This window comes from Mesorhizobium sp. M0802, assembly GCF_040320115.1.
Taxonomy (GTDB): Bacteria; Pseudomonadota; Alphaproteobacteria; order Rhizobiales; family Rhizobiaceae; genus Mesorhizobium.
Genome location: NZ_JAMYOY010000001.1, coordinates 564,439 through 679,278 on the forward strand (window position 1 = coordinate 564,439; position 114,840 = coordinate 679,278).

General features: G+C 63.5%; 100 protein-coding genes and 1 pseudogene (1 of these 101 only partly in view). 57 read left to right on the plus strand and 44 right to left on the minus strand.

The window, feature by feature from the left end:
- The first annotated feature begins 49 nt into the window (after positions 1–49).
- From NKI10_RS02730 to NKI10_RS02755, 6 genes are all read left to right on the plus strand, one after another.
- Positions 50–1,036 (plus strand): ABC transporter permease, encoded by a 987-nt coding sequence (locus NKI10_RS02730; protein WP_023668176.1) that lies wholly within the window; start codon positions 50–52, stop codon positions 1,034–1,036.
- Between the two features lie 59 nt (positions 1,037–1,095).
- A complete protein-coding gene (locus tag NKI10_RS02735; RefSeq protein ID WP_023668177.1) occupies positions 1,096–2,121 on the plus strand; it encodes a sugar ABC transporter substrate-binding protein in 1,026 nt (341 codons plus the stop codon).
- A 79-nt stretch (positions 2,122–2,200) separates the two neighbouring features.
- Positions 2,201–4,324, plus strand: coding sequence for an ABC transporter permease (locus NKI10_RS02740; RefSeq protein WP_352858485.1), 2,124 nt, complete (start codon positions 2,201–2,203; stop codon positions 4,322–4,324).
- The gene (locus NKI10_RS02745) at positions 4,321–5,364 is read left to right on the plus strand and encodes a hypothetical protein (protein WP_352858488.1); all 1,044 of its coding nucleotides are present in this window, start codon (positions 4,321–4,323) and stop codon (positions 5,362–5,364) included. Before NKI10_RS02740 ends, NKI10_RS02745 begins: the two co-directional genes overlap by 4 nt.
- The gene (locus NKI10_RS02750) at positions 5,364–6,860 is read left to right on the plus strand and encodes a sugar ABC transporter ATP-binding protein (RefSeq protein ID WP_023736014.1); all 1,497 of its coding nucleotides are present in this window, start codon (positions 5,364–5,366) and stop codon (positions 6,858–6,860) included. The genes NKI10_RS02745 and NKI10_RS02750 overlap by 1 nt, the downstream gene beginning before the upstream one ends.
- Before the next feature lie 248 nt (positions 6,861–7,108).
- Entirely contained in the window at positions 7,109–7,516 is a 408-nt protein-coding gene (locus NKI10_RS02755; RefSeq protein ID WP_352497890.1) for a carboxymuconolactone decarboxylase family protein, read from the plus strand.
- Between the two features lie 52 nt (positions 7,517–7,568).
- Here the strand turns inward: NKI10_RS02755 and NKI10_RS02760 are convergent, their stop codons facing one another.
- The 12 genes from NKI10_RS02760 to NKI10_RS02815 all read right to left on the minus strand — a co-directional run bounded on the left by NKI10_RS02760 (position 7,569) and on the right by NKI10_RS02815 (position 18,547).
- Entirely contained in the window at positions 7,569–8,456 is an 888-nt protein-coding gene (locus tag NKI10_RS02760; protein ID WP_352858649.1) for an amidohydrolase family protein, read from the minus strand.
- Positions 8,456–9,592 (minus strand): vWA domain-containing protein, encoded by a 1,137-nt coding sequence (locus NKI10_RS02765; protein WP_352858492.1) that lies wholly within the window; start codon positions 9,590–9,592, stop codon positions 8,456–8,458. The genes NKI10_RS02760 and NKI10_RS02765 overlap by 1 nt, the downstream gene beginning before the upstream one ends.
- Before the next feature lie 202 nt (positions 9,593–9,794).
- Positions 9,795–10,676, minus strand: coding sequence for an AAA family ATPase (locus NKI10_RS02770; protein WP_352858495.1), 882 nt, complete (start codon positions 10,674–10,676; stop codon positions 9,795–9,797).
- Between the two features lie 7 nt (positions 10,677–10,683).
- A complete protein-coding gene (locus tag NKI10_RS02775; protein ID WP_352858496.1) occupies positions 10,684–11,688 on the minus strand; it encodes a xanthine dehydrogenase family protein molybdopterin-binding subunit in 1,005 nt (334 codons plus the stop codon).
- Between the two features lies 1 nt (position 11,689).
- Entirely contained in the window at positions 11,690–13,057 is a 1,368-nt protein-coding gene (locus NKI10_RS02780) for a xanthine dehydrogenase family protein molybdopterin-binding subunit (protein WP_352858498.1), read from the minus strand.
- An 11-nt stretch (positions 13,058–13,068) separates the two neighbouring features.
- Entirely contained in the window at positions 13,069–13,551 is a 483-nt protein-coding gene (locus tag NKI10_RS02785) for a (2Fe-2S)-binding protein (protein WP_352858501.1), read from the minus strand.
- A 60-nt stretch (positions 13,552–13,611) separates the two neighbouring features.
- Entirely contained in the window at positions 13,612–14,406 is a 795-nt protein-coding gene (locus NKI10_RS02790) for an FAD binding domain-containing protein (RefSeq protein ID WP_352858504.1), read from the minus strand.
- Between the two features lie 15 nt (positions 14,407–14,421).
- A complete protein-coding gene (locus NKI10_RS02795) occupies positions 14,422–14,865 on the minus strand; it encodes an SRPBCC family protein (RefSeq protein ID WP_023682239.1) in 444 nt (147 codons plus the stop codon).
- 113 nt (positions 14,866–14,978) lie between these two features.
- Positions 14,979–15,806 (minus strand): AraC family transcriptional regulator, encoded by an 828-nt coding sequence (locus NKI10_RS02800; protein ID WP_023733130.1) that lies wholly within the window; start codon positions 15,804–15,806, stop codon positions 14,979–14,981.
- A 150-nt stretch (positions 15,807–15,956) separates the two neighbouring features.
- Positions 15,957–16,727 carry an SDR family oxidoreductase gene (locus NKI10_RS02805; RefSeq protein WP_352858508.1) on the minus strand — a complete coding sequence of 257 codons (771 nt, stop codon included), beginning with the start codon at positions 16,725–16,727 and terminating at the stop codon, positions 15,957–15,959.
- 39 nt (positions 16,728–16,766) lie between these two features.
- The gene (locus tag NKI10_RS02810; protein WP_023673048.1) at positions 16,767–17,765 is read right to left on the minus strand and encodes an ABC transporter permease; all 999 of its coding nucleotides are present in this window, start codon (positions 17,763–17,765) and stop codon (positions 16,767–16,769) included.
- A 41-nt stretch (positions 17,766–17,806) separates the two neighbouring features.
- Positions 17,807–18,547: an ATP-binding cassette domain-containing protein gene (locus NKI10_RS02815; RefSeq protein ID WP_023696206.1), complete on the minus strand. Its 741-nt coding sequence runs from the start codon at positions 18,545–18,547 to the stop codon at positions 17,807–17,809.
- A gap of 466 nt (positions 18,548–19,013) precedes the next feature.
- Here NKI10_RS02815 and NKI10_RS02820 point away from each other — a divergent pair, with 466 nt between their 5' ends.
- Both NKI10_RS02820 and NKI10_RS02825 read left to right on the plus strand, forming a co-directional pair.
- Entirely contained in the window at positions 19,014–20,003 is a 990-nt protein-coding gene (locus NKI10_RS02820; RefSeq protein WP_023673050.1) for a sugar-binding protein, read from the plus strand.
- 179 nt (positions 20,004–20,182) lie between these two features.
- Entirely contained in the window at positions 20,183–20,965 is a 783-nt protein-coding gene (locus tag NKI10_RS02825) for a FadR/GntR family transcriptional regulator (protein WP_352764676.1), read from the plus strand.
- A 19-nt stretch (positions 20,966–20,984) separates the two neighbouring features.
- On the opposite strand, the gene NKI10_RS02830 is transcribed toward NKI10_RS02825, so the two are convergent.
- The gene (locus tag NKI10_RS02830; protein ID WP_023687954.1) at positions 20,985–21,923 is read right to left on the minus strand and encodes an NAD(P)-dependent oxidoreductase; all 939 of its coding nucleotides are present in this window, start codon (positions 21,921–21,923) and stop codon (positions 20,985–20,987) included.
- A gap of 117 nt (positions 21,924–22,040) precedes the next feature.
- On the opposite strand from NKI10_RS02830, the gene NKI10_RS02835 reads away from it, so the two are divergent.
- Both NKI10_RS02835 and NKI10_RS02840 read left to right on the plus strand, forming a co-directional pair.
- Entirely contained in the window at positions 22,041–22,931 is an 891-nt protein-coding gene (locus NKI10_RS02835) for an NAD-dependent epimerase/dehydratase family protein (RefSeq protein ID WP_352858512.1), read from the plus strand.
- Between the two features lie 118 nt (positions 22,932–23,049).
- Positions 23,050–23,826 (plus strand): FadR/GntR family transcriptional regulator, encoded by a 777-nt coding sequence (locus NKI10_RS02840; RefSeq protein ID WP_352858515.1) that lies wholly within the window; start codon positions 23,050–23,052, stop codon positions 23,824–23,826.
- Positions 23,827–23,974: 148 nt separating this feature from the next.
- Here the strand turns inward: NKI10_RS02840 and NKI10_RS02845 are convergent, their stop codons facing one another.
- The 5 genes from NKI10_RS02845 to NKI10_RS02865 form a co-directional block, all read right to left on the minus strand.
- On the minus strand, positions 23,975–25,081 hold the full coding sequence (locus NKI10_RS02845; protein WP_352858518.1) for a Gfo/Idh/MocA family protein: 1,107 nt from the start codon (positions 25,079–25,081) through the stop codon (positions 23,975–23,977).
- 32 nt (positions 25,082–25,113) lie between these two features.
- A complete protein-coding gene (locus NKI10_RS02850; RefSeq protein ID WP_352858523.1) occupies positions 25,114–25,950 on the minus strand; it encodes an ATP-binding cassette domain-containing protein in 837 nt (278 codons plus the stop codon).
- Complete coding sequence (locus NKI10_RS02855) at positions 25,947–27,062, minus strand: ABC transporter permease (RefSeq protein ID WP_352858652.1); 1,116 nt, start codon at positions 27,060–27,062, stop codon at positions 25,947–25,949. The genes NKI10_RS02850 and NKI10_RS02855 overlap by 4 nt, the downstream gene beginning before the upstream one ends.
- Before the next feature lie 157 nt (positions 27,063–27,219).
- Positions 27,220–28,188 carry a rhizopine catabolism ABC transporter substrate-binding protein gene (locus NKI10_RS02860; protein WP_023687959.1) on the minus strand — a complete coding sequence of 323 codons (969 nt, stop codon included), beginning with the start codon at positions 28,186–28,188 and terminating at the stop codon, positions 27,220–27,222.
- 63 nt (positions 28,189–28,251) lie between these two features.
- Positions 28,252–29,163 carry a polysaccharide deacetylase family protein gene (locus NKI10_RS02865; RefSeq protein WP_352858527.1) on the minus strand — a complete coding sequence of 304 codons (912 nt, stop codon included), beginning with the start codon at positions 29,161–29,163 and terminating at the stop codon, positions 28,252–28,254.
- Positions 29,164–29,523: 360 nt separating this feature from the next.
- Here NKI10_RS02865 and NKI10_RS02870 point away from each other — a divergent pair, with 360 nt between their 5' ends.
- Entirely contained in the window at positions 29,524–30,768 is a 1,245-nt protein-coding gene (locus tag NKI10_RS02870; RefSeq protein WP_352858531.1) for a DegT/DnrJ/EryC1/StrS family aminotransferase, read from the plus strand.
- Between the two features lie 21 nt (positions 30,769–30,789).
- Here NKI10_RS02870 and mocR read toward each other — a convergent pair whose 3' ends face one another.
- From mocR to NKI10_RS02890, 4 genes and pseudogenes are all read right to left on the minus strand, one after another.
- Positions 30,790–32,256: a rhizopine catabolism transcriptional regulator MocR gene (mocR, locus tag NKI10_RS02875; RefSeq protein ID WP_023829210.1), complete on the minus strand. Its 1,467-nt coding sequence runs from the start codon at positions 32,254–32,256 to the stop codon at positions 30,790–30,792.
- Between the two features lies 1 nt (position 32,257).
- The gene (locus NKI10_RS02880; protein WP_023705614.1) at positions 32,258–32,464 is read right to left on the minus strand and encodes a LacI family DNA-binding transcriptional regulator; all 207 of its coding nucleotides are present in this window, start codon (positions 32,462–32,464) and stop codon (positions 32,258–32,260) included.
- A gap of 214 nt (positions 32,465–32,678) precedes the next feature.
- Positions 32,679–33,590 carry a myo-inosose-2 dehydratase gene (gene iolE / locus NKI10_RS02885; RefSeq protein ID WP_352858534.1) on the minus strand — a complete coding sequence of 304 codons (912 nt, stop codon included), beginning with the start codon at positions 33,588–33,590 and terminating at the stop codon, positions 32,679–32,681.
- Positions 33,591–33,803: 213 nt separating this feature from the next.
- Positions 33,804–34,089, minus strand: a pseudogene (locus NKI10_RS02890) (DUF3175 domain-containing protein).
- 231 nt (positions 34,090–34,320) lie between these two features.
- Between NKI10_RS02890 and NKI10_RS02895 the strand changes: the two are divergent.
- The 7 genes from NKI10_RS02895 (at position 34,321) to NKI10_RS02925 (ending at position 42,305) form a co-directional block, all read left to right on the plus strand.
- A complete protein-coding gene (locus NKI10_RS02895; RefSeq protein ID WP_050588883.1) occupies positions 34,321–35,493 on the plus strand; it encodes an MFS transporter in 1,173 nt (390 codons plus the stop codon).
- 159 nt (positions 35,494–35,652) lie between these two features.
- Positions 35,653–36,681, plus strand: a complete 1,029-nt coding sequence (gene gntR / locus NKI10_RS02900) for an HTH-type transcriptional regulator GntR (RefSeq protein ID WP_023746968.1) — start codon at positions 35,653–35,655, stop codon at positions 36,679–36,681.
- A 325-nt stretch (positions 36,682–37,006) separates the two neighbouring features.
- Complete coding sequence (locus NKI10_RS02905; RefSeq protein WP_023682221.1) at positions 37,007–38,131, plus strand: sugar ABC transporter substrate-binding protein; 1,125 nt, start codon at positions 37,007–37,009, stop codon at positions 38,129–38,131.
- Positions 38,132–38,225: 94 nt separating this feature from the next.
- Positions 38,226–39,788 carry a sugar ABC transporter ATP-binding protein gene (locus NKI10_RS02910; RefSeq protein ID WP_023749923.1) on the plus strand — a complete coding sequence of 521 codons (1,563 nt, stop codon included), beginning with the start codon at positions 38,226–38,228 and terminating at the stop codon, positions 39,786–39,788.
- Positions 39,785–40,765, plus strand: coding sequence for an ABC transporter permease (locus tag NKI10_RS02915; protein WP_023733121.1), 981 nt, complete (start codon positions 39,785–39,787; stop codon positions 40,763–40,765). Before NKI10_RS02910 ends, NKI10_RS02915 begins: the two co-directional genes overlap by 4 nt.
- The gene (locus tag NKI10_RS02920) at positions 40,762–41,748 is read left to right on the plus strand and encodes an ABC transporter permease (protein WP_023673071.1); all 987 of its coding nucleotides are present in this window, start codon (positions 40,762–40,764) and stop codon (positions 41,746–41,748) included. The genes NKI10_RS02915 and NKI10_RS02920 overlap by 4 nt, the downstream gene beginning before the upstream one ends.
- A gap of 2 nt (positions 41,749–41,750) precedes the next feature.
- Positions 41,751–42,305: a gluconokinase gene (locus NKI10_RS02925; protein WP_023673072.1), complete on the plus strand. Its 555-nt coding sequence runs from the start codon at positions 41,751–41,753 to the stop codon at positions 42,303–42,305.
- Here NKI10_RS02925 and NKI10_RS02930 read toward each other — a convergent pair.
- Positions 42,300–43,448 (minus strand): hypothetical protein, encoded by a 1,149-nt coding sequence (locus NKI10_RS02930; RefSeq protein ID WP_352858540.1) that lies wholly within the window; start codon positions 43,446–43,448, stop codon positions 42,300–42,302. The genes NKI10_RS02925 and NKI10_RS02930 overlap by 6 nt on opposite strands.
- A 113-nt stretch (positions 43,449–43,561) precedes the next feature.
- On the opposite strand from NKI10_RS02930, the gene NKI10_RS02935 reads away from it, so the two are divergent.
- On the plus strand, positions 43,562–45,103 hold the full coding sequence (locus NKI10_RS02935; protein ID WP_502897526.1) for an acyl--CoA ligase: 1,542 nt from the start codon (positions 43,562–43,564) through the stop codon (positions 45,101–45,103).
- Between the two features lie 63 nt (positions 45,104–45,166).
- Here NKI10_RS02935 and NKI10_RS02940 read toward each other — a convergent pair whose 3' ends face one another.
- A complete protein-coding gene (locus NKI10_RS02940; RefSeq protein ID WP_023673075.1) occupies positions 45,167–45,616 on the minus strand; it encodes an RrF2 family transcriptional regulator in 450 nt (149 codons plus the stop codon).
- A gap of 259 nt (positions 45,617–45,875) precedes the next feature.
- On the minus strand, positions 45,876–46,859 hold the full coding sequence (locus NKI10_RS02945; protein ID WP_352858543.1) for a sulfate ABC transporter substrate-binding protein: 984 nt from the start codon (positions 46,857–46,859) through the stop codon (positions 45,876–45,878).
- Positions 46,860–47,098: 239 nt separating this feature from the next.
- On the opposite strand from NKI10_RS02945, the gene NKI10_RS02950 reads away from it, so the two are divergent.
- Complete coding sequence (locus tag NKI10_RS02950) at positions 47,099–47,371, plus strand: antitoxin (RefSeq protein WP_352538903.1); 273 nt, start codon at positions 47,099–47,101, stop codon at positions 47,369–47,371.
- Positions 47,371–47,769, plus strand: coding sequence for a type II toxin-antitoxin system VapC family toxin (locus NKI10_RS02955; protein WP_352653012.1), 399 nt, complete (start codon positions 47,371–47,373; stop codon positions 47,767–47,769). The genes NKI10_RS02950 and NKI10_RS02955 overlap by 1 nt, the downstream gene beginning before the upstream one ends.
- Before the next feature lie 14 nt (positions 47,770–47,783).
- Here the strand turns inward: NKI10_RS02955 and NKI10_RS02960 are convergent, their stop codons facing one another.
- The 7 genes from NKI10_RS02960 to NKI10_RS02990 all read right to left on the minus strand — a co-directional run bounded on the left by NKI10_RS02960 (position 47,784) and on the right by NKI10_RS02990 (position 60,516).
- The gene (locus NKI10_RS02960) at positions 47,784–48,824 is read right to left on the minus strand and encodes a sulfate/molybdate ABC transporter ATP-binding protein (protein WP_352653011.1); all 1,041 of its coding nucleotides are present in this window, start codon (positions 48,822–48,824) and stop codon (positions 47,784–47,786) included.
- A 73-nt stretch (positions 48,825–48,897) separates the two neighbouring features.
- On the minus strand, positions 48,898–49,782 hold the full coding sequence (cysW, locus tag NKI10_RS02965; protein ID WP_023682211.1) for a sulfate ABC transporter permease subunit CysW: 885 nt from the start codon (positions 49,780–49,782) through the stop codon (positions 48,898–48,900).
- Positions 49,775–50,626, minus strand: coding sequence for a sulfate ABC transporter permease subunit CysT (cysT, locus tag NKI10_RS02970; RefSeq protein ID WP_023687973.1), 852 nt, complete (start codon positions 50,624–50,626; stop codon positions 49,775–49,777). The genes cysW and cysT overlap by 8 nt, the downstream gene beginning before the upstream one ends.
- 18 nt (positions 50,627–50,644) lie before the next feature.
- Positions 50,645–51,673, minus strand: a complete 1,029-nt coding sequence (locus tag NKI10_RS02975; RefSeq protein ID WP_023673082.1) for a sulfate ABC transporter substrate-binding protein — start codon at positions 51,671–51,673, stop codon at positions 50,645–50,647.
- Positions 51,674–51,903: 230 nt separating this feature from the next.
- Positions 51,904–52,587, minus strand: coding sequence for a M15 family metallopeptidase (locus NKI10_RS02980; RefSeq protein ID WP_352858548.1), 684 nt, complete (start codon positions 52,585–52,587; stop codon positions 51,904–51,906).
- A gap of 253 nt (positions 52,588–52,840) precedes the next feature.
- A complete protein-coding gene (gene pbpC, locus NKI10_RS02985) occupies positions 52,841–54,946 on the minus strand; it encodes a penicillin-binding protein 1C (protein ID WP_352858551.1) in 2,106 nt (701 codons plus the stop codon).
- 83 nt (positions 54,947–55,029) lie between these two features.
- Positions 55,030–60,516, minus strand: a complete 5,487-nt coding sequence (locus NKI10_RS02990) for an alpha-2-macroglobulin family protein (RefSeq protein ID WP_352858554.1) — start codon at positions 60,514–60,516, stop codon at positions 55,030–55,032.
- A gap of 277 nt (positions 60,517–60,793) precedes the next feature.
- On the opposite strand from NKI10_RS02990, the gene NKI10_RS02995 reads away from it, so the two are divergent.
- From NKI10_RS02995 to NKI10_RS03030, 8 genes are all read left to right on the plus strand, one after another.
- Entirely contained in the window at positions 60,794–62,722 is a 1,929-nt protein-coding gene (locus NKI10_RS02995; protein ID WP_352858557.1) for an autotransporter assembly complex protein TamA, read from the plus strand.
- A 2-nt stretch (positions 62,723–62,724) separates the two neighbouring features.
- A complete protein-coding gene (locus NKI10_RS03000; RefSeq protein WP_352858560.1) occupies positions 62,725–68,772 on the plus strand; it encodes a translocation/assembly module TamB domain-containing protein in 6,048 nt (2,015 codons plus the stop codon).
- A 252-nt stretch (positions 68,773–69,024) separates the two neighbouring features.
- Positions 69,025–70,677 carry an ABC transporter substrate-binding protein gene (locus tag NKI10_RS03005; protein WP_352858563.1) on the plus strand — a complete coding sequence of 551 codons (1,653 nt, stop codon included), beginning with the start codon at positions 69,025–69,027 and terminating at the stop codon, positions 70,675–70,677.
- A gap of 223 nt (positions 70,678–70,900) precedes the next feature.
- A complete protein-coding gene (locus NKI10_RS03010) occupies positions 70,901–71,935 on the plus strand; it encodes an ABC transporter permease (protein WP_023668188.1) in 1,035 nt (344 codons plus the stop codon).
- Positions 71,936–71,948: 13 nt separating this feature from the next.
- Complete coding sequence (locus tag NKI10_RS03015; protein ID WP_352858566.1) at positions 71,949–73,106, plus strand: ABC transporter permease; 1,158 nt, start codon at positions 71,949–71,951, stop codon at positions 73,104–73,106.
- Between the two features lie 47 nt (positions 73,107–73,153).
- Positions 73,154–75,358, plus strand: coding sequence for a dipeptide ABC transporter ATP-binding protein (locus NKI10_RS03020; RefSeq protein ID WP_352858569.1), 2,205 nt, complete (start codon positions 73,154–73,156; stop codon positions 75,356–75,358).
- Between the two features lie 143 nt (positions 75,359–75,501).
- Positions 75,502–75,729 (plus strand): hypothetical protein, encoded by a 228-nt coding sequence (locus NKI10_RS03025; RefSeq protein ID WP_023741733.1) that lies wholly within the window; start codon positions 75,502–75,504, stop codon positions 75,727–75,729.
- Complete coding sequence (locus NKI10_RS03030) at positions 75,726–76,163, plus strand: TA system VapC family ribonuclease toxin (RefSeq protein ID WP_352858574.1); 438 nt, start codon at positions 75,726–75,728, stop codon at positions 76,161–76,163. Before NKI10_RS03025 ends, NKI10_RS03030 begins: the two co-directional genes overlap by 4 nt.
- Positions 76,164–76,219: 56 nt before the next feature.
- Here NKI10_RS03030 and NKI10_RS03035 read toward each other — a convergent pair whose 3' ends face one another.
- Positions 76,220–76,810, minus strand: coding sequence for a transglycosylase SLT domain-containing protein (locus NKI10_RS03035; RefSeq protein WP_352446054.1), 591 nt, complete (start codon positions 76,808–76,810; stop codon positions 76,220–76,222).
- A 217-nt stretch (positions 76,811–77,027) separates the two neighbouring features.
- Between NKI10_RS03035 and NKI10_RS03040 the strand changes: the two genes are divergently transcribed.
- On the plus strand, positions 77,028–78,566 hold the full coding sequence (locus NKI10_RS03040; protein WP_352858577.1) for a trimethylamine methyltransferase family protein: 1,539 nt from the start codon (positions 77,028–77,030) through the stop codon (positions 78,564–78,566).
- A gap of 78 nt (positions 78,567–78,644) precedes the next feature.
- The gene (locus NKI10_RS03045) at positions 78,645–81,071 is read left to right on the plus strand and encodes a GcvT family protein (protein WP_352858580.1); all 2,427 of its coding nucleotides are present in this window, start codon (positions 78,645–78,647) and stop codon (positions 81,069–81,071) included.
- Between the two features lie 103 nt (positions 81,072–81,174).
- Here the strand turns inward: NKI10_RS03045 and NKI10_RS03050 are convergent, their stop codons facing one another.
- On the minus strand, positions 81,175–81,576 hold the full coding sequence (locus tag NKI10_RS03050; protein ID WP_352858583.1) for a DoxX family protein: 402 nt from the start codon (positions 81,574–81,576) through the stop codon (positions 81,175–81,177).
- A gap of 208 nt (positions 81,577–81,784) precedes the next feature.
- On the opposite strand from NKI10_RS03050, the gene NKI10_RS03055 reads away from it, so the two are divergent.
- Complete coding sequence (locus NKI10_RS03055) at positions 81,785–82,273, plus strand: hypothetical protein (RefSeq protein WP_352858585.1); 489 nt, start codon at positions 81,785–81,787, stop codon at positions 82,271–82,273.
- Positions 82,274–82,348: 75 nt separating this feature from the next.
- Here NKI10_RS03055 and NKI10_RS03060 read toward each other — a convergent pair whose 3' ends face one another.
- Positions 82,349–83,125, minus strand: coding sequence for a VOC family protein (locus NKI10_RS03060; protein ID WP_352858587.1), 777 nt, complete (start codon positions 83,123–83,125; stop codon positions 82,349–82,351).
- Between the two features lie 194 nt (positions 83,126–83,319).
- Here NKI10_RS03060 and NKI10_RS03065 point away from each other — a divergent pair, with 194 nt between their 5' ends.
- From NKI10_RS03065 to NKI10_RS03095, 7 genes are all read left to right on the plus strand, one after another.
- Entirely contained in the window at positions 83,320–84,036 is a 717-nt protein-coding gene (locus tag NKI10_RS03065) for a gamma-glutamylcyclotransferase (RefSeq protein WP_352858589.1), read from the plus strand.
- A 128-nt stretch (positions 84,037–84,164) separates the two neighbouring features.
- Positions 84,165–85,520 carry an NAD(P)-dependent oxidoreductase gene (locus tag NKI10_RS03070; RefSeq protein ID WP_352460211.1) on the plus strand — a complete coding sequence of 452 codons (1,356 nt, stop codon included), beginning with the start codon at positions 84,165–84,167 and terminating at the stop codon, positions 85,518–85,520.
- 5 nt (positions 85,521–85,525) lie between these two features.
- On the plus strand, positions 85,526–86,368 hold the full coding sequence (locus NKI10_RS03075; RefSeq protein ID WP_352858591.1) for a class I SAM-dependent methyltransferase: 843 nt from the start codon (positions 85,526–85,528) through the stop codon (positions 86,366–86,368).
- Positions 86,369–86,380: 12 nt separating this feature from the next.
- Positions 86,381–87,694: an NAD-dependent dihydropyrimidine dehydrogenase subunit PreA gene (preA, locus tag NKI10_RS03080; protein WP_023746950.1), complete on the plus strand. Its 1,314-nt coding sequence runs from the start codon at positions 86,381–86,383 to the stop codon at positions 87,692–87,694.
- Positions 87,695–87,803: 109 nt separating this feature from the next.
- Positions 87,804–88,322 carry an RrF2 family transcriptional regulator gene (locus tag NKI10_RS03085; RefSeq protein ID WP_023697058.1) on the plus strand — a complete coding sequence of 173 codons (519 nt, stop codon included), beginning with the start codon at positions 87,804–87,806 and terminating at the stop codon, positions 88,320–88,322.
- A 32-nt stretch (positions 88,323–88,354) separates the two neighbouring features.
- The gene (locus NKI10_RS03090; RefSeq protein WP_023690827.1) at positions 88,355–88,813 is read left to right on the plus strand and encodes a carboxymuconolactone decarboxylase family protein; all 459 of its coding nucleotides are present in this window, start codon (positions 88,355–88,357) and stop codon (positions 88,811–88,813) included.
- 76 nt (positions 88,814–88,889) lie between these two features.
- Entirely contained in the window at positions 88,890–89,267 is a 378-nt protein-coding gene (locus NKI10_RS03095; protein WP_352858594.1) for a DoxX family protein, read from the plus strand.
- A gap of 2 nt (positions 89,268–89,269) precedes the next feature.
- Here NKI10_RS03095 and NKI10_RS03100 read toward each other — a convergent pair whose 3' ends face one another.
- Both NKI10_RS03100 and NKI10_RS03105 read right to left on the minus strand, forming a co-directional pair.
- Entirely contained in the window at positions 89,270–89,992 is a 723-nt protein-coding gene (locus NKI10_RS03100) for an SDR family oxidoreductase (protein WP_023804950.1), read from the minus strand.
- A complete protein-coding gene (locus NKI10_RS03105; RefSeq protein WP_352858597.1) occupies positions 89,989–90,828 on the minus strand; it encodes an SDR family oxidoreductase in 840 nt (279 codons plus the stop codon). The genes NKI10_RS03100 and NKI10_RS03105 overlap by 4 nt, the downstream gene beginning before the upstream one ends.
- A 99-nt stretch (positions 90,829–90,927) precedes the next feature.
- On the opposite strand from NKI10_RS03105, the gene NKI10_RS03110 reads away from it, so the two are divergent.
- A complete protein-coding gene (locus NKI10_RS03110; RefSeq protein ID WP_023729382.1) occupies positions 90,928–91,800 on the plus strand; it encodes a helix-turn-helix transcriptional regulator in 873 nt (290 codons plus the stop codon).
- A gap of 9 nt (positions 91,801–91,809) precedes the next feature.
- On the opposite strand, the gene NKI10_RS03115 is transcribed toward NKI10_RS03110, so the two are convergent.
- Complete coding sequence (locus NKI10_RS03115) at positions 91,810–92,439, minus strand: TetR family transcriptional regulator C-terminal domain-containing protein (protein WP_023705585.1); 630 nt, start codon at positions 92,437–92,439, stop codon at positions 91,810–91,812.
- Positions 92,440–92,694: 255 nt separating this feature from the next.
- On the opposite strand from NKI10_RS03115, the gene aptA reads away from it, so the two are divergent.
- The 6 genes from aptA (at position 92,695) to NKI10_RS03145 (ending at position 98,124) form a co-directional block, all read left to right on the plus strand.
- Positions 92,695–94,023, plus strand: coding sequence for an omega-aminotransferase AptA (gene aptA / locus NKI10_RS03120; RefSeq protein ID WP_023705584.1), 1,329 nt, complete (start codon positions 92,695–92,697; stop codon positions 94,021–94,023).
- Positions 94,024–94,162: 139 nt separating this feature from the next.
- Complete coding sequence (locus NKI10_RS03125; protein WP_245261377.1) at positions 94,163–94,582, plus strand: endonuclease domain-containing protein; 420 nt, start codon at positions 94,163–94,165, stop codon at positions 94,580–94,582.
- Positions 94,583–94,585: 3 nt separating this feature from the next.
- Positions 94,586–95,836: a Zn-dependent hydrolase gene (locus NKI10_RS03130; RefSeq protein ID WP_023744579.1), complete on the plus strand. Its 1,251-nt coding sequence runs from the start codon at positions 94,586–94,588 to the stop codon at positions 95,834–95,836.
- Positions 95,837–95,898: 62 nt separating this feature from the next.
- On the plus strand, positions 95,899–97,350 hold the full coding sequence (gene hydA / locus NKI10_RS03135; RefSeq protein ID WP_023699634.1) for a dihydropyrimidinase: 1,452 nt from the start codon (positions 95,899–95,901) through the stop codon (positions 97,348–97,350).
- A gap of 80 nt (positions 97,351–97,430) precedes the next feature.
- Positions 97,431–97,724, plus strand: coding sequence for a hypothetical protein (locus NKI10_RS03140; protein ID WP_245260000.1), 294 nt, complete (start codon positions 97,431–97,433; stop codon positions 97,722–97,724).
- A gap of 16 nt (positions 97,725–97,740) precedes the next feature.
- Positions 97,741–98,124 carry a hypothetical protein gene (locus NKI10_RS03145; protein WP_031197044.1) on the plus strand — a complete coding sequence of 128 codons (384 nt, stop codon included), beginning with the start codon at positions 97,741–97,743 and terminating at the stop codon, positions 98,122–98,124.
- Between the two features lie 17 nt (positions 98,125–98,141).
- On the opposite strand, the gene NKI10_RS03150 is transcribed toward NKI10_RS03145, so the two are convergent.
- Positions 98,142–98,546, minus strand: a complete 405-nt coding sequence (locus tag NKI10_RS03150) for a cupin domain-containing protein (protein WP_031196380.1) — start codon at positions 98,544–98,546, stop codon at positions 98,142–98,144.
- Positions 98,547–98,656: 110 nt separating this feature from the next.
- Between NKI10_RS03150 and NKI10_RS03155 the strand changes: the two genes are divergently transcribed.
- Genes NKI10_RS03155 through NKI10_RS03175 form a run of 5 tightly spaced genes read left to right on the plus strand, consistent with a single transcriptional unit; the run spans position 98,657 to position 103,014 of the window.
- Positions 98,657–99,448 carry an ABC transporter ATP-binding protein gene (locus tag NKI10_RS03155; protein ID WP_352858599.1) on the plus strand — a complete coding sequence of 264 codons (792 nt, stop codon included), beginning with the start codon at positions 98,657–98,659 and terminating at the stop codon, positions 99,446–99,448.
- Positions 99,438–99,974: an endonuclease domain-containing protein gene (locus tag NKI10_RS03160; RefSeq protein WP_023705579.1), complete on the plus strand. Its 537-nt coding sequence runs from the start codon at positions 99,438–99,440 to the stop codon at positions 99,972–99,974. The genes NKI10_RS03155 and NKI10_RS03160 overlap by 11 nt, the downstream gene beginning before the upstream one ends.
- Positions 99,975–100,853 carry an ABC transporter permease gene (locus NKI10_RS03165; RefSeq protein ID WP_352858601.1) on the plus strand — a complete coding sequence of 293 codons (879 nt, stop codon included), beginning with the start codon at positions 99,975–99,977 and terminating at the stop codon, positions 100,851–100,853. It begins immediately after the preceding gene.
- Positions 100,850–102,004 carry an ABC transporter permease gene (locus tag NKI10_RS03170; RefSeq protein ID WP_352858603.1) on the plus strand — a complete coding sequence of 385 codons (1,155 nt, stop codon included), beginning with the start codon at positions 100,850–100,852 and terminating at the stop codon, positions 102,002–102,004. Before NKI10_RS03165 ends, NKI10_RS03170 begins: the two co-directional genes overlap by 4 nt.
- 38 nt (positions 102,005–102,042) lie before the next feature.
- Complete coding sequence (locus tag NKI10_RS03175) at positions 102,043–103,014, plus strand: ABC transporter substrate-binding protein (RefSeq protein WP_023682178.1); 972 nt, start codon at positions 102,043–102,045, stop codon at positions 103,012–103,014.
- A gap of 48 nt (positions 103,015–103,062) precedes the next feature.
- On the opposite strand, the gene NKI10_RS03180 is transcribed toward NKI10_RS03175, so the two are convergent.
- Positions 103,063–103,521 (minus strand): Lrp/AsnC family transcriptional regulator, encoded by a 459-nt coding sequence (locus tag NKI10_RS03180; protein WP_023690839.1) that lies wholly within the window; start codon positions 103,519–103,521, stop codon positions 103,063–103,065.
- Between the two features lie 123 nt (positions 103,522–103,644).
- On the opposite strand from NKI10_RS03180, the gene NKI10_RS03185 reads away from it, so the two are divergent.
- Positions 103,645–104,928: a cystathionine gamma-synthase family protein gene (locus NKI10_RS03185; protein WP_023688001.1), complete on the plus strand. Its 1,284-nt coding sequence runs from the start codon at positions 103,645–103,647 to the stop codon at positions 104,926–104,928.
- Positions 104,929–105,174: 246 nt separating this feature from the next.
- On the opposite strand, the gene NKI10_RS03190 is transcribed toward NKI10_RS03185, so the two are convergent.
- The 3 genes from NKI10_RS03190 to NKI10_RS03200 form a co-directional block, all read right to left on the minus strand.
- A complete protein-coding gene (locus tag NKI10_RS03190; protein WP_352858605.1) occupies positions 105,175–106,824 on the minus strand; it encodes a thiamine pyrophosphate-binding protein in 1,650 nt (549 codons plus the stop codon).
- The gene (locus NKI10_RS03195; RefSeq protein WP_023668227.1) at positions 106,821–107,996 is read right to left on the minus strand and encodes a CaiB/BaiF CoA transferase family protein; all 1,176 of its coding nucleotides are present in this window, start codon (positions 107,994–107,996) and stop codon (positions 106,821–106,823) included. The genes NKI10_RS03190 and NKI10_RS03195 overlap by 4 nt, the downstream gene beginning before the upstream one ends.
- A gap of 82 nt (positions 107,997–108,078) precedes the next feature.
- Positions 108,079–109,011 carry an alpha/beta fold hydrolase gene (locus tag NKI10_RS03200; protein ID WP_023729372.1) on the minus strand — a complete coding sequence of 311 codons (933 nt, stop codon included), beginning with the start codon at positions 109,009–109,011 and terminating at the stop codon, positions 108,079–108,081.
- A 120-nt stretch (positions 109,012–109,131) separates the two neighbouring features.
- Here NKI10_RS03200 and NKI10_RS03205 point away from each other — a divergent pair, with 120 nt between their 5' ends.
- The 4 genes from NKI10_RS03205 to NKI10_RS03220 all read left to right on the plus strand — a co-directional run bounded on the left by NKI10_RS03205 (position 109,132) and on the right by NKI10_RS03220 (position 112,259).
- Positions 109,132–110,022: an alpha/beta fold hydrolase gene (locus NKI10_RS03205; protein WP_352761932.1), complete on the plus strand. Its 891-nt coding sequence runs from the start codon at positions 109,132–109,134 to the stop codon at positions 110,020–110,022.
- Between the two features lie 23 nt (positions 110,023–110,045).
- Positions 110,046–110,468, plus strand: a complete 423-nt coding sequence (locus tag NKI10_RS03210; RefSeq protein WP_352761931.1) for a MarR family winged helix-turn-helix transcriptional regulator — start codon at positions 110,046–110,048, stop codon at positions 110,466–110,468.
- Positions 110,469–110,566: 98 nt separating this feature from the next.
- Complete coding sequence (locus NKI10_RS03215) at positions 110,567–111,574, plus strand: ribonuclease T2 family protein (protein ID WP_352858608.1); 1,008 nt, start codon at positions 110,567–110,569, stop codon at positions 111,572–111,574.
- Between the two features lie 70 nt (positions 111,575–111,644).
- Entirely contained in the window at positions 111,645–112,259 is a 615-nt protein-coding gene (locus NKI10_RS03220; protein ID WP_352858609.1) for a hypothetical protein, read from the plus strand.
- A gap of 5 nt (positions 112,260–112,264) precedes the next feature.
- On the opposite strand, the gene NKI10_RS03225 is transcribed toward NKI10_RS03220, so the two are convergent.
- Positions 112,265–113,551, minus strand: a complete 1,287-nt coding sequence (locus NKI10_RS03225; protein WP_352749065.1) for a GGDEF domain-containing protein — start codon at positions 113,549–113,551, stop codon at positions 112,265–112,267.
- 235 nt (positions 113,552–113,786) lie between these two features.
- Between NKI10_RS03225 and ettA the strand changes: the two genes are divergently transcribed.
- Positions 113,787–114,840 carry the 5' portion of an energy-dependent translational throttle protein EttA gene (gene ettA, locus NKI10_RS03230; RefSeq protein ID WP_023668235.1) on the plus strand. The gene runs 596 nt beyond the window's last position, so only the first 1,054 of its 1,650 coding nucleotides appear in the window; the start codon lies at positions 113,787–113,789; the stop codon falls past the right edge of the window.

The following is a 114,840-nucleotide window of genomic DNA, read 5'->3' on the forward strand; positions in this document are numbered from 1 at the left end:
AGCTTTCTTCGGAAGGGGTGGCAGAGCTGCCATCGGGGCGAATGCAGACATGAACACGATTGGCTGGCCAAATGTCAGGAGCCTGAATCAGGAAGGCATTGTCTTTGCCATCGCCGTGGTGCTGTTCGTCGCCGCTGCCATTGGGCTGCCTGGTTTCATCGCTGCCAACAATCTCGTTGCCATCGTCCGCTCGGTGTCGGTGCTGGGCATTTTGGCGCTCGGCATGGCGGTCGTCATAATCGGCAGGGGCATCGACCTGTCGGCGGTGGCGATCATGGCGATGTCGGTCGCCTGGTATCTGCAATTGCTCAACGCCGGAACGCCTGATGGGCTCGCCTTCGCCTATGTGCTGGCAGGCGTGCTCGCCATCGGCCTGCTCAACGGTTTTCTCGTCGCTTATGCCGACGTGCCGGCGATCTTCGTGACGCTGGCGACCGGCTCCTTCGTCTTCGGCTATGTCCGCTCGCAACTGATCACACAGGATGCGGTGCCGGTGCCTCAGGGCCATTGGGTGGAGTTGCTCGGCGGCCTGCGTTTCCTCGACATTCCGATCGAAGTGTTCGTCTTCGCCGGGCTCGCCTTCCTGTTCTTCCTGTTCCTGCGCTACACCAAATGGGGCCGCTACATCTATTTCGCCGGCGACAATCCGGTCGCCGCGCGCAACATCGGCATTCCGGTGCGGCCAATGCTGGTGCTGCGTTATGTGGTTTCGGCCTTCGTCGCGCTGATCGCCGGCCTGCTGACGGCGTCGAGCCTGCACTCGATCAACACCCGCGTCGTCAACTCGACGCTGCTCTATGACATCGTGCTGGTGGCGGTGATCGGCGGCATCGGCCTGTCCGGCGGGCGGGGCGGAGTGCGCAATGTGCTGGTGGGCGCTGCACTTATCGGCATCCTGTCGAACGCGATGACCATCATCGACATTCCGCTGCTCTATCAAAACCTGATCAAGGCGGCGATCCTGCTCGGAGCCATCATCGTCGACGGCATCATCAATCCGCGCGACGAACAGACCGCGCAGCAGGGCGACATCTAAGGGGTACCCGACGGGTCATGCGGACCGGCCGGCAATAAGTGAAAAACAGAGGATGTGACATGAAACTGATCAGAACACTGATGGCGGCCGCCACGGCGCTGGCCGCTACCGCCTTCGTCGCGCCGACCTTCGCCGCCGACGATCCGGGCCCGGCCGCATACGCGCAGGCGCTCAAGGGCAAGCGCGTCATGCTGGTGCCGCTGGCGATGGGCTTCGACCTTGCGCAGGGCTGGTCGCACTATCTGAAGACGGAAGTCGAGGCCTGGGGCGGCACCTTCGAAACACGCGATCCGAACTGGGTCGTCGATGCCGGCGCACAGGCGATCACCGACGCGATCTCGTCCGACACAAGGCCGGACGTGCTGATCATCCATGCGCCGGATCTCAACTCCTATTCCAAGCTGATGAAGAAGGCGCAGGCTGCCGGAACCTACGTCATACTGGTCGACAATCCCGCCAACTTCCCGGCCGACGCCTTTGTCGGCAGTGACTGGGACCGGCTCGGCCAACTCGAGGCCGAAGCGGCGATCAAGGGCTGCGGCGAGAATTCGTCGAAGAAGATCGGCCTTGTGCAGGGTGATCAGGCCAACTCGTCCAGTCTCTACCAGTATGCCGGCATCATGAAGGTGCTGGAGAAGCACCCCGACTTCAAAGTCGTGGCCAAGCCCGACTCCAACTGGGATCCGACGACGTCGCGCAACGTGACGACGACAATGCTGCAGCAGAACCCCGACATCTGCTCGATCATCGACTTCTGGGATGGCGACGCCACCGGCGCATCCGCCGCCATCCGCGACGCCAAGCTCGACGGCAAGGTCTTTTTGGTCACCACCGGCGGCGGCGAGAAGGCGGCCGATTGCGACAAATTGCAGGACGGAACTTACGGCGCCGTGGTGATGACCGATCTGGCTCGCCAGTCCGGCGACATGAACGCTATCATCAAGTTCCTGCTGCAGAGCGGCCAGCCGGCCGGCACGTCGCACACCTACATCTACACACTGGAGAAGGCTACGACCAAGGCCGACCTCAAGCCCGACAGCTGCTGGGACCTGAAGGCGCTGCAGGCCGAAGCGGCGGCGAAGTAAGCCGCGCTTTTTCGACTGAAATAAACGAGGTGGCTGGACAATCCGGTCACCTCGTTCCCTCATGGAATAGCAGCCGCCGATGTCCTTTCGCGAACGCCTCCAGTCCTGGCGCTACAATCTCGTGCCCGACCATCTGGTCGGCGAAATCCTGACAAAACGCTGGACCGACAACGCCATTCCGTTCCTGGCGCTGGTGGCGACGCTCAGCGTGTTCGGCTCGATCATTCCCGGCTTCTTCAAGCTGACCTCGCTACAGGAATCGACCCGCCAGCTCGGCGAGTTCTCGATGGTGGTCACCGGCATGACGGTGGTGATGCTGGGCGGCGGCATCGATCTGTCCGTCGGTTCGATCTTCGCGCTGTCCTGCTTCTCCGCCGTCTATGTCTTCTTCATTCTCGAACAGTCTATCTGGCTGGCGGTGGCGGCATCGCTCGCCACCGGCCTCATCTTCGGCGCCGTCAACGGCTACCTCGTCGGCTATCTCAGGCTGCGCGCCTTTCTGACTACGCTGGTCACCTTCATTTTTGGCCGGGCGCTGTTCGATATTCTCGTCACCACCTATGCCGCAGACGTGCAGCTTTCCCAGGCGACATCCGATGTGCTCGACTTCATCGGCGACAGCACCTTCTGGGGGCTTTCGGTCTCGGTGTGGCTGGCGATCATTCTTGCCATCGTCACCCATATCGCGCTGACGCGCTCACGGCCGGGCTGGCATGTGCTGGCGGTCGGCGGATCCAGGCGCTCGGCGCACAATGCCGGCATTCGCGTGCGCCGCACCGTGTTCATGACCTATGTCTTTTCCGGCTTCTGCGCCTCGATCGGCGGCTTCCTGATCGCTTGCCGCCTGAGTGGGGCAGGGCCGGGCACCGGCCTCAACCTTGAGATCATGGCGCTGACGGCGGCGGTGGTCGGCGGCGTCAGCCTGGGTGGTGGCCGCGGCTCGGTCATCAAGGGGCTGATGGGCGCCATCATCGTGCTGACCATGACCAACGGGCTGATCCGGCTGGGCTATGGCACCGGCACCAACCAGATGGTGCTGGGCATCATGCTGGCGGTGGCGGTGACGATCGACATTCGCTGGCTGAAGAACCGCCATAAGGTGCTCAACGAAGTCTATGTCGCGCCGGTCTATCTCAAGATGGGCGAGACACAGTCTGCGGTGCCGGGCTCAGGCACGCCCTACGCGCTCGACAACCGGCTGTCGGCGGCCGACCATATCGGGCCCGGCGAGTTGGAAGGGCCGGAAGACGTCATCCTCGACCGCGACGATCACCTCTATTGCGGCACGCGCCATGGCGAGATCGTCCGCTTCTTCGCGCCGGACTATGTGAAATCGGAGGTGTTTGCCCATATCGGCGGCTTTCCGCTGGGCCTGGCCTTCGACAAATCGGGCAATCTGATCAGCTGCGTCGGCGCCATGGGGCTCTATTCCGTCTCGCCGGATCGGGATGTGAAACGCCTGTCGGCGGAGACGTCGCGCTCCTGGACCTCGATCGTCGACGATGCGCGGCTGCGCGACCCCAATGATTGCGACATCGCGCCGGACGGGCGGATCTATTTCACTGACTCCACCAAGCGCTATGACGCCCACGATTGGGCGCTGGACTCGATCGAGAACCGCGCCACCGGCCGGCTGCTGGTCTATGACCCGAAGGACGGTTCGACGAAGACACTGCTCGACGGCTACCGCTACACCAATGGCGTGTGCATGGCGCATGACGGGAAGTCGCTGTTCTTCGCTGAGAGCTGGGCCTGCCGTGTGCATCGATACTGGCTGGAAGGGCCGAAAGCAGGCACCGCCGAATGCGTCATCCGCGACATGCCGGGCTATCCCGACAACATCAACCGGGCGTCGGACGGCAATTACTGGATGGCATGGCTCGGCATGCGCACGCCGAGCTTCGACCTGTCGCTGCGCCATCCCGATATGCGCAAGCGCATGACGCGCCGGCTGCCGCAGGACGAGTGGCTGTTCCCCAACATCAACACCGGCGGCGTGGTGAAATTCAACGACAAGGGCGGCATTGTCGAGGCGATGGGCGACCTCACCGGCGGCGCGCATCCGATGGTCACCTCGATGCGCGAGCACAAGGGTTTCCTGTTCGTCGGCGGCATCCTTAACAACCGCATCGGCCGCTACAAGATTGCGGGCGCCGACCCGAACTGGACCAGTTCCGCTTCTTATTGGGGAGCGAAGCCATGATCCTCGATCCTGTGCTCGACCTGTTTCGTGGCAAGGCGGTGACCATCCCACCGCTCGACGGTGCCTTCCGTCCCAACACGCGGCTGGACGAGGCGCCAGTGTTCGCCGATTTGACGGAGCCCGACAATCTTCTGGTTGCCGATGGCCGGCTGCTCGTTTCCAGCGGCAATGCGGTATATTCGCTTGCCGCAGGGGTGGAGCCGAAGGTTGTCGGGACCTTTCTTTCCCCCATCACGGCGCTGGCTCTATCACTGTCGGGCGAACTGACGGTGGGGTTGGAAAGCGGCAAGCTGCTGGTTGCCGGCAAGGAGGTTTCGCTGCCGGCCGGCGTCAGCTGCATCACCGCGCTTGCCTATGCAGACGACGGCACGTTGTGGCTGGCCAATGGCTCGGCTGAGCATGCGCCGTCGCTATGGGCCGCCGACCTGATGAAGAAGGGCGCGTCCGGATCGCTTTGGAGGCGGGACGCAGCCGGCGGCGGGTTCCGCAAAGTGGCCGGCGAGATCGCCTTTCCCTATGGGCTCCATCCCACGGGGCGAGATGTGCTGGTCAGCGAAAGCTGGCGTCACCAGCTCGTTCGCTTCGATGGTGCAACCGGTAGCCGCTCGACCGTGCTGACGCATCTGCCCGGCTATCCCGCGCGCCTTGCGCCGGCCGGCGATGGCGGCGCGTGGCTGGCCCTGTTCGCGCCGCGCAACCGGCTGATCGAATTCGTGCTGCAGGAAACGCATTACCGGCGCGACATGATCGACCAAGTGCCGCCGGCCTATTGGATCGCGCCGGCGCTGGCCTCCAACCGCAGCTTCCTCGAACCGCTGCAATGTGGCGGCATCCGCACCATGGGCATCCACAAGCCCTGGTCGCCGAGCCGCTCCTACGGGCTGGTGGTGAAGCTCGACCGGACCATGCAGCCGCAATTCAGCCTGCACAGCCGCGCCGACGGCACGCGCCACGGCATTTGCAGCGTGGCGGAGAAGGACGGACTTCTATTCATCGCCTCCAGGGGCGGCGATTGCGTGCTCGACGCGGGAGGTTTCTGATGGAACCGATCGTGCGCCTGGAAAATGTCACCAAGAACTATCGCGGCGTGCCCGCGGTCAGACAAGTCAGCTTCGAACTGCGCAAGGGCGAAATCCACGCGCTGCTCGGCGAGAATGGCGCCGGAAAATCGACACTGACCAAGATCATTGCCGGCGTCGTCGACGCCACTTCCGGCAAGATGTTCCACAAAGGCCGCGAGATCGCCTACGCCTCGCCGCATGCGGCGCTCGAGGCCGGCATCGCCATGGTGTTCCAGGAGACCAGCCTGGTGCCGTCGATGACAGTGGCGCAGAACCTCTATCTCGGCACCGAAAAGTTTCTCAACCGGCTGCGCGGCACCTACATTTCGGCGCAACAGTTTTTGCAATCGCTGAACTTCCCGGTCGACCCGAACGCCATGGTGGCAACGCTCGGCGCGGCCAAGCGTCAGATGGTCGAGATCGCGCGCGCCGTTCACCACAATGCCGAGATTATCATCTTCGACGAGCCGACGGCGACGCTGACGCCGGAGGAGAAGCGGCACTTTTTCGCACTGATCCGGCGGCTGAAGGCGAACGGCGTCTCGATCGTCTTCATCAGCCATGCATTGGAAGAGGCGCTAATGATCGCCGACCGCATCACAATCCTGCGCGATGGCGAGTTGGTCATAACCGACGACACATCGGCCTTCGATCGCGACAAGATCGTCGCCGCCATGGTAGGGCGCACTTTGTCGGGACAGATCTACCGCCAGCGCGACGAGGCGAAGCTGCGCAAGGCCGGCAAGAAGGTGCTGTCGGTGCAGGACATTTCGATGAGCAATGTCGTGCGCAACACCTCCTTCTCGATCTTTCAGGGACAGATCACCGGCGTGTTCGGGCTGATCGGCTCGGGCCGCACCGAGACCTTCAAGATCGTGTCGGGCATCTACAAGCGCGATTTCCTGCGCGGCGGCGCCATCGAGCTGGACGACCGGCCGGTACGCTATCTCGTGCCGAGCGAAGCGGTCGCCGACGGCATCGTCTACGTCTCCGAGGACCGCAAAAGCGAGGGCATTTTCGAGACGATGGGCATTGCCGAGAATTTGTTCGGCGGGCTCCTGGCGGCGGGCCGCGAAAAGGCCTGGGTGATCAACCAGCAGGAGATGCGCACGCTTTCCGCAGAATGGACGAAGACGCTGAACATCAAGGCGATAAACGACAACGCCCGCGTGGTCGAGCTTTCCGGTGGCAACCAGCAGAAGGTGGTGATCGGCAAGGGGCTGGTGCAGCAGCCGCGCATCGTCATCTTCGACGAGCCGACGCGCGGCGTCGATGTCGGCGCCATCGCCGAGATCCACCAGATCATCAACCGGCTGGCCGATGAGGGGCTGGCGGTGGTGGTGATCTCGTCCTACCTGCCGGAAATCATGAACCTGTCGGATCGGATTCTGGTGTGCCGACAGGGGCGCATCGTGGAGGAGTTCTCGCCGGCGGAGGCGACGGAGGAGAAGATCATGTATGCGGCAGTGCACTAGGTTGCCGGTCGGTGTTTGACGGTGCGCATAGGTCACCAATTGGCGAAGGCCTCAGCGCCTTCGTCATCCTCGGGTCTCCGCGACGGCGCTTCGCGCCTGCTTCGCCCGTGAATGACGAAGCTGAGATGCTTCGGCCAATCGCCATGGTTCTGTCAGCATCAAAAACTGAATCGGAATAGCCGGTTAGCCGCCCTTGCTCGAAACCTGATTCAACCACCTGATCCACCGATTCAACGAAAGGAAATGCCATGGCCGCCACAAAACTCCTCAGCGATGCCGAGGTCGAAAAAATCCCGGTAGCGAAGGCTGTGTTCGACGACATCCGCGCGACGCGCAAATCGGACTTCGTCAATAATTTCTGGCGTGGGCTCGCCAACGATCCGGCCTTGCTGAAACGGACATGGGAACAGGTGAAGGTGGTGATGGCCACGGAGAGTGCGATCGACCCGCTGACCAAGGAGATGATCTACATTGCTGTCTCCACCGCCAATGGCTGCTCCTACTGCGTCCACTCGCATACGGCAGCTGCCCGCGCCAAAGGCATGACCGATGCGCAGCATGGCGAGCTGGTGTCGATCATCGGGCTGGCCGGGCAGACCAACCATCTGGTGACTGCGATGCAGATTCCGGTCGATCCGCAGTTCGACTTAAAGTAGGCAGTCGCGCGCCTTGCCTCCTCCCCCTGCGGGGGAAGTGACGGCGCCCGCTCTACACCGGTCGGTACACTTTCTCCGCCGTGTTCCAGAAGATGTCCGCCTCGGCGGCCGCGCCATGCTTGCCCACCGCGGCGCGGTGCGCCTTGATTAGTTCGGCATGGGTCGTCCAGAGTTTTTCGATCGGGAAGTTGGAGCCGAACATCAGGTGGTCAGCGCCCAGAATGTCGATGGCATTGTCGACGATGTAGGCAATCAACGCCGGATCGTTGCGGTGGGCGAAGGTGCCGAGGCCCGACAGCTTGGCGTAGAAGTTCGGCGCTGTTGATAGAGTACTCAGGCCGGCTTTCCAGGCCTCGGTGGTTTCCGGCTCCATGCCGGTCAGCATGCCGGCATGGGTGAGGATGAAATTGGTGTCGGGGTTCTCGCCGACGAGCGTCAGCCCGTTCTTCATCTGGGCGGGGAAAAGCTGCAGGTCGAAGGACAGGCCATAGTCCTTAAGCCGCGCGACATTGGCCCGCACCCTGGGGTCGATGACCTGATCGGCCGAGGCAGCGAAGCGGAAGGCCGGCGTCTCGTGCCAATGCAGCTGCATGCGCACGCCGCGCAGGAGCGGGTACTTTTTCAATCGATCGATCTGGGGCCGGACATCGTCGACAGTCATATCGGTATAGCCGACGATAGCGTGCGGCCAGCCGGTCTCGTCGGCAGTCTTCTGCAGGAAGGCGACTTCTTTTTCGAAATCCTCCTTGGCCCAGTTGGTCTGGACATAGACGGCCTTCTCGACACCTGCGCCTTGCTGATCGGCGAGAAATTCCTCGATCGGATAGTCGCGGCGGATCGGCTCGTAGGGGCCGAAAATGCGTGGCACCATCGGCCCGACCAGCCAGGGCTGATCCTGCTGGCGCCAGATGTGGAAATGCGCGTCGATGGCTTTCTGCATCACGATACCCTTTTCCAGATTGCCGACGCCGCCGGGGCCGGGCGGGCGAGCGACAGGATGAAATCGGTGAGACTCCCGAGCGACGAGCCGTCGATGAGATCGTCGAGATCGGGCAAGATGGCGCGCAACGCCGCCGTTGCCGGCTGGAAGCGCGGATCGCCGGCCAAAGGTGTCGCCAGCGAAAGCCGGAAGGCGCGCGCGCTCAGTCGGCGCATTGCGGTCTCGAGATCGGCATGGTCGCCGCGCTCCAGCGCGTCCGACAGGATGATCACAGCAGCGCCGCGGGCGAAGGCTGAGAAACGGGGCACCGAGAGGAAGGCGAGCAGGGTCGGTCCCATGCGCGTGCCGCCGTCCCAGTCGTCGACGAGTGCCGCCGCGCGGGCGAGAGCCTGGTCGCGATCGCGGATACGCAGTGCGGACGTGATGCGGGTGAGCCGCGTGCCGAAGGTGAAGATTTCGGCACGGTCAGCACCTTGTACGGCGGCGTGCGCCAGTTTGAGGTAGTCCGCCGTGTGCAGCTTCATCGAGCCGGAGACGTCGATCAGGATCAGCAGTTTGCGCGCCACCGTCTGGCGGCGGCGCAGCTGCGGCGAGGGGATATCGCCATCGGCGCTGACGATTTCCCTGAGCGAGCGGCGCAGATCGAGCTTGCCGCGCGAATGGGTGCGCACGGTGCGGAAGGAGCGGCGCGCGGGCAGGGTTGAAGCGAGCTTGCGGCGGAAGGGCCCAAGGCCATCGTCGTCGCGGAGGAAGTCGCGGCTGCTGAGCTGTTCGATTGCCGACGACAGCTCGCCGCCTTTCTCCTGGCGCGTGGTCTGTTTCTCCTCCTGGCGCGTGCCGTGATCGTCCTTGATGCGGGTTTCCTCGTCTTCCTCGCCTTCGATCGAGGGTTGGCCATCGCCATGGAAGTGATTGCGAAAATGCGCCTCGAATTCGCCGCGGCGATTGGGCGGGGGGGCAAGCGTTGCGAGCGCCGCCTCGCGGATGTCGGCCATCGAGCGGGGACCGAGCAGGGTGACCGCCTGCATGAAGCTGGAGACCTGCTCGGGGGCGACGGCAAAGGCGTGGCGGCGCAGCAGCCGGGCGAAGTGGAGGAAGGGCGCGGAGGCGAGAGGAAGGGTTCCCTGACGCATCATTCCTTCGCGCCCCCCTCTGTCCTGCCGGACATCTCCCCCTCAAGGGGGGAGATTGGCGGCTTCGGCGCCTTGCTCAGGTCTGCAACTCTGGAGATTGGCGAAAGCCACAATGACAGCTGATCTCCCCCCTTGAGGGGGGAGATGTCCGGCAGGACAGAGGGGGGCGCTGTCCCGCCGGGTTGCGCATTGCCGAAGTCCCGGCTCACGCCAGCGCCTCCTCGACGATGGCACCAAGCTCCGGCGCGATCGCGGACAAATCCTCCTCGTCCTTGATAAGCACGCCGATGGCGCGGCGGAAGGCTTGCGGCCATGGGCTGCCGCCTTTCTCCAGTATGGTGGCGGCGTTGGCCCATTCGACGGCCTCGGAGATGCCGGGCGGCTTGGCCAGCGGGCGGACGCGGATCTCCTGCACGGCGGCCGCCACGGCGCGGGCGGTCGCTTCGGCGACCCCGCCGGCGCGCAGCATGATGATGGCGGCTTCGCGCTCGGCGTCGGGATAGCCGATCCAGTGATAGACGCAGCGCCGACGCAGCGCCTCCGCCAGTTCGCGGGTTCGGTTCGAGGTCAGGATGACGATCGGCTGTGCCTCGGCGCGGATCGTGCCGCGCTCAGGGATGCTGATTTGGAAATCGGAAAGGAATTCGAGAAGCAGCGCTTCGAATTCGTGGTCGGAGCGGTCGATCTCGTCGACCAGCAGCACGCGCTGCTCCGGCGCCCGCAGCACCTGCAGCAATGGCCGCGCGATCAGAAAGCGGTCGTCATAGATGTCGATCTCGTGCTCACCGGCATGGCGGATGGCGAGCAGCTGGCGCTGGTAGTTCCATTCGTAGAGCGCGTGTGCTGCGTCGATGCCTTCATAGCATTGCAGCCGCACCAGATCGCGGCCAAGCAGTTGCGCGATCGCCTTCGCAGCTTCGGTCTTGCCAACGCCGGGCGCGCCTTCCAGCAGCAGCGGCTTGCCGAGCCGTATGGCCAGGAAGATGGCGGTGGCCAGGCTGTCGTCGGCGAGGTAGCGCGAAGCAGCGAGATGCTGTGCCACCGCCTCCGGCGAGGTCGCGACAGTCTCGGCATTCGGCTCCTGCATGTCGTCCTCAGTTCGCCGCTTGCGCCTTCAGCGCGCGCAATATGCGCTCCGGTGTGATCGGCAGCGTGTCGATGCGCACGCCGACGGCGTCGAACACGGCATTGGCAACCGCGGGGATCTGCGGGTTCGCGCACATTTCGCCTGGCCCTTTGGCACCGTAAGGACCATCCGCCGACGGCCGCTCCAGCACGATGATCTCGGTTTGGGCGAGATCGCCCGGTCCCGGCATCAGATACTGGTTGAAGTCGGTGCCGCCATGGTCGCGTTTGGGATAATAGGGCTCGGTCGTTTCGTAGAGCGCGTGGCTGATGCCCATCCAGGAACCGCCGACCAGTTGCTGCTCGACCATTTTCGGGTTCAGCGCGCGGCCGATCTCAAAGACGTTCTTCACGGTCAGCACCGTAACCTCGCCCGTCTCGTCATCGACCTCGACTTCGGCCACCGTGCAGGCATGGGCGTAGCAGGTCGACGGCTTCATCGCGCCGGTCTCTTTCTCCGGATAGGAGCGCGGGATCAGGAACATGCCGCGGCCTGAGATCGAGCGGCCACGCTTGAAATGAGCCGACAGCGCGACATCGAAGATCGAGATCGACTTTTGCGGCGCGCCCTTGACCAGAATGTTGCCCTCGCCATCAGTTTCGAGATCAGAGGCGTTCACCTCCAGCTCTTCCGCCGCCACTTCCAGCATCACCTGGCGCGCTTCCTTGGCCGCCTGGATGACGGCGTTGCCGGCGCGGTGGGTGCCGCGCGAGGCGAAGGTGCCCATGCAGTGCGGACCGGTGTCGGTGTCGGCGGTGTCGATGGTAACCCGGTCCGTCGGCACGCCGATGGTCTCGGCGCAGATCTGCGCCATGATCTGCTTCAAGCCCTGACCGAGATCGACGCTGGAAAGCGTCACCATGAAATTGCCGGTCGGCGTCGAATGCACCAGCGCCTGCGTCGGGTCGCCGCCAAGGTTCATGCCCGTCGGATAGTTGATCGCGGCGACGCCGCGTCCGCGCCTTAGCGCCATCTCAAGCTCCCTTCTTGTAGGAGGACATCGCCATATACTTCTCCGCCACAGGCCAGTTGGCGGCGCGCGACGCCTCCTGCATACACTCGATCAGCGCCGCTCCTTCGGTCGGCTGGCGATGCGCCTTCATGTCGCCATCGCGATAGGCGTTGATGAAGCGGAATTCGAGCGGGTCCATGCCGATCAGCCGCGCCAGCTTGTCCATCTGCACCTCAAGCGCGAAGTCGCCGATGGTGACGCCGAAGCCGCGCATGGCGGAGGAGGGTGTGCGGTTGGTGTAGACGCAATAAGTGTCGATCCAGACATTGGGAATGGTGTAGGGGCCGGGATAGTGCGCCGCTCCCTTCTGCGCGCCATAAGGCGAATGGCGCGAATAGGCGCCGGCATCGGTATAGCCGGTCACCTTGCGCGCAACGATGCGGCCATCGTTCATCACGCCGTCCTTGATGATTATCTTTTCGGCGGCGCGGGGTGAGGAGATCTGCATCTCCTCTTCGCGGCTGTAGATGAAGGAGACGGGACGTCCTGTCAGCTTGGCGCCAAGAATGGCGATCGGCTCGACGATGACGTCGACCTTGCCGCCAAAGCCGCCGCCGACAGTGCCGCCGACGAAATGCAGTTTTGAGCCGGGCATCTGCAGGATGATCGAGGCGTTGTCGAGGGTGAAGAACATCGCCTGGGTGTTGGTGTAGCAGGTGAAGCGGTCATTGCCTTCGGGCACCACGACGCAGCCCGTGGTCTCGGTCGGCGCATGCTCGATCGGCGAGGACTGGTAGCTCTGTTCCAGGATGTGGTCGGCGCCGGCAAAGCCCGCCTCGACATCGCCGAAGCGCACCTTGCGGCATTCGCCGCTGTCATAGAGGTAATAATTCTGGCCGTGATATTCGTTGACCAAAGGCGCGCCGGGCTTCAGCGCTTCTTCCATGTCGAAGACGGCCGGCAGCACCTCATAATCGACCTTGACCTTGGCTGCCGCTTCCTGAGCCGCGCGCTCGGTCTCGGCCAGCACCGCCACCACGGCCTCGCCCTTCCAGCGCACCTTCCCGTCGGCCAGCACCGTTTCGTCTTCCGGTCCGACCTGGATCAGGATCAGGATGGTGTAGACATTGTGCGGCACATCCTTGGCGGTGAGGATTTTCACCACGCCGGTATGCTTCTCCGCTTCGGAAGTGTCGATCGAACGGATGCGGGCATGGTGGTGCGGACTGCGCACCATTTTCAGGTGAAGCATATTCGGGAAGTTGCGGTCGGCGAAATAGGCGGTCTTGCCCGTCACATGTCCCGGCGAATCCAGCCGAGGCCGCCCATGGCCGATCTCGTGCAGGCCGTCCTTGCGCTGATCGGCGAAATAGTTTTTGCGCAGTTCCATTCTTTTGGTCCTTAGGCCGCGTTCTGCGAATTGGCTCGGGCCGCGGTCAGCACCGCCTGGATGATCGGCTCGTAGCCGGTGCAGCGGCAGACATTGCCGGACAGCGCCTCGACCACATCCTCGCGGCTCGGATTGGGCGTGTGGTCAAGCAGCACCTTGGCGGCCATGATCATGCCCGGCGTGCAGAAGCCGCATTGCGTGGCGAAGGCATCGAGGAAGGCACGCTGCAGCGGGTGCAGCACGCCGGCCTCAGCGAGGCCCGATGTGGTGCGGATGTCGGCGCCGCCGCAGGTCTCGGCCAGGGTCAGGCAAGAGAGCCGGAGTTCGCCGTCGATGATGACCGAACAGGCGCCGCAGGTGCCCTGGTGGCAGCCGCCCTTGGGCGAGGTGTCGCCGATCTTGTCGCGCAGCGCGTGCAGCAGCGTCGTGCCGCTGTCGACGAATTCGGCCTTCTCTGAGCCGTTGAGCGTGAACTGAACCGGAACCTTTGCCATGTTTTCCTCCCAGCGCGCCTGCCCGATTGATCGGACAGATGCGCGCCCCCCAAGCGGTGGTTAAGTAAGCAGCAGCCGGCCGAGATGGACCGGGAGAACCTCGGCGCGATACCAGGCGCTGGCGATCGGATCGGTGATTGGCGAAGTGCCTTCACCGGCTGCAGCCAGCGCCGCTGCGACGCCGTCCTGGTCAAGCCTGCTGCCGATCAGTGCCTTTTCCGCAGCGCGGCCGCGCATCGGCCGGTCTGCCATGCAGCAGAGCGCGATCCGCGCCGAGGAGACAGTGCCGTCGCCGGCCTGTTCGAGAACGGCGGCGATGCTGAGCACCGAGACGCCCTTCGGCTTGACCCGCGACACTTTCAGAAAGCGGAAATTCTCGGCCTTCGGCAGCGCGAAGGCGACTGACGTGACGATGGCGCGGCTGCCGTCCCGCTTGGCCAGGAAATCCTCGATAGGCAATTCCCCATCATCGGTGCCAACCGTCGCATCCAGCGCCAGCAACACCACGGCGAAATCGCCATAGGGCGCCGGCGCAAACAAATTGCCGCCGACAGTCGCCATGTTGCGGATCGCCGGGCCGCCGACGGCGCGCGCGGCCTTGGAGAGTGCCGCAAGCTCGGGATGGCGGGCGATGGCCGCCATTGTCACCGAAGCGCCGATGCGGACCTTGCCGCCGGCAACGGTAATCCCGGAAAGGGTCGGATCGGTCGAGCGGACGAGGCCGGTGACGGAGACATCGCCTTCATTGGCGGCACGCACGACCAGCGTGCCGCCGCCGACATAGCGGGTGCCGGGCGCCTTCAGCGCCGCGTTGGCATCCCTGACGGCCGAAAAGGTCTGGAGGGCAAGCGCCATGGCAGTCTCCCTGGTTCAGCTCTGGCCAGAAAAATGGCTCTTCAACGCATTGAAGCCACCCTGGAAGACATTGGCGGCCATGCCGGCGGCGATCTTGTCGGCCTCTTCGGGCGCCGCGTCGAAGCTCGCGGTCCATTCGGCATAGGTGCGATCGCCGTCGGTCACGCGGCGCAATTGCAGCGTCGCCTTGTGATTGGTCAGCGGCTGCGGCGTCTCCAGGATGGAGTAGCTGACGCGGAAATTCGCATCGGAGAAGTCGAGCAGTTTTTCGCGGATACGCGCGCCGCTGGCGAGCTCGAAATTACGCACGCAGCCGATGGTTTCGGCGCTCTTGCCGTCTTCGATATGGCTCTTGACCATGCGCGGATGCCAGCCCGGCAGGCCGTTGAAGTCGCGGATGCGCGCCCAGACCTTTTCGACCGGCGCGTCGATGACGCTGGAGACGGTGACTTCAGCCATATGATCATTCCCCTACGAATTCGATACGCTGCAGGGTAGGGCGGCGGCCGGCGCTGCGCTTATCAATGGGTCTTGCGGCCCTATCAAGGAGTCTGAAAAACGAGCGGCTTGGCTCAGGCCATGGCCCGCGCCGCCTCGCGGTAAAGCGTCGGCGGCACCCCGACATGGTCGCGGAAGAAGCGCGAGAAATTGCCCTGGGTGGTGAAGCCGAGATTGCAGGCGACCGAGATCAGCGGCTCCTGCGACCACTGCAACTGCCGCACGGCTTCCTCCATACGCAGCGTGTTCCAGTAGACATTGGGCGTCAGATTGGTCTGTTCCTTGAACAATGCGAAGAAATGCGGCCGCGACAAGCCAACGCTGCGGGCGACGTCGTCGAACGAGATGCGTTCGCAGACATTGGCCTTCATCAGCTGGATTGCCTTGCGGACGCGAAAGTCCTGCATTGTGTTGACCCGGATGCGCGCCTCCTGCGGCGCCGAGGCGTCGGCGGCGTCGAGCACGCTATCGATGAAGCGCTCGATCTCGTAATTGGCGACGTCGTCGATGCTTTCATTGTCGCTCAAATGGTCGAGCAGGTTGGCGGCGGCCTGGTGCAGCCAGGGTTCGAGGGTGATTGCAGCCTGTGCAAACAACGGCGCCGACGAAGGCAGGTCGCGGCGCCGGCGCGCCCAATCCGGATCGATGTAGAAGGCGAGGAACAGGCCGGGCCTGCCGTTCTGCGACAGAATGTGGCTGTGCGGCTGGTAGGAATTGATGCCGGCGGCGGTGCCGGGACCCAGCGGCACCGTCTCGCGGCCGACGGTCATCTCGCCGGCCGTGCCCTCCAGCCAGATGATGATGTGGGCCTCGACATGCGCATGGGTGACGAAGTCGCTGGCGACATTCAGGACAGAAACATGTCCGAACCGGCCCCAATAGAGCCTGATCGCGTCCGTCATGGGTTATACCTCCCGCAGACGACTGGCCTCCCTTCGCCTGCGACGGGATTGTGCGGCTGAGTTCGGGCTCGCGTCAAGGCGCGGGGCGAAAGCCGCTGTGTGCTGCCGGCCGTAGTGGTGGATTTTCAGACTGAGCGATAGGGTTTCCCGTCAAACCGAAGCCGTCATGCCGCCGTCAACATAGAGCGTGTGGCCGTTGACGAAGGACGAGGCGTCGGAGGCGAGGAACACGGCGGCGCCGATCAGTTCGTCGACATACCCCCAGCGGCCAGCCGGCGTGCGCTTTTCCAGCCAGGCGGAGAATTCCTGGTTGTCGACCAGCGCCTGGTTCATCTCGGTGCGGAAATAGCCGGGGGCGATGGCATTGATCTGCAAGCCGTATTTCGCCCAGTCGGTGCACATGCCACGTGTCAAATTGCGGATTGCGCCCTTGGTGGCCGTATAGGGCGCGATGTTGGGCCGGGCGAGTTCGCTCTGCACCGAGCCGATGTTGATGATCTTGCCTTTGCCGCGCGCGATCATAGTGCGGGCGACCGCCTTGCCGGCATGGAAGGCGCCGGAGACATTGGTCTTGAACAGCCGCTCCCACTGCTCCTCGGGAAAGTCCTCGAGCGGAGCGCGGAACTGCACGCCGGCATTGTTGATCAGGATGTCGATGGCGCCGATCTCGGCCTCGATCCTGGCCACATCCACATCGACCGCACGAAAATCGGTGACGTCGAAGGTCGAGGCATGGGCGTTCAGCCCGGCGTCGCGCAAGCCGGCGACAGCACCGGCAACCTTGCCGGCATCGCGGCCGTTGAGCACGACACTTGCGCCATGCTCGGCAAGGCCGCGCGCCAGCGCCAGGCCGATGCCCTGGCCGGAGCCGGTGATCAGCGCCAGCCGCCCGTTGAGGTCGAACAGGGATTTCGATGTCAAAGCAACGGTTTCCAGCCGAAAGATTCAGTCCAAAAACATTCAATCATTGCGCCTGAAGTTGCGGATCCGGTCGAACAGCACCGCGAGCAGGATGGCGCCGCCGATGAACACGCCTTGCCAGAAAGCATTGATGCCGAGCAGACCAAGGCTGTTGCGGATCACTTCGATGAGCGCGGCACCGACAATGGCGCCGAAGGCGGTGCCGACGCCGCCGGCGAGATTGGCGCCGCCAATGACCGTGGCAGCGATGACCTGGAGTTCCATGCCGGTTCCGAGATTGGTGGTGACGGCGCCCAGCCATCCGGTCTGGATGATGCCGGCAATGCCCGCCGCCAGCGCCGAGATCATATAGACGGCGACCTTGATCTGCTTGACGGGAACGCCGGTCAGCGTCGCCGCGTGCTCATTGCCGCCAATGGCGAAGATGTGGCGGCCAAACTTGGTCCAGCGCAGCGTGAATCCGGTGATCAGCGCCAGAAGGATCATGTAGAGGACCGGATTGGCGATGCCGAACACCCAGGCGCCGCCGCCCAGCGCCAGAAGCTTGTCGTGATCCGGGCCGAACTGGAAGACGACGGTGTTGTTGGAGGCGACCATGGCGAGGCTGCGGGCAATCGACAGCATGCCGAGCGTCACCACGAAGGGTGGAAAGCCGAGATAGGCGATCATGATGCCGTTGAAGGCGCCTATGGCGAGCGCAGTGGCGATCGAGGCGAGGATGCCGACTTCTATGGAGTAGCCGGCATGCATGGTAACGGCCAGCACCATCGACGACAGACACAGCACCGAGCCCACCGACAGGTCGATGCCGCCAGTGATGATGACGAAGGTCATGCCAAGCGCGATGATGGCGACGAAGGTGATGTTGCGGGTGATGTTGTAAAGGTTCTTCGACGTGGCGAAGGCGTCGGTGGCAAAAGACAGGAACAGGCAGGCCAGGATGACCGCGATCACCACCCAGAAGGTCTGGCTGGCAAACAGTCTTGCCGGCAAGGATTGCTGTTTTTGTTCGATCGGCTGGTCAATTGTCAGTGCCATCGTCGACCTTCATGTGCTGTGCGTGGTGAAATTCGCTGAGATCAAACCTGTTCGATGGCGCCGGTGATCAGCCCGGTGACTTCCTCGGGCGAACTTGACGCAATCGTCTTGTCGGCGACCTTGCGGCCGCGCCGCATGACGATGACGCGGTCGGCGACGGTGAACACGTCAGGCATGCGGTGGCTGATCAGCACCACTGCGATGCCCTGGTCGCGCAAATGGCGGATCAGGTTCAGCACTTCGGCGACCTGGCGCACCGAGATCGCGGCCGTCGGTTCGTCCATCAACACGATCTTGGCCTGCGACAGCATGGTGCGCGCGATCGCTACTGCCTGGCGCTGGCCGCCCGACATCTGCTTGACGAGGTCGCGCGGACGGGTCTCGGACTTCAACTCGGCGAACAACTGGCCGGCGCGCTTGTACATGGCGGCATAGTCGAGGATGCGTAATGGGCCGACGCCGCGGCGCAGTTCACGGCCGAGATAGACATTGGCGGCGGCGGTCAGATTGTTGCACAGCGCCAGGTCCTGGTGGACGATCTCGATGCCGTGCTGGCGAGCTTCCGCCGGCTTGTGCAGGATCAACTCCTTGCCGTCCATGCGCATGACGCCATGGCTGGGGCGGAAATTGCCGGCGATCATCTTGACCAGTGTCGACTTGCCGGCGCCGTTGTCGCCCATCAGGCCGACCACCTGTCCGGGCTCGATCGACAGCGATACGTCGTTGACCGCCTGGATGGCGCCGAAATGCCTCGAGATATTGGTGAGTTCGAGAACCGCCACCAGTCTTTGCCTCCCCGTGTTTTGCGACCCGCTGCTGTTCCCGGCGTGAATGCCGGCGCTGCTTTGGCCCCGCTCTCCCCATCTCCTCCCGGAAACAGCGTCAGCGTTCTTTTACGCAAAAGCCGGCGCTCGTCAATCAATTGTCGGACGAATTGAAGCGTTGGTTATCCAAAAATCCGTTTTGTAGGACAAATAGCATTGACGTTGGCCGCAAGCCGATATTAGCTAAGCGTCGGAGGAGATTATGCCGATGCCGCTGGCGGTTAGCCGGGCGGAATCGGCGGAGGTTTATCGGTCGAGGTTGCGGCGCCACCCATGTGTTGAGCCGGGCCAATGCCGCATCTGGAAATGCTTATCGATCTGTCTTGGCGACACGAGTGCTCGTGAAACGAACCTCGGTCATTAAGCATCCGGTCGATCTGTGTGGCGGGCACGCCGTGTCCGTCTGTTTCAAGGGAGGACTGACATGAGGAAAACACTTTTGCTCGCCGCCGTCGCCGCCATGGCGCTGGGCGCCGGGCCGGCTTTGGCCAAGAAACAGCTCGTCATCGTGGTGAAGGGTCTCGACAATCCATTCTTCGAGGCCATCCACCAGGGTTGCGAGAAATGGAACAAGGAAAATGCCAGCTCGGAATATGAATGCTTCTACACCGGCCCGGCGTCGACCTCAGACGAGGCCGGCGAGGCGCAGATCGTTCAGGACATGCTGAGCAAGGCCGACACGGTGGCAATGGCGATTTCGCCATCCAACGCGCCGCTGATCGCTCAGACGATCAAGACCGCCAATCCGACGATCCCGATCATGACGCTCGACGCCGATCTCAGCAAGGAAGATGCCGCGCTGCGCAAGACCTATCTCGGCACCGACAACTATTTGATGGGTCACAAGATCGGCGAGTACATCAAGAAGGGCAAGCCGAACGGCGGCACGATCTGTACCATCGAAGGCAATCCCGCGGCCGACAACATCCTGCGCCGGGCGCAGGGCATGCGTGACGCGCTGTCGGGCAAGGAAGGCCTGGCGGCACTTGCCGGCGAAGGCGGCTGGACCGAAGTTGCCGGTTGCCCGGTGTTCACCAATGACGACGGCGCCAAGGGCGTGCAGGCGATGACCGACATCCTCGCCGCCAATCCCAAGCTCGACGCCTTCGGCATCATGGGCGGCTGGCCGCTGTTTGGCGCACCGCAGCCCTATCGCGACCTGTTCGGGCCGCTCAAGGACCGCATCGCCAGCAACGACTTCGTCATTGGCGCCGCCGATACGATCGGCGATGAAGTGGCGATCGCCCGTGACGGCCTTGTGACCGCTCTGGTCGGTCAGCGGCCGTTCGAAATGGGCTACAAGGCACCATCGGTGATGATCGATCTGGTCGAAGGCAAGGCGGTCGCCGATCCGGTGTTCACCGGCCTCGACGAATGCACCAAGGACACGGTCGACACCTGCATCCAGAAGTAGGTTCTCGATTTCGGGGCGCCCTTTGACGGGCGCCCCGTCTCTTCCCGGACGGACGCAACGGTTGGGGCAGCAGGCTCCGGCTTTGACACGTCTGTAGTTTGGATTTTCGGCAACGAGATCGGCGCGCCGTGCAGGTTCGGACCATTCCGGACGCAGACGGCCGACGCATTGGAACGTGAATGCCGGACGAGAAATCAAAGAAGCGAGCCGAGCGGGCCAAGGCACAAACCAGCCTCGGTCCGGCTGTCATGCGCAGGGCCGGTGCCGCGCATTTTCCGGGAGCGAGCGTCCATGTCTCGCTGGCCGGCGAGATTGGCCTCAGGATCGTGCGCGGCGACTATCCGCCCGGCACCATTCTGCCCAACGAGGCCAAATGGGCCGAGACCTTCGATGTCAGTCGTTCGGCGGTGCGCGAAGCCATCAAGATGCTGATGGCCAAAAGCCTGCTGGCTTCACGGCCCAAGATCGGCAGCTGGGTCGAGCCCAGGGAACGCTGGAACCTGCTCGACCGCGATGTGCTGGCCTGGTACGCGACCGGGCCGGACCGGGAAGCCTTCCTGCGCACGGTGCAGGAGTTCCGTCACATCATCGAGCCGGAAGCGTCGGCCTTTGCCGCTACGCGGCGCAACGACGAGCAGATGGACGAGATCAGCCAAGCCTGTCGTGAGATGGGCGAGGCTCTGAACCTGCAGGAGCGTATCCGCGCCGATACGCGTTTTCACCTCGCCATACTGCGCGCCTCGGGCAACGATCTGCTGGTGCCGCTTGGCGTTCTGATCGAGTCGGCGCTCGATCATCTCTTTGTCTTCGTCACACGCGAGACCAGCGATCAGCGGCGGGCGCAGGCGCTGCATGAGGCGATCGAGAAGAACATCCGCCTGCAGCGCCCTGCGGCCGCGCGCAATGCGGTGCACAAACTGCTCGCCAACACCGACGATGTTATCGGCCGGTCGAGGCGCTGACACAGGCTTTTCGCCGCCTTCAAATCGTCTGCTTCTTGCCGTCCTTGCTGGGCATCAGGTCGACGCCGTTGACCTTGCCGATATATGTCGCCAGCATCGGCACGAATTGCTCGGCCGGGCCAGTGGCATGGGCACCGGCGAAGGAGTTCTTGGTGGCGTTGCCGAGCGGGTTGGCGATGCCGGCCGCACCCGCCATCGATTCCAGATAGGTCAGGTCCTTGAAGGCGTTGGCGATGGTGAATTTATGCGCGTCGCGGTCGCCCTCCAGCGTCCAGCGCATGAAGGTCTGGTAGAAGCCGCAATCCATGCGGCCGTTGCGGATGACGCTGTCGAAACGCGGTGGCGAGATGCCGACCTTTTCGGCCAGCGCCAGCGCCTCGGAATAGATCGCGGCATAGCCCAGCGAGATGAAGTTGTTGAGCAGCTTCATGCGGTGGCCGTCACCTGTATCGCCAATATGAACGATGCGGCCGGCCCAGGTTTCGATGACCGGCTTCACACGGGCAAACAGCGCGTCGGGCGCGCCGACCATGGCGTCGAGCGTGCCTTCCCAGGCTTCCTTCGGGGTGCGGCTGAGCGGTGCATCGACGAAGTCGACGCCGATCTCCTTCAGTTCCGCCGCCAGCGCCACCGTCGAGACCGGATCGGCGGTCGAGCAGTCGACGACGACCGAACCCTTCTTCAAGCCCTCCTTGAGGCCGCCGGGGCCGCGGATGATGGCTTCCACTTCGCGCGAGCCGGTGACGCAGATGAAGACGATGTCGGACGCCGCCGCCACGTCGCGCGAAGTCGCCGCCTCCTTGGCGCCCCGGCCAATCAGGTCCTCCGCCGGCTTGCGGTTCTTGCGGCCGAGGAAGGTCAGGCCATAGCCCTTGTCGACGATGTTCTTGGCAATGCCGTGCCCCATCAGGCCAAGGCCGATAAAGCCGATCTTTTCGCTCGCGGCGGTCGTGGTCATGTCTTGAAGTCCTGTTGCGATGATTGATAGTGGGCGCCGCCGTCTGGCGGGCGAGGGTGGTTGCGGAATGCCATATTGTCTGACAATACACGGAAATCCTAGGCATTGGAGACGAAAATGACGAAGCGGATCATGTTCACCGGCGGCAGCGGCAAGGCCGGTCGCCATGTCGTGCAATATCTGGTCGAACAGGGCTGCCAGGTGCTCAACATCGACACCAAGCCGCTCGACAATCCCAAGGTGCGCACGCTGATCACCGACATCACCGACAGCGGCCAGGTGTTCAACGCGCTGTCGAGCTATATGGGCCTGCATGAATTCGACCCGTCGCTGCGGCCGCAGCCGGTCGATGCCGTGGTGCATTTCGCCGCGATACCGCGCATCATGATCACGACCGACAATGAGGTGTTCCGCATCAATGCGATGGGCACCTACAACGTCATCGAGGCGGCGGTGAAGCTTGGCATCCCCAAGGTGGTGATCGCGTCCAGCGAGACCACCTATGGCGTGGTGTTCGCCAATGAACCGCGCGACCCCAAATATTTTCCCCTCGATGAAGAATACGACGTCGATCCGATGGACAGCTATGCTCTGTCCAAGGTCGTCAACGAGCACACGGCGCGCGCCTTTGCGCAGCGCAACGGCACCGATATCTATGCCTTGCGCATCGGCAACGTCATCGAGCCGCACGAATATTCGCTGTTTCCGAAGTGGTTTGCCGATCCGGGCTTTCGCAAGCGCATCGCCTGGAGCTATGTCGACGCGCGCGATCTCGGCCAGATCGCGCTGCGCGCCGTTGAAACGGACGGGCTCGGCTTCCAGGTGTTCAACGCCGCCAATGACGATACCTCGTCCGACCTGCCGACAGCGGAACTGTTGAAGCGGTTTTATCCCGACGTGCCGGTCAAGACGAAGCTCGGCGAATATGAAACGCTGCTTTCCAACCGCAAGGCCAGGGACGTGCTCGGCTTCCGTCCCGAGCACAGCTGGCGCAAATACGTCAAATAGGTCTGGCAAATTGGGCTTTGGGGCAAGGTTGTAACCTGATCTGTGCACAGCCACAGGCTTTGCCGCCTGCGCCCGGCCCTCTGCTTGACAGCTTTCGAAATCCGGACTTTGTGGATGCATGAGGGACGGAAAGCCGAATAAGGGAAAGAAGTCTGACAAGACTGAGACAGCCGAGCGCCCGGCTGCCGTTCGGCGGGCTGACGCCACCCGGATGCCCGGCACCAGCGTGCATGCCTCGCTGGCCAGCGAAATCGGGCTTCGGATCGTGCGCGGCGACTATCCGCCAGGCACCATCCTGCCCAATGAAGCCAAATGGTCCGAAACCTTCAACGTCAGTCGCTCTGCGGTGCGCGAAGCGATCAAGATGCTGATGGCCAAAAGCCTTTTGGCATCGCGCCCCAAGATCGGCAGTTGGGTGGAGCCCAGGGAGCGCTGGAACCTACTCGATCGCGATGTGCTCGCCTGGTACGCGACCGCGCCCGACCGTGAGGTGTTCCTGAAGACGGTGCAGGAATTCCGCCACATCATCGAGCCGGAAGCGACTGCCTTCGCAGCCATGCGACGCACCGAGGAGCAGATGGCCGAGATCAGCCAGGCCTGCCGCGAGATGGGCGAGGCGTCGAGCCTGCAGGAGCGCACGCGCGCCGACACACGTTTCCATCTGGCCATCCTGCGTGCCTCCGGCAATGACCTGCTGGTGCCGCTCGGCGTGCTGATCGAATCCGCCTTCGATCATCTGTTCGCCTATACGACGCGCGAACTCGACGATCTGCAGCATGCACAGCAACTGCACGAGGCGATCGAGAAGGCCATCCGCCTGCAGCGGCCGGAGGCGGCCCGCAACGCGGTGCGCAAGCTGCTCGCCAATACAGACGGCGTCATCAACACCCGGTAGGATGTGCTGAAATTCAGGTGAGGCGGGCCTGCAAACGCCGGCTTTCTGCGCTTCCGGTGCTCACGTACTTAAGTACGCTCCGCTCCGGTTCTCGAACCCAATGTTTTCGGCGCGGCCTGACCTGAATCTCAACACATCCTGCGAGCGCTCAGCCGGCCTGCGAAGTGGCCAAATGCTGCCTGGTCAGCGCGATCAGCAGCGCCTGGTCGCGCGCGGCGTGCTCGGGGCGGTTGACCACCTCGTCGCCATTGACGATCGCACCCCAGAAGCCGCGCAGTTCCTCGACGAAGGCTTCGCCGTAGCCGGCACGTAGATCCTTCGTCGACAGTGTGTGGCCGTCCGAGGTCTTCACAGTCAGCCGGGTCGGGTGATGGTTGAGCCAGGGCGAGGGGAATTCGAGCTCGAGGCTGGCAGCGTCGAAGAACAGCGTGATGCGTTCCTTGTAGTCGGCGAGCTTCGGCACGGTGAGATGCGTCATCGTCCACAGCGCCTGGCCGTCGAGCAGTTTTACTGCGCCCTGGCCGCCATCGCCATTGGCGAAGATCTGCGCGCCGACGACCTCGCCATCCGGCACGCTGAGCGCGTCGAGCAGGCCGTGTACGGCATTCACATCGTGAATCAAGGCGGAGCTGTAGGCGCCGATAAATCCACGGAAAGCCAGATCGTTCAAAGGCTGGCCGATAGCGCGTTCGACCTGTTGTTTCTGCTTGCTTTGAGCGGCGGCAATCAGGTCCTTGGGAATATCGTTGCCGCGCTTGTAGCGCTGGTGGGCGATGAACGGCCAGGCGTCGGGATCGTTGACCTCGACAGAGACGGACCGCAGCGTCTTTGCCGTGCCGGGCAGCGAGGCCAGCGCCAGCCGGTAGCTCGGATCGAAGCGCTTCATATAGCCCACCTGCATGACCTTGCCGGCCTTGTCGCGCGCGGCGATGATCTCGGCGATTTCCGCCGGGGAATAGCAGAGCGGCTTTTCGCAGAAGACATGCAGGCCGCGCCCGAGTGCGGCCAGCACCTGCTCGTGATGCAGCGGGTCGGGCGAGCCGATGACGACGGCGTCGAGCTTCTGGTCGAACAGTTGCTCCAGCGTTTCGAAATTGGCGATGCCGTGGATTTCGCTGACATATTCCCGCGAAATCCTTGACGGGTCGGCGACGCCGACCAGTTCGAACAGGTCGCCGAGCCGCAACAGATTCGGAATATGCTCGACCTGCGAGATCATGCCGGCGCCGATAACGCCAACCCGTATCCTGCTCATGCTGCTAAAACTCTCTGCAAAGTGTTCCAGGCTCAGGGTGCGGCGGCCGGCCGATTGCCGATCTGCGCCAACAGCCCGGCAATCTCAGCTTCCACTGCCTTCAGATCCTCGCCGCCCGACATGATGGAAATCACCTCGTCGCGCGAGATCTCGGACTTTGCGTATGTGCCGCGATTGCGGCCGCGGTTGAGCAGCGTGAAAGTGTCACCGACAGGGTAGGCGTGGTGGATGTTGTGGCTGATGAAGATCACCGCCAGCCCGCGCATGCGCGCCTCGATGATGAATTTCAGCACCATGGCCGCCTGATGCACGCCGAGCGCCGAGGTCGGCTCGTCAAGGATCAGCACCTTTGCGCCGAAGTGGACTGCGCGCGCGATTGCCACCGATTGGCGCTCGCCGCCCGACAGCGTGCCGACGGCCTGCGTCGGGTCGCGCACGTCGATGCCGATATCGGCCATCGCCTGGCGGGCAATTGTGTTGGCGCGCTCCTTGTCGAAGCGCGAGAAGGGCAGGCGGCTTCTGGTCGGCTCGCGGCCGAGGAAGAAGTTGCGCGTGATCGACATCAGCGAGATCATGCCGAGGTCCTGGAAGACCGTCGCGACGCCGAGGTCCTGCGCGTCGCGCGGGCTGCGGAACGTGACGGGCTTGCCGTCGACGAAAATCTCGCCCTTGGTCGGCCGGTGAACGCCCGACAGAACCTTGATCAGTGTCGACTTGCCGGCGCCGTTGTCGCCCAGCAAGCAGTGCACCTCGCCGGGATAGACCTTGATGTCGATATCTTGGAGCGCGCGTACCGAGCCGAAATTGACCGACACACCACGCAATTCAATGGCTGGCTGGATGGCCGGGGACGGGTTTGGGTAGGTCATTTGCCGCCTCCGCGTCCGAGCGCCTTGAGGCGGATGTAGTTGTTGACCAGCACGGCCATCAAAATGACGATGCCGAGGAAGACCTTGAACCAGTCGGTGTCGATGCCGGTGTAGAAGATGCCCATCTGCACCAGGCCGAAGATCAGCGCGCCGAACAGCACGCCATAGACGGTGCCATAGCCGCCGGTGAGCAGCACGCCGCCGATGACCGCGGCGATGATTGCCTCGAATTCCTTGAGCAGGCCGCGCGTGGTGTCGGCGGAGCCGGCCTCCATCACCTGGATGGTGGCAAGCAAGGTCGCGGCACAGGCGGTGTAGATGAAGAGTGCGATCTTAACCCGGTCGACCGGTACGCCGACATTGCGGGCGGCATTGAGGTCGCCGCCGGTGGCGAATATCCAGTTGCCGTATTTGGTCTGGGTCAAGACATAGCCGGCAAGCGCTGTCAGGCCGAGCCACCAGACGATCGACATCGGAATGCCGACGACGAAGGGGATGCCGTCGGTGCGGGTGGCGATCCAGCCTTGCGTGCCCATCCATTGGAAGAAGCTGGTCAGGAGATGGCCGTTGAACAGGCTCGCGGTTGCCGGGTCCGGCGCGCCGTCGAGGATGTAGGGGATCTGCGTGCGGCCGGTGACGGCGCGGGTGATGCCGATCGACAGGCCGCGCAGGATGTAGAGCGATGCCAGCGTGACGATGAAGGAAGGCAGGCGGGTCTTCACAACAATCAGCCCGTTGACGTAGCCGGTGAGGATGGCGACAGCGAAGGCGCAGGCGATGCCGCCCCACAGCGGCAGGCCCCAATATTTCACCGTCAGTCCGATGACGACGCCGGCGAAGCCGACCATCGAGCCGACCGAGAGATCGAACTCGCCGGCGATGATGAGAAGGGCTGCGGCCGTGGCGATGATGCCGAGTTCGGCCGCCAGCGTCAGGAAGGTCATCGACCCCTGCAGCGAATAGAGGTTCGACGCACCCGGCAGCAGGGCGAAGATGATGATTGTGGCGATGAGGCCGCCGGCGGCACCGGCTTCGGGCCGGCGCAGCCATTGCGTCAGCCGGCCGGTGCTGGCCAGCCGCTCGTCAGTGCCGGCAGCCCGTTTCGACGTCATGCCGAAACGGTCCTTGCCCATCACCCCGGGGGCCGGCGCTTCTGGAGGTATCGCCTTGTCTTCCACAACAGCCATTAGGCTCCCCAATCGCTCACTTCGCAATCTCGACCAGAGACGGGGAGCGCATGGCGGCTCCCCGATCCGTTTTGGTCTTGCCTTAGCGGATGCCGTCCTTGGCGAGCGCCAGGATCGCCTTGGCCTTGTCGGGCGAGTCGATGAACAGCGGCCCGGTGTAGGCGTTGTTCTGCGGCCAGAAGCCATGTGTGGCATGCTCGACCAGATAGATCACCGGCAGGTATCCCATCAGATATTGCTGGGCGTCCATGCCGAAGCCCATTTCGCCGGCGACGACGGAATCCAGGACTTCGGGGCTGATGTCGAAGGTGTAGAGCTTGATCTTGCCGAACAGTTCCTTCTGCCGGAAGAACGGGATCAGCGGATTGGCGGCGGTGGCGCCGAGCGCGAAGACGGCCTGGGTGTCGGGATGCGCCGACAGATAGGCCTCGGTGCGGCGCTGGATGTCGGCCGGATCGGGCGACACGGTAAGCACCTCGGTGCCGCCGCCTGACGGCTTCAGCCCGTCATTCAACCCTTGGCAGCGCTGGTCGAGACTGACATTGCCGACCTCGTGGTTGATGCAGACGACCTTGAGCGTGCCTTCCTTGGCCAGCCGCTCGCCGGCCTTCTTGCCGGAATCATATTCGGAGACGGTGCCGACATAGAGAGAGGTGCCGAGTTCGGCGCCTTCCTTCTCGCCGGAATCCAGCACGACCATCGGAATGTTGGCGGCAAGTCCGGCCTTGACCGATTTGCCGAGCGCATTGGCGTCGGCAATGGAGACGGCGATGCCGTCGGGATTGGTGGCGATGGCCGCGTCGAGCAGGCGGGCCTGCTCGACCACGTCGAACACTTGCGGCGCATAATATTCGACCTTGGCGCCGGTGAGCGCCGCCGCATCGTCGACGCCGCGCTTGACCACCGACCAGTAGGGATCGGAGGCCGAGCCATGCACCACGAAGGTGATGCGGACATCCTTCGGGTCCTTCAGGCCCGCGGCTTGCACGACACCCGCCAGCATACTCATCGAGACAAGCGCGCCGAGCGCCAGTTTCAGAACAGTCTTCATGTCATTCTCCCATTGTCGTTGCAGTTCCAATTCCCTCTTTGCGCCTCGGCCGACCGGATCGGCTTACGGTGCTGCCCGGGTGGCCGCTTTGCGGGCCTTTGCCGGTGTCGATGCCCCGAGCCGTGCACGAAGCTCCTCGCGCAGCGGCTTCATGCCGATGATGTCGATGTCCTGCACGCCGAGCCAGTCGCGAAAACCCTGGTCCCGGAAGAGTTCATATTCCTCGGTGCGGACATAGGCGGAGCGCGGCTCGATCAGCTCGAGCTCGCCCGGCGCATTGAAATGCAGGCAAAAGAAGGTCAGGCCTTCGCGGACCCCTTCGACCAATGCCTTGTAGGCTGGCTCTATCGGTTTTGAGCGTGGACGGCCCCAGGTCGTCTGTATGGCAGCGTCGAAGATGACAAAGCCCTTGGCCCGGGCTTCAGTGACGCCGCGCTGGAACGCCGCTTCGGTGACGCCGACGAGATTGTCATTGGGCGAATAGGCCGACAGCGTTTTGGTCAACAGCACCGGCAGCCGATATTCCAGGCCGAGCTTGATGTAGACGTCGCAAAACTCCGGCGACAGCGCTGTCCCCATATGGGCGTCAAGATGAGTGACGTCGATGCCGGCGCGGTAGGCGGTGTCGATCTGGGCGCGAAGCTCGGTTTCCACCGCTTGCGGTGCTGCCTTGCGGCGGGTGGTCGCGACATCGGGCCAGAAATAACCGAACTCGTCCGTCAGGCCGGCCGCGGGCGACGGCGACGTCAGCGGCCGCCATTTGTAGTGCTGCTTTTCGCTGTTCAGCGTCAGGTGGACGCCGAGATCGAGCCGCGGATCGGCGGCTGCCGCTTCGGCCATCTCAGGGAACCATGGACACGGCACCATCACGGCGCCGGAGCTGCAGGCGCCCAGTGCGGTCAGTTCGAGGAAGGCGCTGTTGGCGCCATGGCACATGCCGACATCGTCTTCGTGCAGGACGAGCTGTCGCGTCATGGACGGCCACCGTCTTGCCGGTCACCGTCTTGCCGGCCACCATCTTGCCGGCACGCCGGTTTCGAGGGTCTTCCAAAGTGTGTCCCGTGCTGCATGGAACCGACCGTTTGCCCAACTGGACGCGATGGAACGCCCAATGCGGGCTTTCCGACAGGGCCACTTCGACGAATTCGGATGGGTACGATTTTTCCGCGGGCCTGCGTTCTGGAATGTCGATTTCATTCGATATGCCCACAGTCGGCGCTAAACGCCGCTCCGACGTGAGCAGGATGGCTTGATCCGATCGCAGCGGAGTGGTTCTTTCAAACAGCGGCCGTAGGCGTACTGCTTTCACACCATCAAGCGATGTGGAGACTTGCCATGTACACCGCCGGCGAAGAAGAGATCGAAGCCATTGCCAGGGTGATCCGCTCGGGCGCGCTGTTTCGCTATGGCGAGAACAGCGAGTGCAACCGCTTCGAGGCGCGCTATGCAAGGCATCTCGGCGTCGAGCATTTCGCGCTTGCCGCCAGCGGCACCTATGGGCTCGCCGCCGGCCTGATCGGCCTCGGCATCGGCCCGGGCGATGAGGTGCTGGTGCCGGCGCACACCTATATGGCGACCGCCACGGCAGTGCTGTCGGTCGGCGCCATTCCGGTCATTGTCGACATCGACGAGAGCCTGACCATCGACCCGGCCGCTCTGCGCGACGCCATCGGCCCGCGCACCAAGGCGGTCATCCCGGTACATATGTGGGGTGCGGCCTGCAACATGAACGCCATCATGGACATCGCTAAAAAACGCGGTCTGCTCGTGCTGGAAGATGTCTGCCAAGGCATTGGCGGCGGCTATGAGGGCAGGAAGCTCGGCTCGATCGGCCATGCCGGGGCCTACTCCTTCAACTACTTCAAGAACATGACCTCGGGCGAGGGCGGCGGCATCGCCACCAGCGACCCGAAAGTGGCCGAGCGCGCGCGCTGCGCCATCGACCCTTGCCATTTCTACTGGCAGGGCCGCAGCGACAGCATCAAGCCGTTCGCCGGCATCGGCGCGCGCGCCTCGGAATTGATGGGCGCGATGCTCAATGTCCAGCTCGACCGTCTGGACGGCATCATCGAGGCGATGCGGGCGGAGAAGAAGAAGGTGCTGGCCGGCACGCGCCATCTCGGCAATCTCGGTCTGACGCCGTCGCCGATGAACAGCCCCGACGACGATTGCGCGGCGCAGGTGATGTATCTGCTGCCCAGCGAACAGGCGGCGCAGACTTTTTCGAAGACCATTCCGAGCGTCATTGCCGGCAAGACCGGCCGCCACAATTTCACTCAGTGGGACCAGGTGCTGATGCATGAGGGCGCGCATCATCCGGCGCTCAATCCGTACACGCTGCCGGAAAACAAGGGCCTGCGGCTGACCTATGCCGACGATCTCGGCAAGGGTTCTCTCGACATCCTCAACCGCACGGTGATGATCGCGACGAATCCGGCGCATGGCGACGCCGACATCGACGACATGGTCCATAACATCGATGCGGCGGCCCGTGTGGCGCTGGAGAATGCCTCGCTGGACGATGTAGAGGTGCGCAAGGCAGCGCCCGTCGATCTGCAGAAATTCGATAGTGTGAATTGAAGCGCTCAGCGCTGGATCGGCCTATTGCCGGTCCAGCCGCATGAAGGCAGCGCGCAACGCCAGCACCGCGCGCAGGATCTGGCGTTCGTCCATCGCGGCATAGCCGAGCAGCAGGCCGTGTTCCGGCTCGCTCGAATGGTAGTTGATCGAGATGCCCTGCACGTCGAGGCCCTCCTTGACGGCGGCGGCGACGACGTCGCTGTCCTTGTAGGGTCGGATAAAACTGGCCAGCAGCTGCATGCCGGAATCGTTCTCGGTCACAGTCAGCCATTCGGCCAGATGCTCCTGGCACAGCTTGACGAAATTGGCTTGCCGGCGCGCATAAAGGCGGCGCATGCGTTTCAGATGCGTGGCGAAATAGCCTTGCGTGATGAAGTCGTTGACCGTCGCCTGCAGGATCAGCGGCGCGAACTGGCCGGTGATCGAGACGGCGCGGTCGAAGGGGACCGACAGTTCGCGCGGCACGATGAGATAGCCGATGCGGAGCGCCGGGATCAGCGTCTTGCCGAAGGAGCCGATATAGACGACCCGGTCGGCGTGATCGAGGCCGCGCAGCGCCGGTACCGGCCGGCCACGGTACCGGTACTCGCCGTCATAATCATCCTCGACGATCCAGGCGCCGTGGCGCTCGGCAATGTCGAGCAGTTGCAGCCGCTCCTCGATGCGCATGATGGTGCCGAACGGCCACTGGCAGGATGGCGTCACATAGATCAGCCGCGGCGGCGGCAGCTCTGGGTCTGCGAGATGCCAACCGTGGCGATCGACCTTCAAGGGCGCGAGCTGCGCGCCGCTGGCGAGAAAGGCGCTCTTGGCGCCGAGATAGCCGGGCTCCTCCATCCAGACATGGTCGCCTTCGTCCATCAGCACGCGCGAAGCGAGGTCGAGTGCTGCCTGCGCGCCGGTGACTATGATGACCTGGTCGGCGGTGCAGTTGATGCCGCGCGACAGGCTGATGGTCGACGCAATGGCCTGGCGCAGACCGGGATGGCCGGCAAAGGAGATATAGCCGAGCAAGTTCTCGTCGCGGCTGCGTGCGTTGCGCACCAGAAGGCTCGACCAGATGGTGAAGGGGAAGGACGCGGTTTCCGGCACGCCGGGATGGAAGTTGATGACACCGGCATTGCGCGGCGGCTGCGGGCCGTTGACGATGGTCTGACCGCGCCGCGAGAGCTTTTGCGGAGCGGCAAGCCCGGCGCGCAGCGCGGCCGGCGGGCGTTTCTGCTGGATCGGCGCCACCCAGGTGCCGGACCCGGCGCGCGCCTCTATAAACCCTTCGGCGAGCAGCTGGTCGTAGGCGGCGATCACCGTGTTTCGGCCGACCTTGAGATCCTCGGCCAGCGAGCGTGTCGATGGTAGCAGCGTGTTCTGCTGGATCTGGCCGTCGAGGATGAAGCGCCGCAGGGCGCCATAGATCTGTCGGTGCATCGGTTCGTCCGAGCCGCGGTCGACCGACATGATGTCGAGGGAAAGGCGCATGTGGTCGGCCAAGCTAGTCTCCGACGAGCCTGGCTGCGCGCGCGATCTTTTCTTCGTTAAGCAGGCAAACGGTCTCGAGCACCAGCCGTCTGGTTGCGGGACGGACCTCACGGCTGTTCTTCAGCGCGCGGTGAACGGTTGCCGCGCCGAGTTCCGCCTTCTCGGCGATCTCACGGATGGTGCAAAGCCGTTCCATGCCGAGTGCCGCCTCGAATGCCATGTCGCTCCTCCATCCGCATCAAGGCATGCCTCGTCGCCAGCCTCAAGCTGGAAACGCCGGGCCGGCAACTCGGGGGCAAAAATTTCGATGCCAAGAACTGTGCGATCCGCGCCGCCAAGGGAGGGCGGCGGCGCGGATCGCCGGGCGCTTTCGCGTCGCTACCCCTACCGAGGCGCGCGCCCAACCGGCCCAACCACCAGCCCCCCGGCGGTGGTTAGGCCAAGTCTCGTATCGCGACGTCGAACCCGGCCGCGCAGGCCGATTTGAGAAGCGAAGCGTAACCTTTCGTGGCATAGGTCAAGGGGTGTGCCTTGGCCGGATCCTGCTCGGCCTCGACGACGATCCAGCCTTCGAAGCCGCGCTCGGCCAGCGGCTTCAACAGCGACAGGAAATCGACGGAACCGTCGCCGGGCACAGTGAAGATTCCTTCCATCACTGCCGCCATGAAACTCATGTCCTGCCGCCGTGCCTTTTCCAGCACGGCCGCGCGGACGTCCTTGCAATGAAAATGCACGATGCGGTCGAGATGCCGGTTCAGGAGCGAGGCCGGGTCGCCGCCTGAGAACAGACAATGGCCGGTATCGAACAGCAGGCCGACGCTCTTGCCGGTTGCGGCCATCAGCCTGTCGACCTCGTCATCGCTCTCGACGATGGTGCCCATATGATGATGGAAAGCCATGCCGACGCCGAAGGCAGCCATGCGGTCGGCGAGTTCGGTCAGCTTCTCGCCATAGGCGGTCCATTCGCCGTCAGCGAGGCGTGGCCGCTGCGAGATCGGTGCGAAAATGCCGTCATGACGGCCGCGCGATGTGTCGGCATAGACCACGACCTTGGCCCCGAGGTCGCGCAGCAGGGTCAGATGCGGGGTGATGGCGGCGAATTCCTCGTCGACCGTGCGGTCCAGGATGCGGCCGTCATACCAGCCGGAGACGAGCTCCAGTCCGTAAGAAGACAGGATCGGTCCGAGCTCGTCGATTCGCCTGGGGAATTTGCCGCCGAGTTCGGTGCCGCGATAGCCGGCCTGCCTGGTTTCCGACAGGCATGTCGCGAGCGGCGTATCGCCGCCGAGTGCGGGAACATCGTCATTGCTCCAGGTGATGGGATTGATGCCGATCTTGACCGTCATGCCGCTACTTCAAAGGCTCGGGGAACCACAAAGCCGAGGCCGGCAAACTGAGGGGAAAGAGGACCTGTCACTAGGTCCAGTTGAGGTAAATTTGGCAGAACCAATCGGGAGCGCTAAAGCGCGTCCCGTTTGAACGGACTAAGTCGACGCGCTTAGGTCTTTATTTATGCATGTCGTTGTCTCAAAACCGGCGCCACTTTTGAGCGACATGCATTAATCCTGCTGCGGCCTTCCGAAGGCCGCGCGCAGTTCGTCCTTGGCGTCCTCGAGCACTTTCCGGCGCGCCTGCGGCAGGTTCTTGCCGGCGCGGTTGATGTAGAAATTCAGCATCGACATGGCCGACTGAAACGGCTCGGCCTTGCGGCGGTCGCTGTGCTCGGCCGAGCGCTTGAGCGAGGCCGCGATCTTCCTGGCGTCGTCGGCTTCGAAGATGTGGTCCTCAAGGCATCGCATCGCTGTGCTCGGTCACCTCGGCCGACCATTTCTTTTTCGCGGTCATGACAAACTCCTTCCTGTCGCAAAAACTCGGGCAGGCCGCCGCCGGTTCCCGAGAAAGTCGCCGGGCCGCTGGAGCCACGGATCATGGCCCTGTGGCGCTGCCCGTCGCGGTGAAAGCGCCGATAGTGGCGACACAACGGTCGACTTCCCAGGACCGTAGACAGGAAACGCCTTGACCCCGATCGTCGCCAATCAGGCGGATAGCCCCGGCATCGACAGCAGCTACGCCTGGATGCGGCTTGCCATCTCCATGCTGCTGGCGACGATCGGTGCGGTCGGCATGTGGGCCGTCGTCGTCGTGCTGCCGGCCGTGCAGGCCGAGTTCGGCGTTGACCGCGCCGCGGCATCGATGCCCTACACCGCAACCATGGTCGGCTTCGCCGCCGGCAATGTGCTCGTTGGCCGCGCGGTCGATCGCATGGGGTATTGGATCCCGGCACTGCTATCCTCGGTGGCTCTCGCCGCCGGCCTGCTGCTCGCCGCGCTGTCGACCTCTATCCTGCAATTCACCCTTGCCCAGGGCGTGCTGATTGGTGTCGGCACATCGGTGATCTTCGGGCCGCTGATCGCCGACATCTCGCACTGGTTCAACCGTCGGCGCGGCGTCGCCGTCACAGCTGCGGCGGCTGGCAACTATCTCGCCGGAGCGCTCTGGCCAACCATCATGCCGACACTGATCAAGGCGGAAGGCTGGCGCTTCACCTATGCCGGCATCGGTGTCTTCTGCCTGGTCACCATGGTGCCGCTGGTGCTGTTGCTGCGGCGCGCTGCTCCGGCGGCGGCTGCCGCCGGTTCACCCGGAAGCCGGACAGTGCAGTCGATTTCGCTGTCTCCGGCGGCGTTACAGGTGCTGCTGATCGTTGCCGGTCTCGGCTGCTGCGTGGCGATGTCGATGCCGCAGGTGCACATCGTGGCCTATTGCATGGATCTTGGCTACGGCATTGCGCATGGCGCCGACATGCTGTCGATCATGATGGCGGCGGGCGTCGTCAGCCGGCTCGCCTCCGGCTTTGTCGCCGACCGCATCGGCGGCGTGAAAACCCTGCTTATCGGTTCCGTGCTGCAATGCCTGTCGCTTTTGTTTTACATCCCGTTCGACGGGCTTGCCTCGCTCTATGTCGTGTCGCTGGTGTTCGGCCTGTCGCAAGGCGGCATCGTGCCTTGCTATGCCATCATCGTGCGCGAATACCTGCCCGCCAGGGAGGCCGGCCAGCGTATCGGCATCGTCATGATGGCGACCATCTTCGGCATGGCGATCGGTGGCTGGATGTCGGGCTGGATCTACGACCTGACCGGCTCTTACGCCGCCGCGTTCCTCAACGGGATCGCGTGGAACTTGCTGAACATAGTGGCCATCGGGCTGCTGCTGTGGAAAGCAAAACGCAGTGCTGCCCTGATGGCTTAGGAAGGCAGGATTGCCCTGTTGCTTGACAAGGGCGATTGGCTGCGCGACGCCAGCAGGCGAGTGGGTGCGGCAGCAGCCGGTTGGCATGGTGGCAGTGGAAAAGCTGAACATGGTTTCGCAAGGGCGCAGCGGCCGGGGCCTGGCACGTGGAGGATGTCCATGACCAAGCCGCGCTCGCGTCGTGGGGGCGGCCGCCCGACCCTATCAGATGTGGCGCGCAAGGCCGGCGTCGGCGCCATCACCGTGTCGCGGGCGCTGCGCGAACCGGAACGCGTCAGCCAGGATCTGCGGCGCCAGATCCAGGCCGCCGTCGACGAACTCGGTTATGTCCCGGATCCCAATGCACGGGCGCTGGCCTCGGCGCGCGCCGATGTGTTCGGCGTGCTGGTGCCGTCGCTGACCAACAACGTCTTCGCCGAAGTGGTGCGCGGCATCTATGACAGCCTGTCGGACGGCCCGTTCCGCGTCCAGCTCGGCAACACCCATTATTCCGGCCTCGAGGAGGAGCGCCTGCTGCAGGTGTTCGCACCGCAGCGCCCGGCGGCGCTGATCGTGGCCGGCATCGACCAGACGCCGACCTCGCGAAAGCTGCTGGAGAGCGCGGGCTGCCCGGTGGTGCAGGTGATGGAGACCGGGTCCGATCCGGTCGACATGCTGGTCGGCTTCTCGCATTTTGACGGCGGCCGCACCGCGACCGAGCATCTGATCGAGGCCGGCTACCGGCGGATCGGCTTCATCGGCGCACGCATGGACCCGCGCTCGCAGCGGCGGCTTGCCGGCTATCGCGCGGCAATGGAGAAGGCCGGCCTGTTCGACCCCCGGCTGGTCACCACCACGCCGCTACTGTCCAGCGTGACGCTCGGCCGCGAGCTGCTTCGCGATGCGCTGGCCAAGATGCCGGCGCTCGACGGCGTCTTCTGCAACAATGACGACATCGCGCTCGGCGTTTTGTTCGAATGCCATAGCGCCGCGCTCAACGTGCCGAAAACAATCGGCATTGTCGGCTTCAACGACCTCGAAATGATGCAGGCGGCGTTCCCGCCGCTCACCAGTATCCGCACCCCTCGCTATGAAATCGGCCGTCGGTCTGTCGCCATGGCGCTGGCGGCGATCGCAGGACGAAGGCCTGAGCAGCGGGTCGTCGATCTCGGTTTCGAACTCAAGCCCCGCGAGAGCACCGCACGCTGAACACGCTTTGGCTGCCTCAGCAAATGGTGCTTTACACAACGTCATGGTAGCGCTACCATTTTCGTCGGGCAGACGTTTTGATGAAAGGCCGCCCCTGTTTATTATACATAAGCAACAGCTCATGCTTGTTTATTATGTATAATATGCTAGTTTCGTTTCTCGCCTGTGAAGCGGCGAGGGGGAGGGGATCGGGCCGGCTTCGGGCCCTTGAGACGTGGCGCCGGCCAGGCTGGAGGGCCTTCGGCAGGCGTGGAAAACACACCACGACAAACAGCATCAAATTAATAAGCAGCAGCAAATAAAACTACAACTGGGAGGAATATCGATGATCAAGTCACTTGTTGGTGGCATCGTTGCCGCGACTGCATTCGTCATGCTGAGTTCGTCGGCCATGGCCGACCCGGAAGTTGTCAAGGGCCCGTCGGCTGAGCCGGATTGCTTTGCGCCCTGGGCGGCCGATACGCAGTTCTTCAAGTTCCCCAAGAAAGACGGCCCATACCGCATCGCGCTCGCCAATGGCTATATCGCCAACACCTGGCGCATCCAGATGGTGCAGACCGCCAAGGCCTATGCGGCCCAGCCGGAGGTCGCCGCGAAACTGAAGGAATTCAAGGTCGTCTCGACCGGCGAGGACGTGCCGGCTCAGATTTCGGCGATCAACAACTTCATCGATTCCGGCTATGACGCGATCGTCGTCAACGCCCAGAACCCGACCGCTTTCGGGCCGGTCATCAAGCGCGCCAAGGAAGCTGGCGTCATCCTCGTCGCCTTCGACAATATTCTCGATACCAAGGACGCCATCAACGTCAATGTCGACCAGAAGGGCCTTGGCGAATTGTGGGGCAAATGGCTGGTCGGCCATGTGCCGAATGGCGGCAAGGTGCTCGAAGTGCGCGGCGTTGCCGGGACTTCCGTCGACACCGACCGTCACAACGGAATCCATGAAGCGCTCGATGCCTCCGGCAAGAAATGGGACGTCACCGAGGTGGTCGGCAAATGGGACGACGGCGTGGCACAGAAGGCTACGGCCGACGCCATTGCCACCAACGGTCCGTTCGACGGAATCACCGGGCAAGGCGGCGACACCGGCATCGTGCAGGCGATGATCGATGCCAAGCATGCTTTCGTGCCGTTCGGCGGGGAGACCGAGAACGGTTTCCGCAAGTTCTGCGCGGCACATGCCGGCGACGGGCTGAAATGCTCATCGGCCGGCACCGGTCCGGCGCAGGTCGCGGTCGCCATCAAGACGGCCATTGCCGCGCTCGAAGGCAACGTCGTTCCGCAAGCAGTGAAACTGCCACTGGCGATCGTCGAGGATCCGAACTTCAAGGCCGGTCAGGATTTCTTCCCCGACCAGTCCGACAATTTCTTCGTCGGCAATTCCTTCCCGACCTGCGGCATCAATTTCACCGCGCAGGAAATTATGGGCCAGACCAAAGCTGACCAATAGGGGCTGACCAATAGGCGGCATATCCGGCGCCGCGGGATCTCCGCGGCGCCGGCCACTCGATATCCCTTGAAGTCAAACTGCCTCGGGAGGGCCGATGGACGGTGCGGTTCCGCTCTTCCGGATGGAAGGCATATCCAAGCGCTATGGTGGTGTGCGGGCGCTGGAAAAGGCCGAGCTTTCGGTCTCGTCCGGTAGCATCCACGCCATTCTCGGCGAAAACGGCGCCGGCAAATCGACGCTGATCAAGGTCATGGCGGGCGTCGTCGCGCCCGACGAAGGCCGCATGATGCTGAACGGCAGCGAGGTGACGTTCGCTTCGCCTGCTGCTGCAAACAAGTCCGGCATCGTCTGCATCTTCCAGGAGCTGTCGCTGGTTCCCGAACTCAGCGTTGCCGACAACATCGTCATCTCCTATCCGCCGAAGCGTTTCGGCATGATCGACCGCAAGGCGCAGCGCCGCATTGCCGAGGATGCGCTGGCACGCGCAGGTGCGGCCGACATCCATCCATTGGCGCTGGTCAAGGATCTTCCGCTTTCAAGAAGACAGATGGTCGAGATTGCCAAGGCATTGGCCAGGAAGCCGCGCATCCTGATCCTCGACGAGGCGACCTCGGCCCTGACCGCGACGGACGTCGCCAGGATATTCAGCGTGCTCAAGCGATTGCGCTCGGAAGGGCTGGCGCTGCTTTACATTTCGCACCGCATGAACGAGATCGCCGAGCTTGCCGACCACTGCACGGTGTTTCGCAACGGCCGCAATGTCGCCAGCTACAAGGCAGGCACAAAGAGCGACAACGAAGTCGTCGAACTGATGATCGGGCGCGAATACAGCCATATTTTCCCGCCGAAACCCGCGCGCACCGCAGCCGCCGCCGTTCCCGTACTGGAGGCGCGCAAGCTGTCCTGGACGGACCGGCTGGACAATGTCTCGCTGACGGTCGGGGCAGGCGAGGTCGTCGGCCTTGGCGGCCTGGACGGCCAGGGCCAACGCGAATTGCTGCTTGCCTTTTTCGGTGTGCTGCGCGGCCTCGGCGGCCAGATCCTTATCGACGGCAAGCCGGTTTCGATCGCCAGCCCGCAAGCGGCGCGCGACGACCGCATCGGCATGGCGCTGATCCCGGAGGACCGCAAGACCGAAGGCCTGATGCTGCCGATGACGGTGCGCGAGAACCTCTCCTTTGCCGCCCTAGACCGGCTGTCCAAGGCCGGCATCATCGACCGCGCCGCCGAACAGCGGCTGATCGACGACATGGTCGGGCTGCTGGCGATCAAGACGGCCGGCCTCGACATTCCGGTCGGTGCGCTGTCGGGGGGCAACCAGCAGAAGGTGGTCATCGCCAAATGGCTGATGCGCCAGCCGCGTATCATCCTGCTCAACGATCCGACGCGCGGCATCGACGTCGGCACCAAGCAGGAACTCTATCAACTGATGCGCAAGCTGGCGGATGCGGGGGCGGCGATCCTGTTCTATTCGACCGACTATGACGAACTGATCGGCTGCTGCGACCGCGTGCTGGTGCTCTATGACGGCGCGGTCAAGCGCGAGCTGGTCGGGGCCGAGATCACCGAGCGGGCGCTCATTGCAAGCGCGCTCAACATCCACGGCGATGACGGCGCGAGAGACGATGCCGGCGCAAGACAGGGAGCGGACGCGTGAAAGAGTGGCGCTACTGGCTGGCCGAGCAGCGCGGAACACTGATGGCACTCGGCATATTCATTGTCATGTTCGTCATCTACACCTCGAACCATCCGGCGGGCTTCACCGCCAATGTCGTGCAGACGGCGTCCAACAAGGGCGTGCTGCTCGCCTTCGTCGCCATGGCGCAGACACTGGTCGTGATCACCGCCGGCATCGACCTCTCCGTCGGCATGATCTTCACGCTGACCAATTGCCTCGCCTCCTGGCTAGTCATCGGCACCGGCCTCGAGACCGCTTTCGGCGTCATCGCCGTGCTCGGCACCGGGTTCCTGTGCGGGGCGATCAACGGCGCCATCGTCATCTACGGCCGCCTGCAGCCGATCGTCGCCACGATCGCCACGGGTGCGGTCTATTTCGGCATCGCGCTGCTGCTGAGGCCGTTTCCCGGCGGTTCGGTCAACGAAGGTCTCGCCGACGCGCTGACCGGACGCCTGTTGGGCGTGGTGCCGGCGAGCCTGGTCGTGCTGCTCGCCGTCGTGCTCGTGGTCTGGGTACCGTTCAGCCGCTCGGTGCTCGGGCGCGCGGCCTATGCGGCCGGATCCTCGGAGACGGCGGCCTACATGTCCGGTGTGCCGATAAGGCGCGGCAAGTTCGCTGCCTACGCGCTCGCAGGCCTGTTGGCCGCGATCGGCGGACTGTTCCTGACCTTCTTCACCTATACCGGCGATGCAGCCTATGCCAGTGGCAACGCCTATACGCTGTTTTCGATTGCCGCGGTGGTGCTGGGCGGCGTCTCGCTGTTCGGCGGCAAAGGCAGCGCCATCGGCGCCATCTTCGGCGCGCTGGCCTTCCGCACCATCGGCGACCTGTTGTTCGTGTTCGATTTCGACCCGCTATGGCAGCCACTGTTCCAGGGCGTTATCCTGCTGGTTGCGGTCAGCCTCGGCGCCTTCGCACTGTTTCGGGTCCGCAACCGGCTGGAGTGGTTCCTGTGAGCGAAACGACGTTGGGCGGCATAGCCGGCCGCATGCCGAAATTCATCCGCCGCGCCGATCCGGCGGTGCTGACGGCCTTCGCCTGCATCGTGCTGTTGCTGTTCCTAGGCAGCCTCTATTCCAGGAGCTTTCTGTCGCCTGAATATCTCTTGCAGCAGCTCAAGGTGGCCTCGTTCCTCGGCGTCATCGCCACAGGCATGATGCTGGTCATCCTGCTAGGCCAGATCGACCTGTCGGTGCCGTGGGCGGTGGCGGCGGGCGCGATGATGGCGTGTGCGGCTGCGGCCTATGGCCCGATCGGTGTGGCGCTGGCCATCCCGTTCGGCATCTTCTGCGGGGTGCTGATCGGCATCGTCAACGGCTTTGGCGTCGCCTATCTGCGCATACCCTCGATGATCATCACGCTCGCAACCAACGCTGTCGCTCAGGGGCTCATGGTCGTTTATACCGGCGGCTACTCGCCACAGGATTCGGCCACCGGCGCCATGCGCTATCTTGCGACAGGTTTTACCATTCCAGGCGTGCCTAACGCCGTCATCATCTGGGCCCTGATTGGTGCCGCGATGGTGTTCGTGCTGTCCCGCACCAGCTTCGGCCGCACCGTCTACGGCATCGGCAACCGCGAGCGTGCCGCCTATCTCTCCGGCATCGATACAAGGCGCGTGGTGATGATCGCCTTCGCTATCTCAGGCGGGCTGTCCGCCTTTGGCGGAGTGCTTCTCGCCGGCTATGCCTCCAAGGCGGCGCAATCGATGGGCGATGCCTATCTCCTGCCGTCGATCGCCGCCGTGGTTCTGGGCGGCACCTCCATCCTGGGTGGCCGCGGCTCCTATCTCGGCACCGTCGCCGGTGTCATTCTGATCACCCTCCTGCAGTCCATACTCTCGGTCATGCAGATGCCGGAGGCGGGGCGGCAGATCGTCTATGGCCTGGTCATCGTCGCCATGCTCCTGCTCTACGGCCGCGCGCCGGCAAGCCGCTGACCATGGACGAAAAGACCGCAAAGGCGCCAATGGGCGCTACCGGCTCAGTGCCTCGGGCCATTGTGGTGATGGGCGTCGCCGGCTGCGGAAAATCGGCTGTCGGCAAAGCATTGGCAGCAGAGGAAGGGGCCGTCTTTGTCGAAGGCGACAGGCTGCACCCACCCGAAAACGTCGCCCGCATGGCGAGCGGCGAGCCGCTCACAGATCAACTGCGTGAGGGCTGGCTCGATGCCATCGGCGAGCGGATCGCCGACCTGACCGGCAGCGGCCAAAGCGTGGTTGCCGCCTGCTCGGCGCTGAAGCGCAGCTACCGCGATCGTCTGCGCGGCTTCCGCCGGGATATCGATTTCATCTATCTGAAGATCGATCCCGCAACCGCCAAGCAGCGTGTCGCCAACCGCAAGGGCCATTTCATGCCGGCAAGCCTGGTCGAAAGCCAGTTCGCCATCCTTGAGCCGCCTGGCGCCGACGAGCGGGCGCTGACGGCCGACGCCACACTTCCAGTGGCTGAGATCGTCACCGCCGTTGCCAGCCTGCTGGCCGGCGCAAAATCATGAACCACCCTCGTCGGGCAAGGCGGTTTCCGGTCGTTCGGTGAACCGGTCGGCGCCGGACCAGACCATCATTTGCTCGGGATAGAGTTTCAGCGCCTCCAGCAAGCGGTCGCGCTTGAGCAATATGTACTCGGCCTGCAGCGCCATGTTCTTGGCGCCGGCTCTGGCCGCGCGCTCGCCGGCCTCTGCCGGGGCCGGCACCAGTTCGGGACTTAGGACGGCGCGGTATTGGCGGAACGGATCGGTCTCGAAGGTCGACATGGAAAACAGCGCCGCCTTGCCTCTGGCAGCGAAATTCGTCGGCGCCGAGGCGAGGTGAGTCCAGCCGCTCTCGCCAAGGCCGACTTCGGTGAATGTCGAGCCGGCATGCACGGTGTTGGTCACCAATACGACGCCGTTGCTGCCAAGGATCTTCTGGATCCGGCCGGTGACCTGGTAGGCGTCGCTGCGGTCGAACACGATCCGGCTTTTCAGGAAACGGTTCTCGACCCGAACCATCGGCGGGTTCAGGAAGCGCAAGCCGAAGGTCGAATCGGATATGCCGTGAGCCCTGACGCTGAGCTGGTGTGTCTCGATACCGGCCTCATGGAGAGCGCGTTTGCCGATGATGGTCTGTGCCGTGAACTGATCGCACCAGATGATAGCGCCGTGGCCGCGCTTCAGCGCCGCTTGCAGGCCTTCCAGGCCCTCCAGCCGGATATCAGGTGACCAGCGGCGGCGGCCGATGAGATGCGCGGCAAGCAGCAAACGCCGGCGGTGGTTGGCGCAGAGCAAGGCCCTGAACTGCCTTTGCGCATCGATGCCATTGCCGAGCACGGCGCGCGTCGCGGCGGCGTAGCGCACGAAATCCTTGCGGATATGGCGCTTGAGGCGCCGCCCCGATATGCGACTGCAGATCGCGGCCCACCAATTGACCGGCAGCAATGCCGCGACCCCGAGATAGAAGGCGGCCAGCAGCAGCTCGCGGAAATCCCTGTTGTTGAAGGTGCGCAACTTGCCGGCGCGGACCTGCTTGCGGCTGAAGAAGCGGACATGCTCGGCGCGTTCGGGCACCAGGATGTCGGCGATGATTTCCGTATGATAAATGACGGCGGAAGATGGTGTCCGGTCGGCTTTCCGGGATTTTCCCAACCACGGCAGCCTCATCCGATCGGTGTCCACCTGTTCTTGCGTGCGTCCGGAAATCGCTTTACTGCGTCTGCCACGGGCGCGCAATCGGCGCCGGCAAGGCCATGGTGAACGCCATTCAGGGTTCGAACTTGAAACAGGCCCTATCGGTAGCACTTCCCCAACTGGCGCCCTGGCGGCCGGCTGCGGTGGCGCTGATGGCGCCGGACCGGCCGTCCCTGAGCTTTGCCGGCCTCGCCAATCTTGTCGACAAGCTCTGCGGCGATCTCGCCAGGCGTGGCGTTGCCCGCGGCACGGCCGTCGGCATCGTCTTGCCCAACGGCCCGGAAACGGCGGCCTGTTTCCTGGCGGTCTCGGCGTTGGCGACGGCGGCGCCGCTCAATCCGGCTTACGGCGAAGACGAATTCCGCTTCTATCTCGGCGATCTCGATGTGAAGCTGCTGCTGTGCGGACAAGGCATGGGCGATGCCGCGCGCAACGCCGCAAAGGGGCTCGGCATTGCGGTGCTCGACGTCGTCGTGACTGACGGCGCCAAGGCCGGCGAGTTTCTGCTGGCGGGCGACGCCGAGGTGGAGGCTGCCAGCGAGGCTCGCCTCGACGATATGCAGTTCAACGGACCCGACGATTTCGCGCTTGTCCTGCACACATCGGGAACCACGGCGCGACCGAAGATCGTCGGCTTGCGGCAGCGCAATCTGCAGGCATCGATGGCCAACATCGCCAGCACCCTGGCGCTGTCGGCAAACGATATGTGTCTCAACGTGATGCCGCTGTTCCACATTCACGGGCTGATGGCGGCGCTCAGCGCACAGCTGGCAGTCGGCGGCGCTGTTGTCTGCACGCCGGGCTTCAACCCGCTCAAATTCTACGGCTGGCTGGGCGATTTCCGGCCGAGCTGGTACAGCGCGGTGCCGACCATGCATCAGGCGATCCTGGCGCGCGCCGCCCGCAATGGCGAAACCATCGCGGCTGCGCGGCTGCGCTTCATCCGCTCGTCTTCGGCAGCGCTTCCCGACACCGTGTTCCGCGACCTCGAGCGCGTCTTCGGCTGTCCGGTGGTCGAGGCCTATGGCATGACCGAGGCGGCGCACCAGATGACATCCAACGGCCTGCCGCCGGCACGCCGCAAGCCAGGCTCGGTCGGCCTGCCTGCGGGTCCGCAGGTGACGATCCTGGACGACAAGGGGACGATCCTGCCGGCGGGTGAAAAGGGCGAGATCGCGGTGCGCGGCGCCAACATCCATGATGGCTATCTCGACAATCCGGTGGCCAATGAAGCTGCCTTCAGCGATGGCTGGTTCCGCACCGGCGACCAGGGCCTCATCGACGAGGATGGCGATCTGAAGATCACCGGGCGGCTGAAGGAGATCATCAACCGCGGCGGCGAAAAGATCTCGCCGCTCGAAGTCGACAATGTCCTGCTCGATCATCCGCTGGTGGCGCAGGCGGTGACCTTTGCCGTGCCGCACGCCATGCTCGGCGAAGAGGTGGGTGCGGCCATCGTGCTGGCCGAGGGCGCCACCGCCGATGCCGAGCAGATACGCGATTTCGCGCGCAGCCGGATCGTCGAGTTCAAGGTGCCGCGCCACATCCTGTTTCTCCAGGAGATACCCAAGGGTCCCACCGGCAAGATCCAGCGCGTCGGCCTGGCCGGCAAGCTCGGCCTGGTCTGAGGACTCTCATTTGAGCATGATCTTGTCCGAACCGGTTCCCACTTTTCGGGATCATGCTCGAATTTAGATCTGCGACGTCAGCTCGACCGGAAAATCATCATTGTCGGCGTCGCGCATGGCGGCGAGGCTGCGATTGTCCAGCACTTCGGCGATCGCCTGGCGCACTTCCAGCATCATGTGCCGGACCTGGCAGGTCGCCTCGTCGCAATCCTCGCAGCGCTGGTATTGCGTGCGGCTGGCGCAGGGTATGGGAGCGAGCGGGCCGTCCAGCACGCGCACGACGTGGCCGATCTTGATTTCGGAAGCCGGCCGGGCGAGGCGATAACCGCCTTCCTTGCCCTTGCGGCTGAGGACGAAGCCGGCATTGCGCAGCTCGCCCAGAATGGCATCCAGAAATTTCTTCGGGATGTTGTTGGCGATCGCGATGTCGTTGACGAATGCAAGCTGGCCGACCGGCAGGCCGGAAAGATGCACGAGGGCCTTGAGGCCGTATTTGCCTTTTTTGGTAAGCATGCCCGCTTCAGTTCATGAAAACCCCAACCACCCGCATCTGGCGGTTGTTTGTGTGCAAATCATGACGTTTCGCCTGAACAACCCGGTTTCGCGTAGAACAAGCCGCCCGATTGAGATGTTAGGCACAAAGGCGTTGATTCTTTGTAACGTTTTCGCCGATCGCGACAGATTCCGCCTGAAGCCGTTTGTCGGCGCGCGAAAACGAAAAAGGCGGCAAAGCGCCGGCTTTCTTGTGAGGTGAGGTCGAACGCTGCTGATATCAGCGGCTGCCATAGGTCTGGTCGAGCAGACCGCCGGCGGCGAAGTGCTCCTTCTGTACCTTGTCCCAGCCGCCGAAGACGTCTTCCACAGTCAGCAGGCGGACATCGGGGAAGTCGGCCTTGTATTTTGCCGCGACTTCAGCGTTGCGGGCGCGCAGGCCATTTTCAGCCGCGATGGTCTGGCCCTCGGGCGTGTAGAGGAAATCGAGATAGGTCTTGGCGAGGTCACGGCTGCCGTGCTCGTCGGCGACCTTGTCGACGATCGCCACCGGGAATTCGGCGAGCAGGCTGACCGTTGGCGTGACCTGTTCGAACTTGTCGTTGCCATACTCCTTGCGGATGCCGCGCGTTTCCGACTCGAAGGTGATCAGCACGTCGCCGATCTCGCGTTGCACGAAGGTGGTGGTGGCGGCGCGCCCGCCGGTGTCGAAGATCGGCACGTTGTTGAACAGCTTGGTGACGAACTCCTTCACCTTGGCGTCGTCGCCCTTGAAGGCTTCCTTGGCGTAGGCGGTTGCGGCCAGATAGGTGTAGCGCGCATTGCCCGAGGTCTTGGGGTTGGGGAAGATCACCTGCACGTCGTCGCGCACGAGGTCGTTCCAGTCCTTGATGTGCTTGGGGTTGCCCGCGCGGACGAGAAAGGATGGGAGCGAATAGAAGGGCGAGGCGTTGTCGGGGAAATCCTTCTGCCAGTCGGCGGAGACGAGGCCTTTCTTGACCAGAAAGTCGATGTCGGTGACCTGGTTGAAGGTGACGACATCGGCGCCGAGGCCTTCGGCAATGGCGCGCGCCTGCGCCGAGGTGCCGGCGTGCGATTGGTCGACGGTGACGCCCGCATGGCCGGCGACGAAAGCCTTGTTCACCTGGGCGAACAATTCGCGGCCGACATCATAGGAAGCGTTGAGCAATTTGTCGGCCGACCAGGCCTGCGAAGAGGCGAGGATCAGGCCGGCGGCGGCTACGCTGAGCAAAAAACGCTTCATGAAAACAGGCTCCGATGTGCAATGCGTTGCCAGAACATAGCCGGGCCGGAGGGTGTACTGCGAGGCACACGGGGCAGACGTATGGCATTGCAGCGAAAAAGAAATGGCTGAAGCAGGTTATCGGCGAAATTTCATTCCAGCCGAAATGCCGATGCGTTGGGTTTTCCGTGGTTTGCAATTCGAAGCCGAGTGGCATATACAAATGGCATATACAAGTGGAACAGACAGGGGAGGCTGCCATGCCGCAGCACCGTCACTCAATACCACCGCCCAGGGAGGCGAAGTTGTTTCGCAACAACCGCAGTCAGGCGGTTCGCATTCCTGTCGAATTCGAGCTGCCTGGCGAGAAGGTCCTGATCAGCCGCGATGGCGACCGGCTGATCATCGAGCCGGTCCGCAAACCCGGCCTCGTCGCGCTCCTTGCCCAATGGGCGAAAGAGCCGCCGCTTGGCCCCGAAGACGATTTTCCGGATATCCGTGATGCGCCCGTCGGGCCTGAGGATATCTTTTGATGCGGTTCATGCTGGACACCAACATTCTCAGCGACATGATCCGAAACCCTGCCGGCAAGGCTGCCAGTACGGCGGTTCGCGCGGGAGACGGTGCCCTGTGCACCAGCATCGTTGTCGCCTCGGAGCTGCGTTATGGCTGCGCCCGGAAGAGATCGGCCAAGCTGCTCGCCAAGGTGGAGGAATTGCTCGCCGAGATTCCTGTGTTGCCGCTCGATGTGCCGATGGATAACGAATACGGAGCACTTCGTGCCGAGCTGGAGGCCAGAGGCCAGCCAATCGGCCACAATGATCTTTTCATTGCTGCCCATGCCTGTGTGTTGGGGACGACACTGGTGACGGCCAACACCGCTGAGTTCCGTCGGATCAAGGGCCTGACGGTCGAGAACTGGCTGGAGTAGCGCCGGATCGATGTCTATGCCGCCGGGAAAAGCTTCCAGCGCCTCGGCCTGAACGCCACCCGGCTCTTCTGCGCCGCAGGATGGTCCACAGGCAGTTCGATCTCGACGCGCTGGCGCTCGCCGCCGATTTCCAGTTCGACGCGTCTTGTGCCGGCGACGCGGCGGCTGGCGGCGACCGTGCCGGCGATGCAGCCGCTGCAGCCGTCGAGCAGTTCGATATCGTGCGGGCGGAAATACAGCGTCGCATCGCCCTCGGCTGCGTGCGGCGCCGACACGCCGATCGGACGGTCGGCGAGCCAGATCTCGCCATTCTCAACCTTGACCGGCAGCATGCTCGATTCGCCGATGAAGGAGTAGACGAAGGGCGAGTTCGGCGTGTCGTAGATCTCGTCGGCGGAGCCGACCTGCTCGATGCGGCCCTGGCTCATCACCACGACGCGGTCGGCAAGCTCGAGCGCCTCTTCCTGGTCGTGGGTGACGAAGACGGTGGTGTGGCCGGTACGGTCATGGATCTCGCGCAGCCAGCGGCGGAGTTCCCGGCGCACCTGCGCATCGAGCGCGCCGAACGGCTCGTCGAGCAACAGCACCTTGGGCTCGATGGCCATGGCCCGGGCGAGCGCCACGCGCTGGCGCTGGCCACCGGAAAGTTGCGCCGGATAGCGCCTTTCCAGGCCGGAAAGCTGAACGAGATCGAGCAGTTCGGAGGCGCGTCGGCGGATTTCGGCCGCCGGTGGTCGCGACGGTCCATGCCGGACCTTGAGGCCGAAGCCTATATTGTCGGCGACCGTCATGTGCCGGAAGAGCGCATAGTGCTGGAAGACGAAGCCGACATTGCGCTCCTGGATCGAGCGGTGCGAGGCGTCCTCGTCGCCGAAGAAGATCTTTCCGCGCGTCGGCCGCTCCAGGCCGGCGATAAGCCTCAGCAGCGTCGTCTTGCCGGAGCCGGATGGCCCAAGCAGCGCGATCAGCTCACCCGACTTGATGTCAAGCGATACGTCATGGAGGGCCGGAAACCGGTCAAACTCCTTGCGTACGTTGGCAACGCGAACTTCCATGTAGATCCCTCAGTAATTTGGTGCATGCCGTTGTCGCAAAACCGGTTCCCAGTCTTGGGCGACATGCATTTAGTCAGTGCCCGCGCGTCGCGGCGATCTCGGCGCCGTAGCGCATCTCTAGAAGTGTTTTCAAGACCAGCGTGACCAGCGCCAGGCCGGCAAGCAGCGAAGCGACGGCAAACGCGCCGACGGCGTTGTACTCGTTGTAGAGGATTTCGACATGCAACGGCATGGTGTTGGTCAGCCCGCGTATGTGGCCCGACACGACCGAGACCGCGCCGAATTCGCCCATCGAGCGGGCGTTGCATAAAAGCACGCCGTAGAGCAATCCCCATTTGACGTTGGGCAGCGTCACGTACCAGAAGGTCTGCCAGCCATTGGCGCCCAGAGAGAGCGCGGCTTCCTCGTCGCCGTTGCCCTGTTCCTGCATCAGCGGGATCAGTTCGCGGGCAACGAAGGGGAAGGTGACGAAGATGGTCGCGAGCACGATGCCGGGCACGGCGAACAAGATCTGGATGCCGTGCGCCTTCAGCCATTCACCGAACAGTCCCTGAGCGCCAAACAAAAGCACATAGACCAGGCCGGAAATGACCGGCGAGACCGAGAAGGGCAGGTCGATCAGCGTGGTTAGAAAAGCCTTGCCCTTGAACTCGAACTTGGCGATCGCCCAGGCAGCCGAAATGCCGAAGACGACGTTGAGCGGCACGGCGATCACCGCCACCAGCAGCGTCAGCCGGATCGCCGAGCGCGTATCGGGATTGGACAGCGATTCCGCGTAGGCGCCAATGCCTTTCGCCAGCGCCTCGTGGAAGACGATGATCAGCGGCAGCAGCAGGAAGACGGCGAGGAAGGCGAAGGCCACCGCCATCAGCAGCAGCCGCACCGGCCGGCTTTCGGTCACCGCCGCCGACCGGCTCTCGTGATGCGGTTCGTAGGATTTGATCTCTGGGTCAGCCATAGCGCTTGCGGCTCCAGGACTGAGCGAGGTTGATGACCAGCAGCATCACGAACGACAGCAAAAGCATGATCGCCGCGATCGCGGTCGCCGCCGGATAATTATATTCCTCAAGCCGGATGACGATCAGAAGCGGTGCGATCTCCGACTTGTAGGGCAGGTTGCCCGCGATGAAGATGACCGAGCCGTATTCGCCGACCCCGCGCGCGAAGGCGAGCGAAAAGCCGGTGATGATGGCCGGCGCCAGGCCCGGAAACAGGATGCGGGTGATGATCTGGAAGCGGTTGGCGCCGAGCGTCGCGGCGGCCTCCTCCACTTCCTTGTCGATCTCCTCCATGATCGGCTGCACGGTGCGCACGACGAACGGCAGGCCGATGAAGACAAGCGCCACGACAATGCCGAGCGGCGTGTAGGCGACCTTGATGCCGAGCGGCGCCAGGAGATGGCCGATCCAGCCATTGGGCGCATAAAGAGTGGTCAGCGCAATGCCCGCGACCGCGGTCGGCAGCGCGAAGGGCAGGTCGACCATGGCGTCGACGACGCGGCGGCCGGGGAAGCGGTAGCGCACCAGCACCCAGGCGACGAGCGTGCCGAAGACGACGTTGACGGCGGCTGCGATGAAGGCTGTGCCGAAGCTGATTTCGAGTGCGTTGATGGTCCGGCGGTCGGTGGCGATCGCCCAGAAATCGGTCCAGCCGAGGGCTGCCGAGCGCCAGATCAGGCCCGACAGGGGAATGAGGATGATGAGCGTGAGGTAGGCAAGCGAGAAGCCGAGCGTCAATCCGAAACCCGGAATGACACTCGGCTGTCTGAATCGCCACCCCGCCTTGGCGGGTGCTATGGTCATGTCGTCCTGATCTAAATCCTACTGGGCCGGCTTGTAGATCTGGTCGAATATACCACCATCGCCGAAATGATAAGGCTGTGCCTTCTTCCAGCCGCCAAAAAGCGGATCGTCGATGGAGATCAGCTTGATTTCGGGCGTCTTCGGAATGTCAGCCGCATCCACCAGCTCGGGCTTGGCCGGACGATAGTGGTTCTTGGCGATGATCGTCTGGGCTTCCTTGGAATAGAGCCAGCCGAGATAGGCTTCGGCGACCTTGCGGGTGCCCTTGGCATCGACATTGGCGTCGACGATCGCCACCGGCGGCTCGGCCAGGATCGAGGTCGGGGGATAGACGATCTCGAAATTGTCGGCTCCGAATTCATTGAGCGCCAGATAGGCGTCGTTTTCCCAGCCGATCAGCACGTCGCCGATGCCCTTTTGCGCGAAGGTGACCGTCGAGCCGCGCGCACCGGTGTCGAGCACCGGAGCATTGGCGTAGAGCTTGCCGACGAATTCCTTGTTCTTGGCTTCGTCGCCGCCATCATTGGCGTTGGCATAGGCCCAGGCGGCAAGGTAGTTCCAGCGGGCACCGCCGGAGGTCTTGGGGTTCGGCGTGATCACCTGGACGCCGTCCTTGACCAGATCGCTCCAGTCGTGGATGCCCTTCGGGTTGCCCTTGCGGACCAGGAAGATGATGGTCGAGGTGTAAGGCGCCGAATTGTTTTCGAATTTCTTGCGCCAGTCCGGATTGATCTTCTTCGACTTGGTGACGATGGCGTTGATGTCGCCCTCCAGCGCCAGCGTGACCACATCGGCATCGAGGCCGTCGATCACGGCGCGGGCCTGGGCGCCCGATCCGCCATGCGATTGCTGGATGGTAACCGTCTCGCCGGTCTCGGCCTTCCAGTGTGCGACGAAGGCTTCGTCATAGGCCTTGTAGAGTTCGCGTGTCGGGTCGTAGGACACGTTCAGAATGGTCGTATCGGCAAACGCGAAACCGAGCGTGCCGAACTGGATCGATGTGGCGACCAGTGCGCCGAGCAGTTTCTTGAAATGAGGTTTGGTCATTTCCGCCTCCGTTGATGACGGCTGAACTCTATCGAATTGATAGAAATTAGATGCATTCAACGTTGCATTTTTTGTCCGCTCGAAGGAAATTTTCGCCGATATTGGGTTTCGGAAGGAAATATTTTCCTCATATTGGTCTAACCCGAATCCGGCCGGTTTGACGCTATCTAGGAGCTGACAGCGCAGAAGCAAGGCCGAGCGAGGGAAGGCTCGCTGTAGCACCGGGCACTTCAGCCCGCAGTGATGGGAAAATCGAAGCGCAGTTTTGGAAACGGCTCATCCCGAAGCGTGTAGTGCCACCACTCGCGCGCATAATTCTTGAAGCCGCCGGCGCGCATGGCGTCGAGCAGCTTTTTGCGGTTTGCCGCTGCTTCTGCCGCCAATGGGCGATGGGCGGTTTCGCTCGCCGGGTCGAAACAGTCGAAGCTGGTGCCGAAATCGAGCGTGCCGGCGCCGGCCGCGCCGCAAGCGGCGGATGACTTGTTCTTGCCGTCGCTGCGGGCGATGGCGACATCGACGGTCGAGCCGCGCGAATGGGTGGACAATTCGCCGATATAGCCCTTGGCGATGAGGTCGCCGCGCTGCACCTGAGGGTACCATTGCGGATCGGGCGGGCCGCCCTCTCTGGTCCATTTGCCCATGTCGGCAACGGCGCGGGCCGGGCGGTAGCAGTCGAATACGACCAGCGTCAGGCCGTCGGCGGCGAGCGCTTTCTGCACGCCGGACAGCGTTTGCGCAGCTTGCTTCGTGAGGATGCAGACTGGGGCGTCGTAGCCATCGGCCTTGCGATGCAGGAAATTTTCCAGGCCGGCATAGCGGATGTCCTGGCGGATCGAGGGATCGACGTCGGCCAGGCGGACAAAGCCGGCGGGCAGGGGATCGGCGGAGGCGGGGGAGCAAGTCGAAACCAACATGGATACGGCTAAGGCCAATCCTCGATGCAAGCGCTTCGGCACACCCCCCTCTGGCCTGCCGGCCATCTCCCCCGCAAGGGGGGAGATCAGATGTCGCTGCGGCTTTCGCCAATTTTCAACGTTGCTGAATGAGCGCGGCGCCGAAGCTGCCAATCTCCCTCCTTGCGGGGGAGATGGCCGGCAGGCCAGAGGGGGGTGCCTCGCGCCGGGTCTCGGGCGAAGAAGCCCAATCCCCTGAATCGCTTGGCGCCATCTATTCAACGAACACCTTCACGCTTGCCGCGCGTCCCACGGCGTCAATGACGGTGAGCGTCGAATAGCCGGCGCCGTCGGGCAGCCAGGTCGCAGTGCGGCGGCGGTCGATGCCGACGAGCGGCTTGCCATTGGCCAGCCAGCGGAACGGCGCGCGGCCGCCTTGCAGTTTCAGCACCAGCGGCGAGGCCTCGGCGGAATTGGTGGCGAGATCGACGCGGGCGCCGTTGGGCGGGAAAATGATCGTTGGCGCCGGTTCCGTCGGGCCTGCCTGCACCAGTCCGTCGGCGCCGGCGCCGAAGCGCGCCAATGTCACCGGCAGGTCTTCGCGCCTGGCCTTGACGACGCCGGCCGGCTGGCTGGGCAACGGGACGGCGGTGAGGCCTGAACGGACGAAGCCCTCGAACAGGATGGGGGCGGCCGAGACATAGCCGGACAGGCCGGGCACCGCACCGGCATCGGCGCGGCCGACCCACACACCCAGCACGTAGCGGCCGTCGAAGCCGACCGACCAGGCATCGCGATAGCCGTAGGACGTGCCGGTCTTGTAGGCGATGCCGCGCTGCAAGGCGCCCTCAGGCGGCTTTACGCCCGACAATATGTCGGTGATCTGCCAGTTCGCCTGGGCGTCGAGGATGGTGGCGGTGGCGCGCTCGGCGTTGGCCGGCTCGGTGCCGTCATGCAGCGTGTTTGCCTTGCCGCCATTGGCCAGGCCGGTATAGAGCTGGACGAGATCGCGCAGCGTCACGCCGACGCCTCCGAGGCCGATGGCGAGGCCCGGCGCCTCGTTGACCGGTAGCACGGGGCTGACGCCGGTCTGGCGGAAGCGCGCCATCAGCCGTGCCGGGCCGACCGAGTCGAGCACGCGGATCGCCGGAACGTTGAGCGACAGCTGCAGCGCCTGGCGGATCGAGACATCCCCCTGATAGCCCATGTCGAAATTCTTTGGCCGGTAGCCGCCGAAATCGACCGGACTGTCCTCGATCAGCATTTCCTGCGCCACCAGCCCTTGCTCGAAGGCGAGGCCATAGATGAACGGCTTCAGCGTCGAACCGGGCGAACGCACGATCCTGGTCATGTCGATCCAGCCGGAGCGGCTGGCATCGAAGAAATCGGCCGAGCCGACTTCGCCAAGAATGTCGCCGGTGCGCGCGTCCGCCATCACCATGGCGACCGACAGGCGCGGGCCAAGCTTGATCGCGGCATCGCGCGCCACCTGTTCCAGCCCTTGCTGGACGCTTTTGCGGATCGTAAGCTGCAGTGGCTTGCCGGGCACGGCCTTGGGCAGCATGGCGTAGGCGGCGTGCGGCGCCAGCGCCGGCAATTTGCGGCGCAGGCCCGGGACGTCGTCGAGGGCGGCGCGCGCGGCCTCGCGCTCGCCAAGCAGGCCTGCCGAAACCATGCGGGTCAGCACGCGGTCGCGGGCGGCATGAGCGATGGTGAGATTGCGGTCGGGCCGGCGCTTTTCCGGCAATTGCGGCAAGGCGACGAGCAGTGCTGCTTCCGAGACCGTCAGCCGCTTCGGCTCTTTGCCGAAATAGGCGAGCGAGGCGGCGCGCACACCTTCGAGATTGCCGCCATAGGGCGCCAAGGTCAGGTAGCGTTCGAGTATCTCCTGCTTGGACAGCCGCCGCTCGATCTGGATGGCACGCAGCATCTGCTTGATTTTCGAGCCGAGGCTGCGGCTTTCGCGGGGCTCGATCAGCCGGGCAAGCTGCATCGACAAAGTCGAGCCGCCGGAGACGATATGGCCGCTGGTGGCGAACTGGCCGGCGGCGCGCGCAAGCGCCAGCACATCTACGCCCTCATGGTCCCAGAAACGCTTGTCTTCATAGGTGACCAGCATGTCGACGAACTGCTTGTCGACCTGATCGAGATGAGTGTCGAGCCGCCAGTAACCGTCCGGCGTGGCGAAGGCGCGCAACAGCTGGCCGTCGCGGTCCTGGACCTCGGTGGAGACGGTGAGCCTTTCGGGCAGCGGCGGCGGAAAAGCGCGGTCGAGTTTCCAGAGAGAAGCGGCAGCGATCGCCGCAAAGCCGACGAGGGAGGCGGCGGCGATGCCTGTTCGACGGAGAAATTTTCTGGAGAGCATGGTGGTGCCCTTCATCCGCCTGCCGGCTCCTTCTCTCCGCATAGCGGGGAGAAGGAGATGGTCGCGGACATCGGCGTGTTCATCTTCGTCAAGGCGCCTTACGGCGCCTTGATCTCCATCATGCCGGTGGCGGTGCGGGCCGAATATTGCGGCCGGTACATGTCCTCCACCGTGGCTGCCGGATGGGCATAGGTGCCCGGCGTTACCGCACGCACGACGTAGGCCAGCATGATGTTGCGGTCGCCATCGCCATCATTGGGATTGAATGCCGCGACGAAACGGTCGTCGCGGAATTCGAGATGGGCTGCGTCCGTTTGCGCCAGCCAGGTGAAGTTCGACAATTGGGCGCTGGAGACAAGGCCCGGATTGTCGATCTCGAAGCCGGCCGGCAACAGGTCGGTGATCAGCAGGCGCGAAGGCCAGCGGTTCTGCTCGTAAACCTTGAGCACGACCACGTAGCGTTCGTTCTGCGTCGCCTCGGTGACGTTGGCTTCGGTGCCATCGAGCTTGTAGTAGGTGCGGTCGATGGTGAAGCCGTCGCCGCCGGCCGGCAAGGGCTCTACCGGCGAGGCGACCGTGGTGACGACCGCCTGCAGCGGCGTGGCGCCGGTGTTGGCGATGGTCAGCGGGCTGTCGGCAATGTCGTTGCCGCTGAGGTGGTTGGAATATCCACCTGCATGCGGCGCGCCGTTGACCGACAGCGTGATCGAGTCGTTGCCCGACTTCAGCGCGCGGGCCGCCAGAAGCATCCAGGACTCGTCCTGCGTGCTGGTCCAGCGGGCATCGGCGCGTTCCCTTGCCACCAGCCGGATCAGCTCCGGCACGATGGTAGGCGCCGGCTTCGATTCGGCGGCGAGCGCCAGGATTGCGGCGCCATCACGCAGCCGTGAGCCATAGTCGGACCGGTAGTAGTCGTACTCGGTGGTCGACTTGGCCAGCTGCAGCGCCGTCTGGAAGGTTGCTTCCGAACGTTGCGAGTCGCCGTAGAGCGCCAGGCTCGCCGCCAACTGGGCGACAGCCATCGGGCTCGAGAAGGCTTCGAGCTTGGTGTTGGCGTAGTAGCGCAGATCGCCGACCGAGGCCTTCTTGTTGCGGGCCAGAACATAGAGCGCGTAGGCGATTTCGCTGCCGCGATCCTGGACGTCCTGGTCGTAACCGACCGAGTTTTGCAGATTGCTCAGCGCCTGGCTCATCGCCAGCGCCGGCACGTCGTAGTTCTGCTCGCGCGCCCGGGTCAGGAAGTCGGTGACGTAAGAGTCAAGCCACAGATCGCCAGAGCCCGGACCCCACAGGCCGAAGCTGCCGGCCGAAGCCTGGTAGCTCAGCACCTTGTAGATGGCCGCCTGAACGAGGTCGTGCAGTTCGGGATCGCTTTGCATGCCGACGCCGGACGCCAGATCGTTGACGTAGAGAAGCGGCATGGCGCGGCTGGTGGTCTGCTCGGCGCAACCATAGGGGTAGCGGTCGAGCGTCATCAGCAGCGACGGCACGTCGAATGCGGCAGCCTGCGAAACGCCGACGCTGATCGAGGCGCCGTCGAGCAGGCTTGCCGCGAGCAGCTCCTTGTCGACGCGCAGCGAGCCGCCATTGCCCTTGAGGTCGACGACCAGACGGGTGGTGACCGGCAATTGCGCCGGACGCACCGGAACATACAGCGTCTGCTCGACGGCGGTGCCGTCGCCATGGGCGAGCTTGATGGTGATCGAGGCATTGCCCGCCGTCTGTGCAATCAGCGGCACGGTCAGCGTCTGGCGCTTGCCCTTGGCCAGCGTCAGCTTTTCGGGCAAGGGCTTGTCGCCGGTCGAGAGGTCGCCGGTCGTGGCGATCGACAGGGCATAGTCGCCCTCCGGACCGTCGGTGTCGGCGACGTCGAGCCGCATGATAGCTGCATCTCCAGGCGCCAGGAAGCGGGGCAGGCCGGCGGTGATCACCACCGGATCGCGCACGATGACATCGGTCGTGGCATGGCCGACGGCCTCCTTGGTCCAGGCGACGGCCATGACGCGCACGGTGCCGTTGAACTGCGGGATGTCGAAGTCGATCCTTGCCTTGCCGTCGGCGTCGAGCTGGACCGGGCCGGAGAAGAAGGCGACCAGCTTTTCGGTCGGGGGACTGCCTTGCGGCTGCATCGAGGCGCCGTCGCCGCCGGTCCTGAGCTTGCCGGTGGTGCCGAGCGAGCCGTCGATGAGACGGCCATAGATGTCGCGGACTTCGAGCCCGAGCATGCGCTGGCCGAAATACCAGCCCTCCGGATCCGGCGCCTTGTAGTTGGTGAGGTTCAAAATGCCGACATCGACGGCAGCGACCGTGACATAGGCATTGCTGCCCGGCGCTACGCCGGCGACCGAAACCGGGATCGACAGCTGCTGGCGCGGCATCGTCTTGTCCGGCGGCGTCAGGGTGACGGCGAGCTTTTTCGAGCCTGGGTCGACCGTCAGCCATTTTACGCCGATGGCGCGCGCCGGCATGCGGGTTTCCTGCGCATCGCCGGGCCGGAACAGGGTTGCGGTGATGTAGGCGCCGGCGCCCCAGTCGTCACCGACCGGGATCTCGACCGTGCTGCCGCCGGCCGGCACGGTTGCCGTGACGGTCTTGAGCAGCTTGTCGGCGCCGATGGTGACCAGCAGTTCGCCGGCAAAATGCGGCGACACTTTCAGCTTGGCCACGTCGCCGACGGCATAGCTGTCCTTGTCGAGAGCGATCTCGAGCCCGTCAGGCGTTTCGGTGGAGGTCGAGGAGACATACCAGCCGGCGTCGAACTCATAGCTGGTCGCCGGGCCCTCGGGATCGGCAGTCTCGATCTCGAGCCGGTACTGGCCCCAGTCGACCGGCATCGTCACGGTCGCCTCGGCATCGGCGCTGAGATCGACCTGGCCGTTGGCGATCGACTTGGTGAAGGTGACCGGTTCGTAGTTCCACGAGTTGTTGTTGCGATACCACTGGTAATTGCGTTCGACCTTGACCAGCGACCACTGCGCGCCCTTCAGCGTCTCGCGCTTGCCGTCGGGATCGACCGCGATGAGGCTGAATTTGGCGGTGCCGCCCTGCGGCACCTCATTGTCGGCGAAATCCGGACGAATGCCGATCATGTGGCCTTGCGGGCGGATGCCGATGTTGAGCGAGCGCTCGATGGCGCGGCCGCCGGTTTCGCGCATGCGAACCGTGACCTTGGCGTCGACCAGCTTGGTGGTCGCGGGCAATTGGTCGACCGTGACCGGGAAGGTCGCCTTGCCGTCGTCGCCGACCACCGGCAGACCGGTGAACGGGGTGACCGAAGGCTCGGCCGACTGCTCGTCGGCAAGGCCGAACGAATAGCCGGCGAAACGGTCCCAGTCGCGCGCCGTCGACAGCGTCAGCTCGCCTTCGAGCGCGAGGCCGGCGGCCGGCGCGCCATAGAGGAAGCGGCCGTCAATGTCGATGTTGGCGGTTTCGCCCTGGGCGATCTCCTGCTTGTCGGACTTCATGTCGAACTCGATGCGATCCGGCACGAAGTCTTCGACCAGGAACATCTGGCTGGAAACGGCCGCCTGCTTGGGATCGGTATAGATCGACACCGTCCAGGTGCCGCGCATGGCGTTGGCTTCCAGCGGCAGGTCGACGGCATAGCCGCCGGCCGAGACGCCATCGGCAACGATGCGGCGGTTCTCGACGCCGTCGGGACGGGCGAAGATGAAGGTCAGCGGCAGGTTTTCCACCGCTTTGGAGGCGCCGTCGCGGGCAAGGGCTGCGACATGCACATCCTCGCCGGCGCGGTAGATGCCGCGTTCGGTCCAGGCATAGACATCGAGCGCGCCCGGTGCGGCGCGTCCGGCGACGCCGCGATCGGACAAATCGAAGCCGGCGCGGCCCATGTCGAGGAAGACGAAATCGTTGTCGCCCTGCTTGGCCATCAGAACGGCCGGCACCATGCCGCCGTCGCCGCGCGTCAGGCCGGGGTTGAAGACAGCGTGGCCTTCGGCGTCGGACGTGGCTGTGCCGAGGATTTCATTGTTCCTGGCCAGCAGCGTCAGTTCGGCGCCGGCGATCGGCTTGGCGGTTCCGAGCGAGCGGGCAAAGACATTGAGGCCATCCTGGCCGGTATAGGTCGACAGGCCGATGTCGGAGACGACGAACCACTGCGTGGCAAGCGAATTGTAATTGTCCTCGTCATTTTCATTTACCGCTTGCGCGGTCAGCACGTAGACGCCGGGCTTGCGCTGCGGCAAAGCTTCGTCGACCGGGAACGACGTCGTGACGTCCTTGTTGAGGTCGTTGGCGATGTCGAGCTGGCCCTGCCAGACCGGCTCACCCATCTGGTCGGAAATGCTGGAGATATCATAGCCGTCGAGCTGCTTCAGGAACTGATAGCCGGACAGAAGCTGCGCCAGCGAACGATCGCCGATGCGGTAGAGCTTCATCTGCGCGGCATTCATGTTGACGGTGACGACCGGGATGCCGCGGCGGGCGCCGGCGGGCAGCACGAAGCTGTCGCCGGTGAAGCGGGCGGACGGCGCGCGGTCCTGCACATAGATCGACAGCACGACCGGAGCGGCGGTGACCTCGCCAATGGCGGCCGGCAGGCCGGCGCGGAAGGTCACTTCGTAATGTTGGCCGTGCTCCAGGCCTTCGACGCAGATCTGCTTGTCCTTTGCCTCGACGCCCTTGGGCGGCTGGTTGTCGACGGTGACGAACTGGGCGTAGTCGACGCCGGTCTTGACAAGCTCCTCGGAAAACTGCGCGCAAATGCGCGGCGCGCTGGTGTCGGCGTCGATCGAGTGATCGATGACGCGGAAGCCCTTGCGGGCCTTGAGATCCTCATATTCGGCCTTGACCGCCGGCGAACTGACCAGCGCGAGGCTGGCTTCATAAGCCTGCAGGGCTGGACGGTAGAGATCGCGGCGGTCGAGGCCGTTGCCGAGCAGCGCCAGCACTTCGGCGCGGGTCTTGGTGGTGCGCAGCAACTTGTAGGCGTTGATGGCGGCGGAGGTGCCTTTGACCGGCAGATTGTAGGATTCGGAGGTGCCGCTGGCCGGCTGTATGGCAAGCGTTTCACGCGCCAGACCGAGCCAAAGCTGGCCGTCGTCAGGCAGGACCGAGACCGCGGCCTCGTATTTGTTCATGGCTTGGCCATGGTCGCCGGTCAGTGCAGCCTGTTCGGCGGCGGCGCGGAGTGATTCCAGCCCGTCGGTCGGCTTGTCATAGGCCGGATCGGTCAGCTTGTTGCGGTATTGCTGGGCCTGGTCGGCCATCCAGTTGGGGAAAAAGGCGAGTTCCGGCGGGGCGCCGATATCGGGGTCGCCATCGACATTGACGACCTTGCCCGCGACCGCGCCGCTGAAGGGTTTCAACTGGTTATAGTCGGATTTTAGGAAGCACCATTTGGCCTTGTTGTTGTAAGTAAAGGCGCGGCAGGCCGGGTCGCCGAGGCATGTCGTCTTGCACTGATCGAGGCTGACATTCTGGTCCGATCTGAGATCGAAGCCGAAATAGTCGGAATTATTTGAGGTCACCACCCGGCGGGCTTCGGCCGCTTGCGCTACAGACCCCCAGGCGAAAATGAGAAGAATCAAGATCGACAGACCACGAGCCGCCGCGCGCATTGCCATAACACCCTCCAGACACTGCTACGTCCGCGGCATGTTCAAGCTTCAGTCAAGCTTGTCAACACGAGGACGGGCAGGTTTCCGCCCGCCAACGGTTCCCAAACCGGCCAATGACCGGTATGCCGATAGTTCATCCAGGGGAAAGGGATCACGCTTTCTTGCGAAAACGCAGAAGGTGTGAATTCCAAGCCCTGCCTATTTCAGACAATTGGATTGTGGCCCCTTTACGAGCGCTTCAAAACTTCATTCCAATTTTAGTTTTGTAACCTAGGTTGTCCTGATGCCGGCGTATGAAGCGCAGATGTCGAAGGTAAGTGCGCCACGGCGCACGCTTTCGCGCGCGCTGATTGTGGCGTTGGCGTGCTCGAGCGTGCTCGTTGCCGAATCGGGGTCGGCGGCCGCCTTCGAGCTCTTCGGCATCAAATTGTGGGGCTCTTCGAATGACGAAGACGCCGATATCGTCGACCCGCTGCGCTATGCGGTGACCATCGAAGCGCCCGATGCCGACAATGACCTGGTCAAGAAGCTCGAAAACGCCTCGTCGCTGAAATCCGACGAGGACCGCCCGGTTTCCGGCTCGCTCGGCCTTTTGGCAAAGGCGCGTAGCGACCGCGAACAGCTGGTCGCCGCGCTTTATGCCGACGCCCGCTATGAAGGCGTCGTCACCATCACCATCCAGGGCAAGGCGCTCGACGATTTGCCGCCTGATGCCGAATTCACTGGTCCGCAGCCGATCCCGGTGGTGGTCAGCATCGCCAGCGGGCCCAAATTCACACTCGGCAATATCAGGCTGGAGGGCGATGCCGCCGGGCTGGCGAGCGCCGATTTCGGCCTGATAGCCGGCGGCGATGCCGGCTCGGGCGCCGTGCTCAAGGCCGAGGCGCTGATCGTGCGGGCGCTGAAGCAGGAGGGCCGGCCGCTTGCCCGGATCACCGACAGGCAGGTCGTGGCCGAGCACACCACCTCGACGCTCGACGTGACGCTGACGGTGGCCGCCGGGCCGGTTGCCGGCTATGGCGACACCACCGTCGATGGCACCGAGAAGGTCGATCGCGAGTTCACCGAATATATGACCGGGCTGAAACGCGGCCGGCGATATTCGCCTGACGAGATCGACGATGCCCGCGACCGGCTGCTGAGGCTCGAAGTGTTCAACAGCGTGACGCTGAAGGAAGCCGACAGTCTCGACGCGGACGGCAACATTCCGATCGGCGTCCAGGTCAGCGAGCGCAAACCGCGCTATTTCGGCGTCGGCGGCACTTTCTCCAACACCGAAGGGCTAGGCCTGGAAGGCTATTGGGGCCACCGAAATCTGTTCGGCCGGGCCGAAAAACTGCGCATCGAGGGCAAGATCAGCGGCATCGGCAGCAACGATCTCAGCGAGCTCAACTACAATGCCGGCATCATGTTCGAGAAGCCCGGCGTGGTCGGGCCGGCCTCGAAATTCATCGCCAGCGTCAAGACCGTGCTCGAACATCCAGACGCCTACGACCATTTCTCGGTCAAGGGCAGCACCGGCCTGTCCTATGAGATCGACAAGAAGCAGACGGTTTCGGCTGAAATCGCGCTCGACTATTCCAGGATCACCGACGCCTTCGGCAAGCACAAATACCTGATCGCCAGCATTCCGCTGCAATATGTCTATGACAACAGGGACAACCGGCTCAATCCGACCAGCGGCTTCAGGGTTCTGGCCTATGCCGAACCGAGCTACGACATTCTGAGCGGCGCCGCCTTCCTCAAGCTCAGGGGCGAGGGCTCGGCCTATCAATCGCTCGACACCGCCTCGAAATTCGTGCTTGCCGAACGCGTCGCGCTGGGTTCGATCGTCGGCACCGGCCTTCAGAACGTTCCAGCCGACAGGCGCTTCTATTCCGGCGGTGGCGGCTCGGTGCGGGGCTATGCCTATCAGGGCATCGGACCGAAGGACATCGACAATCAGCCGATCGGCGGGCTTTCCTTCTTCGAAACATCGGTCGAAATGCGCATTGCTCTGACCGACACGATCGGCATCGTGCCGTTCGTCGACGCCGGCACTGTCTCGACCACAGCGACGCCGGACTTTTCCGACGTGAAGGTCGGCGCGGGCGTTGGCCTGCGCTACATCACGCCGTTCGGGCCGCTGCGCATCGACGCCGCCGTGCCGCTCAACCGCGACCGTGGCGACCCGCGTTTCGGCATCTATGCCGGGATCGGACAGGCGTTCTGACGATGAAGATTTTGAAACGCATCCTTCGCCTGTTTTTCTACACGCTGCTGATCGTGGCGGCGGCGGGCATCGGCGCGCTGGTCGTGCTGACCAAGACCGAGCGCGGCCGCGAAAATCTCGCCGGCATCATCTCTGACATGGCCTCGTCAGGGGACAGCAAAGTCACGGTCAGCGGCATTAACGGTATCTGGTCCGGCGCGCTGACGGTCGACCATGTCGTGCTGGAAGACCGCGAGGGCGCCTGGCTGGTGGCCCGCAAGGTGGCTGTCGACTGGTCGCCGCTGGCGCTGTTGTCGAAGAATTTCAGCGCCGACCGCATAGCGGCCGAACGGATAGAACTGGCACGGCTGCCTGTGACGAGCACCGAGCCGAGCCAGAGCGGGTCGGGCGGCCTGCCGGTTTCGCTTGATATCAGAGCGATCGATTTGCCGGAGATCGCGCTCGGCCAGCAACTTGCCGGCAGCGGCATTGCCGAACTTGCGGCCAAGGGATCGGCCAAGGTCGATGCGTCGCCGCTGGCGATCCAGACGGTGCTCAACGTTACCCGCCATGACGGCAAGCAAGGCAATGTCGACGCCAACATCCACTTCGCGCCGGATGAAAACAAGCTTGACCTCGATCTCAAGGCTTCCGAGCCGGCCGGCGGCATCATCGCCAACCTGCTCAAGCTACCCAGCGCGCCGCCGGTCAACATCGTCGTCTCGGGCACCGGGCCGCTGGCCAACTGGAGCGGCGTCGGCACCTTCATGGTCGATGGGCAGATCGTTACCCAGCTCACCGGCCGGCACCAGCTGACCGACAAGGGCAACCGGATCGAGGCCAAGGGCGACGGTTCGTTCGAAGGCTTCCTGCCGGAACGGTTCAAGTCGCTGTTTGCCGGCAAGACCAGTTTCGACCTCGCCGGCACCGCGACCGCAGCCGGCGGCGTCGACATCGAGCGCGCTGCAATCGAGAGCGACGCAGTTCATGGTACCGCTGCCGGCATGGTCGACCCCAACGGCGCCAGCGACCTTTCGGTCGAACTCGTGGCCAAAGCCAAGCCGGTCACGGTCAATGTCGGTACCCAGGCGCAGCCGATCATGGTGGCCATCAACAATGTGACCGCGCGCGCCTTCGGTGACGGCAAGGCGCCGATGATTGACGCCAGCGCTTCACTGGTCTCGGTGGTGGCGGGCGGCTCTCAGGTGAACAATCTCGATGCGAAGATCCATTCCGACGGTTTCGACTTCGAGAACCGCAGCGGCCCGGTCAGCGTGTCGCTGGCGGCGGCCGGGCTGAAGACCGACGTCGCGACGCTGGCGCCGCTGGTGACCGGCAAGCTGACGGCCTCTCTTGCCGGTTCGATCAGCAGGGACGAGATTTCGCTCGACGAAGGCACGCTGCGCAGCGATGCTCTCAATGCCGGGCTGACGGCTAAGGTGACGCTGGCCGATCTCGCCATGACGCTGAAGATGAATGCGGATGCTGTGTCGACGGCGCTGCCGCCGCAGATCAGTTCGCTGCTTGGCGAACGGGTCAAATTCTCGGCGACCGCGACGCGCGATCCGCAGGGCTCTTTCGCCGCCAACTCGATCGAACTCACTTCCGGTTCGCTGAGCGCCAGCGGCACCGCCAGCGCGCAAGGCAGCGATATCCAGGCCGACATCAAGGGCAAGCTCGGCGACGTCTCGGTGCTGTCTTCGCTGGTCGGCGTGCCGGTCGCCGGCGGGGTCGATTTCGCGCTGACGGCAAGCGGCGCGCGCAACGCACCGGATTTCTCGGTTTCGGCCGACAGTGCCAGCCTGACGGCCTCCGGCCGCACCGTCAAGGACATCAAGCTGACCGCATCGGGCAAGGCCGATATTGTGAGCCCGGCCGCAGATGTCTCGCTGACCGGCGCGGTCGACGAACAGCCGCTCGCCATCAAGGCGGCGCTGGTGACGAGCGATGGCAAGCGCTCCATCAAGGGGCTCAGCGTAGCGCTGGGCGACAACAAGGTGTCGGGCGACCTCACGCTCGATGAAAAATTCCTGCCGCTGGGGACTCTGACGATCTCCGCGCCCGATATCGCGCCGCTGGCGTCGCTGGCCGGGCAGACGGCGGCCGGCGATATCGGCGGCACGGTGGTGTTCGCCAAAGACGGCGAGGCTCCCACCGTCGCCATCAATGCAGCCAGCGTGTCGATCGCGCGCGGCGATGTGGCAGCCAAGGCAGTCACCGTCAGCGCACTGATCGCCAACTATCTCAACAGCCCGGCGATCTCCGGCACGATCAAGGCCGACAGCGTGACCTCGGGAACGACCGTCGTCAGCGGCATCGGCGTTGACCTCAAGCGTGACGGCGACTGGACGAATTTCACCGGCGGCGCAACCATATCAGGCATTCCGGCGACAGCTGCCGGGCGGGCGAAGATTGCCGGCGGCACGACCAGCGTCGAGATCGCGTCCGGCGAGGCGACGGTGCGCGGCATCAAGGTGGCGATCGCCGAGCCGTCGAGCCTGACCATTGCCGATGGCATAACCAACATTCAAAGGCTGGTAGTCGATCTCGGCGGCGGCTCGGTGACGCTGTCGGGCACGGCGGGCCAGACGCTCGATCTGGCGGCGACCTTCTCGGCGCTGCCGGCTGCGCTTGCCAATGGCTTTTCGCCCGGCCTCGATGCCGCGGGCACGCTCGACGGCACGGCGCAAATCACCGGGCCGTCAGCAAATCCCGACATTCGCTTTAATGCAAAACTGGCCGGCGCCGAGACCAGCCAGACCCGTCAGGCCGGGCTCGGACCGCTCGATGTCGATGCGGCCGGCAGCTATTCGACGGCCGGCGGCATCGTGCTGGATCAGGCGACGCTGTCGGGCCAAAAAATCTCCGGCAAGGCAGCCGGCACCGTCAACCCGAACGGCGCCAGCGATTTCGCGCTCGATCTGACATCGTCCGGTCCGAGCCTGCCGTTGACGCTGGGCAGCGCGGAAAGCCCGATCAAGCTCGAATTGCAGGCGCTGTCGGTGAAGGCGGCCGGGCAGGCTGCGCAAGCCAAGCTCAACATCTCGGCGGTACTGCCTTCGGTGGCGACGGATGACGCCAAGGTCGAGGGCATTGCGCTTGCGCTGCATTCCGATGCGTTCGATGTGAGAAGCCGAACCGGTCCGATCTCGGGCACGGTGACGGCGGACAAGATCGGTCTGGACAATCCGACCATCGCGCCGCTGATCGCCGGCAAGATCACCGCCAAGATCGCCGGCACCCTGGCGGCGGACGCGATCACCATCGACAGCGGCTCGGTGCAGGCCGATGCGCTGGGCAGCGCCTTCAATGGCCGTGTCGGCTTTGCCGATGGAGCAATCGACCTCAACCTCAACGCCGACGTGCTGTCGGCGGCGTTGCCGGCGGCGGCGCGCAGCGTGCTGGCAGAGCGCACGCAGCTCAGCGCCATGCTGAAGCGAGATGGCAATGGCAATGTCAGCGTCAATCCGGTCAAGCTGGCGTCGGGCGCACTGACCGCGGACGGCCAGGCCAGTCTCGCCGACAACAAGCTCAGCGCAGATGTCAAGGGTGCACTGGCCGACATCTCGCTGTTATCGAAAGATGCCAAAGGCGCGATCAGCTTTGCACTCAACGCGCAGGGGCCTAGCCTGGCGCCGGATCTGTCGCTGACGGTCAACAGCGACCGGCTGCTGGTGGCGGAACGCGAAATCACCGGGTTGAAGCTGACCGCCACCGGCAAGGCCGACGCCGCCAATCCGGCGGCCAATGTGCAACTGACCGGCAATGTCGCGGGGCAGGCGCTGCAAGGCAGCGCGGTGCTGGCGACGGCCGACGGCAAGAGCGCCATCAACGGACTGCTGCTGTCGCTCGGCAAGAACAGGATTTCCGGCGACCTTGCGCTCGACGAGGCTTTCGTGCCGGTCGGCACCATCGCGCTCGACCTGCCGGATATCGGGCCGCTGGCGGCGCTGGCACTGGAAAAGGCCGAAGGCGACGTGCGCGGCACTATTGCATTCTCCAAGACCGCGGATGGCCCGAACGTCGCCGTCAAGGCTGCGACCGCTTCGATCACGCGCGGCGACCTGCAGGCGAAGACGGTGTCGATCGATGCGCTGGTCGCCAACTATCTCGCCGCGCCGGTCATCTCGGGCAAAATTCGCGCCGACAGCGTCATTTCCGGCGGGACCGCCATCAGCGGCATCGATTTCGATTTGAAGCGCGACGGCGACTGGACCGGGTTTTCCGGCGGCGCCACCGTCAAGGGCATTCCGGCGAAGGCTGGGGGCAGGGTAAAGGTGGCTGGCGGCACCACCACCATCGAACTCGCTTCCGGCCAGGCCACGGTGCAGGGCATCAAGGCGGCCATCGCCCAGGCCTCGACCGTCAGCATCGCCAACGGCACCACGACGCTGGACAAGCTGGTGCTCAATCTCGGTGGCGGCACGGCGACGGTGACCGGCAAGGTCGGGCAGGCACTCGACATCAGCGCCGCGCTGTCGAAGGTGCCGGCCTCACTCGCCAACAGTTTTTCGCCGGGCCTCCAGGCCGCCGGTTCGATTTCGGGAACAGTCAAGGTAACCGGCGCGCCGGGCAATCCGACTGTCGCTTTCGATATCGATGCCGGCGGGGTGCAGACCTCGCAGACGCGCAGCGCCGGTCTTGGCGGCATGAATATCTCTTCGTCGGGAACATTCGCCGGCAAGAAGCTCACCTTCAACGCCGACATCAGCGACGGCGCCGGGCTTGGCCTCAAGGGCGGCGGTACGGTGACGACGGCCGGCACACCAGCGCTGGTGCTCGACTTCAACGGCAAGGTGCCATTTTCCTTCCTGGCCGCCAAGCTTGCGGCGCAAGGGCTGTCGCTCAGCGGCACCGCCAACGTCAATATCCAGATGCGCGGCCCGGCGGCGTCGCCGGTGATCGGCGGCACGGTCAGCACGTCGGGCGCCCGCCTGGTCGACGCGCGTTCCGGCCTTGCCGTCAACGACATTGCCGCCGACATTTCGATCGGCAACGGCGTTGCCCGGATCAACCGGCTGACCGGCACGCTGTCGACACGCGGGAGCCTGTCGGCCTCCGGCACCCTCGGCATCAATCCGGCGCAAGGTTTCCCAGCCGATTTGTCGATCAAGCTGGTTGACGGCCGCTATACCGACGGCAGGGTGGTGACAGCCAATCTCGGCGGCGACCTGACCATCAAGGGGCCGCTCACCTCGGCGCCGGTGATTTCGGGCACCGTCAACCTGGCCAAGACCGTCATCACCGTTCCCGATAAGCTGCCGGGCTCGCTGGCAGCGCTCGGTGTCAAGCACAAGAACGCGCCCGCCTCCGTGCGGGCGCAGGACAAGGCCTTGCGACCGGCGGCGGCCAGCGGTGGCGGCGGCAGTGGGCTTGTCCTCGACGTCACGGTCAATGCGCCGAACCAGATCTTCATCCAGGGCAGGGGCGTCGATGCCGAGTTTGGCGGTTCGCTGAGGCTGACCGGCCCGGCGGCTTCGCCGCAGGCGGTCGGCACCTTCACCTTGCAGCGTGGGCGGCTGTCGATCCTCGGCAAGCGGCTGACCTTTACCGAAGGCACGGTCGGCTTTTCGGGCTCGCTGGTGCCCTACCTCAACTTGACCGCGACATCGACCACGACCAGCGCCACCGTCACCATCGTCGTCTCGGGCGAAGCCACCAATCCGAAATTCGACTTCTCCTCGGTGCCGGCGCTGCCCGAGGACGAGGTGCTGGCGCAGCTGATTTTCGGCCGCTCTATGTCGAACCTGTCGCCGCTTCAGATCGCGCAGCTGGCCGAGGCCGCCGGCCAACTGGCCGGCGTCGGCGGCTCGACCTCGCTGCTCGAAAACCTGCGCAGTGCAATCGGCGTCGATGACCTGGATGTGACCACCGATGACCAGGGCGGCACCGCCGTGTCGGCGGGCAAGTACCTCAATGACCGCACCTATGTGACGATCCAGAAAGGCGACAGGCCAGGATCGGGCAAGGCGACGATCGACCTCAATGTGGGACGCGGCGTCAAGCTGCGCGGCGAGGCCAACGATGGCGGCGAGGCCAAGGGCGGCATCTTCTACGAAAAGGAATATTGAGTTCCTGGCCCTTACCGCCGCCGGAACTGGCGCTGTCTCAACCCGCCCAAATGTATCAGTTACTCGCCTGAGCAGATTCCGGCGGAATCTGGGCGCGCTAGCACTTTTGCGCCAAGTCTGTCGTTATCACGCGAACCGCTCCCTTTTCAAAGTTGCACATTCCCTAACAGGTTCCGTAGCCATGCCGTCTTTGACATCACGGCAGGGATGCGGAATGTTAAAAGGCGGAAAGCCAACAATGGGAGTTAAGGTATGACAAATTACAAGAGTAATGGCGATCGCGTTCCCGATCACATCCTGGCCATGGCCGAAGAAGCCAAGGCAGGCAAAGTCGATCGCCGCGAGTTCCTCGCCATGGCCAGCGTGTTCGGCGCGTCGACTGCGATGGCCTACGGCATGCTCGGCGTAGCCGTGCCGACCCAAGCCAGGGCCGAAGTGGTGCAGGGCAAGAAGGGCGGCATCCTTAAAGTCGCGCAATGGGTCAAGGATCCCAAGGATCCGCGCAAGGCCGACTGGTCGGAAATCGCCAATGCCGAGCGTCAGGCGCTTGAGCCGCTGGTCAAGTACACCAGCGAATACACGTTCCGCCCGTACCTTCTGGAGAGCTGGGAGGTCAACGACGACGCCACCGAGTACACGCTGCATGTGCGCAAGGGTGTGACCTGGTCGAATGGCGATGCCTTCACCGCCGATGACGTCATCTTCAATCTCAAGCGCTGGGCCGACAAGAAGGCCGAGGGCAATTCCATGCCTGGCCGTCTCGGCACGCTGGTCAAGGACGACAAGCTCGACGAAAGCGCCGTGACCAAGGTTGACGACCACACCGTCAAGCTGAAGCTCGGCAAGGCTGACATCGCGCTCATTCCGAACATGTGCGACTATCCCGGCCTCATCGTGCACAAGAGCTTCGACGAGAAGGGCGGCGACTTCAAAGCCTGCCCGATCGGTACCGGCCCGTTCGAGCTCGTCTCCTACGATGTCGGCCAGAAGGTGGTCTACAAGCGCCGCGAGGACAACAAGTGGTGGGACGGCGAGGTGTTCCTCGACGGCATCGAGTTCGTCGACTACGGCACCGATCCGGCAGCCATGGTCAGTGCCTTCGAGGCCGGCGAAGTCCATACGAATTTCGAGACCTCGGCCGACTATGTGTCGATCCTCGACGGACTGGACCTGGTCAAGTCCGAAATCGTCACCGCCTCGACCATCGTGTGCCGCACCAACATCAACAACAAGCCTTACGGCGATCAGAAAGTGCGCAACGCGCTGCAGTTGGCGGTCGACAACAATGTCGTTCTGCAGCTTGGCTACGGAAATGCCGGCACGGTGGCTGAAAACCACCATGTCTGCCAAATCCACCCGGAATATTACGAGTTGCCCAAAGTCGCTCGCGATCCGGCCAAGGCCAAGGCGCTGATGGCGGAAGCCGGCCAGGCCGACTTCGAGCATGAGCTGATCACGGTCGACGAAGACTGGCACAAGAATACCGGCGACGCCATCGCCGCGCAGATGCGCGACGCCGGCCTCAAGGTAAAGCGCACGGTGCTGCCGGGCTCGACGTTCTGGAACGACTGGACCAAGTACCCGCTGTCGATGACCAACTGGAACATGCGCCCGCTCGGCGTTCAGGTTCTGGCGATCGGCTACCGCACCGGCGAGGCGTGGAACGAGTCGGCCTATTCCAACCCCGAATGGGATGCCAAGCTCAATGCAGCATTGGCCGTTGCCGATGCGGCCAAGCGCAAGGAGATGATGAAGGACATCGAGCAGATCCTGCAGGATTCCGGCATCATGATCCAGCCATACTGGCGCAAGCTCTACAGCCACTCGGTCAAGGCGGTGCAGAATTACAAGATGCATCCGACCTTCGAGCGCGACTACGGCAAGGTCTGGCTCGACCAGGCGTGATCGGAACGTCAGGGAAGGGGCGCTTCGCTCCTTCCCGTCACGCCTCGCTTGGTCCAGAACCGGAAGCCGCCGCAGCAAAAAGTTGCGGACTCTCCTGAAAGACCGTTCAATAAAACTGGGTTGATTGCATCCGAGTGCCGATTTGACGGCCAACTCTGCCGGCAACGGCAAAGCTGGTTTTTCGAACTGGCTCCAACCCCAACCAGACCGGCAGGGGACCGCCATGCTTTCTTTCGTAATCAGGCGTCTCGGCACCATGGCATTGACGATGCTGTGCCTGACGATGATCGTCTTCTTCCTGATCAACCTCGAGCCGAATTTGAAGAAGCTGGCGATCAGCCAGACCGAAATGCACACATCGGCCGAACAGCTCGAAAGCTGGCTGGTCAACCATGGCTACCGGCAGAACTTCTTCGTGCGCTACGGGCAATGGCTGGGCGTCGTCCCGAAGCAACCGGTGACCGATCCGGCGACCGGCAAGCCGACGCAGCGTTTCTCCTTCTGCAACGATCCGCTGGAGCCGAAATTCTCCGGCATCCTGGAAGGTGATTTCGGCTGCTCGACCAAGTTCAAAACCTCCGTTGCGTCAAAGCTCTTCCCCGCACTCGCCGCCACCGGTATCCTGATGCTCTGCGTGCTGTTGGTGATGGTGCCGATTTCGCTGCTGATCGGCATCCTGGCCGGCATGCGCGAGGGCTCGCGAACGGACCGAACGCTGTCCGTCGCATCAATCGCGTCGACGGCGACGCCCGAATATGTGTCCGGCGTCATCTTCACCGTCATCTTCGCCTCCTGGCTCGGCTGGCTGAACGGTTCGGCCGCCTCGGCAAGCCAGGGCATCACCTTCTACAATTTCACCCTGCCGGTGATGACGCTGGCGATCTACGGCATCGGCTACATCGCCCGCATGACACGCGCCTCGATGGTCGAGGTGATGACGCAGCAATATATCCGCACCGCCCGGCTGAAGGGGCTTTCCTTCGGCAGCGTCGTCGTCAAGCACGCGCTGCGCAATGCGCTGATTGCGCCCTTCACCGTCATCATGCTGCAATTTCCCTGGCTGCTTACCGGCGTCGTCATCGTCGAGGTGATGTTCCGCTACCAGGGCTTTGGCTACACGCTGGTCGAGGCCGCCGGCAACAACGACATCGATCTGCTGCTTGGCTGTTCACTGGTCTCGGTGTTCATCGTGCTGATCACGCAGCTCATCTCGGATGTCGGCTACGCGTTCCTCAATCCGCGTATCAGAGTTCAATAGGGGGCTGGGGCAGATGCAGGTCGAATATATCGGTGCCTTCAATGTCGTGCTCGGCGTGATTGGGCGTTTCTGGCCGGTCTGGTTAGGGCTTGCCCTGGTGATGGGGGTGAGCTTCACCTACAAGAAAAGGCTCGGCCTCTACGGCCAGTTGTTCGATAGCGGCGTCGGCATAGTCGGTGTCGGCATCTGCCTGTTCTGGCTGTTCACGGCAATCTTCGCGTCGACCGTCGCGCCCTTCGATCCGCTCGCCCAGGTCCCGATCATGAAGGATGCGCTGCCGGGCTCGCTCGAGCCGGTATCGAAACTCATCTACTATTTCGGCGGCGACAAGCTCGCCCGCGATGTCTTTTCGCGCATGGTCTATGGCAGCCAGATCGTGCTGATCATCGCACCGGCTGCGACCGGTTTCGCGCTGATGGTCGGCATCACGCTCGGTCTGCCCGCCGGTTACTATGGCGGCCGGATCGACACCGTGCTGTCCTTCCTGGCCAATCTGGTGCTGGCCTTCCCGGTGATCCTGCTGTTCTACCTGCTGGTGACGCCGGGCATCATGGATACGCCGATCCCCTACGCCATGGCCGGGCTGTTCTTCCTGTTCCCGATCATCTTCTTTTCGGTGCTGTTCTGGACGCGCTACAAGAACCGGCCGGACCGCCTCTATATATTGCTCGGGCTGACGCTGATCATCGGCGGCTGGGTCTATGCCGGCCTGGTGTTCGACGCCGATCCGTTCAAGATCATCCACATCGATCCCAACCAGCTCAACATCTTCGTGGCGGTGGTGTTCGCCTCCAGCCCCGGCGTATTCCGCATCGTGCGCGGCCTGGTGATGGACATCAAGACGCGCGACTATGTGGCGGCGGCGCAGACGCGCGGTGAATCGCCCTGGTACATCATGCTGTGGGAGATCCTGCCCAATGCGCGCGGGCCGCTGATCGTCGATGCCTGCCTGCGCATCGGCTACACCACGATCCTGCTCGGCACGCTCGGCTATTTCGGGCTGGGCCTGGCGCCGGAGAGCCCGGACTGGGGCACCGCAATCAAGGACGCCAGCCGCCTGCTGCGCTCCTTCATCCACCCGGCGCTGCCGCCGACGATCGCGCTGATGTCGTTCGTGCTGGGCTTGAACCTGCTTGCCGACTCGCTGCGCGAACAATCGATGAAAGACTGATCTGCGGGTTTCGGCCCGCGAGCATGAAAATAGGATTGGAGCGACCCATGAATGAGGCAGTTCGAAATCCCCCAAAGTCGACCAATGGGCCGATCATCGAGATCGAGAACCTGTCGATCTCCTTCTTCACCCGCAAGGGCGAGATCCCTGCCGTCATGGACTTTTCCTGCACGGTGATGCCGGGCGAAGCCATGGGCATCGTCGGCGAGTCCGGCTGCGGCAAGTCGACCGTGTCGCTCGGTATCATGCGCGACCTCTCCAACATCGGAAAGATCGTCGGCGGCAAGATCAAGTTCCAGGGCAAGGACATGGGCGAGCTGTCCGACGAGGAGTTGCGCTCCATCCGCGGCAACAAGATCGCCATGATCTACCAGGAGCCGATGGCGAGCCTCAATCCGGCGATGAAGGTCGGCCAGCAATTGATGGAAGTGCCGCTGATCCACGACAAGGTGTCGAAGGAAGAGGCTTACAAAAGGGCGCTCGAAATGGTGCGCTCGGTGAGATTGCCCGATCCCGAACGCATGATGCGTTCCTATCCGCACCAGCTGTCCGGCGGCCAGCAGCAGCGCATCGTCATTGCCATGGCGCTGCTGTCGAAGCCGGCGCTGCTTCTGCTCGACGAACCGACGACGGCGCTCGACGTGACGGTGGAGGCCGGCATCGTCGAACTGGTCAAGGGGCTGGGCGAGAAGTTCGGCACGTCGATGATCTTCGTGTCGCACAATCTGGGCCTCATCCTCGAGACCTGCGACCGCATCACGGTGATGTACTCGGGCGAAGCGGTCGAGACCGGCAAGATCAAGGACGTGTTCGACCGGATGCGCCATCCCTATACGCAAGGGCTGTTCCGTTCGATCCCGCTGCCGGGCGCCGACAAGAATTCGCGGCCCCTGATCTCTATCCCCGGCCAGTTGCCGCTGCCGCATGAGCGGCCCAAGGGCTGCAATTTCGGCCCGCGCTGCCACCATTTCGTTGAGGGCGTCTGCAATGCCGCCGAAATCCCGATGATCGAGGTCGCCGGTCACGAAGGGCATTTCTCGCGCTGCGTGCGCTTCAACGAGATCGACTGGGAAGCGCTGCCTCCCGGCGCCAAGAAGGTCAATGAGAAGGTCGTGCCCGGCGCGCCGGTGCTCAAGATCGAGGATTTGAGAAAATACTACAAGGTCGGCGGCAGCGAAGTGTTCGGCTCCAGCGAAGGCCGCGTCGTCAAGGCCAATGAGACGATCTCGTTCATGGCCCGCGAATCCGAGACCGTCGCCATCGTCGGCGAGTCCGGCTGCGGAAAGTCGACGCTGGCCAAGGTCCTGCTCGGGCTGGAGACGGCAAGTGCCGGCACAGTGACGCTGGGCAACAAGGAGATCCAGTCGACCGGCATCGAGAAGCGCAGCGTCGAAACGGTGTCATCGATCCAGATGGTGTTCCAGAACCCGTTCGATACGCTCAATCCCAGCCACTCCGTCGGTTCGCAGATCATCCGCACGCTGGAAAAATTCAAAGTCGGCAACAATGTCGCGGAGCGGCGCAAGCGCATGCTGGAACTGCTTGACCTGGTGAAGCTGCCGCGGGCCTTCGAGACGCGCAAGCCGCGTCAGCTCTCAGGCGGCCAGAAGCAGCGCATCGGCGTTGCGCGCGCCTTTGCCGGCGATGCCAAGGTGGTGGTGGCCGACGAGCCGGTGTCGGCACTCGACGTCTCGGTGCAGGCGGCCGTGACCGAGCTGCTGATGGACATCCAGCGCAAGAACAAGACGACGATGCTGTTCATCAGCCACGATCTGTCCGTCGTGCGCTACATCGCCGACCGCGTCGTCGTCATGTATCTCGGCTACATCGTCGAGCAGGGCACGACCGACCAGATCTTCGCGCCACCCTATCACCCCTACACAGAGGCGCTGCTGTCGGCTATCCCGATCGCCGACACCAGCGTGGTCAAACGGCACATCGTGCTCGAAGGCGATATCCCGTCGGCGATGAACCCGCCGAGCGGCTGCCCGTTCCAGACGCGCTGCGGCTACAAGAGGCTGGTGCCGGACAATCTGTGCGAGACCAAGGTGCCGCCGGTGAAGCATCTCGGCAATGGCCATATGAGCCTGTGCTGGCTGTCGGACGATGTGCTGGCGACGATGGAGCCGGTGATCAAGTTCGACAGGGAACACGCAGCGCATGAGGGCGTGCCGGAAGACGCACCGGATGGGATCGGCCCAGGTTTCGCCGGCGAACCGCCGAAGCGCCCGCATGGCAAGAAGCCGAGCTGACCAGCCATAGAGGCAATGCCGCTCGTTGGCGCATTGCCGCAGCGTCGCCATAGCTCAAGGAACGACAGGCCACGTTCGCTTGAATATTGCTGTCCATTGCTTTATGTGATGCGTGATGTTTGATGCGAGATAGGGAGCATATTGTGAGAACCACACTTGCAATCCATGACGATGTCCTACTTGCGGCCAAGGCCATGGCGCGACAGCAGGATCGCAGCGTTGGCGATGTCATTTCCGATCTGGCTCGCCGCTCACTGCGCAGGCCACCGACCGGCGGTGAACGCAACGGCATCCCCTTGCTTGCATCGCGGCCCGACGGCCCGATGGTCGATCTCGAAATGGTCAATGCGCTTCGCGACGAATTGGCGTGACCTTCCTGCTCGACGTCAATGTGTTGATTGCGTTGATCGATCCGGCTCACGTCGCGCATGAAGTTGCCCATCGGTGGTTCCAATCCACCGGGCATTTATCATGGGCAACATGTCCCATTACCGAGAATGGCGTCATCAGGATTGTAAGCAACCCGAAATACCCCAATTCTCCGGGTTCTCCCGCCGTGGTGGCGCAGATTGTCGGCAAGCTGCATGCCCTTTCAGGACATCAGTTCTGGCCTGACGAGATCAGCCTTGTCGGTTCCAACGACATCGATGCAGCCAGGATCCTCACCCCGGCACAGGTAACGGATAGCTATCTGTTGGGACTCGCCAAGGCGCGTGACGGCCAATTGGCGACGTTTGACCGAAAGCTGTCAACGGCAGCGGTAAAGGGAGGGAGGTCGATCCTCCACCTGATCCCAAGCGAATGAATGGCTGAGTTCCGCTTCGATCGCAAACTGCGTGGCTGCAAGACCGCTTGGCAACGTCAGCTGCCGCATTGCTGCAGCTGTTCGGCATAGTCGCGGGCCATCTTTTCGGTCGCCCTGGCATAGCCCTGCACGCCGGCGTCACCACGGTTGCCACGGCCGTAGGCGGTCCAGCCGAGATAGTAGGCGAGGTAGAGATTGTAGGTGTCGTTGCGGGCGACGCCGAACGTGTCTGATGTCTTGGAATGATACCAGCCGACGAAATCGACGGCATCGGCAAACTTGGTCCGCCTCGCCGCCCAACTGCCGGTTTCGCTCTGATATTGCGACCAGGTGCCGTCGAGCGCCTGCGAGAAACCAGTGGCTGACGAGACATGTTTCCACGGAATGAAGCCGAGCAGTTTGGTACGCGGCGGCCTGGCATTGCTCTTGAAACCGGATTCCTTGCGCACCGTCGCCATCAGCACGGGGACGGGGACCCCGTATTTCTGCGAGGCGCGCTCGGCGGCCGACTGCCAGTTGTCGAACCAGCCGTCGTTCTGGTCGAAGACGGCGCAGACATCGTTGATATGGTTGGGCGGCGTCGCGCAGGCCGGCAAAGCCAGCAGCACGCCAACCGCTACAATTTTACTCAAACTCGAACTACGCATTGGAAAACGAATAGGCCGAAATCATAAAGGGAATCTTTCGGCGTTTCTTAACGGCTAGCCGGCCTGGCTGCGCTCAGTGGACCTGTATCATTATTCCGACCTTTCGCGTCGCCTTTATCTCCGTCAGAATTCAAAAATGCCGCCTTGGCTAAAATCACGTCCGCGAAGGGCGGATTTCTGACAGCGATGTCCGGATGCCGGCGCTCTGATGACAGGCATGAATGAACCAAGACGCAAGCGCGGCGCGGAGCGAACCAGCAACCGGGGGCCTGCCGCCATCCCGCAACTTCCACTGCGGCGGGTGACCAATCCCTATCCGCCGATGGCGATGCTGTCGGCCGACCAGATCGAAGCCATCCATCAGGCATCGATGCATATTCTGGAAAACTTCGGCATCGAGGTGATGTCTCCGCGGGCGTTGTCGCTGTTCGAGAAGGCGGGCGCAAAGGTCGACCATGCGACCGCGAATGTCCGCATCGACCGCGGCCTTGTGGCCGAGGCGCTGAAGGCCACGCAGTCCAGCTATCGACTGACGCCGCGCAATCGCGCCAACACCATTCATCTCGGCGGCAACACGATCAATTTCACCCTCGTCGCCGGGCCGCCCAATGTGCACGACATGGAGCGCGGCCGGCGCGCCGGAAACTTGCACGACTATGCCGATCTGACCCGGCTGGCTCAGCATTTCAACTGCATCCACATGCTCGGCAACCAGGTCTGCGCGCCGGTGGAACTGCCGGCGAACACCAGGCACATGGATACCTATTTCACCAATCTGACGCTGACCGACAAATCCTTCCATGTCTCGGCGATCGGACGAGGCCGGGCGCTGGACGGCATCGAGATGATGGCAATCGCGCGCGGGCTGACGCTGGACGAGATGCGCGATGATCCCGGCATTGCCACCATCATCTCGGTCAACTCGCCGCGGCGTTTCGATGAGATGATGGCCGAAGGGCTGATGACCATGGCCGAGTTCGGCCAGTCGGTGGCGGTGACGCCGTTCACGCTGATGGGCGCGATGAGCCCGGTGACGCTCGCCGGCGCCCTGGCGCAGCAGAATGCCGAGGCGCTGTTCGGCGTGGTGCTAACGCAACTGGTGCGCCCCGGCGCGCCAGTGATGTACGGCGCCTTCACCTCCAACGTCGACATGAAGTCGGGCGCGCCGGCCTTCGGAACGCCGGAGAACACCAAGGCCAACATCGCCTCGGGGCAATTGGCGCGGCGCTACAATCTGCCCTACCGCACGACACCGGGGTCAGCATCGAATGCGGCGGACGCGCAAGGCGCCTACGAGACGCTGATGGCGCTGTGGGGCGCTGTGCTCGGCCACGGCAACCTCGTCTATCATGCCGCCGGCTGGCAGGAGGGCGGGCTGACGGCATCGTTCGAAAAGCTCATCATTGATGTCGAGATGATCCAGCACATGATGGAGTTCCTGCGCCCGATCGTCGTCGACGAGGCGGAGCTTGCGGTCGAGGCGCTGGGCGCGGTGCCGACCGGCGGCCATTTCTTCGGCGAACCGCACACGCTGGAACGCTATGCCACCGCCTTCTACCAGCCGATACTGTCCAACTGGCAGAATTACGAGGCATGGCAGGAGGCCGGCGGCCTCGACACGACGGCGCGCGCGACCCGGCTGTGGAAGAAGGCGCTGGAAGACTATGTCGAGCCGGTGATGGATATCGCCGTGCGCGAGGCGCTGGAGGCGTATGTGGCCAGGCGCAAGGAAGCGATCGGGCAGGGCGAGCCGTGACTTTTTCAGCGTCGGCGCGCGGCGCTGCCTTTCTGATTCACCTTATCTCCTCAACTCATTGATAACAGAGCAAAACTCATGAAATCGCATGCAAAGGTCGTGGTCATTGGCGGTGGCGTCGTCGGGTGTTCGGTGCTGTTCCATCTGGCCCGCCATGGCTGGACCGATGTCGTGCTGCTGGAGCGCGACGAGCTGACCTCGGGCTCGACCTGGCATGCGGCCGGCGGCATGCACACGATCAATGGCGACCCCAACGTCGCCAAGCTGCAGAAATACACGATCTCGCTCTACAAGGAGATCGAGGAGCTGTCGGGGCAGGCGACCGGCGTGCATCTGACCGGCGGCGTGCTGCTGGCGGCGACCGAGGCGCGGCTCGACTGGCTGCGCGGCGTCGTTGCCAAAGGGCGTTACCTCGGCATCGATCTCGAGGAAATATCGGCCAACGAAGCGGCTGAACTGATGCCGCTGATTGATCCCAAGCAGTTCGTCGGCGCCGTTCGCAACAAGGAAGACGGCCATCTCGATCCCTCCGGTGTGACGCATGCCTACGCCAAGGCCGCGCGCAAGCTTGGCGCCGAGGTCGAGCGCTTCACCAAGGTGGAAGACATTGTGCGCCGGCCCGACGGGACGTGGCGGGTCATCACCAACAAGGGCGAGGTCGTGGCCGAGCATGTCGTCAATGCCGGCGGCCTGTGGGCGCGCGAGGTCGGCCGCATGGTCGGGCTGGAACTGCCGGTGCTGGCCATGGAGCACATGTACCTGATCACCGAGGATATGCCGGAAGTCGCGGCGTGGAACGCCAAGACCGGCACCGAGATCATCCACGCCGTCGATTTCGACGGTGAGCTCTATCTGCGCCAGGAGCGCGGCGGCATGCTGATGGGCACCTATGAGAAGGCCAACAAGGTGTGGTCCGAGTTCCAGACGCCTTGGGATTTCGGCCATGAACTGCTGGAGCCGGACATCGACCGCATCGCGCCGTCGCTCGAAGTCGGCTTCAGGCATTTCCCGGCCTTCGAGAGGACCGGCATCAAGCAGATCATCAACGGGCCCTTCACCTTCGCGCCGGATGGCAATCCGCTGGTCGGGCCGGTGCGCGGCCTTCCGGGCTTCTGGGTCGCCTGCGGCGTCATGGCGGGCTTTTCACAAGGCGGCGGCGTCGGTCTGGCGTTGTCCAACTGGATGATCGAGGGCGATCCAGGAGCCGACATCTGGGCCATGGATGTGGCGCGCTACGGCGACTGGGCGACGATGGCCTACACCAACGCCAAGGTGCGCGAGAATTATTCGCGCCGCTTCTCGATCCGCTTCCCCAATGAGGAGCTGCCCGCCGGACGGCTACTGAAGACGACGCCGATCTACGATCTGCTCTCGGCCAAGGGCGCGCAATGGGGTGTGTCCTATGGGCTGGAAGTGCCGCTCTGGTATGCGCCCGCGGGTGTCAAGGACGAGTTCTCGTGGCGGCGGTCCAGCGATTTTTCCCATGTCGCCAATGAGGTAGCGACGGTTCGTGAGAGCGTCGGCATGGCGGAGATTTCGAACTTCGCCAAGTACAAGATGACGGGCGAGGGGGCGGCCGCCTGGCTCGATCGGATTTTTGCCTGCAAGCTGCCCAAGCCCGGCCGCATGACGCTGGCGCCGATGCTGAAGGATGACGGCAAACTGATCGGCGATTTCACGCTTGCCAATATCGGCGACGGCGAATGGTTCATCGCCGGCTCCGGCATTGCCGAGCAGTATCATATGCGGTGGTTCGAGGCGCATCTGCCTGCGGATAGCTCGGTTCGTTTAGAGGCGCTGGGGCAGAAGCTGACCGGCCTCGCAATCGCCGGCCCGAAGGCGCGGGATGTCTTGGCGAAAGTCAGCCGCGCGGATGTCTCCAATGCCGGGTTCCCGTTCATGGCGGTCGCGAAAATGGACATCGGCACGGCGCCATGCCTGGTCGGCCGCGTCAGCTACACCGGCGATCTCGGTTACGAGATCTGGGTGGCGCCGGAATATCAGCGCGCTGCCTTCCGGGCATTGATGGCGGCAGGCGAGGAATTCGGCCTCGGCCTGTTCGGCTCGCGCGCGCTCAATGCGCTGCGGCTGGAGAAAAACTACGGCTCATGGGCGCGCGAATACCGGCCGGTCTACGGGCCGCTGGAGGCCGGGCTCGACCGTTTCGTCGCCTATGGCAAGGATGCCGATTTCATCGGCAAAACCGGCGCTCTTGCCGAGCGCAAGCAGGGCGGCAAGCTCAGGCTGCGCACATTTATCCTCGATGCCGACGATGCCGATGTCATCGGCGACGAGCCGATCTGGTACGATGGCGCGGTGCGCGGCTGGGTGACGTCGGGCGGCTATGCGCATCATTCAAAAAAATCCGTCGCCATCGGCTATGTGCCGAAGGAGATCGCAGACAAGAGCGACGGCTTCGAAATCGAACTTTTGGGCAAGCGCCACGCGGCGCGCGTTCAGGCAGCGCCGCTCTTTGACGCGAACTTCGAGCGAATGCGCGCCTGAAGCGCTTCGGCTTCGCCGAGGCGCTTCAGATTCTTGTTTTGTGCAAGTCGTTTTTGTGCAAGTCGTTATCCCAAAACCGCTGCGCACTTTTGGGCGACATGCATCAGGCGCGTCGGGGGCTGCGGCGGTTGTCGAGCGCGAAGGCGCCGGCGCCGGCAAACACCAGATAGAGGAAGATGAAGCAGAAGGAGATTGCCGCGTCGCCGCTGTTGTTGACCGGGAAGAAGTCGCGCGGGTAGTGCGCCATGAAATAGGCGATGGCCATCTCGCCGGCCAGCAGGAACGCGACCGGGCGGGTGAACAGACCGAGCGCCAGCAGGATGCCACCGGCGAACTCCAGGATGCCTGCCGTCGCCGTCAGGCCGGTAAGAGCGTGAGGCTCGGCGCTGACCGGAAAATTGAACAGTTTCTGCGAGCCATGCTCGATGAACTGCAGGGCTGTGATGATGCGCAGGAGGCCGAGTGCCTGCGGCTGAAATCTGGCGAGACCATCAAAAAGCTTCATCTAAACTCCATTTTTCCAACCCTGCGGCCCGGCCATAAATTATCACCCGGCGCTGGACCATTCACTTCGCGTGGCCTGTCATCAACAATCGGTGATTAGAAATCACTTCCAGTCTGGACTTCGAAATTTGTTCTCGTTATGGTTGCATACAGCTCGTTTAAGTTGTATGTCTGCGTGTAGACACTCCAAACCAAACGGGTTCCTAGCCATGAAAAAAGTCGCCGTCAGCCTGTTCGCAATTCTCGCCAGCACCAGTTTCGCCGTGGCCGCTGATGCTGGCTGCGATGCCTTCAAATGGCCGGTGACACGCGAGCAGGAACTGTTTCCGGCTGCGCCCGCCGCGCAGTCAGGTGCCTCTCTTGCTTTCGGCGAAGCCGCGGATATGGCGCTGGAGCCCGTCGATGCGGTCAGCTTCACGGTCTCACCGCAACGCGCGCCGGCAGCCGGCACGTTCGGCGCGACGGCAAACGTGGCCGTGCCAGCGGAAGGAGAGCTCCAGATCAGCCTGTCCGATGAGGCCTGGGTCGACGTCATTCAGGATGGCCAAGCCGTGAAATCAGCGGGTTTCAGCGGCGTGAAGACCTGCCCCGGCATCCGCAAGAGCGTGCGCTTCAAGCTGACGCCTGGCGCAGCCACGATCCAGCTCAGCGGCGCCAGGAAAGAGAACCTCAAGGTCGCGGTGCTGGCGCCGGAGTGACCGCGCCCGGACGCGCCTCTCATCGCACCGGCAGTGCGATGAGAGCAGTTCCGTGCAGGCGAGTACCGGAGGGGATCAGCGGCCCGGCGCGATCAGCGCGAAATAGGCGCCTTGCGGATCGGTGAACTGGGCAATCCATTGGCCGGTCGGCACCGGCATCGGACCCATGACGATCTTGCCGCCATTGTCGGTGACGCGTTTGGCGGCTGCGTCGATGGCATCGACATTGAAGTAGAACAGCCACACCGGCACCGGCAGCTGTTGTGGCTTGTTCATGATGCCGCCGCCGGATTCAGGGCCGGCCGAGAAGGTCTGATAGATGCCCATCTCGCCGATGTCCATGCTACCGGCATCGGTCCAGCCGAACTGGCTGGAGTAGAAATCGAAGGCCTTCTGGCGGTCGGCCGCATAAAGCTCGTGCCAGCCGACATGGCCCGGCGTCGTTGCCGGAAGGACGGGCTGGTCGAGGCCATTGGGCTGCAGGAACATGAAGGCGGCGCCTTGCGGGTCGGCGACGACGGAGAAGCGGCCGACGCCGGGAATGTCGTCGGGTTCGCGGTGAACAGCCCCGCCGGCCGCTTTCAGTGCCTCGGTCGAGGCAACGGTATCGCTGGTGTGGATATAGCCGAACCAGGCCGGCTTCAGACCCGTCCTGGCTGCTTCCTCGGGCAGGGTCATCAGCCCGCCGACGCCACGCTCGGCGGAGTTCACCACGAAATAGCGCGGCATGCTGGGCGCCTTGTCGAAGGGCTCGGCCCGCCAGCCGACCACGGTGGTGTAAAATGCTTGCGCCGCATCGAGGTCGCTGGTCATCAACTCGTACCAGAAGAAGGGCATTGGGGATTTCGGCATTTTCGGTCTCCTCACCTTCATGCATAGATCGTCGTCCGATCCATCAAAGGACGTTTTCAGCGACGCGAATCCGACAGCGAAGCGGAGAAAGTTCAACGGCTGCGTTGACACATCGTTCCGCACTTCGCCCCACCGACGCCTTGCACGTGCGGCGGTTTTCGACTTTCCTTGGGCAAACGAGGGGTAGTCGTTTCATGCGCCTTATGTCGCTCACGCCTGAGCTTGTGTCACTGTGTCATCGCGAAGAGGTCGATCCCGGACCGGACGGCAGCTGGACGCAGCTGAACGACGAGGATTTTCGCACGCTTGCCTTACGGCTCTCCGACGAAGCCGATGCGGGGCCGTTATGGGTGTTCGCCTATGGCTCGCTGATCTGGAAGCCGGCTTTCGAGTCCGTCGAACGCCAGCGCGCCACTGCGTTTGGCTGGCATCGCTCGTTCTGCCTCGACATGGTGCGCTGGCGCGGCAGCGTCGCGCAGCCGGGGCTGATGATGGCGCTCGAACGCGGCGGCCGATGCGACGGCGTCATCTACCGCCTGCCCGACGGCGACAAGCCGCAGCAGATCGAAAGATTGTTGCGGCGCGAGATCGACGATCATGAGAGTGTCAGCTCGGTCCGGTGGGTTCCCGTGCGCACGGAGCAGGGCCGGATACGGGCGCTCGGCTTCTGGGTCGGGGTGACGGGCAGGGGAACCTCGCTCGGGCAGCCGCTGGATCGGGTGGCGAGGGTGCTTGCCAGAGCCTGCGGCCATGTCGGCTCAGGCGCGGAATATCTCTACAACACCGTCAGCCACCTTGAGGAATTCGGCATCCGCGACCGCAATCTGTGGCGGCTGCAGCAACTGGTTGCCAACGAGATCAGGTCGATCCATGGCGGCGCTACGAGCACTGGCTTTTCGCCCGTGACATAGGCAATAACATGAGTGGTCCGATCATATTATCAGCTAGGCTTTTCAGTGGCTTGCGGCGAAAATTGACCAATTGATAAAAAAATAAAACGTGCTAGCCTTCCCCAAAACGAAAACATGGGGAACTGACGATGCCAGAAGGCCAGTTCAAGGACGGCATTGCCGGCGGCCGGCTTGCCGCCGACCAGTACGCCGAGAATTTTTCCGACCTGCATCCGCCGCTCGATCACCACGAAGCGCTGGTCGAATCCGACCGCTGCTATTTCTGCTACGATGCGCCGTGCATGAACGCGTGCCCGACCTCGATCGACATTCCGCTGTTCATCCGCCAGATATCGACCGGCAACCCGATCGGTTCGGCCAAGACGATTTTCGACCAGAACATATTGGGTGGCATGTGCGCCCGCGTCTGCCCGACCGAGACGCTTTGCGAAGAGGTCTGCGTGCGCGAGGTGGCGGAAGGCAAGCCGGTGCAGATCGGCCGCCTGCAGCGCTACGCCACCGACGTCGCAATGGCCGAGCACAAGCAGTTTTATCCGCGCGCTGAATCGACCGGCAAGTCGGTCGCCGTCGTGGGCGCCGGACCGGCCGGTCTTGCCGCCGCCCACCGGCTCGCTCGCCACGGCCATGACGTCACCATTCTGGAAGCCCGCCCGAAGGCCGGCGGCCTCAATGAATATGGCATCGCCGCCTACAAGAGCATCGACAATTTCGCCCAGGCCGAGGTCGACTATGTCACTGGGATCGGCGGCATCGATATCCATAACGGCAAGGCGCTCGGTCGCGACTACCAGCTGTCGGACCTGATCCTCAATTATGATGCCGTCTTCCTCGGCATGGGGCTTGGCGGCGTCAATGCGCTGCGCGCCGATGGCGAGGAGGCCGGTGGCGTCGTCAATGCAGTCGAATTCATCGCCGAACTGCGCCAGGCCAGCGATCTCTCGAGCCTGCCAATCGGCCGGCGCGTCGTCGTCATCGGCGGCGGCATGACGGCGATCGACGCCGCCGTGCAGTCGAAGCTGCTCGGCGCCGAGGAGGTGACGATCTGCTACCGGCGCGGCCAGGAACACATGAACGCTTCCGAGTTCGAGCAGGATCTGGCAGCCGCCAACGGCGTCACCATCCGCCACTGGCTGCAGCCGAAGCGGGTCATTGTCGAAGGTGGCAAAGTGTCGGGCATCGAGCTCGAATACACAGCGATGAACGGCGACACGCTTGTCGGCACCGGCGAGCGGCTGACGCTGGCCGCCGACCAGGTGTTCAAGGCGATCGGCCAGAGCTTTGTGCCGGCGGCACTTAACGGCAGCGGTGCTGCGATCGAACTCGAAGCCGGCCGCATCAAGGTCGACGCAGAAGGGCGCACCTCGCTCGCCAATGTCTGGGCCGGCGGCGACTGCATTTTTGGCGGCGACGATTTGACGGTATCGGCCGTCGCGCAAGGCCGCGATGCGGCGGAGAGCATCAACCGGAGTCTGGCACAGGGATAGAGATCATGGCCTCAGTGGAATCAGGCATCGCGCGTCACTACGACGTCTCGGATCTTGAGCAGCACATTCTTGCCGTGCTCGCCGATACCGGCGTGGAAATTGCCCATCTACGCGCTGGCGATCTCGAAGCGGTCGACGAGTTCCACATTGGCGGTATCGCCGCCACCAGGGAACTCATCGGCCAGATGGGTTTGAAGCCGGGGGCCAGGCTGCTCGACATTGGTTCCGGCGTGGGTGGTCCAGCCCGCTTCGCCGCCAACAATGCCGGCGCCGATGTCACCGGCATTGATCTGACGCAAAGCTATGTCGACATCGCGACCAGCCTGTCGAAGCGGGTGGGAATGGCCGACAAAGTCCGGTTCGTGCAGGGCAGCGCGCTGGACATGCCGTTCAGCAACAAAAGCTTTGATACGGCCATGATCCTGCATGTCGGCATGAATCTTCCCGACAAGAAAAAGCTGATGAGCGAGGCGGCGCGTGTGCTCAAGCCGGGCGGCGTCTTTGCTGTCTACGATGTGATGCGGCTCAAGGCAGGTGCGCTGACCTATCCGCTGCCATGGGCATCCGACGAGAGCATGTCCTTCGTTGCCACGCCCGACGACTATCGTTCGGCTGCCGCCGCCGCGGGGTTCTCTGTAACCGCCGAGCGCCCTCGTGGCGCCTTCGCCATCGAATTTTTCGACACGATACGGGCGCGCATGGCTGCGGCGCAGCCGGAAGGAAAAAAGCCGCCGCCTGGCGTTAATCTTATCATGGGCGAGAACGCCGGCACCAAGATCGCCAATCTCACCCCCGCGCTTAAAGGCGGCATTCTCGCACCCGTGGAAATGCTCCTTCGTCTCGGTTGAAAGGGACCTGTCATGGCAGACATCCGCAACAATTTCGTCGGCATCAAATCGCCCAATCCGTTCTGGCTGGCTTCGGCGCCGCCGACCGACAAGGCCTACAATGTCATCCGCGCCTTCAAGGCGGGCTGGGGCGGTGTCGTGTGGAAGACGCTGGGCGAAGAAGGCCCGCCGGTGGTCAACGTCAACGGCCCGCGCTATGGCGCCATCTGGGGCGCCGACCGCCGCCTGCTCGGGCTCAACAATATCGAGCTGATCACCGACCGCGATTTGCAGGTCAACCTGCGCGAGATCAAGCAGGTCAAGAAGGACTGGCCCGACCGCGCCATCGTCGTCTCGCTGATGGTGCCATGCGTCGAGGAAAGCTGGAAGGCGATCCTGCCGGTGGTCGAGGAGACCGAAGCCGACGGCATCGAGCTCAATTTCGGCTGCCCGCACGGCATGTCGGAACGCGGCATGGGCGCGGCTGTCGGCCAGGTGCCGGAATACATCGAAATGGTGGTGCGCTGGTGCAAGGCCAACACCCGCATGCCTGTCATCACCAAGCTGACGCCGAATATCACCGATGTGCGCAAGCCGGCGCGCGCCGCGCACGCCGGCGGCACCGATGCGGTGTCGCTGATCAACACCATCAACTCGATCACCGGCGTCAATCTCGACAGCTTTGCGCCAGAGCCCACTATCGACGGCAAGGGTTCGCATGGCGGCTATTGCGGCCCGGCGGTGAAGCCGATCGCCATGAACATGGTGGCCGAGATCGCCCGCGACCCCGAGACCCACGGCCTGCCGATCTCCGGCATTGGCGGCATCACCACCTGGCGCGACGCCGCCGAGTTCATGGCGCTCGGCGCCGGCAATGTGCAGGTGTGCACCGCGGCGATGACCTACGGCTTCAAGATCGTGCAGGAAATGATCGCCGGTCTCGAAAACTGGATGGACGAGAAGGGTCATGCCTCGCTCGACGATATTGTCGGTCGCGCCACGCCCAACGTCACCGACTGGCAGTATCTCAATCTCAATTACATCGCCAAGGCGCATATCGACCAGGACGCCTGCATCAAATGCGGCCGCTGCCACATCGCCTGCGAAGACACCTCACACCAGGCGATCACCAACATGGTCGACGGGGTCAGGCATTTCGAGGTGATCGAGGCCGAATGCGTCGGCTGCAATCTGTGCGTCAATGTCTGTCCGGTCGAGAACTGCATCACCATGGAGCCGCTGGCCGCCGGCGTCATGGACCAGCGCACCGGCAAGCCGGTGTCGCCGGTCTACGCCAATTGGACGACGCACCCGAACAACCCGATGGCCAAGGTGGCCGCGGAGTAGGGAACGGGTCGAAGAAAAAAGCGGCGCTTTCGAGCGCCGTTTTTCATTTTCCTATTGCAGATAACATTTATCTAGGATAAAAGATATCCATGAATAGGAGCGCAACATCGTGAAGCTGGGCGAGGGTGTAGAGGCGGCCATCCATTGCGCGGCCACACTGGCCAGCGTGGAGGGCAACAGCACGATGCCGGGTGCTGCTTTGGCAGAGTCCTTCGGCCTGTCGCCGAGCTATCTGCTGAAACATCTGAACCAGCTGACGGCTGCGCGCATCCTGGAATCGGTGCCGGGACCGGCGGGCGGCTACCGGCTGGCGCGTCCGGCCGAGCGCATCACGCTGCTCGATATCGTGCTTGCGGTCGAGGGTCGCGAGCCGGCCTTCCGCTGCGGCGAGATCCGCCAGCGCGGCCCGGTCAAGATCGATGCTTCGGCCTATGTGAAGCCGTGCGGCATCAATGCCGCGATGCTGAAGGCCGAGCGCGCCTATCGCGCGGCCCTCGCGGAAACCCGGTTGTCCGACATCGTGGCTGATTACAAGGCCGAAGGCGATCCGCGATCGTTTGCCGCCAGCTGTGCCTTTGTGGCGCGCCATCAGCGGCCGCAGAAACCCGCTTCGACCAAACAGATTTAATCCCCCGCCAGACAGATGTGAAAGGAAAGACGATGAAACAGAGACTGCAATTCTTCGCCAAGGCGCCTGAGATCATGAAAGCCGTGTCGGCGCTCAACAAGGCGGTCGACGAATGCGGGCTTGAAGTGAGCCTGCTGCATTTGATCAAGCTCCGCGCCTCGCAGATCAATGGCTGCTCCTACTGCGTCGAGATGCATAGCCGCGAGGCGAGGCGCGATGGCGAAACCGAGACACGGCTCTATCTGGTTTCGGCCTGGCAGGAATCGCCGCTGTTTTCCGAGCGCGAACGCGCGGCGCTTGCCTGGACCGAGGCAACGACCCTGATCGCCAACAATGGCGTTTCGGACGAACTCTATGCCCGCACGCTAGAGCACTTCTCGGAAGAGGAACTGGTCAAGCTGTCGGTCGCGATCGGCATGATCAACACCTGGAACCGGCTCTGCATCCCGTTCCACGCCATTCACCCGATGCCGGCTGCCAAAGCAGCCTGACCGTCCGGTTAGTCATGGAGCGCCGTGGAAAGGGCGGCGCTCCACCTGTTTCATGCTTAAGTACGGGGAAGATTTCATGCCTGTCGATTTGCCTTCGACCCTGTTGTTTCTCGGCCGCCTGTTGCTTGGCGGCGCCTTCGTTGTCGCGGGACTGCGCAATGTTCAAAACGAGGCGTTCCTGACCGGGCTGATGGCCGCGCGCGGCGTGCCGCAGGCGAAATTGGCGTTGTGGGCCGGCATCGTCCTGCAGACCATTGCCGGCGCGCTGGTGATGGCCGGCCTGTGGACCGCGATCGCCAGTGCTGTGCTGGTGCTGTTTCTCATTGTCGCGACGCCGATGTTCCACAATTTCTGGGACCATCAGGGCCCGGACCGGGCCTCGCGCATCAACGGCTTCGTCGGCAACGTCGCCCTGGCCGGAGGCTTTCTCACGCTGATCGCACAGTCGCTGTAAGGTCACGCCGCGAAGCGCAAACCGCCATCGCAGGTCAGCACCTGGCCGGTCATGAAGCCGTTGGAGACGAGAAAGGCGATTGCGCCGGCGACGTCTTCGGCGCGGCCGATCCTGCCCACCGGGGTTTTGCCGGCATATTCGCTGAACACCGCCTGCCGCTGGTCTTCGGCCAGAAAATCCCACCATGGCGTGTCGATGACGCCGGGCGCAACGACGTTGACGCGCAGAGGCTTCAGTTCGACCGCCAGGATCGGCACCACCGTCAGCAGCATGCCGTTGACGGCGGCGATGCCGGCCACGCCGGGCACCGACAATTGTGCCGACACCGCCGAGATGAAGGTGACCGATCCCGATCTGTTGAGCGTCGGCAAGGCAGCCTGCAGGCAGGACAGCTGCGGCCGGACTTTCTCGTCGACGCCGCCGGCGATGTCTGAGAGGTCGAGGGTTTCGAACGGCCCAAGTCCCTTGCCGCCGCTGGCAGCCAGCACGAGGTGATCGAACGGTCCGAGTTCCCCAAAGAACTGGCGGACTTCGTCCGGCTTCGAAGCATCGAAGGCAGCTTTCTCGGCGGCGCCGCCGAGGCTCTTCCAGGCGCTGGTGAGCTTGTCCTGGTTTCGTCCGGTGATGGTCACCTTCATGCCTGGGCCCAGCAGTTTTCGCGCCGTTGCCAGGCCGATGCCGGATGAGCCGCCGATGACGACCGTGTGTTCGATCTTGCCGGTCATGAATGCTGTTCCTTCGATTTTGGGGAAGCCTGGCCGACGAGGTCGAGGCTCAGGGTTCGCAATTGCTGTCTGGCCTTGGCGTCATAGGCTTGTGCGTCGGCGCGGGCCTCCCTTCGGCCGTCGAAATAGAGGCCGCTGCGGCCCTCCAGCGCGGGCGATGTCGCGAGGTTGAGAATGGCGTCGGCGCCGGTCTCGACCGAGCTCCATGGCGTCACGCCGGCCTGGCGGACCATGGTGGTGTTCATGTAGCTCGCCGGATGCAGAGCGTTGACGGTGACGCCGCTGCCTTTCAACTCTCCGGCCAGGTCGATGGTGAACAGGATCTGCGCCAGCTTGCTCTGGCAATAGGCGCGCACGCCGTCATAGGAACGTGTCAGCATGACATCGCCGAAATCGATCGCCTGCTGGCCGGCCGAAGCGACGTTGATGATGCGCGCCGGCGAACTCGCCTTGAGCAGCGGCAGCAGTTCCGAGGTCAGCAGGAAACCGGCGAGATAGTTGACCGCAAAGCGCAGTTCGAAGCCGTCGGCGCTGAGCTGTCGCTTGGCGCCGGCCGTGCCGATGCCGGCATTGTTGATGAGGATGTCGAGCCGGTCGGTTTTTGCGCGTACGGCCTCGGCAAGGCGGCGGACCTCGGCTAGCGAGGCGAGGTTGGCGGCGAGGAACTCGGCTTTGCCGCCGGCGGATTCGATTTCTGCGACGGTTGCCTTGCCGCGAGCCGCGTCACGGCCATGCACCAGCACGCGCGCGCCGCCGGCGCCCAGCCTTTGCGCGACGACACGGCCGACGCCGTCGGTCGAACCGGTGATGAGGATTGTCTTGTCTTTCAGATCCATATTCAGAGCCTCCATCTCTCTGGATGGAAGATGGGGCGCCTGACGCAGCCCAAACAGTTCAAACTTTATCCTGGTATCAATACTGCTATAATAGCTCTCATGGATGCTCCCACGCACTCCGCTGAAGACAGCCGCCGGCGCGAGCTTGGCGCCTTCCTGCGCTCGCGCCGCGAAAGATTGACGCCGTCCGCCACCGGCATCGCGACCGGCCTGCGGAGACGCACGCCAGGCTTGCGTCGCGAGGAAGTGGCGATGATCGCCGGCGTCGGCACCACCTGGTACACATGGCTAGAGCAGGGGCGCGAGGTCAGACCCTCGGTGGAGGTGCTAGCGGCGCTCAGCGAAGCGCTGCGCCTCGACGCCGTTGAAAGGCGGCATCTGTTCATCCTGGCAGGCCGCCAGCAACCGGAGAACCGCGTGGCTGCGCCGGAAAAGGTCGATGGCCCGCTGATGCATATGCTGGAGAGCCTGGTGCTGCAGCCGGCCTATGTCGTCGGGCGGCGCTGGGACGTGCTGGCCTGGAATCCGGCGGCGGTAGCGGTGTTCGGTGATTATGGCCTGCTAGAGGGCGACGCCCGCAACATCGTCCACATGGTGTTCACCAATCCGCATCACCGGCGCCTGCTGGTTGACTGGGAGCAATTGGCGCGCACCGTGCTGGCCTCGTTCCGGGCGGAAAGCGCCCGCTATGTGGGCGATGCGGATTTCGAGCGGCTGATCGTGCTTATGACGCGCTCAAGTCCGGAGTTTCGCGACTGGTGGCCGCAACGCGACGTGGCACGCCGATTGTCGGGGGTGAAACATGTCCGACATCCGAGAGCCGGCGCCATGACGTTCGAGCATATGAGCCTGTCGATCGACGACGGCTCGGACATGAAGCTGATCGTCTACACGCCGCTGGCCGAACAGAATTCGATCGAGAAGCTGCAGAATTTGCTTGAGGCGATGCCGGCGGAGCGCCGCAGCGCCTGATGCCCAAGGTCAGCCCTTCGGCTTCAGCCCATCAATGAACAACTGCTCCAGAAACCGCGCCGCATCCTCGAAGCGGCCGTCGCTGCCGCGGTCGGGCCCGAGCACCGCGCGGACCTGGACATCGAAATCGGCATAGTGCTGCGTCGTCGCCCAGATCGAAAAGATCAGGTGCCAGGGATCGGTGCGGGCGATTTTTCCGGCGCGCATCCAGCCCTTGATGACGTTGGCCTTCTCGTCGACCAGCGTTTTCAGCTCACCCGCCAGCAGCGGCATGATGCGCGGCGCGCCTTGCAGGATCTCGTTGGCGAACAGCCGGCTCTCCCTGGGAAAATCACGCGCCATTTCGAGCTTGCGCCTGATGTAGCTCCTGAGCTCGGTCAGGGGATCGCCGATATCGTCGAGTTCGCGCAGCGGCGCCAGCCAGGTCGCCAGCAGCCGCTCCATCAGCGTTTCGTGGATGTCTTCCTTGCGGCGGAAATAATAGAGCAGGTTCGGCTTCGACATCCCCGCGGCCTCGGCGATCTGGTCGATGGTCGAGCCGCGAAAGCCGTTGGTGGAGAAGACTTCGAGCGCTGCTTCCAGGATCAGTTCGCGCTTTTCCTGCTGGATGCGGGTGCGGCGAGGGGCTGAGCCTTCCATGGCGCCGCTCACCCCTGCAAGCCTTGGCCGCAGGGTTCATCTGGACCAATTCTCTGGACCAGTTTTTCTCTTACCCGTGGAGCGCACTTCGCAGGCCGCATTTCCGCTAGTAATCCCTTGACCGCCGACAGGGCGGTGCTAACGTTTGTCCAATCGGTCAAAAATTTGCGTAGCATGAAAACGCAGCAAAGACCAAGCTTTGGAAAGACCAAGCGTTAGCCGCACCGAAACAGGTTACAAGGGGAAGTCTTGGTCATGTCCAACCGGCTGAAAGTCACGCCGAACGATCTCAGCGCATTCTGGATGCCGTTCACGGCAAACCGGCAGTTCAAACAGGCGCCGCGCATGTTCGTTTCCGCCAAGGACATGCACTACACCACCAGCGACGGCCGCAAGGTGCTCGATGGCACCGCCGGCCTCTGGTGCGTCAATGCCGGCCATTGCCGTCCCAAGATCACCGAGGCGATCCAGCACCAGGCGGCCGAACTCGACTATGCGCCGGCCTTCCAGATGGGCCACCCGATCGTGTTCGAACTGGCAAACCGCCTGGTCGATCTCGCGCCCAAGGGCATGGACCATGTCTTCTTCACCAATTCCGGTTCGGAATCGGTCGAAACGGCGCTGAAGATGGCGATCGCCTATCACCGTGTGAAGGGCGAGGGCGCGCGCACCCGCCTGATCGGCCGCGAACGCGGCTATCACGGCGTCAATTTCGGCGGCATCTCGGTCGGCGGCATCGTCACCAACCGCAAGATGTTCGGCACGCTGCTCGGCGGCGTCGACCACATGCCGCACACGCATCTGCCGGAAAAGAACGCCTTCTCCAAGGGCGTGCCGGAATATGGCGCGGAACTCGCCAACGAGCTGGAGCGCATCGTTGCCCTGCATGACGCCTCGACCATCGCCGCTGTCATCGTCGAACCGGTCGCCGGCTCCACCGGCGTCATCCTGCCGCCGAAGGGCTATCTGCAGAAACTGCGCGAGATCTGCACCAAGCACGGCATTTTGCTGATCTTCGACGAGGTCATCACCGGTTTCGGCCGTCTCGGCGCGCCGTTCGCAGCGGATTATTTCGGCGTCACGCCCGACATCATGACCACCGCCAAGGGCGTCTCCAACGGCGTCATCCCGATGGGCGCGGTGTTCGTGAAGAAGGAAATCCACGACGCCTTCATGACCGGCCCCGAGCACATGATCGAGTTCTTCCACGGCTACACCTATTCGGGCAATCCGATTGCGTGCGCCGCGGCACTCGGCACGCTCGACACCTACAAGGAAGAGGGCCTGCTGACCCGCGGCGAGGAACTGGCGCCCTACTGGGAAGATGCGCTGCATTCGCTGAAGGACGAGCCGCATGTCATCGACATCAGGAATATCGGCCTGATCGGCGCGATCGAACTGGCGCCGATCGCCGGCAGCCCGACCAAGCGGGCCTTCTCGGCCTTCGTCAAGGCGTTCGAGCGCGGCGCGCTGATCCGCACCACCGGCGACATCATCGCGCTGTCGCCGCCACTGATCATCACCAAGGGCCAGATCAACGAATTGATCGACCATGTCAGAGAAGTGCTGAGGGCGATCGATTGACAAACCGGGCGCGGATAGCCCTCCCCCTCGAGGGGAGGGTGGCCGCGAAGCGGTCGGGTGGGGTCGGTGCGACCGGACGCCGACCTGCTCTTTTGTTCCGAGGCCGCTCCTGATGCCCCGTACCCGCGTGAGCTTCGAAATGCGCCAAAAGGCGCGAGCGCTTCGAATTCACGCGACCAAGGGAGAATCGCTGCTGTGGTATGAACTGCGGGACCTGAAATCAGCCGGCATCAAGTTTCGCCGTCAGTGCCCGATTGGCCCGTACATCGTGGATTTTGCCTGCTTGGCGGTGAAGCTGATCGTTGAGGTCGATGGCGACATGCACGAACACGACAGGGGTAGTCGGCACGATGCCGTTCGCGATGCTTATCTGCGATCGCTCGGATTTGAAGTCTTCCGTGTTGACGAGCCCGATGTCATAAACAGCGCTTGGCACGTCGCGCAGGTGGTCAAAGAGAAGGTCGCGCGCGTCGCGGGCGACCCCACCCGACCGCTTCGCGGCCACCCTCCCCTCGAGGGGGAGGGGGACGCCGCCGCCCCGCAACCGATGAGGTTTTAGAGCATGGCCGCCCCAGGCGAGAATCTGCGAATCAATTCAGACCGTTTGTGGGATTCCATCATGCAGATGGCGAAGATCGGCCCCGGTATTGCCGGCGGCAACAATCGCCAGACCGTGACCGACGAGGACGGCGAGGGACGGCATCTGTTCAAGCGCTGGTGCGAGGCGGCCGGGCTCGAAATGGGGCTTGACGAAATGGGCACCATGTTTGCCCGCCGGGAAGGCGCTGATCCCAGCCTGCCGCCGGTTTATGTCGGCAGCCATCTCGACACGCAGCCGACCGGCGGCAAATATGACGGCGTGCTCGGCGTGCTCGGCGGGCTGGAGATTATTCGCTCGCTTAACGATCTCGGCATCCAGACCAGGCATCCGATCGTCGTTACCAACTGGACCAATGAGGAAGGCTCGCGCTTTGCCCCGGCTATGATGGCGTCCGGCGTGTTCGCCGGTGTGCTCGATCAGGCGGACGTGTATCAGCACACTGATAAACAGGGCAGGAAATTTGGCGAGGAGCTGGAGCGCATCGGCTGGAAAGGCACCGAGAAAGTCGGTGATCGCAAGATCCACGCCTTCTTCGAACTGCATATTGAGCAGGGGCCGATCCTCGAGGACGAAGGCATCGACATTGGCGTCGTCACCCACGGCCAGGGCCTGAAATGGCTGCAGGTAACGCTGACCGGCAAGGAGGCGCATACCGGCTCGACCCCGATGCCCAAGCGCCGTAATGCCGGGCTCGGCATGGCTCGGGTCATCGAACTGGTGCACGAGATCGCCATGGACTACCAGCCCGACGCCGTCGGCGCGGTCGGCCACATGGAGGTGTTTCCGAACTCGCGCAACATCATCGCCGGGCGCACCGTCTTCACCATCGACATCCGCTCGCCCGAGAAGGAAGTGCTGGACGCGATGGATGGGCGCATACGCGAAGGCATCGACACGATCTGTGAGGCGCTCGACATCCAGTACAAGGTCGAGCAGGTCGGCGCTTTCGATCCGGTCACCTTCGATGCCGGCTGCGTCAAGGCGATCCGCGACGCCGCCGATCGGCTCGGCTATTCCCACCGCAACATCGTCTCCGGCGCCGGCCACGACGCCTGCTGGATCAACCGCGTTGCGCCGACCGCCATGGTGATGTGCCCCTGCGTTGACGGGTTGTCACACAACGAGGCTGAGGAAATCACCAAGGAATGGGCCGGCGCCGGCGCCGACGTGCTGTTCCATGCGGTGGTAGAGACAGCGGGGATCGTGGCGTGAACTAAGATCTGTATTCAAAACGACGCTCACAAGAAGCGCGAAGAGAACAAGGGAACACGACAATGACCAAAGTCATCCGAAACGGCACCATCGTCACCGCCGACCGCACCTGGAAGGCCGATGTGCTGATGCAGCACGGCAAGATCGTCGCCATCGGCTCGAACCTGCATGGCGACCATGAGTTCGACGCCAGCGGCTGTTACGTCATGCCGGGCGGCATCGATCCGCACACCCATCTCGAAATGCCGTTCATGGGCACCTATTCGGCCGACGATTTCGAGTCCGGGACGCGTGCGGCCCTTTCCGGTGGCACCACGATGGTGGTCGATTTCTGCCTGCCGGCGCCGCAGCAGTCGCTGCTGGAAGCGTTGCAGATGTGGGACAACAAGACCTCGAAGGCTGCCTGCGACTACTCCTTCCACATGGCGATCACCTGGTGGGGCAAGCAGGTGTTCGACGAGATGGCCACCGTCGTCGACAGAGGCATTACCTCGTTCAAGCATTTCATGGCCTACAAGGGCGCGCTGATGGTGGACGACGACGAGATGTACGCGTCGTTCCAGCGCTGCGCCGATCTCGGCGCGCTGCCGCTTGTTCATGCCGAGAATGGCGACGTGGTTGCGGCGCTGTCGCAAAAGCTGCTCGCCGCCGGCAATAATGGCCCCGAGGGACACGCCTATTCGCGGCCGCCGGAAGTGGAGGGCGAGGCGACCAACCGCGCCATCATGATCGCCGACATGGCCGGCGTGCCGCTCTATGTCGTGCATGTGTCCTGCGAGCAGAGCCACGAAGCCATCCGCCGCGCCCGCCAGAAGGGCATTCGGGTTTTCGGCGAGCCGCTGATCCAGCATCTGACGCTGGATGAAAGCGAGTATTTCGACAAGGATTGGGACCATGCGGCGCGCCGCGTCATGAGTCCGCCCTTCCGCAACAAGCTGCACCAGGATTCGCTGTGGGCCGGCCTGCAGGCGGGATCGCTGCAGGTGGTGGCGACCGACCACTGCGCCTTCACCACCAAGCAGAAGCGCAACGGCGTCGGCGATTTCACCAAGATCCCGAACGGCACTGGCGGGCTTGAAGACCGCTTGCCCGTGCTGTGGACGACGGGCGTCAACACCGGGCGGCTGACGATGAACGAGTTCGTCGCGGTGACTTCGACCAACATCGCCAAGATCCTCAACATGTATCCTAGGAAGGGCGCCATCGTCGAAGGCGCGGACGCCGACATCGTGGTGTGGGACCCCAGCGCCAAGAAGACCATCACCTCGAAGAAGCAGCAATCGGTGATCGACTACAACGTCTTCGAAGGTTTTGAGGTGACCGGCCTGCCGCGCTTCGTCTTTTCGCGCGGCGAATTGTCGGTCGAGGAAGCGGAGGTCAAGGCCAAGCCCGGCCATGGCGAATTCGTCGCCCGCGAGCCGAACGCGGCGGTCAACCGGGCTCTGTCGACCTGGAAGGACATCACCGCGCCGCGCAAGGTCGAACGCACCGGCATTCCGGCGACAGGCGTTTGACGTTGCGGAGCCCGGGGGCGCTCATTTCACTGGTCGTGGCGATGGTGGTCGCTGGTCCGGCAACAGGGGCCGAGAGGCTGGTGGGCTTCTGGGGCAACGATGCCGGTTGTGTCTTTGCAAAGGCCGGCTTTCAGGGCCGCGACGATTATATCGTGCTGACCGCCGAGGGCATCGAGACCTATGGCAGCGGCTGCCGGTTCGCGCAGCAATTGACGTGGGCGCCGGGCACGCAATCACTTGATGCGACCTGTTCCGCCGAAGGCGAGGCGGGGACGACGGCTGAAACCGTTGTGGTCACCAACAAGGGCGAGGGTGGGTTCTTCGTGACCATTCCCGGTCTTGAAGAAATGGGGCCGTTGCAACCGTGTTCGTGACGTTGGAGCTGGGGGAATGAGCGCGCGCGGTTTGGGGCCGTCTGTTGCGATGGTAGTCGTTCTGGCTGCGGGTCAGGCCCTTGCGGCAGGCATCGACCTGACGAAACCCTATGGGGACAAATATGGCTGCATCAACCGCAACGGCCAGGAAGTCGCCGCCGATCGGATGCTGCTTTTGACCGACGAGGCATTGGTCACCGCCGCCAGCGCCTGCACCTTCACGGAGAAGCAAGCGCAGGCTGATGGTTCGCTGGTGGTGACGGCGACATGCGAGGCCGAAGGTGAAGACGGACAGGAGCCAACCAAATTCACCATCAAGCGCAGCGCCAAGAACGCCAAGAAGCTGACGGTCGCCGACGAGGACGGCAATGTCATGGGCGAAGTGGCGCGGTGCAAATGACGGCAGTCCCGTCAGCGTCAGGCCACCAGCGCATCCAGCTCCGGCAACAGGACGACGCTTTCCTGTTCATTGGGATCGGTGCGGGCGATGACGGCCGAGGACGGGGCGTTGCTCATATTGGCCGGCAGATGCGGTACGCCGGCCGGGATGTAGAAGAGGTCGCCGGCCTTGACGACGATGTGGTTCTCGAGCCTGTCGCCATACCATGTGTGGACCTCGCCCGAGAGCACATAGATCGCCGTCTCATGGCTTTCATGCAGATGCGCCTTGGCGCGGGCGCCGGGCGGCAGGGTGAGCAGATGCATGCAGATGCCGGACGAGCCTACCGTCTCGGCGGCAATGCCGGCAAAATAGGTCAATCCCTGCTTGCCTTCATAAGTGCTTTCAGGACGGATAAGGTGACAAGTGGGTTTGGGCGACATCGGCAAGGCTCCGGGCGTCGATTGGGTGGGATTGGACGAGTGGAAAGCAACATCAACGCGAATGCAACGGCATTTCATCCTGGGCGGCTGCGAGAGGCAGGCAGCAAGCGATGACGGGACAATCGCCAGCCGTCGTCTCGGCAAGCAGACTTGGCCTTACCTTTCAGACCAATGACGGTGCGGTAGAGGCGCTCTCCAATGTCGACCTGACCATCGGCAAGGGCGAGTTCGTCTCCTTCATCGGCCCATCGGGCTGCGGCAAGACCACCTTGCTGCGCGTCATCGCCGATCTGGAAAAACCGACATCGGGCACGATCTCGGTCAACGGCATGACGCCGGAACAGGCGCGCGAGAAACGCGCTTATGGCTACGTCTTCCAGGCGGCAGCCCTTTTCCCGTGGCGCACGATCGAGCGTAACGTGGCGCTGCCGCTGGAGATCATCGGCCTTTCGAGAGCGGAGCAGGCCGAGCGCATCAAGCGAACGATGGAGCTCGTCAACCTCTCCGGCTTCGAGAAGAAATACCCCTGGCAGCTTTCCGGCGGCATGCAGCAGCGCGCTTCGATCGCCCGCGCGCTCGCCTTCGACGCCGACCTGTTGCTGATGGACGAGCCCTTCGGCGCGCTGGACGAGATCGTGCGCGACCATCTCAATGAACAGCTTCTGGAATTGTGGGCGCGCACCAACAAGACGATCTGCTTCGTCACCCATTCCATCCCCGAGGCGGTGTATCTGTCGACGCGCATCGTCGTCATGTCGCCGCGCCCAGGTCGGGTTACCGACATCATCGAATCGACGCTGCCAAAGGAGCGGCCACTGGACATCCGCGAGACGCCGGAATTTTTGGCGATCGCGGCCCGCGTGCGCGATGGCTTGAGGGCAGGGCACAGCTATGATGATTGAGGGGGCGAACGACCGGCTGGCTCCTCTCCCCAACGGGGAGAGGGTGGCCGGAGCGAAGCGGAGGTCGGGTGAGGGGGCGGCGCCGACGGATCCGACCAAGAGAAATGTCGGGGCAACCGCTCGCGCCCGAAAGCTGCGGTTTGACGAGACCGAAGCTGAATACCGGCTTTGGGGGGAATTGAGAGGACGTCATCTCAACGGCTACAAATTTGTGCGGCAAGTGCCGCTCGGACCTTTCATCGCGGACTTCGTCTGCCGCGAGCAGGGGCTGATTGTCGAACTTGATGGCAGCCAACACGCGGATTCACTGACCGATCCCGCCAGGACAGCCTGGCTGAACGGACAAGGTTATTCGGTTCTGCGCTTCTGGAATCACGAAGTTTTGGCTGAGCGCCGAGCGGTCCTGGATACGATCTTGGCTTGTCTCGACGGAAAGATTTCTACCCCCTCACCCGACCTCCGCTTCGCTCCGGCCACCCTCTCCCCGTTGGGGAGAGGAGGGCGCCCCGCTGGCGAGGCGCGCTAGATGGACACCTTCCGCGAAAAACTCATCCCCGTGACCTCCATCCTCCTCGGCATGGTGGTGCTCTGGTATGTCTTCGCCGTCATCCTAAACGCGCCCTTCCAGCGCGACCTCGACCGGCGCGCCGGGGAAACCCACGGCACCGTCGAATTCATCGGCAAGACGCTGTCGCAGCCCAAGCCGACGCTGCCGGCGCCGCATCAGGTGGCGGTGAACTTCTTCGAGAACACCTTCCTGCGGCCCATCACATCGAGCCGAAGCCTCGTCTACAATGCCTGGGTGACCCTGTCGTCGACGTTGCTCGGCTTTGCCTTCGGCACGGCGCTCGGCATCGTCATCGCGGTCGGCATCGTGCATGTGGCGACGCTCGACCGCAGCCTGATGCCGTGGATCATCGCCTCCCAGACGATTCCCATTCTGGCGGTGGCGCCGATGATCATCGTCGTGCTGGGGGCGATCGGCATCAGCGGTCTGATCCCAAAGGCGATGATCTCGACCTACCTGTCGTTCTTCCCGGTGACGGTTGGCATGGTGAAGGGCCTGCGCTCGCCCGAACTCATGCATCTCGACCTGATGCACACCTACAATGCCAGTGTCTCGCAGACCTTCTGGAAGCTGCGGGTGCCGGCCTCGGTGCCGTTCCTGTTCACCTCGATGAAGGTGGCGGTGGCGGCGAGCCTGGTCGGCGCCATTGTCGGCGAACTGCCGACCGGTGCTGTCGCCGGCATCGGCGCCAAGCTTTTGGCAGGCGCCTATTACAGCCAGTCCATCGACATCTGGTCCGCCCTTGTGGCGGGCTCGGTGGTGGCGGCCCTTCTGGTCATGGTGGTCGGCATAGCCGGGCGCCTCGTTGACCGCGCCATGGGCGGGAGGCCGGCATGAACTGGCTGAAGCCCTCCTGGCAAGCCGTGCTGGCCGTTGCGCTGTGCCTCGTCGCCGTCGCGCTCGGTGCGATGTCGAAGCCGGAAGCGGCCGCCCTTGCAGACCCGACGGCAAGCTTCGACTACCCCTATTTCGGGATAAAGACCCCGATGATCGGCCTGGCCGTGCTGGCAGGGCTGATCTCGATGATCAGAATTTCGCCGCTGGCCGAGGCTGCGGTGCTGTTCATCGGCGCTCACCTTGTCGCCTGGATGCTGATCTCGGGCATTACAGGGTTCGAAGGCACGGCAATGGCGCCTTATTTCCTGCTGCTCGCGGCTGCCTGGCTGCTGGCCTGGCGCTGCGTGGCGGTGCTGTCGGGGCTTCGGCCGATGGCAAAAGGGGCGCGGATGGCGCTGCGCCTCATCATCCCGGCGATCTTCGGCGCCTGGATCCTGATCATATGGGAAGCGGTGACGCGTGGCGCCGGCATTCCCTTCATCCTTTTGCCGCCGCCGAGCGCCATCGGTGTGCGCATCGCCAGTTCCCTGCCGGTGCTCGGCGCCGATATCAGGCAGACCATCTTCAAGGCGGTGATCTTCGGTTATGTCATCGGCAGCGGCGCCGGCTTCCTGGTGGCGATTGCGGCCGACCGCGTGCCGTTCCTGCGCCGCGGTCTGCTGCCGATCGGCAATATGGTCTCGGCGCTGCCGATCATCGGTGTGGCGCCGATCATGGTGATGTGGTTCGGCTTCGACTGGCCGTCCAAGGCCGCGGTCGTCATCATCATGACCTTCTTCCCAATGCTGGTGAACACGGTTGCCGGTCTTGCCGCCTCCGGCCATATGGAGCGCGACCTGATGCGCACCTATGCGTCGGGCTACTGGCCAACACTCTTGAAGCTCCGGCTGCCGGCGGCAGCGCCCTTCATCTTCAACGCGCTGAAGATCAACTCGACGCTGGCGCTGATCGGCGCCATCGTCGCCGAGTTCTTCGGCACGCCTGTGGTCGGCATGGGCTTTCGCATCTCGACCGAGGTCGGGCGGATGAACATCGACATGGTCTGGGCCGAAATCGCAGTTGCAGCACTGGCGGGTTCGGTCTTTTATGGCGTGGTCGCTCTCGTCGAGAGAGCCGTCACGTTTTGGCATCCCTCTGTCCGTGGTGGATAGGGCGGTGGGTTCGGGTGTTAACTTCAGAGGGTAAAAACATGAAAAGACTGATCATTCCGATGCTGGCCGGCGCGATGTCGCTGGCCGCGTTCCAGGCAATGGCCGCCGACAAGGTGACCTTGCAGCTGAAATGGGTCACGCAGGCGCAGTTTGCCGGCTACTATGTCGCCAAGGCCAAGGGTTTTTATGAAGCAGAAGGCCTCGACGTCGACATCAAGCCGGGCGGTCCCGATATCGCACCCGAGCAGGTGATCGCCGGCGGTGGCGCCGACGTCATCGTCGACTGGATGGGCGGGGCGCTCGCCGCGCGCGAAAAGGGCGTGCCGCTGGTCAACATCGCCCAGCCGTTCAAGAAGGCCGGTATGGAGCTGGTCTGCCCGAAGGACGGCCCGATCAAGACCGAAGCCGATTTCAAGGGTCACACGCTGGGCGTCTGGTTCTTCGGTAACGAATATCCATTCTACGCCTGGATGAACAAGCTCGGCCTGAAGACCGAAGGCGGCCCGGACGGCGTCACGGTTCTGAAGCAGAGCTTCGACGTGCAGCCGTTGATCCAGAAGCAGGCGGATTGCATTTCGGTCATGACCTACAACGAGTACTGGCAGCTGATCGATGCCGGCTACAAGCCGGACCAGCTGACCGTGTTCAACTACTCGGCGATGGGCAACGACCTGCTGGAGGACGGGCTCTACGCCTCGGAAGACAAGCTCAAGGATCCGGCTTTCGAAGACAAGATGGTGCGTTTCGTGCGCGCCTCGATGAAGGGCTGGAAATATGCCATCGACAACAATGACGAGGCCGCGGGCATTGTCATGGACGGCGGTGGCCAGGACGAAAACCACCAGAAGCGGATGATGAGCGAAGTCGCCAAGCTGATCGACAATGCCGACGGCAAGCTCGACCCGGCGACCTACGAGCGCACCGCCAAGGCGCTGCTCGACCAGAAGATCATCACCAAGGCGCCGACTGGCGCCTACACCACGGCCATCACCGACAAGGCGATCAAATAAGCCTGGCCAGGCAATTTCGACCTCGAGAGCGGCGCCTTTGACCAAATGTCAGAGGCGCCGTTCCTTTATGGTGTTCATGACGAAGCTGGTCTCAATCGAGGCGACGCATTTCAGCCGCGCGATCTTTTCCTTGATGAAGCGCTCGTACTGTTCGAGGCTGCCGGTCACCACCTTCAGCACATAGTCGCGCGACCCGGTGACGAGGTGGCATTCCAGCACCTCCTCCCACCCGCGGATGGCGTCCTCGAACATGACGATCTCGTCCTCGTTCTGGCGGCTGAGCCGAACGGTGGCGATGGCGACCATGTTCCAGCCGAAGGCTGAGGGATCAACCAGCGTGGTATAGCCCCTGATGATGCCGGCCTCCTCCAGCCGGCGTACCCTCCTCAAACATGGCGACGGCGACAGGCCGATGCGCTCCGCAAGCTCATTGTTGGTGATGCGGGCGTCGGCCTGCAGCTCGCGCAGGATCTTGCGGTCGAAATCGTCGGCTATCTTCTGTTGCACTTTTGCTCTCGCTCGGCAATTTGTTGCCGGGATGCAGCCATGCGAGGCCGAAAATAGCAAGGACTGGTGGACCGGGATCGCATAAATTGCTGGACGAGACTCCTCCAGAACGCAGGAAAAGCCATGACCGCGCCGCGCCCGTCGAAAACCCACATCGGCAACCACAAGCTCCATCCGGAAACGTTGATGTTGAGCTATGGCTTCGATCCGCAGCTGTCGGAAGGCGCCGTCAAGCCGCCGGTGTTCCTGACCTCGACCTTCGTGTTCAAATCGGCGGAGGAGGGGCGCGACTTCTTCGACTACACATCCGGCCGCAAGGAGCCGCCGAGCGGCACGGCGTCCGGCCTGGTCTATTCGCGCTTCAATCATCCCAACTCCGAGATCGTCGAGGACCGGCTGGCGGTCTATGAGGGAACGGACGCCTGCATCCTGTTCTCGTCCGGCATGTCGGCGATCGCCACCACGCTGCTCGCCTATGCCCGTCCGGGCGATGTCATCTTGCATTCGCAGCCGCTTTACGGCGGCACTGAGACGCTTTTGACGCGCACGCTGTCCGGCTTCGGCATCGGCGCTGTCGGCTTCGCCGACGGCGTCGACGAGAAGGCGGTGCGGGCCGCTGCTGATGCAGCGGTGGCGAAGGGGCGTGTCTCGGTCATTCTCATCGAAACGCCGTCAAATCCGACCAACAGCCTGGTCGACATCGCACTGATCCGGAAGTTTGCCGACGAGATCGGCGCAAGCCAAGGATCAACGCCGATCATCGTCTGCGACAACACGCTGCTCGGCCCGGTGTTCCAGCGGCCGATCGAACATGGCGCCGATGTCTCCGTCTATTCGCTGACCAAATATGTCGGCGGCCATTCCGACCTGATCGCCGGTGCGGCGATGGGCAGCAAGGCGGTGACCAAGCCAATCAAGGCGTTGCGCGGCGCAATCGGCACGCAGCTCGATCCGCATTCCTGCTGGATGCTCGGCCGCTCGCTGGAAACGCTGTCGATCCGCATGGAGCGCGCCAACGACAATGCGCGGCTCGTGGCTGAATTCCTGCGCGATCACGCCAAGGTGGAAAAGGTGCATTACCTGCCGTTCCTGGGCGAGGACACGGCAGCGGGACGGGCCTACAAAGCGCAATGCAGCGGCGCCGGCTCGACATTTTCTTTCGATATCAAGGGCGGAGAGAAGGCGGCCTTCGCCTTTCTCAACGGGCTGCAAATATTCAAGCTGGCGGTGAGCCTTGGCGGCACGGAGTCACTCGCCAGCCACCCGGCGGCGATGACGCACTCCGGCATTCCCTTCGACGTGCGCCAGCGCATCGGCGTGCTGGAGACCACGGTCAGGCTGTCGATCGGCGTCGAGCATCCGGACGATCTTATCGCCGACCTGACGCAGGCGCTGGCAGCGGTCTGATAGCTCGCTTGTAGATATCAGGAAAGGGGCGATCGTCTTGGCAGCGTCGGCGGGACAGCACCCCCCTCTGTCCTGCCGGACATCTCCCCCTCAAGGGGGGAGATCAGCAGCTCTGACCATAGCGCCCTGTCTGCAACGCTGCAGATTGGCGAAGGGCGACATGACATCCAATCTCCCCCCTTGAGGGGGAGATGTCCGGCAGGACAGAGGGGGGTGTGACGGAACTCGGCTTTCGCTGCTAACTTCTCAGCTCTTGTCGCGGATCTGCGTCATCGTCCGCGTCGGCGTGATCGCCTCGGGGTCGAGCCTGATTTCGACGATCGCCGGCTTGCCGCTGGCGCGGGCACGCTCGAAGGCAGGGGCAAAATCTGCCGTGTTCTCGACCGTCTCGCCGTGGCCGCCATAGGCGCGGGCAAGAGCGGCAAAGTCAGGGTTCTTCAGATCGGTGGCGACGACGCGGCCGGGATAGTCGCGCTCCTGGTGCATGCGGATGGTGCCGTAGATGCCGTTGTTCACGACGATAACGATGATCGGCAGGTCGTATTGCACGGCGGTAGCGAATTCCTGTCCGTTCATCAGGAAGCAGCCGTCGCCGGCAAAGGCGATCACGGTGCGGTCGGGATGGAGCGCCTTGGCGGCGACCGCAGCCGGGGTGCCGTAACCCATCGAACCGGAGGTCGGCGCGCCTTGGGTGGCGAAGCGGCGGAAGCGGTGGAAGCGGTGCACCCAGGTGGCGTAATTGCCGGCGCCGTTGGTGAAAATGGCGTCATCGGGCAAAATCTTTTCCAGATAGTTCATGATCGGCCCCATCTGGACCGGGCCGGGGCCGGTCTCAGGCGGCGTCGACCAGTCGAGGTAGGCAGCGTGTGCTTTCGCTGTCTCATCCGCCCAGGCTGGCGTGGAGGTTGGCTTGCGCTTGGCAAAAGCCTCGACGAAGGCCGAAGGCGAAGCGTTGATCGCCAGGGTCGACCGGTAGACGCGGCCGAGTTCGCCGGCATCGGCATGGACATGGACCAGCGTCTGGTCGGGGTAAGGGCTCTTCAGCAACGTATAGTCGGAGGACGGCATCTCGCCCATGCGGCCGCCGATCAGCAGCACCAGGTCGGCCTGCTTGATGGCGGTGGCCAGCTTCGGGTTGATGCCGATGCCGACATCGCCGGCATAGTTCGGGTGCAGATGGTCGAACAGCATCTGGCGGCGGAAGGAGCAGCCGACTGGCAGCGACCAGGCCTCGGCAATGGTGCGCATACGTGCCACCGCTTCCTCGTCCCAGCGTGTGCCGCCGAGGATGACGAAGGGACGCTTGGCTTTGGCCAGAAGCTTTTCCAAAGCATCGAGTTCGGCTTCGCCGGGCCGGGTTTCGACCGGCGTGTGCGGCAAGGCCGCGGGCGCGTCGACAAGACTGGTCAGCATGTCCTCCGGCAGCGAGACGACGACGGGGCCGGGGCGGCCCGATGTCGCGACAGCAAAGGCGCGGGTGACGAGTTCGGGGATGCGCGCGGCATCGTCGATCTCCACCACCCATTTGGCGATGTCGCCGAAGAAGCGCTTGTAGTCGACCTCCTGGAAAGCCTCGCGCTCCTTGGCGTGGCTGGCGACCTGGCCGATGAACAGGATGACGGGTATCGAATCCTGCATGGCAATGTGAATGCCGGCCGACGCATTGGTGGCGCCGGGGCCGCGGGTGACGAAGCAGATGCCGGGCTGGCCGGTCAGCCGCCCCTGGCAGTCGGCCATCATGGCGGCGCCGCCTTCCTGTCGGCAGACAATGGTGCGGATGGGCGAGTCATGCAATGCGTCGAGCACCGCGAGATAGGATTCGCCGGGCACGCAGAAGATGCGGTCGGTGCCGTTCGCCTCGAGTGCGTCGACAATCAGTTGTCCACCGGTCTTCATCGTCCAGACTTCTCCAGTTCGGCAAGAATTTCTTCGGTATGTTCGCCAAGGCGTGGCGAAGGGCGTTCATAGACCAGCGGTGTGCCGGACATCACCATCGGCGCGCGCACCGAGGGCAGACGATTGCCATGGCCATCGTCGAGGTCGAGGCGCATGCCGCGTGCGATCGTCTGCGGGTCGGCAAACATCTGGCCGATATTGTTGATCGGGCTCGCCGGCACGCTTGCCGCTTCGAGCTTGGCCAGCAACGGGTCTCGGTCCCAGTTCTTCAGCGTCTCGATCATGTGCTCGCGCAATTTCACCCGGTTGGCGACGCGGGCCGGATTGGTGGCGAAATCGGGATTCGCTGAGAGATGGTCGAGTCCGACGGCGGCGCAGAATTTGGCGAACTGGCCGTCATTGCCGACCGCCAGGATGATATGGCCGTCCCTGACCGGGACAACCTCATAGGGCGCAATGTTCATATGCGCATTGCCCATCTGCACCGGCGCCTTGCCGGAGACGAGATAGTTGAGGTTCTGGTTGCCGAGTGCGGAAATCTGCGTGTCGAACAGAGCCATATCGATATGCTGTCCCTGGCCGGTCTTTTCGGCATGGCGAAGCGCTGCCTGGATGGCGATCACCGAATAGAGGCCGGTGAAGATGTCCGATATGGCGACGCCGGCTTTTTGCGGCTCGCGCCCGACCTCGCCGGTGATCGACATCATGCCGGCCATGGCCTGGATGATGAAATCATAGCCGGCGCGGGGTGCGTAAGGCCCATCCTGGCCGAAGCCGGTGATCGAGCAGTAGACGAGCTTTGGATTGATCGCCTTCAGGCTCTCGTAATCGAGCCCGTATTTCTTGAGGCCGCCGAGCTTGAAGTTCTCGATCAGAATGTCGGCCGTGGCAACCAGCCGGCGCACCGTCTCGGCCCCTTCGGGCGTCGAGAAATCGACGGCGATGGAGCGCTTGCCGCGATTGCAGGAGTGGTAATAGGCGGCCGACAGGTTCTCGCCATCATGGCTCATGACGAAGGGAGGACCCCATTTGCGGGTATCGTCGCCCCCATCGGGGCTCTCGACCTTGATGACATCGGCGCCGAGATCGGCCAGCAATTGTCCTGCCCACGGGCCGGCCAGGATGCGGGCGAGTTCGACGACGCGGACGCCTTTCAGCGGAGGTTCAGCCATAAATCACCAAAAACGGGTCGGAACCGCAGCCTCTATCAACCCGGGATGCCGCTGTCACGGGCCTTGCGGTGGGCCAGCGATGTCAGCGTTTGAGCACGCTATCGGCCCAGGCAGCGAAATCGTCCATGACGACATCGCGGTTCACCTCGTTCAGGCTTTCGTGGCGGGTGTCGGCGTAAACCTTTGAAACCAGATTCGAAAAGCCCATCGCGCGCATGCGTTTGGCGAGATGATCGATGCCCTTGCCATAGTCGGAGGCCGGATCCTTCTCTCCGCCGACGATGCTGACGGGCAGGTCGCGCCTGATGCCGGCAAAGCCGGAATCCTTGCCGCCTTTCTGCGTCATCTCCACGACATCGCGCCACATCGAGATCGAGGCATCCCAGCCGCACAGCGGGTCGGCGATGTACTTGGCCACTTCAGCCTCGTCGCGCGACAGCCAGTCGAACGGCGTCTTGTGGTTGGGCACCGCCTTGCCCCAGGTCTGGAAGGTCAGCCTTGGCAAGACGCGTGAGGGAACATCGGAGCCGAGCCTGAAGCGCTCATAAGCGAGGATGGCGAGTGCAAGCCGACCAAGCAGGCCTTGTGAGAAATTGCCGTTCCAGATCGCCGCGGCGTGGACGCGCGGCGAGTGCGCCAGCAGGTAGTTGAGCGCCACCGACGCACCCATCGAATGGCCGAACAGGATGACCGGCAGGCCGGGCTGCTCCTTCGCAATCAAATCGTGGACTGCGTCGACATCGGAGATCACCTTGGCCGGGCCGCTTGTGCCGGCGAACCTGCCGAGCGGGGCATCGGGCGCCTTGGTCGCGCCATGGCCGCGATGGTCGTGGACGTAGACGTGAAAACCGCGGGTGCTGAGGTAATCCGCGAAGCGGGCATAGCGCGCGGCGTGTTCGGCCAAGCCATGGTTAATCTGGACGACGGCCCGTGGAGAGCCGCTCGCGTGCTTCACATAGAGGTTGAGCGTGGCCCCGGTCGGTGAGGCCAGCGTCGTCTGCTCGTCAAATGCCATCTCTCGCTCCCGTCGGCGACTGTTGGGCGACGGCGTGACCGGCGTCAAGGGGAGGGCTATTGACAGTATGCTGTCAATTTGATTATATGACAGCATACTGTCAAAATGGGGAGCATGAGCATGAAAACCTTTTCGACCGTTTCGCGCCGCGCGTTTCTGCTGGCGAGCCTGTCATCCGCAATGCTCCTGCCCGGCATTGCATCCAGCAAAACCAGGGAGATGACCATGAAGACCTCAACCATTGCCGGCCCGCAGGGCCAGCTTGCCGGCTACGACATCAAATCCGGCGGCGGCCTGCCGATACTGTTCGCGCATGGCGATTGCAGCCGCGCCACACAGTGGAACCGGGTGATGCAGCTCACCGCAGGTGGCCGTGAGGCGGTCGCCTTCGATTTTCGCGGCCATGGCGCATCGGCGCCTGCAACTGATGCCGACTACGGCTATGACGGCCGTGCCGACGATATCGGTGCGGTGGCGGATGCGTTCGGCCTGAAGCGGTTTGTCCTCGTTGCGCATAGCGGCGGCAGTGGGGCCGCGCTCGCCTATGCCGCCGGCCATGCCGACCGTGTTGCCGGCATCCTGCTGGTCGATCCGGCGACCGATCCGCGCGCCCTGCCCAAAGAGATTCGCGACGGGTTCGTGCGCGATCTGGCGGGGCCAAACGGCGGCGGTGTCCTGAGCGCTTATTACACCTCGATCGCCGGCTCCAATGAAGATGTCCGCAAACAGGTCCTCGCCGATGCGGCGGTGGTCGATCCGGCGGCTCGGGCAGGCGTCGGCAAGGCGCTGGCGGAATGGAATCCCGAACCGACGCTCGATGCCTATCACGGGCCGATCTTCGTGCTGGCCACGGAGGCCAATGACAATGCGGCGGCCCTGTTTCGGCTGCGCATCGGAATTGGCCACAGAACCGTCGCCGGTTCCGGCCATTGGGTGATGCTTAACAAGCCGGAGGCGGTGGCTGAAGCCGTCAACACTTTCGTTTCCACCATCGAGGCCGGCCAGAAATGACAAGCAGGACCGAAGCCGGAGATGTGCTCACCGAACTGGTGCTTGCCGTGTTCCGGCTGAATGGCGGGTTTCTCGACGCGGCCGACCGGCTGGCCGAGCCTGCCGGGTTGACGGCGGCGCGCTGGCAGGTTCTGGGCGCGGTGCTGAAGGAGCCGAAATCGGTGGCCGACATTGCCCGCGACATGGGGCTTGCCCGCCAGAGCGTGCAGCGCCTTGCCGACATTCTGGCCGCCGAAGGGCTCGCCGCCTATGCGGACAACCCGGCGCACCGCCGCGCGAAGCTCCTGGCGATGACCGATGCCGGCCGGGCCGCGATCCGGGATATCGGCATGCGCCAGCATGTCTGGGCCAACCGCATCAGCGAGGGCATCGAGGCTCGCGCGCTCGAGACAGCGCTTGATCTGCTGCGTATGTTGACGAAGCGGGTCGAGGAGGGCGGGGTCTGATCGACCGAGCGATTGTTTTTTGCGGCGGACGAAAGAGATCGTAATTCTGACATGTCACACGTTTCTAGCTTGCGCTATGAAACGCTAGGAGTGCTGGAATGCGGATATCGGCGATATGGGGTGCGGTGTTGGTGGCGCTGGCCGGTGTCGGCCTAGCGCGCGCCGATGTGAAGATGAGCGGCTCCTTCATGGCCGATGCGGCTTGCCCGGCGACGCAGGCGATGAAGAGCGGCAAGAACCCCGGCAATATCGCGACAACGGCTGGACAGAGCTACGACCTCCTGGCCGGCAACAAGGATGCGCCGACGCATTACCTCATCCGCGTGCCGGGCGCCGATCCTGAGCGTCGCTGGGTCAAGATCAGCTGCGGTCATGTCGCCGGCGGCAGCGCAGCCGCCCAGCCGGCCGCGCCCGCCGATCAGGGCAAGCCTGCGGCTTCGGAAAAGCCCGAATATGTCTTTGCGCTGAGTTGGCAGCCGGCCTTCTGCGAAACCAAGGCAAGCAAGCCCGAATGCCAGGCGCAGACGGCGGGCGGTTTCGACGCGTCGCATTTCACTTTGCATGGTCTGTGGCCGCAACCGAACGGCAATTTCTATTGCCAGGTGCCGGCGAGCGACAAGGCCAATGATAATCCGGCCCATTGGGCCGACCTGCCGCCGGTCAACCTCGATGCCAATACGCGCGCCGAACTCGACCAGGTGATGCCTGGCACCGCCTCCAAGCTCGAACGGCATGAATGGATCAAGCACGGCACCTGCTACGGCAAGAGCCAGCAGGAGTATTTTGCCGAGGCGCTGAACCTGATGCGGGCGGTGAATGCCTCGCCGGTGCGCCAGCTCTTCACCAGGAACGTCGGCAAGCAACTGACTTCGGACCAGATCCGCAGCACCTTCGACAGCGCGTTCGGCGCCGGGGCGGGCGCGCGGGTGCGTGTCTCCTGCCTGGTCGATCCGTCGAGCGGCAGGCGGCTGATCGGCGAGCTGACGCTCGGCCTGACCGGCCCGATCGGTCCGGACAGTTCGCTGGGCACTCTCATGCTCGCCTCGGCGCCGACGACCAAGGCGGGCTGTCCGAAGGGTTCGGTCGATGCGGCCGGGTTCCAGTAGGATATCCGTCTGTCGCTTGGCAGTGACGCGGTGATATGGTCTGGCTGTGATTCATTCGGCGGGGGTGGCGATGAGTGGCATGACATCAGGCGGGCTGGCGCGGCTGGCTTTCTGGGCCAGGGGAATGACAGCCATAAAAGACGGCCGCATGGAATGGCCGGGCTTTTCCTATACCGATGCCGAGTGGGCGCGCATGCGCGTGCTTGCCGCGCCGATCGGGGCAGGCCGCTACCAGCTGTTCACTTGGGTCAATGCCGCGATCTTCATCGCCATTGCCGCGCTCGGCATCGTCTGTGTCTTCCTGCCGCTGGCGACACTTTTGTTTCCGGTGCCGGCCGAGACCAGCGCGCTCAAATTCTCGGCTCTGCTGTCGGCGTGTGCCTTCCTCATAATCGGGCTCGGCTTGCCGATCTCCATGCGCCTGTCGAGCGCGTTGGCCATCTCCCGGGAGATGCGCGCCGGTCTTGTCGGCGAAGCCGGTGACGAAGCGCTGGCAGCAAAAGTGTCTTGGCAGATCAACCGCATCATGCTGGTCATGTGCGGCCTGCTGGTGCCCGGGATTCTGTTGTTCATCGCTTATGACATCGGCGCCAGTCCGATCATCACCACGCTGAAATGGCTGGCCATCGCGCTGATAGCCGTTTCAGTTGCGGTCGGCGCGTTGCAGCAGCGCAAGCGGAGCTGACAGCCTTATCCGCTGACGCCACGCGTGGGCAATGTCCACGCAGTTAGGTCTTCGGCATCGTCATGCGCTTCGCCGACGACGCGGTCACGCCCGGTGGACTTGGCCCTGTAGAGACGCTCGTCGGCAAGGGCGAAGAGATCGGCAAGCGAGCCTACGGTCTCATCGACAGTGGCGATGCCGGCGCTGACGCTGATGTCGAACCGGTTTACGCACGCTTTGACGGCCTGGCGGAGGTTTTCTCCGAGCAACCTGGCGACCGCATGCGGCTGCGAGCAAAGAATGGCGAACTCCTCGCCGCCGATCCTGAAAACCTGATCGTGTGCGCCGGCCGCCTGGGTCAGCACCTGGGCGATCGATCTCAGCACCCTGTCGCCCTCGGCATGGCCGAAGCGATCGTTGATCGACTTGAAATGGTCGACGTCGACGATCAGCAGGCTGAGCGGTTGGGCAGTGCGCAGGCTGACAGCGACCAGACGTTCGCCGTCGCTGTCAAAGCGTCCCCTGTGCAACAGGCCGGTGAGGCCGTCGCGGCCGACATGTTCGACCAGGGCTTCGTAGCGCTCGCGATAGGTCAAGGTGTCGAAGACGTCGGACAACCCACGTGGTGCCACGACCTGACGCGTTTCGAACCATCTGAGGTAGGCGACAAGCATGGCGCTGTAGGCAAAAGCGGCACCCATCTTGGCGAACCAGCCGCCGAAGAAGACCGCAATCGGCGCGCCGGCGACGAAATGCAGGGCGCTGAAAAATCCGGCCTGGTCGAAGGTGAGCACGCAGGCGACGCAAATCAGGATGCGGGAGAACGGCGCCCTGCGTAGATAACGCCCGAGCTTTTCGTAAAGCAGGATGATCAGGATGGCGTCGATGAAGAGCAGCGTCGTGCCCCACACCATCAGCCAGCCCAACTGGTCGATGAAACCGATATCGGGAAGCTTGCCGTCGGAAAAGGCTGAAATATCGTGCAGGCGCAGGATCAGGACCAGCCCGATCATCAAGGCGTTGCCGAGCAAAAGGCCATAGATCGGCTGGCGCACCGTGGCCGCATCTTCCTTCATGTAGAGGAGAAGCAGCATCACCAGCTTGCCGGAAAACAGCACCGCCGAGCCTGGCGAGACCATGCCGAAGGGCAGGGCGACATAGAAGACGCTGGCGAGATAGGTTTCGAGGAAATGCATGGCGCCCAGCGCGCAGACGAAGACGCCGAGGCCGATGCGATCCCTGAAGCGGAACAGCGTGACCATGACGCTGAAGTAGACGACCGCTTCGGCAAGGAGCAGGAAACTGTTCAGCACTACCTTCGGTCCGATCTCTACTTTCGATCGCGACAGGCCAGCGATCGATCCTGTTTTGACGCTGAAGGGTTAACCGGGGATTTCAACGCTCCCTACAACCGGCGGAAAACTTAACGTGCGGTGTACACCCGGCTTGAAATGGCAAAAGCGATTGCCGTTCGGCCCGGCATCGCCTACATAGCGGCCAACCTCCATTCAATCCGACATTTTCGGTCAATCATCAAGGAAAGCGCGCGTGGCACGCCAGTTCATCTATCACATGGCCGGCCTCAACAAGGCCTATGGCACCAAGAAGGTGCTTGAGAATGTCCATCTCTCCTTCTATCCCGACGCCAAGATCGGCATCCTCGGCCCCAACGGCTCGGGCAAGTCGACGATCCTCAAGATCATGGCCGGGCTCGACAAGGAGTGGAACGGCGAAGCGTGGCTCGCCGAAGGCGCCACCGTCGGCTATCTCGCGCAGGAGCCGGCGCTCGATGCCAACAAGACGGTGTTCGAGAACATCATGGAAGGTGTCGCCGCCAAGACCGCCATCATCGAGCGCTACAACGAATTGATGATGAACTACTCCGACGAGACGGCCGATGAGTCCGCCAAGCTCCAGGACGAGATGGACCGGCTCAATTTGTGGGATCTCGAACAGCAGGTCGAGATGGCGATGGAAGCGCTGGGCTGCCCGCCCAAGGATTCCGAGGTCACCAAGCTTTCGGGCGGTGAGCGCCGCCGCGTCGCGCTCTGCCAGCTGCTGCTGCGTCAGCCCGACCTCTTGCTGCTCGACGAACCGACCAACCATCTCGACGCCGAAACCACGGCGTGGCTCGAAAAGCATCTGCGCGCCTATCCGGGCGCCGTGATGATCATCACCCACGATCGCTACTTCCTCGACAATGTCACGGGATGGATCCTCGAGCTCGATCGCGGCCGCGGCATTCCCTATGAGGGCAACTACACCAAATACCTCGAAGCCAAGGCCAAGCGCCTCAAGCAGGAAGGTCGCGAGGACGACGCCCGCCAGCGCGCCATCGGCCGCGAGCGCGAGTGGATCCAGTCCAGCCCGAAAGCCCGCCAGACCAAGTCCAAGGCGCGTATCCAGGCGTTCCAGGACCTGCTGGATGCAGCCGACAAGCGGCGTCCGAGCGATACGCAGATCGTCATTCCGCATGGCGAGCGGCTCGGCAATGTGGTGATCGAGGCGGAAGGCTTGTCGAAGGGCTTTGGCGACACGCTGTTGATCGAGGGTCTGGAATTCAAACTGCCGCCGGGCGGCATCGTTGGCGTTATCGGGCCGA

What these genes read in the sequence shown, in the direction of transcription:
- NKI10_RS03055 (WP_352858585.1), top strand. Translation starts at nt 81,785, where the DNA reads ATGAAAAAAGTCGCCGTCAGCCTGTTCGCAATTCTCGCCAGCACCAGT.
- NKI10_RS02740 (WP_352858485.1), top strand. Translation starts at nt 2,201, where the DNA reads ATGTCCTTTCGCGAACGCCTCCAGTCCTGGCGCTACAATCTCGTGCCC.
- NKI10_RS02760 (WP_352858649.1), bottom strand. Translation starts at nt 8,456, where the DNA reads ATGCAGAAAGCCATCGACGCGCATTTCCACATCTGGCGCCAGCAGGAT.
- NKI10_RS02860 (WP_023687959.1), bottom strand. Translation starts at nt 28,188, where the DNA reads ATGAAGACTGTTCTGAAACTGGCGCTCGGCGCGCTTGTCTCGATGAGT.
- NKI10_RS02745 (WP_352858488.1), top strand. Translation starts at nt 4,321, where the DNA reads ATGATCCTCGATCCTGTGCTCGACCTGTTTCGTGGCAAGGCGGTGACC.
- NKI10_RS03205 (WP_352761932.1), top strand. Translation starts at nt 109,132, where the DNA reads ATGAAAACCTTTTCGACCGTTTCGCGCCGCGCGTTTCTGCTGGCGAGC.
- NKI10_RS03070 (WP_352460211.1), top strand. Translation starts at nt 84,165, where the DNA reads ATGCCAGAAGGCCAGTTCAAGGACGGCATTGCCGGCGGCCGGCTTGCC.
- NKI10_RS03050 (WP_352858583.1), bottom strand. Translation starts at nt 81,576, where the DNA reads ATGAAGCTTTTTGATGGTCTCGCCAGATTTCAGCCGCAGGCACTCGGC.
- NKI10_RS02905 (WP_023682221.1), top strand. Translation starts at nt 37,007, where the DNA reads ATGATCAAGTCACTTGTTGGTGGCATCGTTGCCGCGACTGCATTCGTC.
- NKI10_RS02895 (WP_050588883.1), top strand. Translation starts at nt 34,321, where the DNA reads ATGCGGCTTGCCATCTCCATGCTGCTGGCGACGATCGGTGCGGTCGGC.
- NKI10_RS02825 (WP_352764676.1), top strand. Translation starts at nt 20,183, where the DNA reads ATGCCGGACGAGAAATCAAAGAAGCGAGCCGAGCGGGCCAAGGCACAA.
- NKI10_RS03110 (WP_023729382.1), top strand. Translation starts at nt 90,928, where the DNA reads ATGGATGCTCCCACGCACTCCGCTGAAGACAGCCGCCGGCGCGAGCTT.
- NKI10_RS02955 (WP_352653012.1), top strand. Translation starts at nt 47,371, where the DNA reads ATGCGGTTCATGCTGGACACCAACATTCTCAGCGACATGATCCGAAAC.
- NKI10_RS02785 (WP_352858501.1), bottom strand. Translation starts at nt 13,551, where the DNA reads ATGGCAAAGGTTCCGGTTCAGTTCACGCTCAACGGCTCAGAGAAGGCC.
- preA (WP_023746950.1), top strand. Translation starts at nt 86,381, where the DNA reads ATGGCAGACATCCGCAACAATTTCGTCGGCATCAAATCGCCCAATCCG.
- NKI10_RS03045 (WP_352858580.1), top strand. Translation starts at nt 78,645, where the DNA reads ATGAAATCGCATGCAAAGGTCGTGGTCATTGGCGGTGGCGTCGTCGGG.
- NKI10_RS02765 (WP_352858492.1), bottom strand. Translation starts at nt 9,592, where the DNA reads ATGATGCGTCAGGGAACCCTTCCTCTCGCCTCCGCGCCCTTCCTCCAC.
- NKI10_RS02790 (WP_352858504.1), bottom strand. Translation starts at nt 14,406, where the DNA reads ATGGCGCTTGCCCTCCAGACCTTTTCGGCCGTCAGGGATGCCAACGCG.
- NKI10_RS03200 (WP_023729372.1), bottom strand. Translation starts at nt 109,011, where the DNA reads ATGGCATTTGACGAGCAGACGACGCTGGCCTCACCGACCGGGGCCACG.
- aptA (WP_023705584.1), top strand. Translation starts at nt 92,695, where the DNA reads ATGTCCAACCGGCTGAAAGTCACGCCGAACGATCTCAGCGCATTCTGG.
- NKI10_RS03220 (WP_352858609.1), top strand. Translation starts at nt 111,645, where the DNA reads ATGAGTGGCATGACATCAGGCGGGCTGGCGCGGCTGGCTTTCTGGGCC.
- NKI10_RS03215 (WP_352858608.1), top strand. Translation starts at nt 110,567, where the DNA reads ATGCGGATATCGGCGATATGGGGTGCGGTGTTGGTGGCGCTGGCCGGT.
- NKI10_RS02795 (WP_023682239.1), bottom strand. Translation starts at nt 14,865, where the DNA reads ATGGCTGAAGTCACCGTCTCCAGCGTCATCGACGCGCCGGTCGAAAAG.
- NKI10_RS02750 (WP_023736014.1), top strand. Translation starts at nt 5,364, where the DNA reads ATGGAACCGATCGTGCGCCTGGAAAATGTCACCAAGAACTATCGCGGC.
- NKI10_RS02810 (WP_023673048.1), bottom strand. Translation starts at nt 17,765, where the DNA reads ATGGCACTGACAATTGACCAGCCGATCGAACAAAAACAGCAATCCTTG.
- NKI10_RS02945 (WP_352858543.1), bottom strand. Translation starts at nt 46,859, where the DNA reads ATGAAGCGTTTTTTGCTCAGCGTAGCCGCCGCCGGCCTGATCCTCGCC.
- NKI10_RS02990 (WP_352858554.1), bottom strand. Translation starts at nt 60,516, where the DNA reads ATGGCAATGCGCGCGGCGGCTCGTGGTCTGTCGATCTTGATTCTTCTC.
- NKI10_RS03125 (WP_245261377.1), top strand. Translation starts at nt 94,163, where the DNA reads ATGCGCCAAAAGGCGCGAGCGCTTCGAATTCACGCGACCAAGGGAGAA.
- NKI10_RS02975 (WP_023673082.1), bottom strand. Translation starts at nt 51,673, where the DNA reads ATGACCAAACCTCATTTCAAGAAACTGCTCGGCGCACTGGTCGCCACA.
- cysW (WP_023682211.1), bottom strand. Translation starts at nt 49,782, where the DNA reads ATGGCTGACCCAGAGATCAAATCCTACGAACCGCATCACGAGAGCCGG.
- NKI10_RS03145 (WP_031197044.1), top strand. Translation starts at nt 97,741, where the DNA reads ATGAGCGCGCGCGGTTTGGGGCCGTCTGTTGCGATGGTAGTCGTTCTG.
- NKI10_RS02800 (WP_023733130.1), bottom strand. Translation starts at nt 15,806, where the DNA reads ATGACGGACGCGATCAGGCTCTATTGGGGCCGGTTCGGACATGTTTCT.
- pbpC (WP_352858551.1), bottom strand. Translation starts at nt 54,946, where the DNA reads ATGAAGGGCACCACCATGCTCTCCAGAAAATTTCTCCGTCGAACAGGC.
- NKI10_RS03130 (WP_023744579.1), top strand. Translation starts at nt 94,586, where the DNA reads ATGGCCGCCCCAGGCGAGAATCTGCGAATCAATTCAGACCGTTTGTGG.
- NKI10_RS02880 (WP_023705614.1), bottom strand. Translation starts at nt 32,464, where the DNA reads ATGGCATTCGAGGCGGCACTCGGCATGGAACGGCTTTGCACCATCCGT.
- NKI10_RS03165 (WP_352858601.1), top strand. Translation starts at nt 99,975, where the DNA reads ATGGACACCTTCCGCGAAAAACTCATCCCCGTGACCTCCATCCTCCTC.
- NKI10_RS03155 (WP_352858599.1), top strand. Translation starts at nt 98,657, where the DNA reads ATGACGGGACAATCGCCAGCCGTCGTCTCGGCAAGCAGACTTGGCCTT.
- NKI10_RS02865 (WP_352858527.1), bottom strand. Translation starts at nt 29,163, where the DNA reads ATGACGCGACAGCTCGTCCTGCACGAAGACGATGTCGGCATGTGCCAT.
- NKI10_RS02835 (WP_352858512.1), top strand. Translation starts at nt 22,041, where the DNA reads ATGACGAAGCGGATCATGTTCACCGGCGGCAGCGGCAAGGCCGGTCGC.
- NKI10_RS02845 (WP_352858518.1), bottom strand. Translation starts at nt 25,081, where the DNA reads ATGAGCAGGATACGGGTTGGCGTTATCGGCGCCGGCATGATCTCGCAG.
- NKI10_RS03000 (WP_352858560.1), top strand. Translation starts at nt 62,725, where the DNA reads ATGAAGATTTTGAAACGCATCCTTCGCCTGTTTTTCTACACGCTGCTG.
- NKI10_RS03090 (WP_023690827.1), top strand. Translation starts at nt 88,355, where the DNA reads ATGAAACAGAGACTGCAATTCTTCGCCAAGGCGCCTGAGATCATGAAA.
- NKI10_RS03115 (WP_023705585.1), bottom strand. Translation starts at nt 92,439, where the DNA reads ATGGAAGGCTCAGCCCCTCGCCGCACCCGCATCCAGCAGGAAAAGCGC.
- NKI10_RS03005 (WP_352858563.1), top strand. Translation starts at nt 69,025, where the DNA reads ATGACAAATTACAAGAGTAATGGCGATCGCGTTCCCGATCACATCCTG.
- cysT (WP_023687973.1), bottom strand. Translation starts at nt 50,626, where the DNA reads ATGACCATAGCACCCGCCAAGGCGGGGTGGCGATTCAGACAGCCGAGT.
- NKI10_RS03105 (WP_352858597.1), bottom strand. Translation starts at nt 90,828, where the DNA reads ATGGATCTGAAAGACAAGACAATCCTCATCACCGGTTCGACCGACGGC.
- NKI10_RS02950 (WP_352538903.1), top strand. Translation starts at nt 47,099, where the DNA reads ATGCCGCAGCACCGTCACTCAATACCACCGCCCAGGGAGGCGAAGTTG.
- iolE (WP_352858534.1), bottom strand. Translation starts at nt 33,590, where the DNA reads ATGACGGTCAAGATCGGCATCAATCCCATCACCTGGAGCAATGACGAT.
- NKI10_RS02925 (WP_023673072.1), top strand. Translation starts at nt 41,751, where the DNA reads ATGGACGAAAAGACCGCAAAGGCGCCAATGGGCGCTACCGGCTCAGTG.
- NKI10_RS02840 (WP_352858515.1), top strand. Translation starts at nt 23,050, where the DNA reads ATGAGGGACGGAAAGCCGAATAAGGGAAAGAAGTCTGACAAGACTGAG.
- NKI10_RS03065 (WP_352858589.1), top strand. Translation starts at nt 83,320, where the DNA reads ATGCGCCTTATGTCGCTCACGCCTGAGCTTGTGTCACTGTGTCATCGC.
- NKI10_RS02770 (WP_352858495.1), bottom strand. Translation starts at nt 10,676, where the DNA reads ATGCAGGAGCCGAATGCCGAGACTGTCGCGACCTCGCCGGAGGCGGTG.
- NKI10_RS02780 (WP_352858498.1), bottom strand. Translation starts at nt 13,057, where the DNA reads ATGGAACTGCGCAAAAACTATTTCGCCGATCAGCGCAAGGACGGCCTG.
- NKI10_RS02855 (WP_352858652.1), bottom strand. Translation starts at nt 27,062, where the DNA reads ATGACGTCGAAACGGGCTGCCGGCACTGACGAGCGGCTGGCCAGCACC.
- NKI10_RS03100 (WP_023804950.1), bottom strand. Translation starts at nt 89,992, where the DNA reads ATGACCGGCAAGATCGAACACACGGTCGTCATCGGCGGCTCATCCGGC.
- NKI10_RS02870 (WP_352858531.1), top strand. Translation starts at nt 29,524, where the DNA reads ATGTACACCGCCGGCGAAGAAGAGATCGAAGCCATTGCCAGGGTGATC.
- NKI10_RS03010 (WP_023668188.1), top strand. Translation starts at nt 70,901, where the DNA reads ATGCTTTCTTTCGTAATCAGGCGTCTCGGCACCATGGCATTGACGATG.
- NKI10_RS02980 (WP_352858548.1), bottom strand. Translation starts at nt 52,587, where the DNA reads ATGTTGGTTTCGACTTGCTCCCCCGCCTCCGCCGATCCCCTGCCCGCC.
- NKI10_RS02910 (WP_023749923.1), top strand. Translation starts at nt 38,226, where the DNA reads ATGGACGGTGCGGTTCCGCTCTTCCGGATGGAAGGCATATCCAAGCGC.
- NKI10_RS02940 (WP_023673075.1), bottom strand. Translation starts at nt 45,616, where the DNA reads ATGCTTACCAAAAAAGGCAAATACGGCCTCAAGGCCCTCGTGCATCTT.
- NKI10_RS03150 (WP_031196380.1), bottom strand. Translation starts at nt 98,546, where the DNA reads ATGTCGCCCAAACCCACTTGTCACCTTATCCGTCCTGAAAGCACTTAT.
- hydA (WP_023699634.1), top strand. Translation starts at nt 95,899, where the DNA reads ATGACCAAAGTCATCCGAAACGGCACCATCGTCACCGCCGACCGCACC.
- NKI10_RS02930 (WP_352858540.1), bottom strand. Translation starts at nt 43,448, where the DNA reads ATGAGGCTGCCGTGGTTGGGAAAATCCCGGAAAGCCGACCGGACACCA.
- NKI10_RS03185 (WP_023688001.1), top strand. Translation starts at nt 103,645, where the DNA reads ATGACCGCGCCGCGCCCGTCGAAAACCCACATCGGCAACCACAAGCTC.
- NKI10_RS03015 (WP_352858566.1), top strand. Translation starts at nt 71,949, where the DNA reads ATGCAGGTCGAATATATCGGTGCCTTCAATGTCGTGCTCGGCGTGATT.
- NKI10_RS03060 (WP_352858587.1), bottom strand. Translation starts at nt 83,125, where the DNA reads ATGCCGAAATCCCCAATGCCCTTCTTCTGGTACGAGTTGATGACCAGC.
- NKI10_RS02960 (WP_352653011.1), bottom strand. Translation starts at nt 48,824, where the DNA reads ATGGAAGTTCGCGTTGCCAACGTACGCAAGGAGTTTGACCGGTTTCCG.
- NKI10_RS03020 (WP_352858569.1), top strand. Translation starts at nt 73,154, where the DNA reads ATGAATGAGGCAGTTCGAAATCCCCCAAAGTCGACCAATGGGCCGATC.
- NKI10_RS03195 (WP_023668227.1), bottom strand. Translation starts at nt 107,996, where the DNA reads ATGGCTGAACCTCCGCTGAAAGGCGTCCGCGTCGTCGAACTCGCCCGC.
- NKI10_RS03075 (WP_352858591.1), top strand. Translation starts at nt 85,526, where the DNA reads ATGGCCTCAGTGGAATCAGGCATCGCGCGTCACTACGACGTCTCGGAT.
- NKI10_RS03170 (WP_352858603.1), top strand. Translation starts at nt 100,850, where the DNA reads ATGAACTGGCTGAAGCCCTCCTGGCAAGCCGTGCTGGCCGTTGCGCTG.
- NKI10_RS02820 (WP_023673050.1), top strand. Translation starts at nt 19,014, where the DNA reads ATGAGGAAAACACTTTTGCTCGCCGCCGTCGCCGCCATGGCGCTGGGC.
- NKI10_RS02730 (WP_023668176.1), top strand. Translation starts at nt 50, where the DNA reads ATGAACACGATTGGCTGGCCAAATGTCAGGAGCCTGAATCAGGAAGGC.
- NKI10_RS02995 (WP_352858557.1), top strand. Translation starts at nt 60,794, where the DNA reads ATGCCGGCGTATGAAGCGCAGATGTCGAAGGTAAGTGCGCCACGGCGC.
- NKI10_RS03040 (WP_352858577.1), top strand. Translation starts at nt 77,028, where the DNA reads ATGAATGAACCAAGACGCAAGCGCGGCGCGGAGCGAACCAGCAACCGG.
- gntR (WP_023746968.1), top strand. Translation starts at nt 35,653, where the DNA reads ATGACCAAGCCGCGCTCGCGTCGTGGGGGCGGCCGCCCGACCCTATCA.
- NKI10_RS02775 (WP_352858496.1), bottom strand. Translation starts at nt 11,688, where the DNA reads ATGGCGCTAAGGCGCGGACGCGGCGTCGCCGCGATCAACTATCCGACG.
- NKI10_RS03190 (WP_352858605.1), bottom strand. Translation starts at nt 106,824, where the DNA reads ATGAAGACCGGTGGACAACTGATTGTCGACGCACTCGAGGCGAACGGC.
- NKI10_RS03160 (WP_023705579.1), top strand. Translation starts at nt 99,438, where the DNA reads ATGATGATTGAGGGGGCGAACGACCGGCTGGCTCCTCTCCCCAACGGG.
- NKI10_RS02830 (WP_023687954.1), bottom strand. Translation starts at nt 21,923, where the DNA reads ATGACCACGACCGCCGCGAGCGAAAAGATCGGCTTTATCGGCCTTGGC.
- NKI10_RS03095 (WP_352858594.1), top strand. Translation starts at nt 88,890, where the DNA reads ATGCCTGTCGATTTGCCTTCGACCCTGTTGTTTCTCGGCCGCCTGTTG.
- NKI10_RS02755 (WP_352497890.1), top strand. Translation starts at nt 7,109, where the DNA reads ATGGCCGCCACAAAACTCCTCAGCGATGCCGAGGTCGAAAAAATCCCG.
- NKI10_RS03175 (WP_023682178.1), top strand. Translation starts at nt 102,043, where the DNA reads ATGAAAAGACTGATCATTCCGATGCTGGCCGGCGCGATGTCGCTGGCC.
- NKI10_RS02735 (WP_023668177.1), top strand. Translation starts at nt 1,096, where the DNA reads ATGAAACTGATCAGAACACTGATGGCGGCCGCCACGGCGCTGGCCGCT.
- NKI10_RS03035 (WP_352446054.1), bottom strand. Translation starts at nt 76,810, where the DNA reads ATGCGTAGTTCGAGTTTGAGTAAAATTGTAGCGGTTGGCGTGCTGCTG.
- NKI10_RS02850 (WP_352858523.1), bottom strand. Translation starts at nt 25,950, where the DNA reads ATGACCTACCCAAACCCGTCCCCGGCCATCCAGCCAGCCATTGAATTG.